This window comes from Paraburkholderia denitrificans (assembly GCF_042655705.1).
Classification (GTDB): domain Bacteria; phylum Pseudomonadota; class Gammaproteobacteria; order Burkholderiales; family Burkholderiaceae; genus Paraburkholderia; species Paraburkholderia denitrificans.
The window spans coordinates 1-102,021 of sequence record NZ_JBHSMP010000005.1; the positions used below are offsets into that span (position 1 = coordinate 1).

Genomic DNA, 102,021 nt, shown 5'->3' on the forward strand with positions numbered 1-102,021 from the left:
CCCGTTCCGTCGATACAAGCATGCTACGTGAACATAGATCAGTTAACAACAGAACGGAACACTAGGTTGTGTCGCGATAACAAGAACCGGTGTGGCCGTATCCAGTTGTATCGGTGCATCAGGTAATGGCTGATATCCCGGTGTGCTTCCTGCGCCGACATGTACCCCACTGACGGCAGCCATTCCGTCTTGAAGCTGCGGAACAGCCTCTCCATCGGGGAGTTATCCCAGCAATTTCCTCGACGGCTCATACTCTGCTGTATCCGATAGCGCCAGAGGCGCTGACGGAATTTCCGGCTTGCATTTTGGGCGGATTCAACCGGCCGTCGCAACACTGCATTGTTGAACAGATTTTAGGTACTGGTCCAGAGCTTCAGCAGGCGTCTTCCAGCCAAGCGTTTTCCGGGGCCTGGCGTTCAGTGTATTGGCAACGGCCTGGATCTCTCGGGCACTCCACCGGGATCTGTCTGTGCCCTTCGGAAAGTATTGTCGCAATAGGCCGTTCGTGTTCTCGTTCGTTCCACGCTGCCATGGACTGTGCGGATCGGCGAAGAATACCTTTACGCCGGACTCGATAGTGAAGCGGGCATGATCAGACAGCTCCTTGCCTCGATCCCAAGTCAATGATCGCCACAACTGGGCTGGCATGTCTTCCACCGTCTTCTTGAGCGCATTGGCCATCGTGACAGCTCCGTAGCCAGCCAGCGCGGGGCCGTTCTTCGTCCGAGGAATCAATCCGTAGCCTGCTTCCCAAGGCAAGCGTACGAGCATGGTGAAACGGCTTGACCTCTCCACCAGCGTGCCGATAGCAGATCGATTTAGGCCGATGAGCAGGTCGCCTTCCCAATGGCCCGGCACAGCACGATCTTGCGCCTCTGCGGGGCGGCTGGAGATCATCACATTCTCGCTGACATGTGCCCATGCCTTGGCTCGCGCCCTGGCCCTTGGCACGCGCAAAGCGCGCCCGGTGCGCAGGCAACCAACCAGCTCGCGCTTGAGCGCGCCGCGTCCTTGAATGTAAAGAGCCTGATAAATGGCTTCGTGAGAAATGCGCATGGATTCATCATCAGGGAAATCGATCTGCAGGCGGTTGGCGATCTGTTCTGGGGAACAACCATTGACCCACTTTCGGTCTCCGCGATGCGGTTTATTCCGCCTCTTGAACGGTGCCTGCTGGGGCCCGGCAATCTCACGGCCACCAGCGTCACACACCTTGCCCTCCAGGCGCTCCTGCACATACTGATGCAGTCGCCGGTTAGTCGTCAGTTTTGCTGGTTTGGGTCGCTTGGCAAAGTGCTCCGCCTACCATTGCGCGACCGAAGCACGATACTCGAGGCGGCCACCACGGGTCGCTGCGTTACGCGTAAGCTCGCGCGAAATGGTTGATGGGCTACGTCCGATGCGGCGAGCAATCTCGCGCACCCCTATGTTTTGGGCCGAGAGCAACCCGATCTCTTCACGTTCGGTGAACGACAAGTACCTACCAGATATAGGGTTCGACATGAAAAGTGGCATGCCGCCACGATAGCGGAACCAGCGCGAGCCCACCGCAGAGGACACACCAATCGCTTCTGCGGCTTTCTCACTCGTAATGCCGGTAGCGATCTGCTTCCAAAATCGACGCTCAATCTCATGCCGAAGCGACGGCGCGCCTGGCGAGTGCATCGCGACTCGTCCGGTTATCTGATACACCCATCCTGCAATCCGACCCATGCAACACCTCCTCGATTAAAGGTGTTGCGACGACCGGTTGAATTCGCCCTGGATGCCCCGGTCCGAATGATGCACCAGAGGCTGGCGGGTGCGCCGGGTGCGCAAGGCCATCTTGAGCGCCTCGCTCACCTGTTCGGTCTGCAGGCTGTCGTGGACGTGGTAACCGACGATCTTTCTGGAATACGCGTCGGTCACCAGGCTCAGGTAAGCGAATCGGCCAGCCGTTGGTAAATAGGTGATATCGGCCACCCAGACCTGCTCCGGCGCTGTCGGCACGATCTGGTCCGGGCCACTTTTCAGCAGATTCGGATGGCGCCGGAAGCGGTGGTGGCTATGCGTGGTCTTGTGATACGCCCGGTAAGGGACGACCAGCAGGCGCGCGGCACGCAGCACGTCGAACAGCCCGTCCCGTCCCAGCTTGATGCCCTGTTCGCGCAGCGCTGGCCCAAGCAGATGATGCAGCTTGCGCGTGCCCAGCCTCGGCTGTCGAAGCCGGATGTGCTGCACCAGCGAGGTCACCGTCCCGGCTTGAGCGCAACGACGCGTCTCGCTCTGGCAACGCTTGTAATACGCCTGGCGGCTGATACCCATGTATCGGCAGGCTCGCTCAACGCTCAGCTTTTCGATCCACTTTTGCGCGACGACCTGCCCGAACGCTTTTTTACGGTGATCCCGTAATCCTTGCGCATCACGTCAATCACCGCCTCGAACAGCTCGGCTTTCTCCCGCGCCTCTCGCAGCTGCGTCTCCAACGCCTTGATGCGCTGCTCCGGTGTGAGCGGCTTTAAGTCCTGTTTCGGCATGGTGGAACCCGATCGCGCACGGCCGGATGGATCGGCCCAATCCTGCAAGCCATGCTTGCGTAACCATACCAGTACCGTCGAGCGTCCCTGAATTCCGTACCGGCGCTGCGCCTCTTTGTACGTCAGCTCGCCTTTTTCTACCTGTTCGACCACCGATAGCTTAAAAGCCAGGCTGTAGTCTCGCTGCGTCCGCTTGATCCTTTGCCCCATCTGACACTTCCGCCTTGCGGCTAAAAAGTGTCAACCCCCCGCAGGACGGGTCAGACGGATTAAAAAAAGCTGCTCCATCCGTCTGAAGATTTTCCACCAGACGTTAAGGGTGATTTGCGGTTCAACGCAATTTACTGGCGTTTCGAGACGATTTTCACGATCGCAATCGTTTGCGACTGCAAAGCATGAATGGCGCGTCTGCGCTCAAGCTCTCGCGCTTGCCTTTCGGCATGCTTTCCGCTTACGCCGTTCATGCAATCTGGTTCAAGAAACACACGGAAACCGCCGTAAACGCAGCTGGTAGAACTCACTTCGCAAACGCATGAGCGAGAACGACTCATGTGCGCGATGGAATCGATTTCCAGGGATAAAACTTGAATCGCAGTCAAACATGGTCGCGCGCCGCGGCGCCGGGCGAGATCATCTATTCGGAAGGTTTTGCAGGCGAACGGCTGATCTTTGTGATCGCCGACGGCAAGGTCGAAATATCCACCCGTTGCGAAGACAAGAAGGTCGTGATGGCGACGCTTGGTCGAGGCGAGTTTTTTGGCGAGACCGCGTTGCTCGGCGCTGAACCGCGGCCGAACACTGCCAAGGCGCTCAGCTTTTGCCAACTGACCGTCGTGCCCGCGAGCTTCATCGAAGAAGAACTCGCACACGTCTCGCCACTGCTGCGTCATGTCGTGCGCACGCTGACCCGCCGCGTCAAGGCGAAGGATGATCTGCTCGCCACCTATACTCACGCCGACTTCATGCCAGGCGTGCTGTCCTACGCACATGTGCTCGCGCTGATCGCAGGCGGCAATGCCCGCGCCGATGTCGGCGATAGCTGGTCGCGGCACGGCGTTGCTGCTGCGGAAGTGAGCGTGCCGCTCGCCGATGTCGTGCAGAAATGCCGCGCCGTCGCCGGACATTCGCGCCCGCACGTGATGGCAATGCTCCGCCGCATGGAGAAGCTCAATCTCGTCACGGTGCAAAGCGCGCAGGCCACGCACCTCGCCAATGCCGTGCCGTCGGCAGAGGGCCCATTGGGCCGCCAGTTGGTGACGTTCGACCCGGTGCGCATCGTGGATCGCGCAGCACAGGTGGCGGACAGCGATCTCGACGTGTCAATTAACAGTGAGCTCGAACTGATTGAACTGGCCGATCTCGAAGCGCTGATCGGCGTGGAGCGCAATGTCATTCTGAACAAACTCTCGCACGCCGAAATCGCCGACGAGGTGTTTGCGTTCCGCAAGTCGAAGGTGCTCAACTTCGTCGAGCAAAAGGGCGTGGCGTATTTCTCGAGGCGCACGAACCGCGGGTCAGGCGAACTGAACTCGCTCGACGACCTGATGTTCGTCGATCAGCGCACACTGTTCGAAGCCGTGAGCATGCTCGACGCCTACGATCTCGCTAAACTGCTCGCCTCGATCGAGGACCAGGCCGTATCCGAGCATCTGCTCTCGGTGATGTCGGACACGCGCAAGAATGAGGTGTCGTGGGTCATGCGCCGCGACATCAAGATCGATCCCGCGGAAGTCGAAGAGATCGAGCAGCGGCTGCTTGACGCGGTGCGCAAACTCAAGTCGCCTCCCGCGCGCTGAGCGGACAGATTCATCCGGAAACCTGCATGGATCTGCTTACCTTGATCGGTATCGCCATTGGGGCGCTGGCCGTGGTGGTCGGCTTCTCGCTCGAAGGCGGTCACTTCGCCGCGTTGCTCCAGCCCGAGGCGCTCGCCATCGTGCTGGGCGGCACGCTCGGCGCCGTGATGATTCAGAACACGTGGGCGCGTTTCTTCGACGCGCTCAAGCATCTGCGGATGGCCTTGGTGAAAGCGCCGCGCGTAGATGAGGCAAGCCTTGCCGCCGTGCTGGAATGGGGCGATCAGGCCAAGCTCAACGGTCTGCTCGCGTTCGAGTCGATGGACCTGCAGGGCGTTCATCCTTTTGCGCGGCGCGGGCTGGAACTGCTTGCCAGCGGTGTCTCGCCCCCCGTACTCGAAGATGCTCTCAATCGCGAGCTCGAAGCCTGCGGACGTACCCACATGGCAGCGGCGCGCGTGTGGCAGCAGGCGGGCGGCTATGCACCCACGTTCGGCATTCTCGGCTCGGTGCTCGGCCTCATTCAGGTGACGGGGCATTTGATCGAGCCCGCGGAACTCGGACCCGGCATTGCGGTGGCGTTCGTCGCCACGCTTTACGGCCTTGCATTCGCGAACCTCGTATTTCTGCCGCTCTACGGCAAGATGCGCGCGCATATTGAAAGCGAACTGCGTCTGCGCAAGCTGTATCTGGACGGCTTGCTCGCCATTTCCCGCAAAGAATCGCCGCATACGATCGCCACGCGCCTCGCAGGCGAAGTGGGCGGCAACGCCGGCGGCTTACGGGACAAAGCGGACGTTCGGGCGCTGGACACGACGAGCGCGAGCTGACCCGCAACCGGGCCAATCTGCATGCACATGCCTTCCGATAAAGACGTGCCGCTCATGGCGCAATTCGATCACGGCGAGGACGAAGGCGGCGAATCGAGTTCCGGCCGCTGGCTCATTTCCTACGCGGACTTGATCACGACGTTGATGGTGCTGTTCCTTGCGCTTTACGCGATGCAGCTTGCCAGGCATAAGGACGCCGAAATTCGTGTGGCTGCACAACGCGCAAGTGCAGCGGCGTCTACGACCAAAATGCCCGTAGACGAGGCGCTGCTCGCATCGCTCGAAACGCTGCGCCAGCGTGGCGAGATCACGATCGTGCCGGCAACACGCGGCGTGGAGATCGGTATCAACGCGAAGATCCTGTTCAATGCGGGCGATGCCACCCTGTTGCCCGAATCGCTCGGCGTGCTGGGCCGTATCGCCGAGGTGCTGCGCGAGGCGCCGTCCGGCAATATTCTCGTGGAAGGGCATACGGACAGCACGCCCATCTCAAACGAAAAATATGCGTCGAACTGGGAACTCTCGTCGGCGCGCGCGGGCGCGGTGGTGCGCTATCTGGTTGAACGGGGTATCGAGCCACACCGGCTCGCCGCGATTGGGCGCGCCGACAACTATCCGCTCGTGGCGGGCAACGACACCGCGAGCCGCGCGTTGAATCGGCGCGTGACACTGATCGTGCAGCGCTGAACATCACGCCGGCATTAGCCCTTCGGGGAGCTTTTTCTTTGACGCGCAGGTGGGACGTCGTGTGAGTCAGAGGTCTCCGCACACTTCACCGATTCCCAGCGCGCTGCGCTGCCGGTTGACCTCCGCCCAGAGCTCATCGCTGTCGTCGTTGCGAAGCAGGATAACCCAGTCCAGTTGAGCGTCAGCCACACAAAAGCAGGTTCTGTCGCAGCAAGGCGGTCTGATATGCTGGCCGGGCGAGAATTGACGATGTAAACGATGATCCCCGATGCACATGATCGTCAAAGGGCAGATGAAGGATACCTGCATGGACCGGACATCCGCCGAGCAATTCTATTCATTGGCTACTTAAGGAATCCTGTGCGTCTTGGGCGGCAATTTTTATCGGCCACTATTGCGAAAAAGCCTTAAGAAATCCGGTAGCCTGCCGTCAGCGGATAGATGTCAGGCCGTCTCGCGCGTCGTTGACGTTGCCGGGTTCGGGAACGAGTGTGTCGATGGCGTTGTACGGCAAAACAGTCTTTTGACAATATGAAAAACCCTGGAACAGAAGCAGAAAGCGAGTACAGCATACCGGTCGCAGACCTGCGCATGCCCGTCATTCGCTACGACGCGCACGGCCAACGGCGTTACATGAATCACGCAGCCCACGCGATGATGATGGCCGCGTCCGGAGGCTCCAGCGCGCCGGACGTCGAAGCGAGAGTACTTGTAGCGGCGGCGCGGCGGCAATACCTGAATGCCATCCGCGAGGTGGCAACCACGGGTACGGCTTGCGAACTCGAGCTCACATTCGATGGCCTGCCCGAGGCCCAGCGTGAGCACTATCTCGTGCAGTTCGTAAGCGATCCGGTTCAGGATGGCGCAGCCGGCGTACTCGCGATCTATTTCAATATCACCGCGCGCAAACTCGCGGAGGCAAAGCTCCGTGAGCGCGAGTCGTTCCTTGAATCGCTGCTCGATACCATCCCCATTCCCGTCTTTTCAAAGGACAGGGCGGGACGGTATCTCCATCTCAACCGGGCCTTCCAGGAATTTCTGGGTGTGCCCAGGGAGCGGTTTGTTGGCAAGACCGTGTTTGAGACAGGTCCTCACGAACTGACGCAAACCTATTTTGAAATGGACGAGGAGCTCTTCGCCAGGGGCGGGATCCAGCGCTATGAATTCAAGGTCAAAAGCGCGCAAAACGGTGTACGTGACGTCGAATTCAGCAAGGCGGTTTTTCACGACGATCAGGGACGCCAGGCCGGCCTGATCGGTGCGATCCTGGACATCACGGAACGCAAGCGGGCCGAGCTTGAGCAGCGGGCGCAATTCGAGCAAATCCTTCGGCTCAACAGGACCCTCGAAGACAAGGCGAGTCAATTGTCCGAAGCGCGCACGCAGTTGATGACCGTGCTTCATACCATCCCTGACATCGTGTGGCTGAAGAGCACGGCAGGCACCTTCCTGCTGTGCAATCAGAGCTTTGAACGGTTTGTTGGAAGATCGAAAGCCGAAATTCTCGGAAAAACTGATCACGACATCTTCGATGCCGATCTGGCTGACTTCTTTCGGCAGCGCGACAGGGCGGCAATCGATGTCATGCAGGTATCGGTCAACGACGAATGGGTGATCGCGCCAACGACCCGTGAACGTACCCTGCTCGAAACCAGGCTGCTACCGGTGTTCGATTCCGGGGGGATGGTGGCGAGCGTACTCGGTGTGGCCAGGGACATAACAGAACGGCACCATTTCAACGAAAGGCTCGCCCGTCGGGAGCACGAGTTTAGAACACTCGTTGAAAACTCGCCTGATACGGTGGCTCGTTACGGAAGGGACTTCCGGCGCATCTACGTCAATCCGACTTTTGCATCGCTCTCTATCGGCGGTGCAGACGCATTGCTCAGCAGGGCGCCGAGTGAGTTTCCAGGTGGTCCGGGCACCGTACTCTACGAGAAGCAGATCCGGGAAGTGTTCGCGACCGCGAGTGACAGGGAATTCGAGCTGACCTGGCCGGCGACCGATGGCAGGCAACTATGCCACCTGATCAGGCTGACGCCGGAGCTGGGCGCGAACGGCACGGTGGAAACCGTCCTCGCCGTGGGACGGGATATCTCGGAGCTGCAGGCTTCAAGAGGGAAAATCCACCGAATGGCGTATTTCGACGCGCTTACAACACTGCCGAACCGCGTCCTGTTCAACGAGCATCTGCGCCAGGCAGTCTCCGTGAGCTCGCCCGATCACGTTACCGCCGTCATGATGATCGACATGGACCGCTTCAAGGGCGTCAACGATACGATGGGTCACGCGGTCGGAGACGAACTGTTATGCGAGGCAGCGCGTCGTCTGCTTGCCTGCGTGCGTCCGGGCGATACTGTTGCCCGTTTTGGTGGCGACGAATTCGCTGTCCTGATGCCCGAGGTTTCAGACCGTGACGTCCTTGAGCAGATATCCGCCACGATGATCAGTCGGCTCGACGAGCCTTTCCTGCTCGACGGAAGAGAAGTCTTCATTTCATGCAGCGTCGGAATTGCGCTCTTTCCTGACGACAGCAGGGAACCCAAGGATTTGCTGAGATATGCAGATTCGGCCATGTACCTCGCGAAGCGCTCGGGGCGTCGCGGTTTTCGTTTCTATACGAAAGACCTGACAATCGAAGCGACTGCGCGTCTTTCACTCGAGTCGGAACTGCGTCGTGCGATCGATCAGGGTGAGCTTGAAGTGCACTATCAGCCACAGGTTTTGCTGCGCGACGCAGAGGTAATCGGCTCGGAGGCATTGTTGAGATGGAATCGCCCCGGAGTGGGTTTCATTCATCCGGCGCAGTTCGTACCGCTTGCGGAGGAGACGGGCCTCATTGTCGATATCGGGCGATGGGTGCTTCGTGAGGCTTGCCGTTCAGCCGCCCAGTGGAATACCGTGAGTGGCAGACGTCACAGGGTGTCAATCAATTTGTCTGCCCGACAGTTCCAGTCTCGCGATCTCGCGATACTCGTAAAAGATATTCTCGCGGAAACCGGGTGTCGACCGGAGTGGTTGGCGTTTGAAATTACCGAAAGTCTGTTGCTGGCCGAGGATGAATCGGCCATGAGCGCGCTGCTGGCATTCGAGAGCATCGGGATCTCGATTGCAATAGATGACTTCGGCACCGGTTATTCTGCACTCAGCTATTTGACGCGATTCCCGATCGACACGCTCAAAATCGATCGCACGTTCGTGCAGCAGGTCACGACTGACCGTCGTCACGCCGAGCTTGTGAAAGCCATCCTTTCGATCGCACGGTGTCTTGGCCAGCGGGTCGTCGCTGAGGGCGTCGAGACGACAGAGCAGGCTGCGTTTCTCGAGGCCCATGGCTGTGAGGTCGCCCAGGGATTCCTCTACAGCAAGCCACTGCCGAAGTCTGCCATCGTGTTACTTCCCCGTCATCTCCACCCGGATGAGCTCTGTCGCGATAACGAAAGCGACCGAAGATCGCACGATCAACCCTGAATTCGAGCGGTTTATGGCGAAGCGTATGAACGCCCGTACTATCGAGATCGCATCGAGTCACGTCTCCTTGATTTCACATCCCGAGGAGGTTGCTGATTTGATACTCGAGGCAGCAGGTCAGCAGGCCCAGTGATGGCGAACAGGCTGTGGACTTACACAGGCGATGAGATTTGAGCTGGTCGCCGTAAGACAGTCGCACTAGCTCCGGTGCCGTGACGATGATCTGGCCTGTCCTCTGAGCGAAGGTGGATAGTTGATGAGGGCAGACATCATCGCCGCGCTTGCGGACTCGGCCGTTCGACCGCTCCCTGCGGGCAGCGGTCGTTCCCATGGCTGACTGCGCAATATATCAAACGTCCGAAAATGGCCGACTACTACCCGATGCGGTTAGCCACAACCAAGCCGCCCCAACGACCCCATAAGAAGCCGTAGACCATAAGCTGTCGCAACGGATCAAAATCAAGCATAACCTGTCCGGAGAAGCAGGCTATTTAGCGGCGGGATTGAAGAAGATAACTACACTGATTGGCCGAAAAGCCCGCCAAACGGGCAATCAACCATAAGATGGCGCATCGTGCAATCAAGCATAACCTGTCGTTTACGACAGGTTATGCTTAACGGCACAACTTCAGAGGATTTCCTCGGACAGAATTTTGGTGGGCCCCCCGGGAGTCGAACCCGGCACCAACGGATTATGCGTACCAGCTATGGCTTTCGCCACCCCTTTCGGGTTTGTGGTCTGGACTGTCTCTTGTCTTTACGACCTGCCCGTACAGTCTCTACACGTTCTCTCAAAGAGAGCTTCGCTCGGGATTGCCACGCTACCGAGGCAGCAGAGGTTTCCCCGAATTTGAGCAGTTCTACCAAGGGGCAGAGCGAACTTACCCCAAGGCAACCCAATCAGTGCCGTCCATCCTCTTGCGAGTTGCAGGATGACACTTGCCAAGTCCGCTGCTCTAACCAAGCATGAGCTAGAGGCCCAAAACCTGCAATTTTACTGCATTTGGCCATGCGCGACCAAGGTTCGCTTTTAGCCAGCTTGTTACCTCTGCATCGCCCTTGCCGTCCTGATCGACAAAAAAGCCCGGTCTATCAAAAGGCCGGGCCATATTTGACTGACGACTGCGACGACAGGCCGACATCATATACGAAACAACGCGAAACAATGGCGGCCCGGCCACGGCACACGCCTGGAGTGCGTGCGCCGGACGCACATCAATTGCCTTCGAGGAACGACTTCAGCTTGTCCGAGCGACTCGGGTGACGCAGCTTGCGCAGCGCCTTCGCCTCGATCTGGCGGATTCGCTCACGCGTGACGTCGAACTGCTTGCCCACTTCTTCGAGCGTGTGATCGGTGCTCATCTCGATGCCGAAGCGCATGCGCAATACCTTCGCCTCGCGCGGCGTGAGCGAATCGAGCACGTCCTTCACGACGTCGCGCATCGACGCATGCAGCGCGGCGTCCGCAGGCGCAACCGTGTTCGTATCTTCGATGAAGTCGCCCAGATGCGAATCGTCGTCGTCGCCGATCGGCGTTTCCATGGAGATCGGTTCCTTCGCGATCTTCATGATCTTGCGGATCTTGTCCTCGGGCATTTCCATCTTCTCGGCCAGCGTCGCCGGATCCGGCTCGAGACCGGTTTCCTGCAGAATCTGCCGCGAAATGCGGTTCATCTTGTTGATCGTCTCGATCATGTGAACCGGAATGCGGATCGTGCGCGCCTGGTCCGCGATCGAGCGCGTGATGGCCTGGCGGATCCACCATGTCGCGTACGTCGAGAACTTGTAGCCGCGGCGATATTCGAACTTGTCCACCGCCTTCATCAAGCCGATGTTGCCTTCCTGGATCAGGTCGAGGAACTGCAAGCCGCGATTCGTGTACTTCTTCGCAATCGAGATCACGAGACGCAGGTTGGCCTCGGTCATCTCGCGCTTCGCCTGACGCGCCTTCAGTTCGCCGGCCGCCATCTGGCGGTTGGTTTCCTTCAGGTCCTTCAGCGGCAGCACCACGCGCGCCTGCAGATCGAGCAGACGTTGCTGCTGCTCGCGAATCGCCGGAATGTTGCGCGACAGGATCCCGCTATACGCGTGGCTCTCGGAGACGATCTTGTCGCTCCAGTCGAGGTCCGTTTCGTTGCCGGGGAAGCGCGCGATGAATTCCGAACGCGGCATGCCGCATTTGTCCACGACGGTGTGCAGGATCTGGCGCTCGACCTGACGCACTTCATCTACTTGCGCACGCAACGTGTCGCAGAGACGCTCGACGGTGCGCGCCGTGAAGCGGATCGACATCAGTTCGTTCTGGATCGTTTCCTGCGCCTTGAGGTAGGACTTCGACTTGTAGCCTTCCTTCTCGAACGCCCGGCGCATCTTGTCGAACCATTCGCTGATGAGCGCGAATTTTTCGAGCGACGAGCGCTTGAGCGCTTCGAGCTGGGCCGCGTTGGCCGTCGCCTGCGCCGCGCCCTCGTCTTCTTCCTCTTCCTCTTCTTCTTCCTCTTCTTCCTCTTCGGCCTCGTTCTCGATTTCTTCCGCTTCCTGCGCCGAGAAGCCATCGGTGTCCTCGGCGTTCGGATCGATCAGGCCGTCGACGAGTTCGTCCACGCGAATCTCATCGTTCGCCACGCGCTCGGCCATCGCGAGGATGTCGGCGATCGTGGTCGGGCACGCGGAGATCGCCATGACCATGTGCTTGAGGCCGTCCTCGATGCGCTTGGCAATTTCGATTTCGCCTTCGCGCGTGAGCAGTTCGACCGTACCCATTTCGCGCATGTACATGCGCACAGGATCGGTCGTGCGGCCGAATTCCGAATCGACAGTCGACAGCGCGACTTCGGCTTCCTCTTCTACTTCGTCATCCGAAGAAGCATTCGGCGCGTTGTCGTTGAGCAGCAGCGTTTCGGCATCGGGCGCCTGCTCGTACACAGCCACGCCCATGTCGTTGAAGGTGCTGATGATGCCTTCGATCGCCTCGGTTTCGGTGAAGTTGTCCGGCAGGTGATCGTTGATTTCGGCGTACGTAAGGAAGCCGCGCTCCTTGCCCAGCTTGATGAGCGCGCGCAGCTTCGAGCGGCGCTCCTCGAGTTCTTCGACGGTACCGGGCTGCGACGACGCGAACGCGTCTTTCAGCAGCGCCTTTTCCTTCGCTCGCCGGTCGCGCGCACGGGCCTTTTCGACCTTGCCCGTGGCGGGCGCGCTTTCTTCGCTCGGGCTCGCGTCGTCATCGACGGATACTTCGTTCAGCTTTTTCGTCATGGAGGTGGCCGTACCGGCTTTAGTCTCGATTCGCGGCTGTGGGACAACAGCCTCTTGAACCGTGGATACTGGAGCCTCGCGCTCTACCGAATCGTCCGCGCCGGCAGGCGCTTGCCTTGCACTACTCGAACCGGACCGCTTCGTGGCCGGCGTTGCAGCTTTCGCCGCGCGTGTCGGCGCCGCTCGCACGGCCGAAGCAGACTTGGTTTTCTTTGGAGCAGCAGGGTCGGTGCTGGTAGCGGACGTCGTTCTGGCGGAGCGGGCGGCACTGGTCTCTGTGACCTTCGTGGACGGCTCCGTCGAGCCCGTGACCGTCGCCTTCTTTTCGCCTGTAGTCTTTGCCATTGCCATTCCGTCCTTGCAGGAAGCTGGGTAACCGCCCGGAAAAAAACAAAAACAAACCGCTGAGAACCTTTTATTATAGCACGTGGGGCACCAGCCCTTCCGCGCGGTCCTCCTTACAAACCGAGCTGACGTTTCATGTCAGCCCGTGTCTGATTCAGTCTCATCAGTTCCGCCAGTTCTTCAGGCGTATGCCGCGATTGACGCGACAGCACATCGAGCCGGTCGCAGCACGCGTCGTAACGCATCTTGAGGATCGCCGCCATCAGCTCCTCGCCAACCAGCCGCTCCTGCTCGCGCCGCTCCTCCACCACCGCGCCATCTTCTGGATTTTTCATCAGTAAATCTCGGACGTTTTCATCATAGTCCAGAATTTCACGAAAAATCTCTTCAAAGGTCGGGGCATTGACCCCGTTTCGCAAGAGGTCTGAAAGCAGTTGAAATTCCGCCGCATCACCCAGCGCGCGGGCATGCGTCGCGACTTCCTCGAACAGTTCGCCGTGCCGCGTGAGCGTGATCAGCGCCTGTTCGGCCTCCTCGCCGAGCTGCACCACGATCCGCGGGTGCATCACGAGGTTGCGCAGCGCCTTGCGCTCGATCCCGGTCACGAGATGCCGGTCCTTGCGGGCAGGCGCTCCACGCACCGCCCGGGCGATCCGCGCGTCGACCTCGCACAGCGCCGCCACTTCCTCGAACGGCACGTCGAGCCGGTCCGCGAACATGTGCATGATCTGTGCGCGCAACGCGTTCGCCGGCAGCGCCTGCATGAGCGGCTTGGCGTCGAAGAGCGCGCGGGCGCGCCCTTCCGGCTGATCCAGCTCCTTGCCCGTCAGCACCTCATTCAGCATGAACTGCGACAGCGGCATCGCCCGGTCGACCTGCTCCTTGAACGCCTCGGCGCCGAACTCGCGGACGTAGCTGTCCGGGTCGTGCTCCGTCGGCAGGAACAGGAACCGGATGGTCCGGTTGTCCGCGGCATGGGGCAGGCACGCGTCGAGCGCCCGCCGCGCCGCACGGCGGCCCGCCGCATCGCCGTCGAAGCTGAAGATCACCGTATCGGTCTGACGGAGGAGCTTCTGCACGTGGATCGGCGTGCACGCGGTGCCGAGCGTCGCCACGGCGTTCTGGAACCCGAGTTGCGCGAGCGCCACCACGTCCATATACCCTTCGACCACCAGCACATATTGCTGCTCGCGGATCGCAAGACGCGCCTCGAACAGCCCATACAATTCGCTGCCCTTGTTAAATAGTGGCGTTTCCGGCGAATTCAAATACTTGGGTTCGCCGCCGTCCAGCACCCGTCCGCCGAAGCCGATCACCTGACCCTTGACGTTACGGATCGGAAACATGACCCGGTCGCGGAAGCGGTCGTAGCGGCGCGCCTGTCCCTGGGCGTCCTGCTTTTCGCTGACGATCACGAGCCCCGCTTCGACAAGCGATTCGTCGCGATAGTCGGAAAATGCGGATTCGAGGTTCTGCCAGCCGTCGGGGGCGTAACCCAGGCCGAAGCGGGCCGCGATCTCGCCGGTTAGACCGCGTTTTTTCAGGTACTGGATCGCATTCGGGGCACTGCGCAACTGCTTGCGGTAGTAATCGCACGCCGTCTGCATGACGTCGGACAACGCTGTCGCCACGGCCTTCGACGGACCCGGCGTGTAGCCGCCCGCCCCAGCCGCACCGCCGCCGCGGATCGGCGACGGCTCCTGCGGCACCGTGAGCCCGACCGATTGCGCGAGTTCGTTGACGGCCTCGGGGAACGTGAGACCGGCATGCTCCATCAGGAAGCCGATGGCGGTGCCGTGCGCGCCGCAACCGAAGCAGTGATAGAACTGCTTCGTTGGACTAACGGTAAATGAAGGGCTCTTTTCGTTGTGGAACGGGCACAGCCCCATGAAGTTCGCGCCGCCCTTCTTGAGCTGCACGTAACGTCCCACCACGTCGACGATATCGACGCGGTTCAGCAGATCCTGCAAAAACGAATGCGGAATCATCGGGACGGAGGCGCTCCGGCTGCGCGAGGGGCACGATGGGCGTTGCCCGTTGCCGGGCCGCGCCCCGTTACTTCGCGAGCGCTGCCTTGACCAGCGCGGACACGGCCGTCATGTCGGCACGGCCGGCGAGCTTCGGCTTGAGTACGCCCATCACCTTGCCCATGTCCTGCGGGCCGGCGGCGCCGGACTGGGCCACGGCGGCCTGCACCTCGGCGGCGATCTCGGCCTCCGAGAGCTGCTCGGGCATGTAGCCGGCGAGCACCTTCAGCTCGGCCGTTTCGTTCTCGACGAGGTCCATGCGGCCCGCCGCCTCGAACTGGCTGATCGAATCCTTGCGTTGCTTGATCATCTTGTCGATGACCGCCGTGATGGCGGTGTCGTCGAGCGTCACGCGCTCATCGACTTCGCGTTGCTTGATCGCGGCGAGCAGCAGACGAATCGTGGCGAGGCGCCCGGTTTCGCGCGCGCGCATCGCGGCTTTCATGTCGTCGTTGATTCGGTCCTTGAGGCTCATTACTCACCTGAAATACGTTGAGGGTTTCGAATACCTGGGCAAACCCAGACGCTGGGGCGGCATGCCTCGCTCAGCGTGCGCGAGCAAACATCATATCAAATGCAAAAACCCGCCTGGAAACGCTTCCAGGCGGGTCGGCGCAGATGCTTGATGGTGGCGACCACACCAGAGAGGCGGCAACGGCCGCTTTACCCAGCGCTTTTTTCAAAATATGTGGCCGCAAGCGGCGCTGCCGACGGGTGGACAGGCCTGGCCGCCGTAGCGCCCGGGATGCGAGCCGTGGTGCCGCCAGAATCAGTACAGCTTTTTAGGCAGCATCTGGCTGCGCAGGCGCTTGAAGTGGCGCTTGACCGCCGCCGCCTTCTTCCGCTTGCGTTCGGCCGGCGGCTTCTCGTAAAACTCACGCGCACGAAGCTCGGTCAGAAGACCATTCTTTTCGATCGTGCGCTTGAAGCGCCGCATGGCCACTTCAAAGGGTTCGTTTTCTTTTAGGCGGATGGTCGTCATTTTCCAATAACGGATCTGGGCTAAAGAAAACTGAGTATAGCAGAGCGATTTCGCAAATAAAGGAGCGGGTCAAGCCCCGCCAGGGCCCGCCATCGCGAACGCCGAAGCGGCCTCGCCAGCCGCCACGCCCGAAGCCCAGGCCCACTGAAAATTGTAGCCGCCGAGCCAACCCGTCACGTCCACTGCCTCGCCGATGAAATACAGCCCCGGCACGCGCTGGCTCATCATGGTGGCCGACGAAAGCTCGCGGGTATCGACACCGCCGCGCGTCACCTCGGCCTTCTTGTAGCCTTCGGTGCCGGTGGGCGTGAGCGTCCATTGCGAGAGACCGTCGCCGATGCGGCGCAAAGTCTTGTCCGGCAGATCCGCGAGGCGTGCGTCGATCGGCACCTGGTGGGCCTCCAGCCAGGCGTGTGCGAGCCGCGCGGGCACCCATTCGGCGAGCAGGTTGCCGATCTGGCGTTTCGTGGTGCTCTTGGCCTCGACCAGCGCAGCCGCGGCGTCGTGCTCCGGCAGCAGGTTCACGCGGATCGGCTGCCCCGGCTGCCAGTAGCTCGAAATCTGCAGTACACCCGGGCCGGACAGCCCGCGATGGGTGAACAGCAGGTCTTCGTCGAATGCGCCACCCGTCTTGCGCTCGCCGGTCGCCACGTTGACCCCGAGCGACACGCCGGAAAGCGGCACATAGGGCGCCCAGTCCTGCTGCGCGAACGTGAGCGGCACGAGAGCAGGACGCGTATCGACGAGCTTGTGGCCGAACTGCTTCGCGATGCGGTACGCAAAATCGGTCGCGCCGATCGCCGGAATCGACAATCCGCCGGTCGCGATCACGAGCGCGCGTGTGCCAATCGTCCCATGCGGTGTGCCGAGGGTGAAGCCCGGGCCCTCCGCATGGCTCACCGTTTCGACCGGCAGCGGCCTGCGCCACGCAACGCGCCCGGCGTCGCACTCGGCGCGCAGGATCTCGATGATCGCCTCGCTCGACTGGTCGCAGAACAGCTGGCCCTTGTGCTTTTCGTGCCAGGTCACGCGATGCTGACGCAACAGCGCGAGAAAATCGCGGGGCGTGTAGCGCGCGAGCGCCGAGCGGCAAAAGTGCGGATTGTTCGAGAGATAGTTGGCCGGGCTCGCGTGCAGATTCGTGAAGTTGCAGCGCCCGCCGCCCGAAATGCGGATCTTTTCCGCGAGCCGTGGCGCGTGATCGATCAGCGCCACGCGGCGTCCCTGCTGTCCGGCGACCGCCGCGCACATCATGCCGGCCGCGCCTGCGCCGATCACGGCGATGTCGAATGATTCCATGGCGCGCATTCTACCTGTGCGCGGCGGCACGCCGCTGCGCCTGACTCCGGCCCCGGAGCCCATCAGCCGCCCATCGCCCGCACTGATATACTCCCAAGCTACTTTTACATTTCGAATTCACAACGGTTTTCGGTCGTGGTTTTCCACCCAACCGGCGCCGTTGCACGCCCCACCATGCTCGTTCTTGGCATCGAAAGCTCCTGCGACGAAACCGGCCTCGCGCTCTACGACACCGAGCGCGGCCTGCTCGCACACGCACTGCATTCCCAGATCGCCATGCACCGCGAGTACGGCGGCGTCGTGCCCGAACTCGCGTCACGCGACCATATCCGCCGCGCGCTACCGCTGCTCGAAGAAGTGCTCGACAAGAGCGGCGTCGCGCGCAGCGACATCGACGCCATCGCCTACACGCAGGGCCCGGGTCTCGCGGGCGCGCTGCTGGTCGGCGCGAGCATCGCCAATGCGCTCGCGATGGCGTGGGACCGGCCGGCCATCGGCATCCATCACCTCGAAGGGCATCTGCTCTCGCCGCTGCTCGTCGATGCGCCGCCGCCGTTTCCGTTCGTCGCGCTGCTCGTTTCGGGCGGCCACACGCAACTGATGCGCGTGACCGACGTCGGCGTCTACGAAACACTCGGCGAAACGCTTGACGACGCCGCCGGCGAAGCCTTCGACAAAACCGCCAAGCTGCTCGGACTCGGCTATCCGGGCGGGCCGGAAGTATCGCGGCTCGCCGAATTTGGCGTGCCCGGCGCCATCGAATTGCCACGGCCGATGCTGCACTCGGGCGACCTCGACTTCAGCTTCAGCGGACTCAAGACCGCGGTGCTTACGCATGTTAAGCGAATCGGCACGAACATCTGCGAACAGGGCAAGGCCGATATTGCGCTCGGGTTCGTCGATGCGGCCGTCGAGGTGCTGGCCGCGAAATCCATCACCGCGCTCAAGCGCACGAAACTCAATCGGCTCGTCGTGGCGGGCGGCGTAGGCGCGAACCGGCAGTTGCGCGACACGCTGTCGGCAGCGGCGCAAAAGCGCGGCTTCGAAGTGCATTACCCGGACCTGCAGCTGTGCACCGACAACGGCGCAATGATCGCGCTCGCGGGCGCGATGCGGCTCCAACGCTGGCCCGAACAGGCCACGCGCGACTACGCGTTCACGGTCAAGCCTCGCTGGGATCTGTCGTCGCTCGCGCGCTGACTGTTGTTACATCGGCCGCATCGGCGGCTTGATGACGTAAAAAAAAACCGCCCACTCGGGGCGATTTTTCATTACACCGATTCCGGCAGCAATCAGCCTTGCACGCGCTTGTCGTGTTCGATAACGGCATACGCGCTGTGATTGTGGATCGACTCGAAGTTCTCGGCTTCGAGCACATACGCGACGATGCGGCGATCATTGTTCAGGCGAACGGCCACGTCGCGCACGAGATCCTCGACGAACTTCGGATTTTCATACGCACGCTCGGTCACGAACTTCTCGTCCGGACGCTTGAGCAGTCCCCACAGCTCGCACGAAGCCTCTTCCTCGGCGATCCGGATCAGGTCTTCCACCGGCAGATCGTCCGCGAGTTCGGCATCGATCGTCACATGCGAGCGCTGGTTGTGCGCACCGTACTGCGAGATTTTCTTCGAGCACGGGCACAGGCTCGTCACCGGCACAACGACCTTCAGGAACAGGCGCGCAGCGCCCTCGCGCATGTCGCCGACGAGCGTCACTTCGTAGTCCATCAGACTTTCGACGCCCGATACCGGCGCGACCTTCTTCACGAAGTACGGAAACGACACCTCGATACGGCCTGCCTGCGACTCGAGCTTGTCGAGCATCGCGGCCAGCATCGTGCGGAACGTCGCGGGTTCGAGCGGCGCCTTGTTGCCTTCGAGCAGCGCAACGAAGCGCGACATGTGCGTGCCCTTCTGGTTGGCGGGCAGATGAACGTCGAGGTTCCACGTGCCGACCGTCGGCTGCACGTCGCCATTGCCGGTCTTCACGAGCAGCGGATGACGAACGGACTTCACGCCCACGCGCTGGATCGGGATCTGGCGGAGATCGACGGAGCTTTGCACGTCCGGCATCAAGAAATCCGTGCTCATCTGGTTCATGTTCTTATCCTTTGGGCTGCACACAACGTAGCGCGCAATGACAAGCGCCGGCAAAAGCCGGCGCTGGCTGGCGGTTCCAGGTCCGAAAACCCGGCCGCCGGTTCATACGGAAAGTGGGCAATCGTGGCAGCCGGTGCCGCCAACGACACCGGGCCGTGCGCCGCGAGGCGCTTACGCGACGCGCATCACCGACTTACCGGACGCGTTCGTCACGTGATCGAGGAAGCGCTCGCGAATCGACTTCGCAATCCCTGCCGCGTCGAGCCCGGCAAGCGCCAGCAGTTTTGCCGGGTCGCCGTGGTCGATGAAGCGGTCGGGGAGGCCCAATTGTAGTACGGGCTTGATAACCCCGCTGGCAAGCAGGGCTTCCACGCAGGCCGAGCCCGCGCCGCCCATGATGCAGCCTTCCTCGACGGTCACGAGGTAGTCGTGGGTTGCCGCCAGCTCGCGCACGAGTTCGGCGTCGAGCGGCTTCACGAAGCGCATGTTCGCGACGGTGGCGTCGAGTTCCTCAGCGGCGGCGAGCGACGGCGGCACCATCGTGCCGAACGCGAGGATCGCAATGCGCTTGCCTGCTGCTGCATTGCTCTCGCGGCGGATTTCGCCCTTGCCGACCGGCAGCGCGGCCATCTGCTTGACGGTTGCGACGCCCGTGCCTGCGCCGCGCGGATAACGCACGGCCGTGGGGCAATCCTGCTGCAGCCCCGTGTAGAGCATCTGGCGGCACTCGTTTTCGTCCGACGCGCACATGATCATCATGTTCGGGATGCAGCGCATGAACGCGAGATCGTAGGCGCCCGCATGCGTCGCGCCGTCCGCGCCGACGAGGCCCGCGCGGTCGATCGCGAACACGACCGGCAGGTTCTGCAGCGCCACGTCGTGGATCAGCTGGTCGTAGGCGCGCTGCAGGAAGGTCGAGTAGATCGCGACGACGGGCTTGAGGCCCTCGGCCGCGAGACCGCCCGCGAACGTCACCGCATGTTGCTCGGCGATGCCGACGTCGTAGTAGCGATCCGGGTAGCGCTTTTCGAACTCGACGAGACCCGAGCCTTCGCGCATCGCCGGCGTGATGCCGACCACGCGCGCATCCAGCTCGGCCGCGTCGCACAGCCATTCGCCGAAGACCTGCGTGTAGGTCTTCTTGGAGGGCGTCGCCGACGGCTTGATGCCCTCGGCCGGGTTGAACTTGCCGGGGCCGTGGTAGAGAACCGGGTCGGCTTCTGCGAGCTTGTAGCCCTGGCCTTTCTTCGTCACGACGTGCAGGAACTGCGGGCCGCGCAGTTCCTTGATGTTTTGCAGCGTCGGAATCAGCGAATCGAGATCGTGACCGTCGATCGGTCCGATGTAGTTGAAGCCGAATTCCTCGAACAGCGTGGCCGGCACGATCATGCCCTTCGCGTGCTCTTCGAGCCTGCGCGCGAGGTCGAGCACCGGCGGCGCATGGCGCAGCACGCGCTCCACGCCCGCGCGCGCGGCTGCGTAGAAACGGCCCGACATCAGTCGCGCGAGGTGGCGGTTCAGCGCGCCGACCGGCGGCGAGATCGACATGTCGTTGTCGTTGAGAATGACGAGCAGCGGCACATCGTCTTCGACGCCCGCGTTGTTCATCGCCTCGAAGGCCATGCCGGCCGTCATCGCGCCGTCGCCGATCACAGCGATGCCCAGGTGGTTTTCGCCCTTGAGCTTGCTCCCGATAGCCATGCCGAGCGCCGCCGAAATCGACGTGCTCGAGTGCGCGGTGCCGAACGTGTCGTATTCCGACTCGTCGCGGCGCGGGAAACCCGAGATGCCGCCGAACTGACGCAGCGAGTGCATCTGGTCGCGGCGGCCGGTCAGGATCTTGTGCGGGTAGGTCTGATGACCGACGTCCCAGACGATGCGATCGCGCGGCGTGTCGAACACGTAGTGCAGCGCGATCGTCAGTTCGACCGTACCGAGGTTGGACGACAGGTGGCCGCCCGTTTGCGAGACGCTGTCGAGAACGAAGGCACGCAGTTCATCGGCAAGCGGTTGCAACTGCCGGCGATCGAGGCGGCGCAAATCCGCCGGGTCGTCAATGGTTTTCAGCAAGTCGTACATCGTCGTTCCATGGTAGGAAATCGGTCGCTCCCGCACTTCTGCAGCGCATTACTCCCCTTTCATGCGCGCGGGCGGATTAGCGTAATCAGCTCACCCGGTTGACAACCAGATCAGCCAGTTCGGCGAGGCGCTGCGCGCGTGCGCCGAACGGTTCGAGCGCGGCATGTGCGTCGCTGCGCAATTGCTGCGCGAGCACACGCGACGCGTCCAGACCGATGATCGACACGTAGGTCGGCTTGCCGTCCTTCGCGTCCTTGCCAGCGGTCTTGCCGAGCGTTGCCGAGTCGGCGGTGACGTCGAGAATGTCGTCCACCACCTGAAAAGCGAGGCCCACGGCTGCCGCGTACGCGTCGAGCGCGCGCAGCGTCTCGGCGGAAGGCGTTTCGCCCGCCACCGCACCCATGCGGACCGCGGCGCGCAGCAGCGCGCCGGTCTTCAGCCGATGCATGGTTTCCAGTTCTTCGCGCGAAAGCGCACGGCCGACGCTCGCGAGGTCGATGGCCTGACCGCCCGCCATGCCGATCGAGCCGCTCGCCAGCGCGAGTTCGCGCACGAGCGCAGCCTGGCGCGACGCCGCGTCGCGCAGCCCCGGTACGTCCGACGTCAGCGTAATGAAAGCTTGCGATTGCAACGCGTCGCCGACCAGCAGCGCGGTCGGTTCGTCGTATTTCACGTGGACCGTCGGCTTGCCGCGACGCAGATCATCGTCGTCCATGCACGGCATGTCGTCGTGCACGAGCGAGTAGACGTGGATCATCTCCAGCGCGCAGGAAGCCGCGTCGAGCGCTTCGGGCGTCGCGCCGGTCAGCTCGCCCGCGGCATGGCACAGAAGCGGGCGCACGCGCTTGCCGCCGCCGAGCACCGCGTAGCGCATGGCGTCGTGCAAGGTCGCGGGCAGCTCGCTGGCTGCAGGCAAATAGTGTTCGAGCGCGGTTTCGACCCGGTCCAGTACGAGCCGGGTCCATTGTTCAAATGTCATAGATCGTTGTCTCCGCCCTCGGCGGAACTGCCTGTTGTATTAAGGGGCACGGGCCGAAGCGTTTCGCCGTCGAGCACGCGCACCTGTTGTTCAACCTTCTCCAGTTGCTGCTGGCAGAACTTCACCAGCACGGCGCCGCGCCGGTAAGCAGCCAGCGATTCCTCGAGACTCAGGCTGCCGCCTTCCATGCGCGCCACGAGCGTATCGAGTTCCGCCAGCGCGGCCTCGTAGCTCTCGGGCCGCATCGAACCGTCGCTGCCGGCTTGATGCCCGCCTTCGGCCCCGCTGTTGGCCCCTTCAGCGGCCGCAGCACGGTCCGCCGCACTGTCCGCTGTACTATCTTTGGATGCGGGTTTAGCCATGAGTGGTCGCAGAATTGAAACAAGGCGGAGATTCTACGCCAAAAGCGTGCCGATAGCCCCGCTCGCAGACGCATAAGCCGTGGGCACGTTATATCGGATGCTGACCGAAATTAATCCCGATGGCGAAATTACACCGTTGCTGGAGCGCAATTTTGGCAAAAATCAGTGACTTAGCTATCGCGCAGGGGGGTAAACGGGTATAATCCCCGGCTCCCTAAATCGAATCTTCGATGGTTGGGTTGTTCACTGCTTTCACGTCTTCATCGGGAGTGGGAATGTCCAATCTGAGCAATGCATTGCAGCTGCATTCCACCCACTGCCAGCTGCCAGTCACCGCTTATTTTGACGATGCGCTACTGAAGCGCGAAATCGAAACGCTTTTCCAGAAAGGTCCCCGTTATGTCGGGCACGAGCTGATGGTGCCCGAGGCGGGGAATTATTTTGCCCTGCCGAGCGAGAACGAGGGGCGCGTGCTGGTGCGCAACCAGCACGATCAGGTCGAGCTGCTCTCGAACGTGTGTCGCCACCGCCAGGCCATCATGCTGAACGGCCGCGGCACGGCCGACAATATCGTCTGCCCGCTGCACCGCTGGACCTACGACCTCAAGGGCGACCTGCTCGGCGCGCCGCACTTCGCGGACAACCCCTGCCTGAACCTGAGCAGCACGCCGCTGCAGAAATGGAACGGCCTGCTGTTCGAAGCCGCTGGCCGCGACGTGGCGCGCGACCTCGCCCAGCTCGGCCCGGCGCAGCATCTCGACTTCACGGACTTCATGTTCGATCACGTCGAGATTCACGAGTGCAACTACAACTGGAAGACCTTCATCGAGGTCTATCTGGAAGATTACCACGTCGTCCCGTTTCACCCGGGCCTCGGCAATTTCGTGTCGTGCGACGACCTGAAATGGGAATTCGGCGAGTGGTACAGCGTGCAGACCGTGGGCGTGCACAACCATCTCGACAAGGCCGGCAGCCCGACCTACCGCAAGTGGCACGACGAGGTCCTGCGCTATCGCAAAGGCGTGCCGCCGGAGTTCGGCGCGATCTGGATGGTCTACTACCCGAATCTGATGATCGAGTGGTATCCGCACGTGCTTGTCCTGTCGTGGCTGATTCCGCAGGGCACGCAGAAGACGATGAACATCGTCGAGTTCTATTACCCCGAGGAAATCAAGCTCTTCGAGCGCGAGTTCGTCGAAGCCGAACGCGCGGCCTATATGGAAACGGCCATCGAAGACGACGAGATCGCCGAGCGCATGGACGCCGGCCGCCGTGCGCTCCTCGAGCGCGGCGAATCGGAGGTCGGCCCGTACCAGAGCCCGATGGAAGACGGCATGCAGCACTTCCACGCGTTCTTGCGCCGCGAACTGGGCACCATCCAGGCATCTTCGAGGCACCATCCAGGCACATTCGGAATGCCTCGGCCCGGGTAATGACCGGCCAGAACGAAAGACGGGCTTCAGTCCGTCTTTTTGTTTAGACTGAAGACATCGGGCCGGCCTTGCCGGCCGCGCATCCATCAGGAGCCGTCGTCATGCCGCACACCCATCACACCACGCTGATCTCCGCCGCCAATCTCCATGAGCGTCTGGCCGCCGCGCCCGGCAGCACACTCGTGTTCGATTGCCGCTTCGACCTCGTCAACCCCGACGTGGGCGAAACCGCCTGGGCAGCCGGTCACATTCCGGGCGCGCAGTATCTGCATCTCGACCGCGATCTGTCCGGCGCGAAGACCGGCAAGAACGGCCGTCATCCGCTGCCCGATCGCGCAGCGCTCGTGAACACGCTCGCGGCCCGGGGCCTCAACGAAGGCCAGCAGGTTGTCGCGTACGACGCGCAAGGCGGCTCTTACGCAGCGCGTCTGTGGTGGCTGCTGCGCTGGCTCGGTCACGACTCGGTCGCAGTGCTCGACGGCGGCCTGCAGGCATGGGAAGCAGCCGGCTATCCCCTGTCGACGGACGTGCCGCACGCCGTCAAAGGCAACTTCAAGGCGGGTGCGCCGCTACAGGTGACGATCGACGTGCAGGGCGTCGTGCGCAATCTTTCGACGCACGAACTCGTCGTGCTCGACGCACGCGCAGCCGACCGCTATCGCGGCGAGAACGAAACGATCGATCCGGTCGGCGGCCATATTCCCGGCGCGCGCAACCGTTTCTTCAAGGACAACCTCACCGCCGATGGCCGTTTCAAGCCGGCGCACACGCTGCGCGAGGACTTCACAGCCGTGCTCGCGGGCAAGACGCCCGAGCATGCCGTGCTGCAATGCGGCTCGGGCGTGACGGCATGCCATAACGCACTCGCGATGGAAATCGCCGGACTGCACGGCGCGGCGCTCTACGCCGGTTCGTGGAGCGAGTGGTGCGCCGACCCGTCGCGTCCAGTCGCGACAGGGCCGAATCCCTGAGCACGCCCAGGCCCGATCCAACCTCCAACCTTCCAACCTTCAAGTCACGCAGCGTCACGCGACGCCGTGTGACTTGAACCACGCGAGCGTGCGCGTCCAGCCATTCTGGGCGTCGGCCCTGCGATAGCTCGCGCGATAGTCGGCGAAGAACGCATGGCCCGCGTCGTCGTATACGACGAATTCCGAGCCACGCCCGCCCTGCGGCCCTTGCGCGATTGCCTGCTTCATCTGCGCGAGCGTGTCCTGCGGAATGCTCGTGTCCTGGCGTCCATATAGACCGAGCACCGGCACCTGCAACTCGCCCGCGAGATCGAGCGGATTCTCCGGCGCACTCTGCGTGTGCGGCCCCGCCACGCGCCCGTACCACGACACCGCCGCCTTCAGATGCGGATTGTGCTCGGCGTAAAGCCATGTCACGCGTCCGCCCCAGCAAAACCCGGTGATGCCCAGACGTTTCAGGTCGCCGCCATGCTGCCCGGCCCAGTCGACCGTCGCGTCGAGGTCGGACATCAATTGCGCATCCGGCACCTTGCTCAAGATGTTCTGGTCGATCTGCTGGATCGTCGGATACACCGACGCATCGCCTTCGCGCACGAAGAGATCGGGTGCGACGGCAAGGTAGCCGAGTTTCGCAAAGCGGCGGCAGATATCGGCGATATGTTCGTGCACGCCGAAAATCTCATGCACGACGACGATCACCGGCAGATTCGTCTTGCTGCGCGGCTGCGCGCGATACGCGGGAATCAGCGTGCCGTTCGACTCGAAGCCGACTTCACCGGCATCGAGACCTTCGGCATCGGTATGAATGGTTTGCGCGGAGACCGGCAGCACGGCGGCGGCAAAGCCGCCGCCGAATGTGGCTCCAAGCGCGGTTTTCAGGAAGGTGCGCCGGTCGAACGGCACGTGCGGTACAAGGGAATCGACATCGGGCTTGAGCATGCAACGCTCCTCGTTCGACGACGGCGCCTGCGGCCGTCAATGCAGCTTCACGCGCGGCAGCGTGGTGCGGCGCAGCCAGTGCGCGAACGTGTCGAGCACCATGCGCGCGTAGCCGTGCAACGCGGCAATGTGCAGACGGTACAGCGACATGTACATGAAACGCGCAAACAGCCCTTCGATCAACATGTTCCCGCCGATCACACCGCCCATCAGATTGCCGACCGCGCTGAAGTGACCGAGCGACACCAGCGAGCCGAAGTCGCGATAGGTGAATTCCGGCAGCGGCCGTCCGTCGAGCAGGTTGCCCATCGCCCCGAGCAGGAATACGGCCTGCTGATGCGCGGCCTGGGCGCGCGGCGGCACGTTGCGTTCGTTGCCGGGCCACGCGCAGGCGGCGCAGTCTCCGAACGCGAAGATGTTGTCGTCGATTTCGGTCTGCAGCGTACGGCGCACGCTGAGCTGCCCGAGCTTGTTGACGGGCAGTCCGTCGAGTTGCGCCAGCACCGGCGGCGCAGTGATGCCCGCGGCCCAGACCGTGAGGTCCGCGCGCACGGCCTTGCCGCTTGCCGTATGAACGACACCCGGCGCGACCTCGGTGACCCGCTCGGCAAGCAGCAGACGTACGCCGAGTTTCTGCAGCAGATCGGCGGTCGCCGACGACACGCGCTCGGACAGCGCGGGCAAGATGCGCGGCCCCGCTTCGATCAGCACGATGCCGACATCGTGGCGCGGATCGAGCTTGTGGAGCCCATAGGCGGAGAGCACCTGCGCCGTATTGCGCAGTTCGGCCGACAACTCCACACCGGTTGCACCCGCACCGATGATCGCCACCTGCACGCGCGGCTCGCCGCTCACCGCGGCACCTGCGGGCGCAGGCTCCGGAGCCTGATGCTCGGCGCGCATGCACGCCGCGATGAGCCGCTTGCGAAAGCGCTCGGCCTGCGCCACGGTGTCGAGTGCGATGGAGTTTTCGGCCGCGCCCGGCACGCCGAAAAAGTGCGTGGTGCTGCCGATCGCCAGCACGAGCGTGTCGTAGTCGAGTTCGCGCGGCGGCAACAGTTCGCCGCCGTCATCGTCCTTCACGGCGCCGAGCATGATGCGCCGCGCCGCACGGTCGAGTCCGATCAATTCGCCCTGCTGGAATTCGAAACCATGCCAGCGTGCCTGCGCCGCGTATTCGAGTTCCTGTGTGAACGGGTCCATGCTGCCCGCTGCGACTTCGTGCAGCAGCGGCTTCCAGATATGCGTCGGAAAGCGGTCGACCAGCGTGACGCTCGCCCGCGGCTCGCGGCCGTTGCGCGCCTTGCAGTAACGGTCGCCCAACCGCGTCGCCAGTTCCAGACCGCCTGCGCCTCCTCCCACAACGATAAACCGATGCATAAACTCTCCGTGCGTGTCGATAAGTGCGTACGCGGCACGGCGGCAAGGTGCGCCGGCCGGCCGCTCAATGTCGGCTTACGGAGCGCACGGCAGCAAGCCGTGCGCCTGCGCACGCTTGCGTGCGCGGGTATTGCAGGTTCGTTACGGCAAAGCTTTCGCGTGCATCGCGGCTTAAAAGCGCGGCACGGCGAGCGTGATCAGTGTGCTTCTTCCCAGTTCGCGCCGACGCCCACTTCGGCGACGAGCGGCACCTTGAGCGTCGCCACCGAACACATCAGTTCGGGCAGACGTTTGCGCACTTCGGCCAGCTCGTCGTCGGGGACTTCGAGCACCAGTTCGTCGTGCACCTGCATGATCATTTTCGTGCGCATGCCGCTTTCGTCGAGCCACTTCTCCACTGCGATCATCGACAGCTTGATGAGGTCTGCCGCCGTGCCCTGCATCGGCGCATTGATCGCAGCGCGCTCCGCAGCCTGGCGGCGCGGGCCATTGCCGCCGTTGATCTCGGGCAGCCACAGGCGCCGGCCGAACACGGTTTCGACATAACCGCGCGATTTCGCGTCCATGCGCGTCTCGTCCATGTAGCGCGCAACGCCCGGATAGCGCGCGAAATAGCGGTCGATATAAAGCTTCGCCGCATCGCGCGTGATGCCGAGATTCGACGCGAGCCCGAATGCGCTCATGCCGTAAATGAGGCCGAAATTGATGACCTTGGCGATGCGGCGCTGGTCGGCGCTCACTTCGATCGGCGTGACGCCGAACACCTCGGAAGCCGTCGCGCGGTGAATGTCGTCGCCGCGCGCGAATGCGGCGAGCAGCGACGCATCGCCCGAGATGTGCGCCATGATGCGCAGCTCGATCTGCGAATAGTCGGCGGATACGATCTTGCGTCCCGGCGGCGCGATGAACGCCTCGCGGATGCGCCGCCCTTCGCCCGTGCGCACCGGAATGTTCTGCAGATTCGGATCATTCGACGCGAGCCGCCCCGTCACCGCCACGGCCTGCGCGTAATTCGTGTGAACCCGGCCCGTTTGCGCGTTGACCATGCGCGGCAGTTTGTCGGTGTATGTGGATTTCAGCTTGGACAGCCCGCGATGCTCGAGCAGCAGCTTCGGCAGCGGATAGTCTTCGGCGAGCTTTTGCAGCACTTCTTCGTCGGTGGACGGTGCGCCGCTCGGCGTCTTCTTCACGACCGGCAATTGCAGCTTTTCGAAAAAGATCTGGCCGATCTGCTTGGGCGAGCCGAGGTTGAATTCGCCGCCGGCGAGCGCGTAGGCTTCCTGTTCGAGTTCGACGAGCCGAACCGCAATTTCGGCACTCTGCTTGTCGAGCCGTTCCGTATCGATCAGCACGCCGTTGCGCTCCATCTGGCGCAGCACGCGTGAAGTCGGCATCTCGATCTCGCGATACACGTAGTCGAGTCCCCTGCCGGTTCCCTTGTCCTGCGCAACCTGCGGATAAAGCGCGAGATGCAATTGCAGCGTGATATCAGCGTCTTCGGCCGAATACTCCGCCGCTTTATCGAGCGGCACTTCATCGAAGCCAATCTGCTGCGCGCCCTTGCCCGCAACCTCTTCGTATTTGATCGTCTTGATGCCGAGATGGCGCAACGCAAGGCTGTCCATATCGTGACTGCGGTGCGATTCGAGCACGTACGATTCGAGCATCGTGTCGTGCTCGACGCCGTTCAACACGATGCCGTAGTTCGCGAGCACCTGCTCGTCGTACTTCATGTGCTGGCCGACTTTCTTGTACTGTCCGCCTTCGAACCACGGCTTGAGTCGCGCGAGCACATCGGCGAGCGGCAGTTGTTCGGGCATGTCCGGCCCGCGATGCGCGAGCGGCAGATATGCGGCATGCCCCGGCTCCGTTGCGAACGACATCCCCACCAGCTTCGCGACCATTGGATCGAGCGCCGTGGTTTCCGTGTCGAACGCGGTAAGCCCGGCCGCCTCGATTTTCTTCAGCCACGCATCGAACCGATCCCACGTCTGGATGGTTTCGTAATGCCGCGGCACGTCGAGCATCAGCGCGGGCTGCGCTTCGGCTTCGCGCGCTTCACGCGCTTCACGCTGGTTCGCATTAGCGTCAGCACTCGCCGCCACGGGTGCAGCGCCATTCGCAAGCGCTTCGCTCAATTCGCGCGTCCAGGTCTTGAAACCGTGGCGCGTAAAGATGTCGAGCAATTCGTCGCGCGCTTCGGCGCGCGTGGCGAGCGAACCGCCGATCGACTCGATGTGCTGCGAAAGATCGCATTCGGTTGCCACGGTAACGAGTTGCCTCGCCATCGGCAGGAATGCAAGCGCATCGCGCAGATAACCGCCCACGGCGCCCTTGATTTCGGCTGCATGTTCGACGACGCCGTCGAGCGTGCCGTATTCCGTGAGCCACTTGACCGCCGTCTTCGGGCCGCACTTGTTTACGCCAGGCACGTTGTCGACGGTGTCGCCGATCAGCGAGAGATAATCGACGATGCGCTCGGGCGGCACGCCGAACTTCGCAATCACGCCTTCGCGATCGAGCGTTTCATTCGTCATCGTGTTGATGAGCGTGACGTGATCGGTCACGAGCTGCGCGAGATCCTTGTCGCCGGTCGACACGATCACTTTCATGCCGCGCTTTTCCGCTTCGCGTGCGAGCGTGCCGATCACGTCGTCGGCTTCGACGCCTTCCACCATCAGCAACGGCCAGCCGAGCGCGCGCACGGCCACGTGAATGGGCTCGATTTGCGCGGCTAGAGGCTCGGGCATGGAAGGCCGGTTCGCCTTGTAGTCGGCATACCAGTCATCACGAAACGTCTTGCCCTTGGCATCGAACACGCACGCGCTATACTCTGCCGTAACCTCCTTGCGCATACGGCGCAGCATGTTGACGATTCCGTATAGCGCACCCGTCGGTTCGCCGTCAGGACCGCGCAGATCCGGCATCGCATGGTAGGCCCGATAAAGATAGCTAGAACCATCGACCAGCAGCAGGGTCTTTCCTTCCAGCTCAGTTTGTAGCTTGGTTTCCACGCGAAGTTCTTCAGGCATTATGGACAAGAGAAAAGTGATTCCGAGTCTGCGTTCACTCGCAGATCAAGAGCGCGCAACGGCCAAGAAGGCGCGCGCATCGTGGCAGATGTTCACGATTATGGCAGAGTTTATCGAGGCAACCGAGTATCTGTCCGAGATCCGTCCGGCGGTCAGCATCTACGGTTCCGCACGCCTGAAACCGGACTCGGAGTACTACCAGCTCGCGACACAAATCGCCCGAAAAGTGTCCGACGCGGGCTTCGCGGTGATCTCCGGCGGCGGCCCTGGCATCATGGAAGCAGCCAACCAGGGCGCGCACGCGGGCAAGTCGCCTTCCGTTGGCCTGAACATCGAATTGCCGCACGAGCAATCGGGCAATCAATGGCAGGACATCTCGTTGCGATTCCGCCATTTCTTCACGCGCAAAGTCACGTTCGTCAAAAACTCCGATGCGGTGATCGTGATGCCGGGCGGCTTCGGCACGCTTGACGAACTCGCCGAAGTGCTCACGCTGATCCAGACGAAAAAATCGCGGCACGTCCCCATCATTCTGGTGGGCGCGGAATTCTGGAAAGGCCTGCTTGCCTGGTTCCGCTCGGCGCTCGTGCCGATGGGCCTCATCAATCCTGAAGACATGGATTTGATGAAGGTGACCGACGATCCCGACGAAGTGCTCGAAGCGGTGCTCAAGTTTTACGAGGACACCGGAGAAGAAGGCGAAGAGAGCGAAAAAGAACAGCGTACGCGCACCGATCCCGACGAAGACCGGATGTTCTATCTCTGAGCTTGCGGTTCGCACGCGGCATGGCGCAGAGCCATGCCGCGCGCGCATCTGCAAAGCGATCGCATGATGCTTGTAGCGGCTTGTAATTTCAGGTCACATGCGATGCCATGAAGTTGCTTTGTGACGACGCCGTTTTGCGCTATTTGGCGCTACGCTCGCTACTTGCGTCAACGATCGTCCCAGCATGAAACAGATTTCCTCCACGACTCACACCCCCACTGTGCGTGAGTTATTCCTCGGCTTTCTCGGCCTCGGCTTCACATCTTTCGGCGGCGCGCTGCCGCTCGCACGCCGCACCATCGTCGAACACCGCCGCTGGCTTTCCGCCGCCGAATTCACCGATCTGCTCGGCCTGTGCCAGTTCCTGCCGGGCGGCAACGTCATTAACCTATCCGTGGCAATTGGCGTGCGATTTCACGGCTGGCGCGGCGCACTCGCCGGGCTGCTCGGGCTGATCGCCGGACCGTCGCTTGTTGTAATCGGGCTCGGCGTGATCTACGAACAAACGCAGAATGATCCGCGCGTGCAGCACCTTTTCGTCGGGCTTGCCGCTGCGGCCGCCGGGCTGCTCGTCGCCATGGCCGTGAAGATCCTGCTACCGCTGCGCCACGATCCGGCTGGCGCGTGCATTGCGCTCACTGGATTCATTGCGATAGCGATACTGCGCACGCCGCTTTTGCTCACCATGCTGGTACTCACACCGATCGGGATCGCGTTCGCAGCCCGCGCCGCGCGAGCAACGCGTCATGAACGCCACGCTCGTCTCGCTCGCCGCGATTTTCAGCCAGCTTTCGCTGCTGGCGTTCGGTGGGGGCAACACGATCCTGCCCGAAATGCAGCGACAGGTCGTGGACGTGCATCACTGGATGCCGGCCCGCGAATTCAGCGCGCTCTTCGCACTCGCCCAGGCTGCGCCAGGCCCGAACATGATGATCGTCACGCTGGTGGGCTGGCATGTGGCGGGCTGGGCAGGCATGCTCGTGACGTCGGTGGCGAAGTTCGGCCCGTCGTCGCTTGTGACGATAGCGGTGCTGCACGCGTGGGACCGCTTCAAGGACCGGCCATGGCGGCGCATTGCGCAGCGCGGACTCGTGCCGGTGACCGCTGGCCTTGTCGCTGCGAGCGCGGTGCTCATCGCGAAAGCGTCCGATCCGGCGTGGATCGCATGGGCGATTACCGGGGTCTGCGCGGTGCTCGCGTTTCGCACGAAGATCCATCCGCTCTGGCTGCTTGCGGCGGGCAGCCTGATTGGGTTGACTGGTTTTGGGCAGTGATGATCGCGTGGCAATGTGAAGCGCGGGCGCGCTCCACATTGTGTTTCGCACGGCTTTCCTACTGAAACGCCACCTCCGCAAAGCTGCGCAATTTACGACTATGCAGCTTGTGCAATCCATTAGTCCGCAAGATCTCCATCGCCTTCACGCCGATCTGCAGATGCTGGTCCACCTGAGCGCGATAAAACGAATCGGCCATGCCGGGCAGCTTCAATTCGCCGTGCAGCGGTTTATCGGAGACGCACAACAGCGTGCCGTACGGCACGCGAAAGCGAAAACCATTCGCCGCGATCGTCGCACTTTCCATATCGAGCGCAATCGCCCGGCTCTGCGAAAGACGCAGTACGGGCTCGCGGTGATCGCGCAATTCCCAGTTGCGGTTGTCGACGCTCGCCACGGTGCCCGTGCGCATCACGCGCTTGAGTTCAGGGCCGTCGAGCTGCGTGACCTGGGCCACCGCGCGCTCCAGCGCCACCTGCACTTCCGCGAGCGCGGGAATCGGCACCCACAGCGGCAGATCCGCATCAAGCACATGATCCTCGCGCACGTAGCCGTGCGCGAGCACGTAGTCGCCAAGCCGCTGTGTGTTGCGCAGCCCCGCGCAGTGGCCGAGCATGATCCAGGCGTGCGGGCGCAGCACCGCGATGTGATCGGTAATCGTCTTCGCGTTCGACGGCCCCACGCCGATGTTGATCATCGTGATGCCGCTGCCATCCGCGCGCTTGAGGTGATACGCCGGCATCTGCGGCAGGCGCACGGGCGGCATGCCCTCGTGTTCCTGTTCGCCGAGATTGGCGTTGTACGTCACCACGTCGCCGGGCTCCACGAACGACGTGTATTCACTGCGATAGCTGCACAGATCGGCGTCGTCGGTGCGCGCCATCATCGCGCGCCCGAGCTTCACGAATTCGTCGATATAAAACTGGTAATTCGTGTAGAGCACGTAATTCTGGCAATGCGTGGGCGACGTCGCCGTGTAGTGCTTCAGCCGATGCAGCGAAAAATCCACGCGCGGCGCCGTGAAGAGCGCTAGCGGATGCGGCTCGCCCGGTCCCGGTTCGAATGTGCCGTTGACGATGCGGTCGTCGAGCTGCGCGAGGTCGGGTGTATCGAACACGTCGCGCATGGCCACGAGGTGCTCGCGGTCGAGTTCGCCTTCGAGGTGGATGCCCTCGGCAAACGCAAAGTGAATGGGAATCGGCTGATCCGACACGCCCACGTCGATCGACACACGATGGTTCTTCGTGAGCAACCGCAGTTGTTCGCGATAGTAGTCGCCGAACAGGTCCGGCCGCGTGATCGTCGTTTCGAAGATGCCCGGGCCCGCCACAAAGCCGTACGAACGGCGCGAGTCGACATGGGTGTTCACTTCGGTGCGAACGCGCACGAACGGATAGCACGCGCGCACGCGGCGCTCCAGCACTTCGCCGCGGCGGTAGCGCGCGAACGCGTCGCGCAGGAACGACGTGTTCGCCTCGTAGATCGTCGAGAGCCGCGCCACCGCATCGGCAGCGTCCTCGTAAGACCCCGTCGGGAAATCGTATGCGGGCAACATGAGCGGCCGCAGATTGGTATCGTTGTTCATCGTCATTCGCCTCCAATCGGTCGAACCACCTTACCACGGAACCCGGGCATTCTTGCTGTGCCCCTCGCTGCAACGTCAAGCTGGCCGGCGCGGTACGGCGTTGGTCACCCCCGGGGTCGACCCGCGGCCGACGCCGGAGTCGCCGTGGGTCGCGGCGGCGGGATTTGCTAGAATCGAGCTATCAAACCGGAGAAACACCGATCATCATGAAGTCGCTCCTTCTCATCGTTGCTGCGACGACACTCGCGTTCAGCGGGTTCGCCACGGCCGCGCCCGCCGACGACGCGAAAACCGCCGTCGAGGCCCAGTCCGCCAATGAGCGGGCGGGTCTGCCGGATCTCGCCAAGATCAACCGGCCGGCTGCCGAGGTCACCTCGAAGGTCGACGTCAACGTTCCGCGCCGGCCGAGCTTCCACGAAGTGAGCCCCACCGGCACCGAAATCACCGAATATCGCGACAAGGGCAAGCCCGTCGAAATCAACGTGCACTCGAACTTCGGCACGCGCTACACGATGAGCGCGCCCGCCGACACGTCGCCGCAGGTGCGCCCGAACGGCACGCCCAGCACGCGGCTGCCGTCGATCAACCTGCGCTACTGATCCGCAACGCCGTCCGCGCGCGCCCAGCGCAGGCAGACGGCGCGCGTTTCACCGCGCTGCGGATTCGCTGCGCACTTGAGCTGTGAGTCTGGCCGCGAGTTCGAGCCATGAATTCGAACCACAAGCGCGCGGTGCGGGCTGGATGCCATGTAGCGTCGGCAGACCGGCCCAGATTCCGCCGAAAGCCCGATAAAACGCCGGCCGCCCCCGCGTACGCCGGCCGCCCGACCACGCAACCAACACATTTCTCGCATGGCCGTCTTCACCGCTGTCACCGAAACCCAGCTTGCCCAATGGCTGCGCGACTACGATCTCGGCGACGTGGTCGAATTCCGCGGCATCCAGTCCGGCATCGAAAACAGTAATTTCTTCCTGACGACGACGCGCGGCGAGTACGTCCTGACGATCTTCGAAAAGCTGTCCGCGGACCAGTTGCCGTTCTACCTCGACCTGATGCGCCACCTGGCGTCGCGCCGCGTCCCGGTGCCCGACCCCATGCCGCGCGCCGACGGCGCCCTCTTCGGCCCGCTGCATGGCAAGCCCGCGGCAATCGTGACGAAGCTGGAAGGCGCGCCCGAACTCGCGCCGGGTGTGGAACATTGCGTCGAAGTGGGCCAGATGCTCGCGCGCATGCACCTCGCCGGGCGCGATTTCAAAGCCGATCAGCCGAATCTGCGCAGCCTGGAATGGTGGGAAGAGACCGTGCCGACGGTGCTGCCGTTCCTCGACGAAGCGCAGCGCGACCTGCTCACGAGCGAGCTTGCGCACAGCCAGGCGTTCTTCGCCTCGGCGGACTATGCGCAGATGCCGGGCGGCCCGTGCCACTGCGATCTTTTCCGCGACAACGTGCTGTTCGCGCACGCGCATCTGGCGCCGGGCCACGAAGTGCGACTCGGCGGCTTCTTCGATTTCTATTTTGCGGGCTGCGACAAGTGGCTCTTCGACGTGGCCGTCACGGTGAACGACTGGTGCGTGGATCTCGCGACAGGCCAGCTGGATCGCGCGCGCGCCGAAGCGCTGCTTCGCGCCTACCAGACGGTGCGCCCGTTCACGTCGGCCGAAATCCGCCACTGGAGCGACATGCTGCGCGCAGGCGCGTACCGCTTCTGGGTGTCGCGCCTGTATGATTTCTACCTGCCGCGCTCGGCGGAGCTGCTCAAGCCGCACGATCCCGGCCACTTCGAACGCATCCTGCGCGAGCGCCGCGCGAACGATGCCTCCGACGCCCTTCACGCAGAACAAGGCTCATGCAACTGATCGAAGTTCCCGCGAAAACGGGCTATGTCTGGTTCCGCCAGGGTATCTGGCTGTTCCGCCGCAACCCGCTCGCGTTCCTCACGCTGTTTTTCACGTATCTGCTGGGGATGACGCTCATCTCCGCGATCCCGGTGGTGGGCGGCGTGCTGCCGCTCGTCCTCGTGCCGGGCGTGGCGGTCGGCTTCATGGCGGCCTGCCGCGACACGATCGCGGGCAAGCCGTTCTTTCCGACGATTCTCGTCGACGGCTTCCGCGCCTATGGCACGACGGTGACGAAGCGCCTCTTCGCGCTCGGCGGCGTCTATGTGGTGGCGATGCTGCTCGTGCTCGCGGCGTCGGCGCTCGTGGACGGCGGCACGCTGCTGCAGTTGATGACCGTCGGCGGTTCGACGGGCAGCGATTCGTTCGAGAACAGCGGTGCGCCGCTCGCACTGCTCGTGTCACTGGTGATCTACGTGCCGGTGGCAATGATGTTCTGGTTCGCGCCCGTGCTGACGGCATGGCACGACGTGCCACCCGTCAAGGCAATGTTCTTCAGCGTGGTGAGCTGCTGGCGCAACAAGGGCGCTTTCGTCGTGTACGGGGCGTTGTGGATGGCGGTGTCGATCGGCATTTCAGCGGGGCTTTCGCTGCTGCTGAGCGCACTCGGTGCGAGCGAATACGGCGTCGCCCTGCTGATGCCCGCGCTTATCGTCCTGTTGACGATGATGTATTGCTCTTTTTACGCGACCTATCGCGGCTGCTTCGGCGTACAAGAAACGGATACAACAACTTTATCCTGACTTTTCAATAACTCAGGAAGACCATCGGGTTAAGGTCATCAACCGTTTAGCGTTGCTTTCACTCACAGTACCGGGATCGTTTGCACCAAAATTGCACCGTTTTCACGACCTGTTTAGCGTGCAAAAATCAATAAAAACAAATGGTTATGGAAACTTAATGCAATCAGCAGCACGTCAACGACGATACATGAAGCCGGGGAGGGATCAATATCTTCCTTCGGTGCAATTTTGGGCATTACCGACGGTGCGAACTTTATCTGCTCAACACCCAACAACGACTCCAGTTCACTCTTCGTGAGTACCAGACGACCCATGATTTCGCCACTTGACAGACTCCCGGAATTATGAAATGGTCTCGCTCGTCCCGATTTGAATTATCAGCTTGCGGGGACGTTAAACATGCAGCTAAAGCGAGGGGAACCCGTTTTAGCGTTAGCTGAACGAGTTTTTTTCGTTTACGTCGCGGATTTAAAGCACAACTTGCAGCGCGACTCACAAATTCTGCTAAAGCGTCGCCATGCCTCTCCCCCCGAAGGCCGGTGATCGCCGGAACCATCGGGGTGGGAGATACACATGACAAAGCCACTATTGGGCGTTCTGCCCTCCCTGGACAGCCTGTTTGACGGCTTCCGCTTTCAACTGAATCCTCCTGAGAACCACGTATTGCTGACCGGGCTACCCGGCACTGTCCGCAATGGGGTATTTCTCTTCGTGCAACCTCGTGCTGACGTGCGTGAAGCCATTGCTGCGCGCTGCACGAACGGCGTCATCGGCGGCTTCCGCGTCATTCGTTCCGCACAGTGGATGAAGCAAGGTCTACTGCTGGCAGGTGTGAAAATTACTTCATTTTTTGATTAAATAGCATTGTTTTTCATTATTTTGAATTTTGATAGAACTTAGAGTTTGCTTGACTGAATATTTCATATAGATAATAAAAATTAGCCCAAGAATCCAAATTTCTTCGCCTGACCGCGTGAACAAGCTGATGCCGTGCGCGTACCCACCGCGAACATTCGTAGCCCACAGGCGAACGAATCCACGCAATGCTTTATGAATCAGTGAAAATCTAGGGGAACCTGGCGAACACCGGTAAAGTGTTCAGGTAGATGACGGCAGGCAAAATGCCTACACAGGAGATAGTCTCGATAGACTCACCTGAGAGTGAGCTTTTTATATCAACAGCCACACTACTTACAACAATCGGCTCAGACCACATCCAAACCGCTTTCCGAGCGCATTGCAGCTTGCGCCGTTAATACCGCCTGCTTCAGGCAGTTTCAGCATAAAATCAAAATAGCAACATTATGCCAATCCTACCTCCAAGATCGCCACAAAAGTCAAGATAAATCGTTTCTAAAAAACAACAGCCGAAATCGGAGAAAGGCCACTTGAAATCCGGTGATTCGGACGGCGGCCACTTTTCAATGTCGCCTAAATCTTTGAATATCCCTCGAAAATCACGACTCTTCCGGACGCTATTCCGCAAAATTCCGAATTTGCATCCGGTCTATCCGGTTCAACCTTCGCTCGATTCTCGGCCACTGCACCGTGCCGTCAACATTGTCTTCAATTCGTCAATATCGATAGCCGGTCGTTGCGTATGCAGCATTGCATGGCAATTCGGGCATACTGGCCGAAGGTCGGCGTAAGGGTCAACGTCATACTCAGCGCCGATGCTGGCGATTTCGGTCAGGTGATGCACGTGGATGAATCCGCGCCCCATGTCGCCGCAGGCTTTTTGAAAGTCGAATCCGCACACGTAGCAGGAGGTACCCCAATTCCGGATGCACGCTGATCACGCTCGTACTGGTTAACAAGCACTTGCCGCGTTGCGCCTTCGATGAACTTTCCGTTATCGGATTGATGTGAAAGTACCTCATCTGTGTAGATGAGCGGCAACAGTGCGGAGAACTCTTCGTGAAGCTCTTGTCGCTCTTGGCGACACGATCCGCCATCGTCAGTGGTAGCAGTGGCGCCGCCTGGGGTAACAATGCGTCAACCCCGAACGAACATCGAAAGATGGAGGGAGTTTCACCAAGCAATGTGCTGACACTGCTCTGTTAGCCAGTAGCCAGCTTGCCCCAGCCCCAAATTGCCAAAATTGCTAAAAGAGACATCGCCGCCAAAACAGACCATAGCGACATAGATGAGACTGCCGACTCTTTTTTTCGACTATGTCGCTTTGCATCTTTATATGACGAAAAGCCAACCACCCCACCGTCAGTCCTGTGTTCGAATTCATACTTTTCAAGACGATCAAGTTTCCGTTGATTGTGAAACCCCATAACCAAAGAAATAACAAAAATTATAATTGCATATTTCATTGACTCCTCCTTGAAGAGGCTCTTAGAAATTCATTCTTCGAATTGAATGACACTTCCTCAATTAGCTCAACTGACATTAAGTGGGGGCACTGCGCTGAACAGTGACAGGCAACATGATCTCTGCTGTGGTACGGGTTTCGGATCAGAGAGGTACGAAGTAAGAACATACGCTTCGGCCACCATACTCATTACCGGTTTCCTTTTTATCTTCTATATAGGCGACACGATCCAGTTGCGCAAACATAAACTGACGTGTTTCGTGCGGAGCAACACATAAGTACCACGGAAAATTGACCTTCAATTTCGTACCACATCACTTTGCGAGTCCGGCATGCTTACGAAATCCAGTCAGCAGTGGCAAGCGCACCAATCGACCTACGCATTATTAAATGGAGTCAGCGGTCACAAATCACCCTTTCAAAGCGATTTCCTGAAATTTTCGTCTCAGCGACAATAAGCATAATAATCAGAATTTTGATGCACCACCTTGAATCTGCTTTTCCTTCTGCCGCGCATTTTCAGCATTCTGCATAGAATTTAGTTTCTTATCAATGATCTGCGCCACAGGAATAATTCCCAACCCACCGTCATCCTCCAAGGATATGTCGATTTGCACACCTCCAATATCCCATTTTGGCGACATATAAACTCTCTCCTCACCGTTCACATCCAAGACGTTCTTTTTTATTGATGTTGGCTTTCCATATTTTACCGCAAACATTGAAACAACATCTGAATAGTCGCTCCCCGTGAATTTAATAGAAATCACATAAATTGGATTTTTGACGTCATCATTAAGAGGTAAAATACCAATACTGTAAGTAAAACCAATATCAGGCGGGTTAAACAAGCCTATTATGCCCAGTGCTTGTACCCAGCACATCTGATTATCTGGGGTGGTAGGTGTGCATTTTGGCGCTGATGCTTCTATAGGAACACCCAGCTTGATTCCCATGAAAGTGAAGCCTACCTTTGAAGCATTGGTCGGCGCACCTTGCGAGGATTGCTGAGAATTAGTCGGCGTGTTCTTCGATGCAGTTGACGCAATCCTTTGCCCCGAGATGGGGTGCCCGTTTTCAAACGGGCCAGTATACTGCTGGGATATGGTTCCATCTGCCCGATATAATATTTTACTCCCCGCCCCATTGGCGAGATTATTAATGAGATATACCGTATCCCTTTCAACTATTCTGCCGCTTGAGTCGTAAGTTTCCAACGTTGCATAGCCATTTTGAATGCCATGGACAAATTGCGCAACGTCGTGACGCCTCATGCCGTTTTCCATCTTGTCTTGCGTTACCCGACCTTCGAGATATCCATCGACCATCGTGCCCGTGTCTGTGCCGCTAAGAGTGCCATTCGGGTGGTACCAAGTTTCAGTCCCTGCGCCAGACGTAAGTCCGTGTGAACAACCACCAGTCCACGTAACATGCTCGCCGGGAACCGGATTGGGGTCAAAGGTCCGACAATCCTGCCCCCCAACCGTGAGCTTGATCCAATGCGGGTCACTCCCAGGCAGGTCGGGTTGTGGTACCCCCTGCGCAAACGCCCCGATTGAGGAAGCTAAAACACTCGTGATAGCCGCCCGACCCAATTTCCGCGTCTGCATGATCGCCCTCGGTTGACTTTAGGCCAGTAAGCAGTATCGAACGTGATGCACAGTGGGACAGTGCTGTAGTGCACGCATAACTTCTTCGTTTCTCAGCGTACAGGATGCAGTCATCGGTTACATGCGGCGTGCTTGTGTGCGCTCAGCACCATGACTAATGCTATACAGCAGAAGTGCCATTATGTGTTCTTCACCACTATAGCCATTTCGGGACTGCATCTCGCATTAGTCGCGGGGCTCGCAGGCTGGTCGGCGGGTACACACTGGCGGCGAGCGAGCTGGCAACCAGAAGCATCCTGTCATCTTGCGTACATTCCATTGTCGCTTTGTCTTTCATACGCACCTATTCATCGCATGAAATTGTGGCCATCTCAATGGAGTAAAGCACTCACCCCTTTATAGGGTAATTACCTACAAAAATGTTTGGACACCAATTTAACAAAGTTAGAATATTCGCTCTAACTAGGCAATATATCTACTTCGATAGGTTGTGATCGACACTCGATTTTTCTCTCCTAAAGGCTAGCTGCCAAACGGATTGTCGAATCGCTCAGTGACGGTGCTCGTGTAGCAATAGATTATTAGCTTTGAAGTCGTCGTGATCGCACGCATTCGTTTCATGGCAATGTCGCAACTGCGAAATGAGGCACTTCACCATGACAAAAGCATGTCTAAGCCCACATGAATTCGCCGCATTGATAATAATCAAGAACGCACCCAGCCAAGTCGAACAGGACCGAGACGAGCTTCATACACTATTGGAGCGTCAACTCATATCTTTCGATTCGGCTTCAGGAAACCGACTTCAGATTACGCCGCAAGGTCATGCCGTTCTGAAAGCGGTCGCGCGAATTCGTTGAGTAATGTTGACATTTCCATTACACGAGAATCAATTCTACAAAAGTAAGCAATCGGAATATAGCGTAACGGCGAGCTCTATCGTCTGTACGGCGGATGGAATTCGACAACCCCAGTTTGAATGCAACGCCGGAGGCTTTTATGGACGCGTCATTGGTTGTGACTGTGTTCGCTGTATTGGTGCTGGTGATCGCGGCAGTCTCGGTGATTGTGCACCATCGGCGCGAAAATCATCGTGCTGAATTGCTCAGAAATCTGGATCACCACGACTGGTGTCGCTGGACCCGTTCCCGACATTAACACGGTGCCTATCGATGGTAAGGTATGCGTTGGTGCCCCGCATGCGCGATTTACTAAAGTTTGATCGCACGGTGTCAAACGCATCCGGCCAGCGACCGAAACAACGCAGAGTCTGAGTAGCGGGGGCTTTTATGGCGTTGCATGACCATGCGCAGCGGGAACTGGATCACATCCAGGCCGTGATTTCGCACTTGGAGCGTCTACATGTCAGCGGCAGGATCGCACAGACAAGTGCCGTGACGGAAGCGAACTACTGGCGAGCGCGCATCCGCAAGGTATTGGCACTTCCCGATGTTCCCTGCCATATTACGGAACAGGATTCGACATTACTGCAAAAACTGGATCGACTTCACCGCGCACATCCCGCTACTACTGGCCGCAGTTGAACGTCTACGACAGGGTAGCCAACTCGCCACCGTTCATGAAATCAGCGTGTCGTCTACGATCCGCTGTCCTGCGCTGAACCCTGCCATGAGGGCGTCGGCTTCTTTCGCGAATGGCTGCTGATTATCTGCCATCAGGCGTATCGGTGCGACCATCGGGCGAGCATCACCCAGCCTTCTAATCTGCACTACAGCGATAAAACCGCGCGGTGGCAGTAGTGTCACGTTGCCTGACGTTTCCCAAACTTGCTCAAGGTCAACCGCAACCGAGAAACCATTGTATGTATAGATTCTGTTCATTGGTGCCACTCGGTTCGCGATCTTACCAGGCGTTCACATCTTCCCAGAATGTCACTCTTTTGCGTACCCAGACAGTGGTGCCGCAGTAGAGATCGAGCAGTTTTTCGAGCGTGGTGATGTGTACTTGTTACCTGCGCTTTTGGCGCTTCAGCCATGAAGCCGACATTATGCCTTTCGGCCAATCTGACGACACCTGCGACGTTCACTGAGTGTGCGCGAGCAACGTGCCTTGCGCTGCCGCCAACTCACCGACGGCATCATGAGCGTCGAAACCGGCACAGTGCCGATACATGCCCGAGAAGTGAATACGTCAGTACACCAATCTGCATCCACCACGGGTGAAATTCAATAAAAAACGGCAAGGCGTTTTCGCACCCTGCCGTTTCAATATTTTAATAATCAACCCAATTTCAATGCAAGCTCTTCTGGTCGAGTATGATAGTATCGCTGAAGCAGCTTCAGGTTACTATGCCCTGAAATTGCGGCCAACTCAATCACATTGGGGATTTTCTTCGCCATATGTGTAATAGCACAGTGCCTGAGATCATGAAATCTAAAATCCTTAATCCCTGCTCTCTTGACTGCACGCATCCAAGCCTGATCCACAACACGGTATGAAATTGGCAATACACGGTTAGATGCACGCTCCAGTTCTTCTAACGGGAATTTCTTACGCGCCTCTGCAATTTCTTCAAAAATTCTTACTGCGCCGGAACTAAGTGGAACAGTACGAGGTTTGCCATTCTTTGTAATCTCAAGATAAACAACCCTACGCTCCAAGTCAACGCGATCCCAAGTAAGCTCCAGCATCTCACTCCTGCGCATTGTCGTCTCAAGCGCCAGCTTGGCAAGCGGCAATAAGTGCGGATTTATGTTGTTTTTCGCTTTTCTCGGCTCCCACAACTCATCGGTGCTTCTAAGAGCATTCCAGAGACATTCTTTTTCAGCTTCCGTAAGTATGCGATCACGCTGCCCGTGATATTCCGGACGTATTAATTCTTTAAATGGATTGGGAAGCCTCATGCCCCAATCGCGTTTTGCTATCTTGTAGACACTTTCAATAATTGAGATTTCACGCAACACTGTTCCTGCACATACGACTTTAAGACGCTCATCACGGTACTTTGCAAGAACTGTCGTCGTTAGATTCTCCACGCTATATGCTCTCAATCGTTTTTTCATATTTTTTAAACGATATTTCAGGTACAGCACGTTCTTCGTTATCAGCAAAACATTTGGAGATAATTGAAACCTGGGATCAGTATCCAGACATCGTTGGATTAACTCCCCAAGTGTTACAGCAAGATCAGCCTTCACTTACTCGAAGACACCTGTGAACATCGAATTTTCGATTTCGTTAGCCCATAACTGCGCTTCTTTTTTGGTATCGAAGGACTTGCTTTGTACAGGGAATTCTTTGCGGATCACTCGTGCCTGCCACTTGCTACCTTTCTTTATGATGCTTGCCATGTTTCACCTCATTTTTGCAGCAGAATTGCACTTTCCGATAACTTTCGAGGAAAACTTGACGTCAAACCATTGATTTAAAATGTATTTTACCCGTCAACCCCAGCCTCGTTTTACGCGACCTATCGCGGCTGCTTCGGCGTACAAGAAACGGAAAACACCGAAAACGTGTGAAAAAAACCACATAGCCTTTTACGTCTATGTGGTTTCAGCAAATCTTTTGTGATGCTTCACTCGGCGCGGCCCGCACGCTCGAAACCGCGCGGCCACGCTCACCAGCCACGCATTGAGCGCCACACGTCACGCACGGGACGCGGCCTCCAGCTTACGGCGCTTGAAATACAGCCTTCCGTGCACGAACAGGAATGCGCCGAAGTTGGTCAACATCGCCAGAACCCAGACTACAGAAACCACCAGTATTTGATTAAAAGACAAATTAAACGCTTTTGTCAGCTGCCCGAACGTCAATGGAACAAGCATCAAAATAAAGGCGATAATTGTATATCGGTTAATCATCTTGCAATTTCCATTAAAGTTCAACGCAAGCACTTTCAATGACGCGCATTAAAATGCGCGCCCATATTTCGGCAGCATCACGCGACCCGCAAAATGGATCTGCCGACGGCGCCGGGCATGGCGTGAAGCGATATCAGGAAACCATTCGACAGCACGGCCCCTTCTGATCGGCCCCTACTGCCACGACGGCCACGACGTTTTCCGCGTGTGAGCGATGTCAGGCGTGTCATTCTAGTCACAAGAATACCGTTAGCGGATTGACCGCCATCCATAACGTATTGCGACGTATTGCGGCAGGTTTCAGCAGACAGGCGTAAGCAGGCGGCCCCGATCAAGCCGTACAGCGGGCGTCGCCGCGCGCCGTCCGCATTTCCACAGGCTATCCGCGAAACCATGCCGCAACCGGAATTAGCCGGTTGCGGCGCCTGTCGCTGCTATTGTGCGAGGTACACGCTGGAATCAGCGCTGCCCCATCCAGGCCGGATGACGCACCGTCTTCTCGCGATCGATTTCGCTCAAGCGAAACTCGAGATCGTAGATATCGATCGCTTCAGCAAGGTAGGCCTCTTCGCGCGCCTTTTGCATAGCGTCGGCGGAGTTCGTGAGGAAGAGGAAAAGACGGCTCAGCAGATACATGATTCAGCCCCGTTTCGAAAAGACATTCGCTGACATTGGACGAAGTAATTATAGGGTAAACCCCAATCGTCTTTCGCGGCTGTAGCCGAATGTCGCATCGAGTCGGGTAGCACCTAACCTGCCCCCCTGGCCAGCTGAACGCCAAAGGCGTCGTTGGCCGCATCGCGGCGATGGTCTTTGAAGAAGCTCCAGATCATCGCGCTGGCATCCGGGCCCGTTGCCGAATGGAAGGGCACCGTGTCGTCGCCGCCGCTCCACGCATGATCGAGATTCGCCACACGGCACAGGCGCACGACGCTCTCGCCACGGTGCGCGTAGTCCTGCACGATGTGCCCGTCGCTCGCCGCTTCGCGCGAGGCAACGCCGGGCCTGACGCCACGCGCGTCGGCGAGGCCGTTGAGCCAGAGGAACTGCGCGGTGAGCTGCTCGGCGTTGATCGGCGCGACCACGCCATCGTCCTCACCCTGCACGACAATCGCCGGCATGCCCGGGTGCGCCTCGTCGCCGAGCTGCCGCTCCAGCAGTTCCACCGGATCCTGATAGAGCCCGCGCCGCATGACATCGAGCGCGCCGACGCCCGAACGCGCCTCACCGAATGCAGGTCCCGAATGCAGCGCGACCGCCGCGAACCGCTCGGGTGCGCGCACCGCCAGCAGCGCGGCGAGCCCCGCGCCCGCCGAGAGGCCCGCGAGATACACACGCGAGCCGTCGAAGCCATGTTCGTCGACGAGTGCATCGACAAGCGAAACGACCGCCGCCGCCTCCCCGCCGCCCGCCTCGTCGCGCGCGTCATACCAGTGCCAGCACTGGTGCGGGTGGACGAGTGCGGACTGCTCCGGGTAGACCACCGCGAAACCATGCAGGTCGGCAAGAAGATTCATGCGCGTACCCTCGGCGAACGCGTCCATCGACTGTCTGCAGCCGTGCAGCATGACAACGAGCGGCAGCCCCGCCACGGCATGGCCTGCCGGCAGATAGAGGCCGTACGGCAGCGCGCGCGACGCGCGTTGCGGCGTCGCCGCAACCATGTGTTCGGCGCGGCGCCATTCGCCCGCAGCCCAGGCGGCTGCACGCGGGCCCACGCGCGACTGGCGCACCGGCCGCACCACGTACTCAGATGCCGGGGAAGTTGAAGCTGCAGCCTCACTGGCAGCCTCGCTGGCTGCCTGGCTGGCGGCCTCCACCGGGGTTTGCGCCGCCCGCCACGGCGCCCTGGCATGCAGCGCGTGCCGGCGCGCCCCGCGCGCAGCCTCAACGGCAATCCGGCTCTGGATGGCGAGCAAACGTCGCAGGCCACCGGCTAACAGTTTCGACAGATCTTTCGTCATCATCGGCCTCCCTTGAAGGGGTCTGATGCTGGGTTTAATGCTGGATCTAATACTGTGTGGCAGTTCGCCACACTGCGTTATTGTGCAACGCACAATAGCACTAAACCGCCGACACTGCAGATCGGCTGGAGAAAACCAGGCGCCGGGATCGTGCAGCGCACCGACAGACCGTACGGATAACGGTTCGGCCGTGTCCGTCACGCGCCGCTATACTGAAGATCTATGCAATGCGCGTGTCTGCCGGCCGGGCCGCCCGCGCGTTAACCGGGTATCACGCCTTTTCAATGCACCGTCGCTGCGCCAAGTCATGCCGGATCTACCCCTTCACCTGTGGTATGCGATCACGAACCTCGGCGGCGCGGGCCTCACGCTGCCGCTCGCGGTCGCGATCGCGCTCTGGCTCGCCGCAGGCTATTCCTGGCGCATGGCCGCAAGCTGGCTGCTGCTGATCGGCACGTCCGTCGGTCTCGTCATGGTCACCAAGATCGCGTTTCTCGGCTGGGGCGTGGGCGTACGCGATCTCGATTTCACGGGCGTCAGCGGGCACGCCATGCTGTCCACGGCCGTCTATCCGGTGGCGTTTTTCCTGATGCTGCAAGGCGCGCGCGCACCGCTGCGGGTCGCGGGCGTGCTGATTGGCCTTGCAGTAGGCGTTGCGGTGGGATTCTCGCGCGTCGTGCTGGACGCGCATTCGCCGTCCGAGGCCGTCACCGGTTGTCTCGTCGGCGCAGCGACGGCGCTCACGTTCGTTCGCTACTGGTGGGCTGCGCAGTCGGGACGTCTGTCAGCGGCGGCCATCGCGCTGAGTCTTGCCGCACTGACGTTCGCGCTGCACGACGTGCGTGTACCGACGCACCGCTGGGTCACGCATCTCGCGCTGACCGTTTCGGGTCATGAGCGGCCCTATGTGCGTGCCCGCTGGAAAGCCAACCGCGCGCCGCGCGCGCCCGCTTCGCCGGTCTCACAGACCCGCGCCACGCTCTCGCTGCCCACGCATCACGATGCCGCCTGAGGGCGGCACTCGGGGCGGCACTCAGCCGCTCACTCCCAGAATCACGCTCGACGCCTTGAAGACGGCACACGCCTGTGCGCCGGGGGCCAGGCCAAGCGCATCCACACTCGCATCCGTAACGATGGCGGCGATCACCGTGCCGCCCGGCAGATCGAGCGTCACCTCGGCATTCACCGCACCGCGCCGCACCTGACCGATCGCACCGGCCAGCTGGTTGCGTGCCGAAAGCCGCATCGCCGAAACTTCCTCGCCCGCCAGCAGCACGACCGACGACGCCTTCACCAGCGCGACGGCCGCCACGCCTTCAGCAAGCCCAAGCGTCTGCGTGCTTTCGCATGTCACGACCGCCACCACCTTCTGGCCGCCCGGCAGCGCGATCGACACCTCGTCGTTCACCGCGCCGCGCACGATCGTCGTCACGGTGCCGTAAAGCTGATTGCGCGCGCTCGTGCGCAGGCCAAGACGCCCGAGCAGCGCCAGGTCGCTGTCGAACGTCTGCGCGCAATCCGCACCGCCGAGCACGCTGGCCGCAGCCGCGGCCCGTTCGATGAAACGGCGATGCTCGCGCTCGATTGCGCTCCAGGTGTCGATCAGGCGCAGCGCGCGCGCCGTGAGCGTCGTCCCGCCGCCGCCCTTGCCGCCCGTCGCGCGCTCCACGAGCGGTTCGCCGGCGAGATTGTTCATGGCGTCGATGGCATCCCAGGCGCCCTTATAGCTCATGCCGACCGCCTTCGCGGCCCCCGTGATCGAGCCGGTTGCGCCGATTGCAGCGAGGAGCGCGATGCGCGTCGCACCGCCGAGCATCTGCTGTCCGGACTGTAGCCAGAGCGAGCCGCCAACACCCAGTTCGGGCGCGGCATGGGAACTGAATTCAGAAGAAGCATTCATGGCGGCGTGGCCGGGCGAAGGTGAAATCGGGGGACCGGGCGTCCGATGATCGGGACAGCGGGCGCGGCCAGGTCAGCCGCCCTGGACTTTCGGTTTGCGCAGTTCGCGCAGCAGCCGCTCGCCTTCTTTCGCGGAGCAGCGCTTGACCGCTTCGCACCAGCCATGTGCAAAGCCAAGCTGATACGGCTCGACATCCATCGCTTCAAGAAAGCGCAGGGCGACCGCCGCGTCGTTGCCGTCGCCGAGCACGGCCTGCAGCCGCGCCAGCGTGCGCGTCGTCTCCGTGCGCGTGCGGCGTGACGTGATCGGCGCGAAAAACTCGAGCGCATAGCGCAGATACTTCGCATTGATGCGCGCGCGATGTCGGCTCGCTTCGTCAATCGCCGTGAGCTTCTGCATTCCGGCGAGACGAGCGTAATAGCGGCGCACCTGTTTTGCCGCATGTTTATGCAGCGAGCGGGCGTGTGCTTCGCGCTCACTGTCGCGCTGCGCGAGCACCGAGAGCCATTGCAGCCACGCGAGCGTGAGGTGCGCGTAACGCGGCGAAGCCAGCGCCGCGCGCGCACGCGCGCGTGCGGCGAGGCGCATCGCGTCGGCTTGGGCACGCAAGGCGTCCCAGCGCGCGGCCTCAGTATCGGCATCCACCAGCGCGGGCAACGTCGAATCGACGAATACGTCGCGATCGCGCGCGTCGCCCAGCATGCTCCCGAGCCACTTCAGATCGGGCATGATGCGCGTGGCCCATGCATCGTCCTGCCAGCCCGAAAAGAGCCGCAGCGCCGTACGCAGCCGCCGTTGCGAAACGCGCATCTGATGGATGAACTCGGTCTTCGCCGAATCGCGCACGCCCGCGTCGTTGCCGAGCCACTGGTTCGTGATGTTGCGTGCAATCGCCACAAGCGCGCCCTGCGCCGTGTCCACACCGCCCAGATCGACCGGCTCGGCATGAACCGCATCGCCGTCGCCGGCGAGACAGCCCGCGGCCATACGGTCGAGCACATCGTTTATCCGGACGAAGGCCGGCAAACTTGCGGGCGCCGCATCGACGAGGTCGTGCGCACAGGCGAACAATGCGTCGGCGACCGGCGCGGCATCGGCCTCTTCGGGCCACGGCGCACGCACGCGAAGCTCGTGCAGACACCGGGTTTCGTCGGGCGGCTGGTTCGGATCGTGAAGGCCCGCATCGAGCACGAGTTCGACCTCGATGCCGTCGCGCATCCACTGCCAGCGGCAACGCTCGCCGCACAGCGCCGCAGCGGGCACGGGCTCGCCCGCTGCGGCGAGCGCGTGCCGAAACAGCACCGGTGCGGCGTCGAGCGATGCAAGGGCGAAACCGTTCGCATCGAGCGGCGCGTCGAAAACGGCTGTGCGTGCGGTAATGCCCGGCGTTGTGATCCGGCAGTTCGATACGACGACCCGATTGCCGTCGCCGCGCGTCTCGACGGCAACGCGCCAGCCTGCGCGAGCCAATGCTGCGTCGCGATCGAACGTGACTGCCGTCACGCATTCGCTTTCGGCCGATAGCGCGACAAGTTGCGGCAGCGCAGCAGCCAATTCCCTCGCGAGCACCGCTGCGGTTCGGTCACCGGGATGCCGTGTGTCGACTGACTCGTTGCAAGCTGCTGGATAAACGATATCCAGCACAATCTCGAGAACGCGAACCATGGACGCTCCGGGGACGGAAAAGCGGGTAAATCAAGGTGCCAGAAAATAAGGTACAAAAAAAACAGTGAAACGGCGACAAGCCGAGCTACTGTCCCCAAAATTATACGGCGCACCGGCAAAACCACGTCCGCCAGCTCGTGTCGTGCACGTACTCATTCACCCGCCCCCGCTCATCTTGACTATTATCAATTGAGCCAGACGGCGACGGTGAAAGAATGTTTAGACCATATTCCCGATCATTCGGACATTTCTAAGGAGTGGCGAGTGTTTCCTGAATACAGAGATTTGATATCGCGCCTCAAAAACGAGGATGAGCATTTCGCACGGGCTTTCGAGCGCCACAACGAGCTGGATCAGCAGATCAAGAACATGGAAGCGGGTCTCGTGCCTGCCGACGGCTTGACGATCGAGCACCTGAAAAAAGAAAAGCTCCAGCTCAAGGATTCGATCTACCAGATCCTGCGCAAAACCTCGAACGACTGAGCCACGGCGTGTCGCGCGCGCATCGACGCCTGCGGGTCGCGCCGCCGTCGCGTCAGCGAAGCATCGGCGGCAGCGACTGAGGCTGCGTCTGCTGCATCGGCTGTATCGACTGCGGCATGGCCGCGTGCTGCGCCGTAGCCGCTGCGGCGGGCTGCGCCTGCACCATCAGCTTGGGACGCGGCGCCGGATGCGCCACAGCGGGCTTCGTGCGCGCATGCTTCGCCATGCTGGCGGTGGAAGCGTGTGCATGTGCGGAATGAGCCGGACTCGCAAGCGCGGCCTGCCGGGTCGAGTGCGCCGCGACGGCGTGGGCTCGATGAGCGTGTTGTGCGGACGCATGCGCCGCGCTGGCGTGAGACGCGGCGTGCCGTGCCGTCGTCGCTGGCTGGGCATGGCGCGCCAAAGCATGCGTTTTAACCGTCGCGCGATGGCCCGCCTTGGCGCCATGGCCGCGCTCCCCGTGCGCGACAGCCTGCGCACCGCTGTGCCGCGCGTACACCGCAGACACCGCGTGCGCGGTGTGCGCCTGCGCGCCGTGCGTCCCCGCGCGCAACGAAACGTGGCGCGCCTCCGGCGGATTCCACACCTCTTTGACCTGACCGGCCGCAACCGCCGCCGTCGATACCCACATTGCCGCAACCCACACTGCTACTGCCCGCATGTCGCACCTCCCGAACACTCGTCTCGTTTTCTGCTGAATTACTGCTCGATACCGGGCGGCGATTATACCCAACCATAACTTGCAATAATCCATATATGGACTAACATTTACAAATGGTTCATATTAGGACTCAATCATGACGCACGCGTATGCCGCCTCGTCGGCCGCGCCCGCCCGACGACCACGCGCCGAACCCACGTTCACCGAAATGTCCGCCGCCGGTCTGCGCGCTTTCTTCAAGATCGCGCACGACTGGGATCTGAGCGCCGACGAGCAGATCGTGCTGCTCGGCTCGCCAGGCCGCTCGACGTTCTTCAAGTGGAAGCAGGCACCGGAAAGCGCACGCCTCGGCCGCGACACGCTCGAGCGTCTGTCGCTGCTGCTCGGCATCTACAAGGCGCTGCAGATCCTGCTGCCGCAACCTTCCGCCGCCGACGCGTGGGTCAAGCGGCCCAACAGCGCGCCGCCGTTCGGCGGCCGGCGCGCGCTCGACCGCATGCTGGCCGGCAATATCAGCGATCTCGTGGCCGTGCGTCAGTACCTCGATGCGATGCGAGGCGGCTGGGCGTGACGCAATCGACCTGGCAGGACCGCTGGCGCAGCGCACCGCTCGCGTGGACGCCCGCGTACCGTGTGATTCCCACACGCTTTCCCGCTGTGAACCTGTTCGACCGCGTGGCCTCGTCCGAGGATTTCGACGCGCTCTACGCGCTCGAAGCGCTCACCAACGACCGTCTGCGCACCGAAACCGGCGAACTCGATCTCGTGCCGCGCGAAGAGCGCCGCTTCGGGCCCGGCTTTGGCCCGATCATGGCGGCGTTCACGCATCTGAATCCGCAGGGCAGCCGCTTTTCGGACGGTACATATGGCGTGTTCTATTGCGCGCGCTCGCGCGCCACGGCCATCGCGGAGACGCGCTATCACTCGGCGCGCTTTCTCGCCGCGACCAGCGAGCCGCCGCTGCGCCAGCAGATGCGCCTCTACACCGTCGCGGCCGAGGGCGATGTCGTCGATCTGCGCGGCGAGCCCGCGCTCGATCCCGCCGTCCTCTCGCCGACCGACTATGCGGCAGGCCAGGCGCTCGGCCGCGCCGTGCGCGAGGCGGGTGCGCCCGGCATTGCGTATCCGTCGGTGCGCGACGCGGGCGGCGAATGTCTCGCCGCGCTGCGCACGTCGCTCGTGCACGCGTGCCATCACGCGGCGTATCTGGAATACAACTGGAACGGGCACACCATCGACATGGTGTTCGAGCTGAACCGCATCGTCTGAAGCCTGAAGCGCGCGCTCAGGGCAGCGAGTAGCCCGCCGCGCCGCGCTCGCGCGCATCAAGCGTCGAAATCGACCAGCGCCGCGGCGTCAATGCCTCGACCATCGTGAGCCGGCCTTGCGCGATGAACGCGCCGGTGTCGATGAACATCTGCGAGCCGATCTGCTGCACATCGCGCACGGGCGTATGCCCGCAGTACGTGAGCGAGAGTGCGCGCTTCGGCGGCTTGACCATGCCGAGCACGAGTTCGCGGCCCCACAGCATCCGCTCGCGCACGGTATCGTCGATGCGGCCTGCGTCGAGGTCGTCGTCGTTGCCGAAGAATTCCGCGTGCAGCACATTGAACCGCGCGTCGCCCGCGCCGACCACGCGCACGAGCGGCAACTGGCGCAGCCGCTGCGCATGGCGCACGAGTTCGCCTTCGGGCAGCCCTTCGGCCCAGGTGCCGCCAATGCCGTACCAGCGGTAGCGCGGCAGGCGGCCTTCTGCGACGGCGCACATCGCATCCTCGTGATTGCCGAGCACCGGAAAGAACCACGGCTTGCCGACGAGGCCGAGCGCCTCCTCGCACTGGTCGCCGCGATCGACGAGATCGCCCACCGAAAAGAGGCGGTCGCGCGCGGCGTCGAACTGCGCCTCCCGTAACAGATAGCGCAGCGCATCGACGCAGCCGTGCAAGTCGCCGATCACAAAATCGCGGCCTTCACAATTGCTCGCGTGGTGCTGCACAACGGGAACGGAAACGTGTGTCATGTGTTCATCATAGTCCGGCCCATGGCGCCCGTATGCGCGACGTCCCGCGCTTGCCGTCCACGCATGCGCCGTACATCGCTGCGCGCCTTTATTGCGCGCCTTTATTGCGGTATCGCGCGCAGCACGCCGACCTGGGCCGCCGTGATCGCCGCGCGCGGATTGCCGAACTGTTGCGTCACGTAATTCGAAATCGCGGCGATCTGCTCGTTGGTGAGTTCGCTGCCGAAGGCGGGCATCCGCACATCCACTGTCTTCGTCGTGCGCGTGACGCCGTGCAGGATGACCATCGCCAGGTTGTCCGCAGTGGCCGCGCCCGCCACGCTGTTATGGATCAGCGACGGATACGCGCCCGGCGCGCTCGCACCGACGCCCGCGCCCGTCCAGTGGTGACAGCTCGCGCAGTTCGCGATGAAAAGCTGCGCGCCGTTCACGGTCGTGACCGGCGTGCCGCGCAGCGCCGTCACGTCGTTGATGGCGGGCTGGCCCCACGTGTCGCGCGACCGCGTCACACCGCCGGAGATGGGCGGCTGCGCGCGCAGGTACGTCACGATCGAATGCGCGTCTTCTTCGGTGAGATATTGCGTCGAGTTCTGCACGACTGCGGCCATCGGGCCTGCGGCGTTCGCGTGGCCGTTGGCGACCCCGGTCAGGAGATACGCGGCAAGCGCGCCATCGGGCCAGGCGCCGATGCCGCCCGTGCGGTCAGGCGTGATGTTGTACGCCTGCCAGCCCGCCTGCACCGCCCCCGAAAAGCGGTTGCGCTGCTTCAAACCCTGCATGAAGTTGCGCGGCGTGTGGCACTCCTCGCAGTGCGCGAGCCCCCGGACGAGATACGCACCGCGGTTGTATTCGGCGCTCTTCTTCGAGTCGGGCACGAAGTGCCCTTCGTCGAAGTTGAAGAGGTTCCAGAAGATCATCAGCCAGCGCTGATTGAACGGGAAGCGCAGTTCGTTGGGCGGCGGCCTGTAGTGGACCGGCGCGACGGTGTTCAGGTACGCGCGGATCGCAAGCACGTCCCGCTCGTTCACGCGCGTGAACTCGACATACGGGAACGCCGGATAAAGCCGCTCGCCGCCTTTACCGATGCCTTCGTGCATCGCGCGCAGGAAGTCGGTGTTGGACCACCGGCCGATGCCCGTATCCCGATCGGGCGTGATGTTCGGCGAGTAGATCTTGCCGAAGGGCGTCTGGATCGCAAGGCCGCCAGCGAGCGGACGGCTCTTGTCCGACGTGTGGCACGCGATGCAATCGCCGAGGCGCGTGAGGTATTCGCCGCGCTTCACGAGGTCGAGGGTGCCCGCAGCGCCCACTGCACCGGCCACCGCCGCTGTGCCTGGCTGGCCGCCCGGCGCCTCGCCGAGCGCGGCAGTCAGCGGCGCTTCGTCGATAAGCCGCGACGGCCCGTCATGCGACGCGTGCCACGCAATGTAAAGCGCGAACGCGCAGAAAACCGTTGCCACGAGCGCGGCATGCGTGCTGCGCCTGCGGATCGTGGGCGCGGGCCCAGGTCTGGGCGTCACGGTATGCGCGGACTGGAACGCTCGTTCGATCATCGTCATTCTCCGGCCGGTGAGCATCACAGTTCGCGCCGCAGCTTGTCGGCGAGTTTCAGCGACAGTGCGGCAAGCGTCAGCGTGCAGTTCACCGATGCCGCGCCCGGCATCACCGCGCTACTCGCAATAAACAGGTTCGCGTGATCGTGGGTGCGGCAGTCGGCGTCGACAACCGAATCGGCGGCGCTCGTCCCCATGATCGTCGTGCCCATGATGTGGTTGTTCGGCGCGAAGGTATCGTCGAATGCGATTTCGGTGCCGCCAAACAGCTCGGCGATCTGCGCATACAGCTCGTGTGTGTGCGCCGCGCTCTTTTTCACGTAGTCGTTGATCGAGTAGTGGATCTCGGGCTGCGGGATGCCGAGCGCGTCCTTGTGATCGCCCGAAGGCAGCACGCGATTCCGCGGTTCGGGCAGATGCTCGTGGAAGCTGTTGATCGCGAGTCTGCGCGACGCGCGCTCGTGAATCTGGCGGTCGAGTTCGGCGCCGGTCAGGCCGCTCTTGATGAGCGCCGCGGTCACCGCCATCGTGTTCGCGCCGTTCGACAGATGCAGCTTTTTCGATGCGTAGTCGGAGCGAAACGCACCGTCGCGGAAGTTCACGACCGAGGTCATTTCCATCGGGCCGCGTCCGGGCCATAACGCTTCGTTGGCGAGAAACGTGACGCCCGTGCCCGGATGATCCATCAGATTGCGCCCCACCTGATCGGAACTGTTGCCGATGCCGTGCGCGAACCGCTCGCTCGTCGACATCAGCATGAGTTTGGGCGTTTCGATGCCGTTCGCGGCAAGCACGAAGAGCTTGCCCGATACGCGCGTGCTGTTGCCGTGTGGATCCTTGTAGTGAACCGCGGTGATGAGCCCTTTGTTGTCCGCCTCGATGCGATAGACAACCGCTTGCGTGACGAGCCTCGCGCCCGCGCGCTCGGCCTTGTCGGCATGGATCACGCCGCTGTACATCGCCGCGATCGGGCAGATCGGCATGCAGTTGTTGTTGCCGCAGCAAGTGGGGCGCTCATCGTAGGGTCGGCTGTTGCGCGCAACGGGTTCGGGCACGACGTGAAAACCGTTGGCGTTGAGCACGTCGGAAAAGCGCTGGTCCATGTACGAGAGCGGCAGCATGCTCATCGGGTAGGGATGCGAGCGCGGCGAACCGAGATCGTACGGCGCGCCGGGGCCCGAGACACCCAGTTCGACCTCGGCAAGCTGATACCACGGCTCCAGCTGCTCATAGGGATACGGCCAGTCGCGTCCCACGCCGTACAGCGTCTTCAAACGAAAGTCGGAGGGCAGCAGACGCCACGCGGCGGCAGCCCAATGCCACGTCGTGCCGCCCACGAGCCGCAGATATTGCGAGTTGTATGGGTACTCGCCCTTCTGGATCAGGTAGTCGTTCGGTGGCGAATACTCGGGATGCGGCGCGTAGGGCACCGAGGGATACGGCGTCGCGAAGTCCGCTTTTGCGGGCGAATTACGGAAGTTCTCGACGATCTGCCAGCGCGCGAGCCGCGGGCCCGCTTCGAGCAGCAGCACCGAAGCACCGGCCTCGGCCAGCTGATGCGCGACCAGACTGCCCGCCACGCCCGAACCGACCACGACCACGTCGGCGGAATGCTGTATTGGCATCGTCGTCCTCTTTTTTCAGGCTCTCGTTGTGCGGACTACGTTTGACGCGAGAACGCGGCGCGCGCCGCCGTGCGACAAGCTGCGAGCGCCGCAGCACCACGACGCCCGCGTCTAGCCGCCGTCGGGCTTGCGAGTCCAATAGAACGGCACGTCGCGGCAATACGATGGAATCGTCAGCACATCGCTGACCGGATCGAACATCAGCGCCTTTTCGTAAGCCACCACCTGAACATGCGGCAGTTCGCCGACGAGGCCGAGATACCACGCGCGCATGATGTCGCCGACCGTCGCCGCGAGTTCGGGCCGTTCACCCTGGAGCGCTGCGGTCACGGTATCGGACGGCACGCCGCCGTGGCTCCCGATCCACGTATTGAGCGCAGTCACGTTCTGCCCGAACTGGCTGCTCGCGCTCGCAAGCGCCGCGTAGACGCGCTGCGCGAGCGGCTTGTTGAAGCTCGTACGTCCGGTGAGGTGCTGCGAGAGGGCGATAAAGGCGTCGTAGCCGCCGTCGCGGGGCTGCGCCGCGAACACGCGGTCGATGCCGGATGGCAGGCCGCCGCGGCCTGCCATCGTGAAAGCAAGCGCCGCGGCAGCGGCGCAGGCGCCGATCACGAACTGCCGGCGGCCAGACCGTACGCCCGAAGGTTGAGGTGTCCCGTCCTGCGTCACATCTGTCATGGGTACTCCCGATGAGCTTCGTGGCGATACGGATGCAGCGGACGAAGCAAATATTGCGGCTGAATGCAGTGCAATGTAGACGAGATTTGCAATCGTGTCGCGCGACGTGCGCGACCTTTGCGTCTCACAAGCGAGACTGGCGACAATGATTCGCCGCGCAAGCTATATAGCCCGTGCCGGCTTCATTAGACAAATCGCCCGGCACGCACCCCGCATCGCATCGATTCGCGGGAGGCAACGGGTAAAATTGCGCCCAATTACACACCCCCGACCCACACACCCAGGCCCGCACAGGACATCGATACCGCATGAACCTCTATCCGCAGGTGCTTCGCAACCGCCCGCACTTGATGCTGGGTCTCGCCGCAGGCGTCGCGGTCGGCCTCGTGTCTCCCGTTGCGCTGTCGCTTTCGGCACGCGCGCTGCTCGGCTGGGATGCCGCGGTGTGGGTCTATCTCGTGCTCATCTGGTTTCACATGGCTTTCGCAACCGAAGACGACGTGCTCCATCACGCGCAGCGCGAAGACGAGAACGCGGTTGCGGTGCTGTTCGTGATCTGCGTGGCAACCGTCGCGAGCATTTTCGCCATCGTGCTGGAACTGGGCACGACCAAGGATCTCGGCATGGCATCGAAGCTGCTGCATTCGGCCATCACCGGCCTCACGCTGATCGGCGCGTGGTTCCTGATCCCGACCATCTTCACGTTGCATTACGCGCGCATCTACTACGGCTCCGACCAGAATGCGCCTGTCCTCGTGTTCCCCGACGAGAACTTTCAGCCCAACTACTGGGACTTTCTGTATTTCGCCTTTACGATTGCCGCCGCATCGCAGACCGCCGACATCAGCGTGCGCGGGCGCAGCGCACGGCGCGGCGTCCTCGCGCAATCCCTCCTCTCGTTCTATTTCAACGTCGCCGTACTCGGCCTGTGCGTGAACATCGTCGCAAGCATGGTCGGGGGCTGAGCGTTCGCGCATACCCATCGTCGCGGCTTTCGCTGCGCCTTCAGGCATGGCCCTTGCGCGCCTCGCGAGCAAGGCGTCCGGCGTACTTCGTGGTTTGGCTCCGGCCGTCTTCTGCACTACATTGAACTAGACGCGCCGCGGCGAGCGCAGCGCGGCACGCTCCGGCACCCTCCGGGCAACGTGATCGCAGCAGGCGGCATCCACGTTGTCCGACGTATCTGGAAGACGACCGATGGAACCTCCCCACGCCTATGCGCCGCGGATCTATTTCGTCCATTCCGTCCATGTCGGGCCACTCGACGCATGGCCTGCGCTCTTCGCGCACGCCGCCTCGCTCGGCTTCGATCATGTGCTGATCGGCGCGCTGTTCGCGCCCGGCGTCTCCGGCGACGGCCGCATCGTCGCGGATCATGCGCGCCTGCATTCCGCCTTCGGAACGTCGCAATCGGCCGACGTTGCGCTGCGCACGCTCGCGCAAGCCGCACGCGAGCGCGACATCACGCTGCTCGCCGATCTCACGCTCGACCGCACCGCCGCCGATGGCGCGCTCTACGCCGCGCATCACGAGTGGTTTCATCCGTTCGAGCCCGAAGACGCGCGGCTCGACCCGCGCCACGGCCATAGCGACGCCAATGTCGCCTACGCCGACTTCGCCCGCGCGGGCGCGCCGCTCGCTGCGTGGTGGGCGCAGCGCCTGATCGAACTCGTGCAGGCCGGCATCGGCGGATTTCGCATCGACTCGCCGCATTGCACGCCGCGAGACGTGTTGCGCAGCATCTTCGACACCGTGCGCCAACGCCATCCCGACGCACGCTGGCTTGCCGCCACGCCTGGACTCGCGCGCCCCGCCATCGCCCAGCTGGAAGGCGTGGGGTTCGACGCCGCATTCACATCGCTTCGCTGGTGGGACTATGCGGCGAGCTGGATGGTCGAGGAACACGACGTGCTGCGGCACGTCGGCTCGCCTGTGGCGTTTCCCGAAGCCCCGTATGGCACGCGTTACGTGCACGACCAGGAAGGCGCTGCCGATGCGCGCGCCATCGAGCGGGCATACCGGCGTATGTTGCGCGCGGCGGCGGCGCTCGGCACGGGCTGGCTCGTGCCGATGGGCTTCGAATACGGCGTGAGCGAAATCGTCGAGCATGCAGGCGGCAGCGTAGCGGACTGGGAGACAGCCAAAGCGCGCGCGCCGTTCGATCTGTCCGCCGACATCGCGCACGCGAACGCCTTGCAGCGCGAAACGTGGACCTTGCAGACCAACGGCGAGTTGCGCGCGCTAAACGGCCCTGGCGCGCCGGTCGCAGCGCTGCTGCGCGGCGACCGCGCGGACCTGCGCGACGCCGAAGATGCCGTGCTCACGCTCATCAACCCCGCGCTCGCCGCGCCCGTGCGCGTGGACATGGCGCGTCTGCTCGACGGCGTGCCCGGCGGCTTCACGCGCTTTGCGCCGCTCGATGCCGAAACGTTGCGTGGCGCACGCGCCGCCGCGCCGCGCGATGCAAGCGCGGTGCCCGACACCTTCACGCTGCCCGCGGGCGCGTGCTGGATGTTGCGCGCGCTCGCGGCCCCCATCGTCGAGCTTGCGCCGCCTGAAGACGTCGCGAAGACGCGCACGAGCGGTCACAAGAGCGTGATCGAAGCGCTCAGTGCGCCGCGTATCGCCATCGAAAGCGTGACGCCTTCCGTCGATGAAGGCCGCTTCGTGGCGAAGCGCACCGTGGGCGAGCGCGTCGACGTGCGCGCGACGATCTTCGCCGATGGTCACGACCATATCGACGCCGCGGTGCTGTGGCGCGCCGCCGACGAAACCGCATGGCACGAGTCGCCGATGACACCCGTGCCGCCTGCGGGCACCGACCTGTGGAGCGGGCACTTTCCGCTCGATCGCATCGGACGCCACGAATTCGTCGTGATCGCGTGGCGCGACGACTTTGCTTCGCTCGTCGAACATGTGCAGAAGAAACGCGCGGCGAACCAGAGCGTCGATCTGGAGATGGAGGAAGCGAGCCGTCTTCTCGCGCTGTTGCTCGCGACCGCCGAAACGTCCGACGCACCCGATGCTCACGACTCACCAACTGCACACAACGACGCAGGTGACAAACCAGGCGGCGAACACGCCGCCGTGGTGGCCGCGCTCGACGCGATTGCGCGGCGCTTTGTCGGCGCGGATACGGACACGCGCTGCGCCCTGCTCGCGGCCCCGGCGACGGCAGCAGCCGTGCGCGCCGCGCATCATCGCCCGTTCCTCTCGCGCGACGCGCGCGTGCGCCGCGTGGACGCCGAACGCCGCGCCGCGCGCTTTGCGAGCTGGTACGAGATCTTCCCGCGCTCGATGAGCGACGACGAATCGCGCCACGGCGCTTTCGACGACGTGATCGCGAAGCTGCCGCGCATTCGCGACATGGGTTTCGATGTGCTGTATTTCCCGCCGATCCATCCGATCGGCGTCACCAACCGCAAGGGGCGCAACAACGCACTCACGGCGCAGCCGGGCGACGTCGGCAGCCCGTATGCAATCGGCGCGGCGGAAGGCGGGCATACGGCAATTCACCCGCAGCTCGGCACGCTCGAAGATTTCCTGCGCATGGTGGCCGCCGCGCACGAGCACGGACTCGAAATCGCGCTCGATTTCGCCATTCAGTGCTCGCCCGATCACCCGTGGCTGAAGGCCCATCCAGGCTGGTTCGCATGGCGTCCCGACGGCACGCTGCGCTTTGCCGAGAATCCGCCGAAGAAGTACCAGGATATCGTCAACCCCGACTTCTACGCGCACGATTCGAAGCCCGGCCTGTGGCTCGCGCTGCGCGACGCGATTCTGTTCTGGGTGGACGCGGGCGTGCGCATTTTCCGCGTCGACAACCCGCATACGAAGCCGCTGCCGTTCTGGGAATGGATGATCGCCGACGTGCGCGCGCGCCATCCCGACGTGATCTTTCTTTCCGAAGCCTTCACACGGCCGCACCTCATGTACCGGCTCGCCAAGCTCGGTTTCTCGCAGTCGTACACGTATTTCACCTGGCGCGAGTCGAAGCGCGATTTCACCGATTACCTGACCGAACTCACGCAAACCGCCGTGCGCGACTTCTATCGGCCGAACTTCTTCGTCAATACGCCGGATATCAATCCGCGCCATCTGCAAACCAGCACGCGCGCGAGTTTCATGATTCGCGCGGCGCTCGCCTCGACGCTTTCCGGTTTGTGGGGCGTCTATTGCGGCTTCGAACTCTGCGAGGGGCACGCACTGCCCAACAGCGAAGAATATCTGGACTCCGAAAAATACCAGCTTCGTGCATGGGACTGGAACCGCCACGGCAGCATCGTCGCCGAAATCACCGCGCTGAACCGCATCCGGCGCGCGAATCCGGCGCTACAAACCCATCTCGGCGTCACGTTCCTCCACGCGCGCAACGATCAGGTTCTCTGCTTCGAAAAGGCCACGCCGGTGCGCGACAACGTCATCGTCGTCGCGATCAGCCTCGACCCGTATGGCGAACAGCGCGCCGATTTCGAACTCTCGTGGCACACGTTCCAGCACTGGCGGATCGACGACGGCGCAGCACTCGCCGTCACCGACGAACTCACGGGCCAGCGCTTCGAATGGCATGGCCGCTGGCAGCACGCACACCTCGAAGCGCACGTGCGGCCCTTCGCGATCTGGCGCATCGAGCCCTTGCGCGGCCTGCCGCGCGACGAGCCGCCCGCCGAAGCCGAAGGCGCGCACCTGGAGCACGTGAAGGGCCACCCCGAACTCGATGCGGATTTCCCGCCCGGAGGCGGAACGTGAAACGCGAACGCCCCGCTCACGAGCAGTCAGCACGCGAAGCCGCGCACGAAGCGGCACACGACGGCACACACGACAGCACGGCGCTGGAAGCGCGCGAGGCGAGTACCGCGGCGCAGCGGCGCGGCAAGCCTTCGCCGCTCCCCGACGATCCGCACTGGTACAAGGACGCGGTCATCTACCAGGTGCACGTGAAGTCGTTCTACGACGGCAACAACGACGGCGTGGGCGACTTTCCGGGCCTGCTCGCCAAGCTCGACTACATCGCGGGACTCGGCGTCACGGCGGTCTGGCTGCTGCCGTTCTATCCGTCGCCGCGTCGCGACGATGGCTACGACATCGCCGACTACCGCAACGTGCACCCCGATTACGGCCAGCTCGCCGACGTGCGCCGCTTCATTCAGGAGGCGCACGCGCGCGGCCTGCGCGTGATCACCGAACTCGTCATCAACCACACTTCCGATCAACATCCGTGGTTCCAGCGCGCGCGCCGCGCCCGGCCCGGCTCGAATCACCGCAACTACTATGTGTGGTCCGATACGGACACAAAATACGCCAACACGCGCATCATCTTCATCGATTCGGAACCCTCGAACTGGACCCACGATCCCGTCGCGGGCGCGTATTACTGGCATCGCTTCTACGCGCACCAGCCGGATCTGAACTTCGACAATCCCGCCGTGCTGCGCGAAGTGCTGCAGGTCATGCGCTTCTGGCTCGACATGGGCATCGACGGGCTGCGCCTCGACGCCGTGCCGTATCTGGTCGAACGCGAAGGCACCAACAACGAAAACCTGCCCGAGACGCATGCGATCCTCAAGCAGATTCGCGCCACCATCGACGCGCACTACCCGAACCGCATGCTGCTCGCCGAAGCGAACCAGTGGCCCGAGGACGTACAGGAATATTTCGGCCGCGAAGACGAATGCCACATGGCGTTCCACTTCCCGCTGATGCCGCGCCTGTATATGGCGATCGCGAGCGAAGACCGCTTTCCGATCATCGACATCATGAAACAGACGCCGGATCTGCCGCCCAGTTGCCAGTGGGCGATCTTCCTGCGCAATCACGACGAACTCACGCTGGAGATGGTCACCGATTCCGAGCGCGACTATCTCTGGAACACCTATGCGAGCGACCGGCGTGCGCGCCTGAACCTCGGCATTCGCCGCCGCCTCGCGCCGCTCATGGAGCGCGACCGCCGCCGCATCGAACTCATCAATTCGCTGCTGCTTTCGATGCCTGGCACACCGGTCATCTATTACGGCGACGAACTCGGCATGGGCGACAACATTCACCTCGGCGACCGCGACGGCGTACGCACGCCGATGCAATGGTCGTCGGACCGCAACGGCGGCTTCTCGCGCGCCGATCCCGAGCAACTGGTGCTGCCGCCGCTCATGGGCTCGCTCTACGGCTACGACGCGATCAACGTCGAAGCGCAAACCCGCGATCCGCATTCGCTGCTCAACTGGACGCGCCGCATGCTAGCCACGCGCCGCGCGAAGCAGACGTTCGGACGCGGCACGATCCGCTTTCTGCGGCCGGCGAACCGCAAGATCCTCGCGTACCTGCGCGAGATGGCCAGCGAAGCGCCGATCCTGTGCGTCGCGAATCTTTCGCGCGCGCCGCAGGCCGTCGAACTCGATCTGTCCGAATTCGCCGGAACGTCGCCGATCGAGATGACGGCCGACTCGGTGTTTCCGCCCATCGGCCAGTTGCCCTATCTGCTCACGTTGCCGCCCTACGGCTTCCTGTGGTTCCTGCTGTGCCCGGGCAATCAGCGGCCTGCCTGGAGCCAGCCCGCCTCCGAGCAATTGCCCGAGTTCGTGACCGTCGTGATCCGCGAAGGACAGGTGGGCGCCACGCCCGAAAACGTGCGGCTGCTCGAATCGGAAGTGCTGCCCTCGTGGCTGTCACGACGGCGCTGGTTCGCGTCGAAGGACCGTGCGCTCAAGCGCGTGCGGCTCGCTGCGCTCACAACGATCCAGGGCGGCGGCTTCGCGTTTACGGAGATCGAAGCCGAACTCTCCGATGGTTCGAGCGAGCGTTATGTCCTCCCCATCGCCATCGCCTGGGGCGCGGACATCACAACGCCGCTGCATATCCAGCTTGCGCTTTCGCGCGTGCGGCGCGGGCGCAATATCGGCTACCTCACCGATGCCTTCGCGTTACCGTGGTTCACCTACGGCGTGCTGCGCAAGCTGCGCGAACACGCGGCCGTGCCGACCGTCCAGCAGAGCGTGATCCACTTCCGGCCCACGGAGCGGTTCGACGCCATCGACCTCGGCGAAGCACCCGAGATCCGCTGGCTCGCCGCCGAGCAGAGCAACAGCTCGCTCGTGATCGCCGAAACGCTCGTACTCAAGCTCGTGCGCAGGCTCATGCCGGGCGTCCATCCCGAAGTGGAAATGAGCCGCTATCTGACGAAGCTCGGCTACGCGAATACGGCGCCGCTCTTCGGCGAGGTCGCACGCGTCGATCCCGAGGGCGTTCCGCACACGCTCGCGATCCTGCAGGGCTTTATCGACAACCAGGGTAATGCGTGGGACTGGGCGCTCGACTATCTGCGGCGCACCGTCGACGAACTCGCGCTCGCCGCCGATGACGGCGCCGCCGACCAGGCCCACGAAGAAGAAGCGATACAGGGCTATTGCACGGTCATCAGCGTGATCGGCAAGCGGCTCGGCGAGCTGCATGCGGCGCTCGCCACGCCGACCGAAGATCCCGCATTCGCGCCGGTTCAGGCCACGCACGACGACGTGCGCAAGTGGGTCGCCGAAACGAAAACCATGCTGACCGCCGCGCTCGACATCCTCGCGCGGCAGACATCGAGCGAGCAGCACACGCTCGACGACGACGCGCGCGAACTCGCGCTCGGCCTGGTCGCGCACCGCGACGCGCTGATCGCGGCCATCGGCCACCGCGTGCCGCTCGACGCGACCGCATGGCGCATCCGCATTCATGGCGATTTCCATCTGGGCCAGGTGCTGCTCGCGCAGGGCGACGCGTATCTGATCGACTTCGAAGGCGAGCCCGCGCGTCCGCTCGCGCAGCGCCGCGCGAAGACCTGCCCGCTGCGCGACGTGGCGGGGCTGTTGCGTTCGCTCTCGTATGCGGGGGCCGCCGCGCAATCGTCGACCGAAAGCGCCCCGCAGCAAACCGCCGACCGCAAGCGCGCGCTGTTCGAGCGTTTCCGCGCCTACGCCGCCGATGCGTTCCTCAGCCACTATCGCGCCGCCGTGGCCGACATGCCGCACGCGCTCGTGAGCGCCGCGCACGAACAGGAACTGCTGGACCTGTTCCTGATCGAGAAAGCCGCCTACGAGATCCGCTACGAAGCGGCCAACCGGCCGACGTGGCTCGCGCTGCCGGTGCGCGGACTCGCGGCCATCGCCGCCCGCGTGCTCGGCGCAACCGGTACGGCGAGTACGACGGAACCCACGGGCGCGCCCCCGGCGGGAGGCGCTCATGGCTGAACGCGCACCGAACGCGGGCCTCGCGCAACAGGACATCGACGCACTCGTCGCCGCACGGCATGCCGATCCGTTCGCGCTGCTCGGCCCGCACGTGGTCGACGGCGCACCGTATGTGCGCGCGTGGCTGCCCAACGCGGCGAGCGTGCAGGTCGTGGCGCGCGACCGCGCGCACGTGATCGGCGAACTCACCCGCATTCATCCCGCGGGACTCTTTGCGGGGCCACTCGCGGAGGTGGTGCCCTACCGGCTCGACATCGACTGGCAAGGTGTCACGCAGGAAGTCGAGGATCCCTATTCGTTCGGCCCGCAGCTCTCCGAAGACGCATTGCGCCGGCTCGCCAACGGCGATCCGTATGCCGTGCTCGAATGCCTCGGCGCGCAGCCGCTCGTCTGCGACGGCGTGCCCGGCGCGCGCTTCGCCGTGTGGGCGCCGAACGCGCGGCGCGTCTCCGTCGTGGGCGACTTCAACGCGTGGGATGGCCGCCGCCATCCAATGCGGCTGCGTCACGAAGCCGGTGTGTGGGAGCTGTTCATTCCACGCGTGGCCGCCGGTGCGCGCTACAAGTACGAGATCCTCGGCGCGCGCGGCGAGGTGCTGCCGCTGAAGTCCGACCCCTGCGCCCTGCAGACCGAAAGTCCGCCGTCCACGGCATCCATCGTCGCGCCCGTCGAAGCGCTCGATCACTATGCGTGGCACGACCGCGAGTGGTTGCGCACGCGCGGCGAAAAGCAGAACGCGCGCAGCGCCATCGCCGTGTACGAGGTTCACGCGCCCTCGTGGCTGCCGACCCAGGGCGAAGACGCGCCCGCGCCCAACTGGTCCGCGCTCGCCGATCGCCTGATCCCCTACGCACAGGGCATGGGCTTCACGCACATCGAGCTGATGCCGGTGGCCGGGCATCCGTTCGGCGGTTCATGGGGCTATCAGCCGCTCGCGCAGTTCGCGCCGACCGCGCGCCTCGGCTCGCCGCTCGACTTCGCGGCCTTCGTCGACCGCGCGCACGAAGCGGGGCTGGGCGTGATCCTCGACTGGGTGCCCGCGCATTTTCCGAACGACGCGCATGGCCTGATCGATTTCGACGGCACCGCGCTCTACGAACACTCGGACCCGCGCGAGGGCTATCACCCCGACTGGAACACGATGATCTACAACCTCGGCCGCCGCGAGGTCAGCGCGTTCCTGATCGCGTCGGCGCTCGCGTGGCTGCTGCGCTATCACATCGACGCCCTGCGCGTGGACGCCGTCGCGTCCATGCTCTACCGCGACTACTCGCGCGGGGCGGGCGAATGGGTGCCGAACGTCTACGGCGGCCGCGAGAACCTCGAAGCGATTGCGTTCCTCAAGCGCCTGAACCACGAAACGCAGTACGTGCCGCAACGCCCCGGCGTGATCACGATCGCGGAAGAATCGACCGCCTGGCCCGGCGTGACCGCGCGCCCCGAGGACGGCGGCCTCGGCTTCCAGTTCAAATGGAACATGGGCTGGATGCACGACACGCTGCACTACATGCACGAAGACCCGATTCACCGGCGCTACCACCATCACGAGATGACCTTCGCGCTCGTCTATGCGTGGTCCGAGCATTTCGTGCTGCCGCTCTCGCACGACGAGGTGGTGCACGGCAAGGACTCGCTGATCGGCAAGATGCCCGGCGACCGCTGGCAGCGCTTCGCGAACCTGCGCGCGTACTTCGGCTTCATGTGGGCGCATCCGGGCAAGAAGCTGCTCTTCATGGGCGGCGAATTCGCGCAGTGGGCCGAGTTCGATCACGACGGCACGCCGCAGTGGGAACTGCTCGACGACCCGCTGCATCGCGGCGTGCAAAAGCTCGTGCGCGACCTCAACCGGCTCTATGGCGCCGAACCCGCGCTCCATGCGCTCGACGCCGAGCCGGGCGGGTTCGAATGGCTCGTCGGGGACGACCACGACAACAGCGTGCTGGCATGGCGCCGCGTGGACGGCTCGGGCCGGGAGATCGTCACCGTCTGCAACTTCACCCCTGTGCCGCGCCACGGCTACCGCATCGGCATGCCGCAGCCCGGCCAGTGGGAGGAAGTGCTGAACACCGACGCCGCCTGGTACGGCGGCTCGAACATGGGCAACGGCGGCCTCGTCTGGACGCAGCCCGTGGCGAGTCACGGCAAGCCGCAGTCGGCGGCGCTCGTGCTGCCGCCGCTCGGCACGCTGTACTTCCGCCTGATCCGGTAGCGACGGCGAACGCGAGTTACAGGCAAACGACGGGCAAACGACGCGCAACCAACACGCTTGCAACATCGGGACGACGATGCAACACGAAGAACAAGACGAGGAGCATCGACATGGCTAACGGCGCGCCCGAGCGCCTGCTGCCGGGCATGCCCTGGCCGCTCGGCGCATCGTGGGATGGGCTCGGCACCAATTTCGCCGTGTTTTCCGCGAACGCCTGGCGCATCGAGCTGTGTCTCTTCGATCGCACCGGACGCAAGGAACGCATGCGCTACACGCTGCCCGAATGCACCGATGAAATCTGGCACGGCTATCTGCCGGGCGCGCATCCGGGCACCGTGTACGGCTTTCGCGCGCATGGGCCGTATCAGCCGCATCAGGGCCATCGCTTCAATCCGCACAAGCTGCTGCTCGACCCGTACGCGCGGCGGCTCGTCGGCCAGTTCCGCTGGTCCGACACGCTGTTCGGCTATCGCGTCCACTCCAACCGCGCGGACCTCTCGATCGAACGACGCGATTCGGCTCCGGCCATGCCGAAGGCGATGGTGGTCGCGGACAGTTTCGACTGGACCCGCGACGTGCGCCCCAACGTGCCGTGGGACAAGACCGTGATCTACGAAATGCATCTGCGCGGCATCTCGATCGAGCGCCGCGACCTGCGCGCGCACACGCGCGGCACCTTCGCCGGACTCGCCACGCCGCACTTCATCGAGCATCTGCACAAGCTCGGCGTCACCACCGTCGAACTGCTGCCCGTGCATGCCTTCATGCACGAGCGCTTTCTGGTCGAGCGCGGCCTGCGCAACTACTGGGGCTACAACACGGCGGCGTTCTTCGCACCGGAGCCCGCGTACCTCGGCGGCTACGATCCCGACATGATGCGCATCGCCGTGCGCCAGCTTCACGCGGCGGGTATCGAAGTGATTCTCGACGTCGTCTACAACCACACCTGCGAAGGCGCCGAAACGGGCCCCACGATCTCGTGGCGCGGGCTCGACAACGCCAGCTACTACCGCGTCGTGCCAGGCGACGAGCGCCACTTCATCAACGACACCGGCGTCGGCAACACGCTGAATCTCTCGCATCCGCGCGTGCTGCAGATGGTGACCGATTCGCTGCGCTATTGGGCCACGTCGTATCGCATCGACGGCTTTCGCTTCGACCTGGGCGTCTCGCTCGGACGCGAGGCCACAGGCTTCGATCCGAACAGCGGCTTTTTCGACGTGCTGCGTCAGGATCCCGCGCTCGCACCGTGCAAGATGATTTCCGAGCCGTGGGACGTGGGGCCGGGCGGGTATCAACTGGGCCAGCATCCGCCCGGATTCTCCGAATGGAACGACCGGTTTCGCGACAGCGTGCGCCGCTTCTGGCGCGGCGACCGCGGGCAGCGCCCGGAACTGGCCGCACGGCTCACCGGGTCGGCGGATCTGTTCGACAAACGCAGGCGGCGGCCATGGGCGTCGATCAATTTCATCACCTCGCACGACGGCTACACGCTCGCCGATGTGGTGTCGTACAACCGCAAACATAACGAAGCCAACGGCGAAGACAATCGCGACGGCCACAACGAGAACTGGAGCGAGAACTGGGGCATCGAAGGCCCGGCGATCGATCCGGCGATCATCGACACGCGCACGCGCGTGGCACGCTCGATGCTTGCGACGCTCTTCGTCGCACTCGGCACGCCGATGATGGTGGCGGGCGACGAAGCCTGCCGCACGCAGCGCGGCAACAACAACGCGTACTGCCAGGACAACGAAATTTCGTGGGTGGACTGGACGCTCGCCGAATCGCCGCAGGGCGAAGCGATGGCGGCATTCGCCGCGCGCGCCATCGCGCTGCGCCGGGATCACCCGTTGCTGCGTGAAACGCACTTTCTGTTCGGCGAGCGCGAAGTGCTGCCCGACGCGCTGCCCGACGTTCACGATATCGACTGGTTCGACGCGCACGGCGAGCGGCTTTCGACCGAAGCGTGGCAGGACCCGGAAGCGCGCGCGTTCGCGCTGCGCCGCGCGGGCCCAGGCCTCGACGGCGAAATGGAAGTATTGTTGATCATGCTGAACGCCTCGCCCGGCGCGCTCACGTTTTCGGCGCCGATGCCGCGCATGCAGTGGGAGGTGCTGCTCGACAGCGCCCAGCCCGCCGCCGCGCCGTTCGTGCTGCCGGGCGGCACGTTCGAGGTGGCCGCGCGCGCGATCGCGGTACTGTGTGCACAGCCCCTGCGCAAACCCGCACCGGCGGCCGAACCTGCGCACGACGACGCCCCGCTGCCGCCCGATCCGAGGACCCCGCCGGATCCGCGGACCCCGCCCGGCCCGAGCGCCGCCGTCCCGGGACAGTAGCTACAGGAATTCGCCATGTCTTCGCCCACGCCTGATCCGCATGCACGCCGCTACATGCATTGCCTGCCGTTCGGCGCGCAGTTGATCGGCGCAACGCGCGCCCAGCCGCACACGCGCTTTCGCGTGTGGGCGCCGTCGTGCAGCGCCGTGCAAGTCGTGTTCGAGGCTGCACCCGACGGCAGCACGCCCCTGTCAACCCAATCGTCCCTATCGACCCAATCGCCCCTCGCGCCGCTCGACATGACGTCTGCCGGCAACGGCTGGTTCGAGGCACAGGCGCCATGCGGACCCGGCACGCGCTATCGCTACCGTATCGACGGCCAGCAGGCAGTGCCCGATCCGGCCTCGCGCTTCCAGCCGGAAGGCGTGCATGGCCCGAGCGTCGTGTTCGATCCGCGCGCCTACGCATGGCAGCACGCGCACTGGATGGGGCGGCCGTGGGAAGAAACGGTGATCTACGAGCTGCACGTGGGCGCGCTGGGCGGCTATCGCGGCGTGACGGCGCGCCTGCCCGCGCTCGCCGAACTCGGCGTCACGGCCATCGAACTGATGCCGCTGAACGACTATCCGGGCGAGCGCGGCTGGGGTTACGACGGCGTGCTGCCCTACGCGCCGCACGCGGCCTACGGCACGCCCGACGAACTGAAAGCGCTCGTCGATTCGGCGCACGGCCTCGGCCTGCAGGCTTTCATCGACGTCGTCTACAACCACTTCGGCCCGGACGGGAACTGGCTCGGCGCATACGCGAAGCCGTTCTTCCGGGCAGGCGTGAAGACGCCGTGGGGCGAGGCGCTCGATTTCGACCGTTTCGAAGTGCGCGACTTCTTCTGCGACAACGCGCTGTACTGGCTCACCGAATATCGCTTCGACGGCCTGCGCATCGACGCCGCGCACGCCATCGGCAACGCGCCCTGGCTGCGCGAGCTGTCCGATCATGTGCATGCGCGTGTCGAGACTGGCCGTCATGTCCATCTCGTGCTGGAGAACGAGCACAACGCGTCGAATCTGCTGGAAGCGCACTTCGACGCGCAATGGAACGACGACGCCCATCACGCGCTGCACGTCCTCCTGACCGGAGAAAACGAGGGCTACTATCGCGCGTTCGCAGCGCATCCGGTCCGCCAGCTTGCGCGCGTGCTCGCCGAAGGCTTCGCGTATCAGGGCGAAGCGTCGCCGCTGCACGGCGGCCAGCCGCGCGGCGAACCGAGCGCGCATTTGCCGCCCACCGCATTTGTGATGTTCCTGCAGAACCACGACCAGATCGGCAACCGGGCATTCGGCGAGCGGCTGCGCACGCTGTGCGACGACGACGCATTGCGCGCCGCCACGGCGCTCTATCTGCTCACGCCGCAAATTCCGCTGCTTTTCATGGACGAGGAGTACGGCTCGACGCAACCGTTCCAGTATTTCACGGCCTACACGGGCGATCTCGCCGATGCGGTGCGCGAAGGACGCCGTCGCGAATTCGCGGCATTCAGCGCCTTCACCGATCCCGCGCAGCGCGAGCGCATCCCCGATCCCAACGATGCCAGGACGTTCGCGAACTCGTCGCCGCCGCTCGACACGCGCCTCGACGGCGAACGGTGCGAATGGATGCACTTCTACAAGTCGGCGCTGGCCGTGCGCGCGCATCTGCTGATGCCGCGCCTGGGCCACGCGAGCGCGCTCGGCGCAACCGTGCTCGCCGACGAGGCGGGCGACGATCTCGCCGCGCTCGTCGCGCACTGGCGTCTCGACGACGGCGCGATCCTCTCGCTCGCGCTCAATCTCAGCCACGATGACGTGCCGCTCAATCACGCGCCCGACGGCATGGTCGTGTTCGAAACACCGCCACGCGCGCGCGATCGCATCGACAACGGCGTGCTGCCCGCGCAATCGTGCCTCGCCTGGCTGACCGGCGACGTGCCCGACTACGCGATCCATCATGACGCGCGCGTCATTCATCAAGAGGAGCCGCGTGCATGAGCACCGCACGCCGCACGGAAACGCTCGAAAGCCTCGCGACGCAAGCGGGCTTCGAGGTGGAATGGGCCGACGCGCACGACGAGATGCGGCGCGTGCCCAACAGTACGCTCGCGGCGCTGCTCGAATGCGCGGGCCTGCCGTGCGGCAGCGCCGCGCAACTGCGCCAGAGCGCGGCGGCGCTCAACGCCGAGCAGTCGGCACGCCGCCTGCCGCCGCTCATCACCGCCGAGTTCGACCGCGTCATTGCACTGCCCGTTTCGGCGGTGCGCGCGGGCAGCCACTACCGCATCGATCTCGAAAGCGGCGAGCACATCGAGGGGCGCTTCACGGCGCCGAAAGGCGCGAGTGCGCTGCTCACGCCGCTGAGCGAACCGGGCTATCACACGCTCACGATCAACGATCGCCAACTGACGCTCGCCGTCGCGCCGCCGCATTGCCACACCGTCGCCGACGCGTGGCTCGCCATGCATGCCGGGCGCGCGAGCGCGCCCGCGCTCTGGGGCGTCGCGGCGCAACTGTACGGACTGCGCCGCAAGGGCGACGGCGGCATCGGCGATTACACCGCGCTCGCGACTCTGGCCGTCCATAGCGCGAAGCACGGCGCGCAGGCACTCGCCATCAGCCCCACGCATGCGATGTTCAGTGCGCTGCCGGATCATTTCAGCCCGTATGCGCCTTCGTCGCGGCTCTGGCTCAATGTCGCGCATATCGATCCGGCCGCGATGTTCGGCGCGCAGGCCGCCCGCGAAGCGAGCGCCGCCGTCGACGCCGACGCCGCCTGGAACGAACTCGAAGCGCTGCCGCTCATCGACTGGAAGCACGCCGTGCCGCTCAAGCTGCAAGTGCTGCGTGCGCTGTTCGAGCGTTTCGACAAGGAGGAACGCGCAAGCGGCTCGCCACGCGCAGCTGCGTTCGACGCGTTCTGTGCGCAAGGCGGCGAGTCGCTCGAAGATCACGCGCGCTTCGAAGCGCTGCACGCCGTCATGCTGAACAGCCCGGACGGCGCGCGTCACGGGCACGACTGGCGCACCTGGCCTGTGGGCCTGCGCGATCCGCGCAGCGCCGACGTCGCGGCCTTTGCCGCCGAACACCGCCACGAAGTGGATTTCCACCGCTTCCTGCAATGGCTCGCCGCCGATGGCCTCACACGCGCGCAGCAGGACGCGCGCGAAGCGGGCATGTCGGTTGGCCTGATCGCCGATCTCGCCGTGGGTTGCGACGGCGCGGGCAGCCATGCATGGTCGCAGCCGCAGGACATGCTGCCGCGCGTTTCGGTCGGCGCGCCGCCCGATCTCTTCAATCAGGCCGGTCAAAGCTGGGGCCTCACCACGTTCTCGCCGCGCGCGCTGCGCAATAACGGCTTTCGCGCGTTTATCGCCATGCTGCGCGCCGCATTCGCGCACGCGGGCGGCGTGCGCATCGACCATATCCTCGGCCTGCGCCGCCTGTGGCTCGTGCCCGAAGGCGAAAGCGCGAAGCACGGCGCGTATCTGCGCTATCCGTTCGAGGACCTCCTGCGGCTCATCGCGCTCGAATCGTGGCGGCATCGGGCAATCGTGATCGGCGAAGATCTCGGCACCGTGCCGCCCGGCCTGCGTGAACGGCTCGCGTCGCACGCGCTCTACGGCATCCGCGTGCTCTGGTTCGAGCGCGAAGGCCGAGCCTTTCTCGCACCGCGAAGCTGGGACACGCGCGGCATGGCGACGACATCCACCCACGATCTGCCGACCGTCGCGGGCTGGTGGCGCGGCCTCGACATCGACTGGCGCAACCGCATCGGCCAGACCTTGCCGCGCAAGGACGGGCGCGATCCGGTCGAAGTCGAACACGCCGGGCGCGCCGCCGACCGCGCCGCGCTGTGGCAGGCGCTGCAGCAAAGCGGCTACGCGCCGCGCGACGCCGCAAAAGCAGTGCCGGACTCCGCGCTGCCGGACTCCACGTTACCGGACTCCGCGCCCGTGGAAGGCGCGCTCGGCTACGTCGCGTCGAGCGCGAGCCCGCTCATGATGTGTCCGCTCGAAGATCTGCTCGCGCTCGCGAATCAGCCGAATCTGCCGGGCTCGATCGACGAACACCCGAACTGGCGTCAGCGCCTGCCGCTTGCCGTCGATGTGCTCTACGCCGATCCGGCGTTCGCGGCGCGCGTCGAAACCGTCGTGCGTGCGCGCGAAGCGGCGACAGCCACAGCGGCCGCAGCAGCCACAGCAAACGCGGCGGACGATTCATCCGAACCCGGCGTGCAAGCGGCGCCGCCCACTGGGCCGACGCCATGACCATTCCCCGCGCGACGATCCGCCTGCAATTGAATCGCGACTTCACGTTCGCCGACGCGCTCGCGCAGATCGACTATTTCACGGCGCTCGGCGTGAGCCATCTCTATACGTCGCCGGTCACGACGGCGCAGCCCGGATCGACGCACGGCTACGACGTCGCCGATTACGGCACGGTCAGCGCGGAACTCGGCGGCGAAGCGGGTCTGCGCAGGCTCGCCGCGAAGCTGCGCGATCGTGGGATGGGCATCATCATCGATATCGTGCCGAACCACATGGGCGTGGGCGGCGCGCACAACGCCTGGTGGCGTGACATCCTCGAATGGGGCCGCCACAGCGCGTACGCGCGGCACTTCGACGTGGACTGGCACTCGCCCGACCCCGCGCTGCGCGGCAAGGTGCTGATGCCGTTTCTCGGCGGGCAATACGGCGAAGAACTCGCGGCGGGCCGCATCGAACTGAAGTTCGACGCGAGTGACGCGCGCTTCGTCGTCACCTATGGGCCGCATGTGTGTCCGGTCTGCCCGGCCGACTATGCGGCGCTGCTGCAATCGGCGAACCACGCCGAACTCGATGCGCTCGCGGCACCGTTCCAGGGACTGACGACACAGCCCGACGACCATCCGCGTGCAGCAGCCGCCCGCGATGCGCTGCGCACCTTTGTCGAGCGCAACGGCACGGCGGCAATCGACGCCGTGTGTACCGCGCATGCGGGCACGGACCCGGCCGGGCGCGACCGGCTGCACCGGCTGCTGGAGCGCCAGCACTACCGGCTCGCGTGGTGGCGCACCGCCACCGACGAAGTGAACTGGCGGCGCTTCGTCGACGTGAGCGCGCTCGCGGGCGTGCGCGTCGAGCGGCACGACGTGTTCGAAGCGGTGCACAGGCTCGTGTTCCGGCTCTACGCGGACGGCGTGATTGACGGAGTGCGCGTCGATCACATCGACGGCCTCGCCGATCCGCGCGAATACTGCGAGCGCCTGCGTCAACGGCTCGTGCCGTTGCGCGCGGCGGTGCCGTATATCGTCGTCGAGAAAGTGCTCGCGCACGGCGAAACCCTGCGCGACGACTGGCGCGTGCACGGCACAACGGGCTATGACTTCATGGATGATGTGGGCGCGCTGCTGCACGATCCGGCGGGCGCAGCGCCGCTCGCGCAAACGTGGTCCGCTCTAACAGGAACGTCCGCGCCGTTCGCGCTGGTCCAGTTCGATGCGCGGCGCGAAGTGCTGGCCGCGTATCTCGCCGCCGAACTCGATCACGCGACGCGCGCGCTGCATCGCATCGCGCGCGAGCAGACGGTCACGCGCGACTTCACCTACGCGAGCCTGCATCGCGCCGTTGCGCAGCTCGCCATGCACTTCCCGGTGTATCGCATCTATCCGGTCAACGGGATGCGCGGGCCGCTCGACAACGGCTATTTCGACACGGCGCTCGCCGCCGCGCGGCAAGCGTTGCCGCTTGCGAACCGCGCCGCGCTGGAACAGATCGCTGCCTGGCTCGGCGGCCGTGCACCCGATGTCGCCACACTCGTAGCGAACGGCAAGCCGCCACGCACGGCCAAAACCGCACCGAACGCTGCGCAAAACGTGACCAACATGTCTAACGTGCCGAATGTGCCACTGAGCCACGCGCTGATCGTGCAGCGCACGGCGCTTGCGCTCTTCTCGCAGCTCACCGCGCCGCTCGCGGCCAAGGCCACCGAAGACACCGCGTTCTACCGCTATGGGCGGCTGCTGTCGCGCAACGAAGTGGGCTCGGATCCCGATGATTTCGCACGCAGCGTCGAGGACTTTCACGCCGCGAATAAACGGCGCGCGCAGCATGCGCCGTACAGCATGCTCGCCACGGCGACGCACGATCACAAACGCGGCGAAGACCTGCGCGCGCGCCTCGCCGTCCTGAGCGAATGCCCCGACGAGTGGAGCGCAACGCTGCGCGCATGGTCGACGTTGAACCAGCCTCACCGCCGCAACGACACGACGGACAACGCGGACTGGGCGCCGGGCGCGGCGGCGGAGGCGATGCTCTATCAGACGCTCGTGGGCTGCTGGCCGCCCGATCTCGATTCCGGCGACGAAGCGGGCGTGCGCGCGCTCGCCGAACGCGTGGCGCAGTGGCAGCGCAAAGCGCTGCGCGAAGCCAAGCTGCGCACGAACTGGCTCTCACCCAATGAGACGTACGAATCGGATTGCCAGGCGTTTCTATTCGATATCCTGGCGCCGCAGCAGCGCGACGGCTTCCTGAACGCGCTCGCCGAATTCGTGGCGCGCATCGCGCCCGCAGGCGCGCTCAACACACTGCTGCAGACCACGCTGCGGCTTACGTCGCCTGGCGTGCCCGATCTGTACCAGGGCACCGAACTGTGGGATTTCAGTCTCGTCGATCCGGACAACCGGCGGCCTGTCGATTTTGCGGCGCGCGCGGCGGCGCTCGATAGCGCGCCGCCAGCGGCGAAACTTCCGCACTGGCGCGACGCGCGCGTGAAACTCGCGATCGTCCAGCGGCTGCTGGCGCTGCGCGCGCTCGCGCCGGAACTGTTGCGCGAGGGCAGCTATGTGCCGCTTGAAGTGCACGGCGCGCTGGCGCAGCACGTCGTCGCGTTCGCGCGCAAGCGCGACGACGCTTGCGCGGTCATCGTCGGTACGCGACTGGCGGCAAAGCTGCTCGATGGGGATATGCCGCTCGTCGCGGCGCAGGATTGGCGCGACACCGCTATCGCTATACCCAAGGACTGTGCCGCGCCGCTTTGGCACGACTGGTTAAGCGACACGCAAATAAGCGACGCGGAAAAAGCCGCACAAGGAGAAAACACGCTGTATCTGCGCGACGTGCTTCAGGCCATGCCGGTGGCAGTTCTGTCCAACCTCACGCCTGCGCGTGCATGAGGCGTTAAACGGCTGTGGCAGGCACGCTCAATGCGAGCGCCGTAGCGGTGCCTTCAACGAGCGGCTGCTGCTCGAAGCGCCCGCCGTGCGCCTCGGCTACGCGTTGGCACAGCGACAGCACCCACGCCGCGCGCCCCGCCTCCAGCGGCTCGCGTGCCTGCGCGCGCGCGAACGGCTCAAGCAGATGCGGCACGCCTTCGTCGGTCAACGCCTGCGGCGCGGCGGTCCACGCCACCGCGAACCCGGCCGCAGCGGCGGTCGCATTCACGTCGAGCGTCACGGCGGCGCCCTGCGCGCTCGCCTCCACCGCGAACGTGAGCATCAACCAGAGCGCTTGTGCGATCCGTTCGCGGTCGCCATCGAGCGTCGCGCCCGTCGGTGTGCCGTGCACGGTCAGCGTGACGGCACGCGCATCGGCGAGCGCCACGCGTACGTCGTCCACCGCTTCGCCGATCAATGCGTCGAGCGCGAACGGTGCACGCTCGACGTGTAATTTGCGCGTTTCGGCGCGCGTCTTGTCGACCAGCGTTTCGAGCAGTTGCACCTGCTGCTCGACGCCGGTGCGAATGCCACCGAGCGCGCGCTGCGCAGCGGCATCGACGGTCTCGATCTTGCGCTCGAGCACGTAAGCCCAGCTATGGATTGCATTGAGGGGACTGCGCAGGTCGTGCGACACACGCGACAGCACGTGATCGCGCATGAACAGCGCGGTTTCCGCGCACAGCCGTGCGATGCGTTCGGAGCGGGAATGGGGAGTCGGCGCCATCAGTGTCCTCGTTTGCGCCCGTGGCGGGCATTAGTGGCTCGCATGCGGCGTGCCGCGCCGGTCCCGGATCGGCTTTTTTTTCTCGGCCTTTCATTATAAGCAGCCGCACATGAGCAGCCTCACGACAAGGCCCGCCACGCGTGCCTGTCAGCCGGGCAAACCGCCTACAATACCGGATTTACCTTCCGAATCAGGAGTCTTACATGTCTATCGTGACCACCGCATCCGGCCTCAAGTACGAGGACGTGACCGAAGGCACCGGCGCCGAAGCGCGCGCGGGCCAGACCGTCAGCGTGCACTACACCGGCTGGCTGACGGACGGCCAGAAGTTCGATTCGAGCAAGGACCGCAATGATCCGTTCGCCTTCGTGCTGGGCGGCGGCATGGTCATCAAGGGCTGGGACGAAGGCGTGCAGGGTATGAAGGTCGGCGGCGTGCGCCGTCTGACGATTCCGCCGCAACTCGGCTACGGCGTGCGCGGCGCGGGCGGCGTGATTCCCCCGAACGCCACGCTCGTGTTCGAAGTGGAACTGCTCAACGTTTAATACGTCGCGCAGTCGCCCTTCTCACCCTCGTCGCCGCCGTGAATCCCCATCACCACACGCCGGTCACCGCGCCCGGCGTCGCATTGCGCCGCTATAGCGCGGCCGAAGCGACCGATCTGCACGATTTTCACCAGATCGTGCTCGGGCTCGACGGTGCGATGGAGATGGTCGTCGACGGCGTGGGCGAGCGTATCGACTGCTGTTCCGCCTGGCTGATCCCAGCCGGCGCGCAGCACGACTACGCGGGAATCGGCGAAAACTGCCAACTGGTGCTCGATCTGCCCGCCGCGTCGCTCGCCGTGCCCGAACGGCTCTTCAGAGCGGCACGCGCGGTGCGCATCGATCCGGCGCTCACGCAACTCGTGCAGCAGATCGCGCAGCAGGCCGTCCTCGCCATGCCGCCGCGCGTGAGCGTCGATTCCACCGATTCCGCCAATTCCACCGATTCATACGCAAGACGATTTCACTGGGACGCGTCGGCGCGGCTGTGTGCCGCCGTCATCGCGCAAACCGGCATCGAGGGCGGCGCGGCATTCGAAGCGGCAGCCGGTCTCGACTATGCGCGCATCGACCGCTGGCTGCGCGCACATCTCGCGGAGCCCCTGCGAATCGCCGACCTGGCCGCGCATTGCGGCTTCGGCATGCGACGCTTCCACCAGCTTTTTATCGAGGCATTCGGCGAAACGCCGCATCGCTATCTGCAGCGGCTGCGGCTCGACACCGCCCTGACGCTGCTCGCCGATCCGCGCCGCTCGCTCATCGACGTCGCGCTCGAAGTGGGCTTCGGCGACCAGAGCGCGTTCACCCATGCATTCACGCGCCGCTTCGGCCTCGCGCCGGGGCAATGGCGGGCTTTGCCGCCACAGGCGGGCGGCGGCGGGCGCCCGTAAGCGCGGTCGCCCTTCCTCGCCCTTATTCGCGCTTACTCCTCGAATCGCCACTCCCACTGCGCCTGCGCACCCACGGCCACGCGTTTGCCCGCTCCTGCAAGGACCATCGCGTTCTGGCCGAACGCCAGGCCGCCGTCCACGCGCGGGTTCGCGCGATACACCGCCAGCGTGTCGAGCGGCTCGGCGGGCCATTGCGGGTCGCGCTCGCCCGTACGCTGGTCGATCGTCGTGATCGGGCAGCGCGCGCAAGGCTTCGCGAAACGCAGCACGACATCGCCGTCGATTTCCATCGTCTCGATGAAGTCCTCGTCGAACGCACCCTCGCCATCCACCACGATGTTCGGACGAAAGCGGCTCATCGGCACGGGCTGCGCGCCCTTCGCGACGAGCCGCGCGTTGAGGTCCGCCAGCGACGCCTCGCTCGTCACGAGCAGCGGGAAGGCGTCCGAGAACCGCACCGGCACATCCTCGTCGTTCGTCCACTTGCGGCTCGCAAGGCGCGTGACGTCGTGCGCGAATCGCATGAGACGCAGCGGCACGCCCACGGCCTTCGTGAACCACTGCGCCGCCTCGTCGCCTTCGTCGAGCGCCTCGACCGTATCGTTCCAGACCGTCGCGCTCACGCGGCGCGCGTCGGCCGGCGCCTCGAAAGGCAGCAGCAACGAAGACGCCATCCCGTCCCTCGAAAGCCGCACGCCGCCCTCGACGAACGCGGGCACGATGCGCGCCAACGCTGCGTATTCGCGCTGCGAGACGAAGCGTCCCGTCTCGTCCACGGCCATCCAGTGACGGTCCCACTTCAGCCCCCTGGCTTCGAGCTGCGCGTGATCGAGCGCGATAGCGCCACATGACTTGACGGGGTAGACGAACAACGCGCGAATAACAGGCATGGCAATCGACCTCTGCGATGATGAAATGAAACTAAACCCGACGAAGCGATAACGAAGCCGCTCAGGCCGCCGCGTCGAGCCCGCGTGCGAGATCGTTGCGGATGTCCTGCGCGTTTTCGAGCCCGACGGCAAGCCGGATCAGGCCTTCGGTGATGCCCGCTGCCTCGCGTGCTTCCGGCGCGATCCGGCCGTGCGTGGTCGTCGCAGGGTGCGTGATCGTCGTGCGCGTATCGCCGAGATTGCCCGTGATCGAGCACACCTTCGTGTTGTCGATCACACGCCAGGCGTTCGCGCGCTGCTGCTCGGGCGTGTCGCCCTTCAGCTCGAACGAGACGATCGCGCCGCCCAATTTCTGCTGCCGCATGGCAAGCGCATGCTGCGGATGCGACGGGAGGCCCGGATAGAACACGCGCTTGACAGCCGGATGCGCTTCGAGCCAGCTCGCGATTTCGAGCGCGTTGGCCGACTGCTTCTCGACGCGCAGCGACAGCGTCTCCATGCCTTTAAGCAGCACCCACGCGTTGAACGCGGAAAGCGTCGGGCCCGCGCTGCGCACGAACGGGAACACTTTCTCCATGATGAATTGCCGCGAGCCCACGAGCGCGCCGCCGAGCACGCGGCCCTGGCCGTCGAGGAACTTGGTGGCCGAGTGCATCACGACATCGGCGCCGAGCTTGAGCGGCTGCTGCAATGCCGGGCTGCAAAAACAGTTGTCGACGACGAACAGCGCATTCGCGGCCTTCGCAATCTTGCTGATCGCTTCGATGTCGGCCACTTCGGTCAGCGGATTCGAGGGCGTTTCGAGGAAGAACATCTTCGTCTCGGGACGCACGGCGTTCTGCCACGCGTCGAGGTCGGCGGGATCGACAAACGTGGTCGTGATGCCGAACTTGCCGAAGATCTGCGAGAACATGCCGATGGTCGAGCCGAAGATGCTCTGCGAGCTGACGATGTGATCGCCCGCCTGCAGCGCCGCCATCACGACCGAGAGAATCGCCGACATGCCCGACGCCGTCGCCATGCACGCCTCGCCGCCTTCGAGCGCGGCGAGCCGGTCCTGGAACATCGTCACGGTCGGGTTCGTGAAGCGCGAGTACGTGTAGCTGGTTTCGGCGGTCTTGAAGCGCTCGGCGGCTTCGCCGGCACTCGAAAAGCAGAAGCTCGACGTGAGGTAGAGCGCTTCCGAATGTTCGTTGAACTCGCTGCGCAGCGTACCCGAGCGCACGGCGAGGGTGTCGAAGTTAAAGGTATCGTCCATGTTCGTGTTGTTTCCCATTCGAAGATCCTCGGGCTATGAGCGGCTGTTCATGCGGGCTGTTCACCCGCGCTTTTCGCCCACGCTGTTTGCCCGCGCTGTTTGCCTGAATAACTGTCGCTAAACCATCGGGCGCAAAAAAGCCCGCTTTGCGTCGGCAGAAGCGGGCTTTCGGGTAGTCGGGGCAGCAGCGAGGCGTTTCGAATTCAGACTTCCGGTTCGACGCCTTTCGCTTTAGCTGTTTCGGGTTGCCCCGCGTCCGCAAGCTGAGATCAAATCGACGCAGGCGCCTATGCTAACACGCGAATGCGCGCAGCACACGCGCCTGCTCTCATGCATCGACTCGCGCGTCAATCCACCGAGAGTTGCAGATGCAGTTGCGAGCGCGTCGTGCCGCCGTCCATCGCATCGCTCGCCGCATCGCGGTCCGATTGCGCCTGCGGCGCAAGACGTGCCGCTTCGATGTTGTCGAGGTACGCACTCGTGACGTCGCCGGTGATGTAGTCGCCGTCGAAGCACGATGCCTCGAAGCCCTTGATCTCCGGATTGATGTCGCGCACCGCCTGCTTGAGCGCGTCGACGTCCTGATACACGAGGTGATCCGCGCCGATGATGCGCGCCACTTCTTCATCCGTGCGGCCGTGCGCGACGAGTTCGCCGCGCGTGGGCATGTCGATGCCGTACACATTCGGATACTTCACGGGCGGCGCCGCCGACGCGAAGATCACGCTGGTCGCGCCCGCGTCGCGCGCCATCTGCACGATTTCGTGCGAGGTGGTGCCGCGCACGATCGAGTCGTCGACGATCAGCACGTTCTTGCCCTTGAACTCGATACCCATGGCATTGAGCTTCTGGCGCACCGACTTCTTGCGCACCGCCTGGCCCGGCATGATGAAGGTGCGGCCCACATAGCGGTTCTTGAAGAAGCCTTCGCGATATTCCACGCCGAGTTTCGCCGCCACCTGCATCGCCGCGGGGCGCGACGAATCGGGAATCGGCATCACGACGTCGATCTTCACATCGGGCAGTACGCGCTGGATCTTCTCGGCGAGATAGTCGCCCATGCGCAGACGCGCGTTGTAGACCGGCACGCCGTCGAGCACCGAATCCGGACGCGCGAGGTAGACGAGTTCGAAGATGCAGGGATTGAGGCTCGGCGCCGTCGCGCACTGCTGCGCGTGGAAGTCGCCGTTGAAGTCGATGAACACCGCTTCGCCCGGCGCCACGTCGCGCACGAATTCGAAGCCGATGCCTTCGAGCGCGACCGATTCCGAAGCCACCATCCATTCCGTGCCCTCGGACGTTTCGCGCTTGCCGACGCACAGCGGGCGGATGCCGAACGGGTCGCGGAACGCGAGCAGGCCGTAACCGGCAATCAGCGAAACGATCGCGTACGAGCCGCGCACGCGCCGGTGCACGCCCGAGACGGCCTTGAAGAGTGCCGTGGGATCGAGTTCGAGGCCGGAACTGGCCGTCTGCATTTCGTGCGCGAGCACGTTGAGCAGCACTTCGGTATCGGAATTGGTGTTGATGTGCCGGCGATCGACGCGGAACATCTCTTCCTTGAGCTGTTGCCAGTTCGTGAGGTTGCCGTTGTGCGCGAGGATGATGCCGAACGGCGCGTTCACGTAGAACGGCTGGGCCTCCTCTTCACTCGTCGCCGAACCGGCGGTCGGGTAGCGCACCTGGCCGATGCCGGTGGTGCCAGGAAGGCTACGCATGTTGCGCGTGCGGAACACGTCGCGCACCATGCCGTTGGCCTTGTGCATGTGGAACCGGGTGCCGTTCGCGGTGGCAATGCCGGCCGCGTCCTGACCGCGGTGCTGCAGGAGCAGCAGCGCGTCATAGAGGAGCTGGTTGACGGGAGAGCGGGAAACTACGCCTACGATGCCGCACATGGCAGGTCCTTCAAAAAAGCGAAATCGGTAGCGGGGGACGGTCGGAGCCGGTCCTGCGCCGCGTGGGTGCAGTGCTGCCGCACCGCGCCGCCAGCGTCATGTCACGTCAGACGCGAACATAGTGAGCGAGCGTTGGGGGCAACAGCGGCTTCAGTTCGCGCACGCCCTGCTCGGCATAGCGCCGCAGCAGCGCATCGCGCCAGAAGTCCTGCTGGGGCAGCTCGGTCAGTCCGCCAAGGACGACGAGAATCAGCACCAGCACGACGCCTCGCACGAGGCCGAACATCAATCCGAGCGACCGGTCCACGCCGGACAGTCCGGTCACCTGCACCAACCGTCCCAGCAACGCATTCACCACACCGGCCGCGAATACGACCGCGATCACGATCAGCGCGAAAGCAATCAGCCACTGCGTGACGGCGCCGCCCGGCCAGTGCGCCGGCATCCACGGCACCACGTGCGCCACGTAGCGGCACGCCACGAGAAACGCCACGATCCAGCCGATCAAGCCAAAAATCTCGCCGATGAAGCCGCGCCATGCGCCGCGCAGCGCAGACACGCCAATCACCGCCATTACAGCGTAGTCGAATGCGGTGAACATCGGCCTGTTATTCCGCCGCCCCGCTCGCGCCTGCCATCAGCCCCGCGCCGCGCACTTTCGCGATCGCATCGAGGGCCGCCGCGCGGTCCGCGAACGGCCCCGCGCGCAGCAGCGTGCGCATCGAGCCGTCGGCTTGCTTGCGCTGTTCCATATATGCGGGCACACCCGCGGCTTTCAACTTCGTTACCCAGGTGCGCGCCGTCGCCTCGCTCGGGAATGCGCCGAGCTGCACCGCGAAGCGCGCTCCGGGCGGCGCGGCCGGCGTGGCCGAACCGTTCCCGCTGTTGTCGGCGCTCGCCTTGGCGGACTGGCTCGACGCATCGAGCTGCTTGCCGCGCGAGGCCGCTGCTGTTGCCGCAGTGTTTTCGGGGGCGTTCGCCGATGGATTCGCCGTCGCTGTTGCAGCCGTGGTCGCGGTATTCGCGGCGGGCTTGCTCGCGCGCTGCGCTTGCCTGGGCTGATTCTGCGCCGTTTGTGCCGCCTTGCTGGAAGGCGCCGCAGGGCCAGATGCGGTAGCCGCAGCCTTCGCCGTAGCGGGCGCGCTGGCCGGTGCAGCGTGCGCATTCTGCGCGGTTTGTGCCGCAGCCGGAGCGGCCGGGACAGCCGCCGATGCGCCGGACGTCGCCGCGCTCAGGCCCGAGGCGGCAGGATTATCGGGTGCAACGCCCGCCTGGGTGTCCGCGGCTTCGTCGCGTTGCGCGATCCGGGAAACCGGACGGCTGGGAATATCGATCGCGATGTCGTCGGTGACGGGTTTCGGATGGGAATCGAGCACCATCGGCAGGATCACGATGGCCGCCACGACGAGCGCGATTGCGCCGACGAGCCGCCGCCGCGCGCGCTGCTTTTCGGGCAAGGTGGGATCGAGGAGCATGGCTTCGGCGTTGCCGGAGACGTCCGGCCGGCGACTGCGCCGCTCAACGCGCGCGCTCTGGCTGCCCTGGCTGACATTACGCCGGCGTGAGCCGCTGCTTGAGCCATTGCTTGAGCCATTGCTTGAGCCATTGCTTGAGCCCGTTTCGGCGCCGCGCCGTCGCGGCGCCGAGTCGTCTTTCTTGCCGAACGAGAAAATTCCCATGTATGGCTGCTTTTGGCCTGGTATCTGCGTGGCGGCGTGCGAGATGCCGTGCGTTCAGTGCTGCTGGGACTTTCGCAAAGCGATCACGCCCGCGACTGTCAAGAAACTGCCGAAGACGAGAATTCTATCATTTTCGCCTGCGCGTTTTAGCGCATCTTGAAACGCGGCGGCCGGTGTTTCGTAACGCGTCACGCTGCTGTCGGGACCATCGACGACGCCAGCCGCCCGCAGCGTCCCTTCAAGCTCCTCCGCCGAGGCCGCGCGCGCGCCCGGCAGGTCGGTCACGCACCAGTGGTCGATCTCGCCCTTGAGGTGGCGCAGCACGCCGGCAATGTCCTTGTCGCGCATGGCGCCGAACACGGCGTAAGTGTAGGGAAAGTAGCCCATGCCACCGAGATTTTGCGCGAGCACAGCCGCCGCGTGCGGATTGTGGCCGACGTCGAGCACCACGGCAGGCTTGCCCGGCAGCACCTGGAAACGGCCCGGCAATTCGACGTTCGCGAGGCCGAGACGGATGTCCTGCGCCGAAACGGGCACGCGATCGCGCATCGCTTCGAGCGCCGCCAGCGCCGCCGACGTGTTGATCAGCTGATTCGCGCCGCGCAGCGCGGGATACGCGAGCGCGGAACGGCGTTGCGCGCGGCCTACGTAGCTCCACTGCTGGCGCTCGCTGCCCGCCTGCCCTTCGTAGCGGAAATCGCGGCCGAAGAGCCACAGATCGGCGCCGATGGCCTTTGCGTGGTCGACGAGCGTTTGCGGCGGCATCGGATCGGCGCAAATGGCGGGCCTGCCCGCACGGAAGATGCCGGCCTTTTCGAAGCCGATTTTCTCGCGCGTGTCGCCCAGGTACTGGGTGTGGTCGATGTCGATGCTGGTGACAATCGCGCAGTCGGCGTCGAGCACGTTCACGGCGTCCAGACGGCCGCCGAGGCCCACTTCCAGGATCACGGCGTCGAGCCCGCGCGAGGCGAACAGGTGCATGATCGCGAGCGTCGTGAATTCGAAGTAGGTCAGCGAAACCGGCTGCGCCAGCGACAGACGGGCCTTTTCCACCGCCTCGAAATGCTCCAGGAGATCCGCATCGCTCGCCTCGTTGCCGTCAATGCGCGCGCGCTCGTTGAACGCGAGCAGATGCGGCGACGTGTGGCAGCCGACGTGATAGCCGGCCTTCAGCAGGACGGTTTCGAGAATCGCGCAGGTCGAGCCCTTTCCGTTCGTGCCGCCGACCGTGAAGATCGGGCAGGCGAACTGCAGTTGCAGCGCATCCTTGACCTGGCGGATGCGGTCGAGGCCCATGTCGATGCCGACCGGATGTGCGGTTTCAAGGTGCGTGAGCCACGCGTCGAGGGAGGAAAAGGTGCTCATCGGAGAAGTCGTAGCGTGCGGGGTTCGCGCCCGGCGCTCGTGCCGGTCACGCTAAAAATCCGCTTAAAACAGGCATTATCGCGGAAACGACAGCGCGCCGCTTGCTTACGCATGCGGCGCGCGGGGATATGCAGGCTGTACTGCGGCGGATGTGCTGCGAGGGGCGTGCTGCGGAGGTCTGTGCCGCACGCGTGGCCTTCTCGCGCGCGCCGCATGAGAACGGCACGCGCAGGAAGGCACGGAGAATCAGGCTACGGCGTCGGCGGGTTGACGCGACAGAACCGCCATCAGGCGCGCGAGTTCTTCGCGCAGCTTGCGGCGGTCGACGATCATGTCGATCGCACCCTTTTGCAGCAGGAACTCCGAACGCTGGAAGCCTTCCGGCAACTTCTCACGCACGGTCTGCTCGATCACGCGCGGGCCGGCGAAGCCGATCAGCGCCTTCGGCTCGGCGATCACGACATCGCCGAGGAACGCGAAGCTCGCCGACACGCCGCCCATGGTCGGATCGGTCAGCACCGAAATGAACGGCAGCTTTGCGTCGGAGAGTTTGGTCAGCATTGCCGTGGTCTTGGCCATCTGCATGAGCGACAGCAGGCTTTCCTGCATACGCGCGCCGCCCGAAGCCGTGAAGCAGATGAACGGCACTTGCTGCTCCAGCGCGTTTTGCGCGCCGCGCACGAAGCGCTCGCCGACCACCGAACCCATCGAGCCGCCCATGAACGAGAACTCGAAGCACGCCACCACGACCGGCAGCGTGTGAATCGCGCCGCCCATCACGACCATGGCGTCGGTTTCGCCGGTGTCGTCCATCGCCTCTTTGATGCGGTCGGGGTACTTGCGGCTGTCCTTGAACTTGAGCGAGTCGACCGGAACGATCTCCTGGCCGATTTCGTAGCGGCCTTCCGGATCCAGCAGCCCGTCAAGGCGCTCGCGCGCGCCGATGCGCATATGGTGATCGCACTTCGGGCAGACGTGGAGATTCGCCTCGACGTCGTTGCGGTACAGCACCGCTTCGCACGACGGGCACTTGATCCACAGACCTTCCGGAATGCTCTTGCGGCTTTTCGGATCGGTTTGCTTGATCTTCGGCGGCAGCAGTTTGTCGAGCCAGCTCATTTATTTTCCTTCCATGACCTTCGTGATGCGCGGCGCGGGCGGACAGCGAATCCGGCAATATTTACCGGGATCTGACCCCGACCGCGCATGGCGAAAAGTGGATTTTACCGCAGGTCGTGTGCCCCGCCCCCTGCTTGCGCGTCAAGCGCCGTGCGGATGCCCGCGACAAACTGCTCGAGCGCCTGTGCGGCGTCTTGCGGCGGCGTTTGTTCGAGCAGCTGCACGATACGGCTGCCGATCACGACGGCATCGCTCACGGCGGCGACCGCAGCGGCAGTCTGCGCGTCGCGAATGCCGAAGCCGACGCCAACCGGCACCGTCACGTGCGACTTGATCGCCGGGATTTTACTCGCGATGCTCGCCACGTCCAGATTCGCCGCGCCCGTCACGCCCTTGAGCGACACGTAATAGATATAGCCGCTCGCAACGCGGCCAACGTCGGCGATGCGCTCGTCGGTCGATGTGGGCGCGATCAGGAAGATCGGATCGATGCCCGCCGTTTTCATCTTCAGGGCGAAATCCACGCACTCTTCCGGCGGATAGTCGACGATCAGCACGCCATCGACGCCCGCGTCCTTCGCCGCGGCAGCGAACGCGTCGGTACCCATGCGCTCGATGGGATTCGCATAGCCCATCAGCACGACCGGCGTCTTGTCGTCGGTTTCGCGAAAGCGCTTCACGTCGGCCAGCACGCTGCGCAACGTCACGCCCTTCGCGAGCGCTCGCTCCGACGACTGCTGGATCACGGGGCCGTCGGCCATCGGATCCGAAAACGGCACGCCCAGTTCGATCACGTCCGCGCCGCCCGCGGCGAGCGCGTGCATGAATTCGACGGTGCGTGCCGGATCGGGATCGCCGGCGGTCATGAACGGAATCAGGCCTTTCTTGCGCTGGGCAGCCAGCGCGTCGAACGTGTTCTTGATACGGGACATTTCAGGGTCCTCTGAATAAAAACTTACTGCGCGCCGCTGAAAACTGCGGCAGCGGCGGCGGCGCCTCAGGCGTGCACCGCGACGGGCTGCGCCGCCAACGCGGTCGCGGCAGCCGCCGCGCTTACGCGTTCGCGCGCGATCGCGCAGTAACTTTCGTTGATCTCATAGCCGACGAATTCGCGCTTCTGGCGTGCGCAGGCGACTGCCGTGGTGCCGCTGCCCATGAAGGGATCCAGCACGCGGCCGCCCGGCGGGCAGCTCGCAAGCACCATGCGCTCGACGATCTCCAGTGGCTTCTGGGTCGGATGATCCACGCGCTCCGCGTGCTGCCGGTGCAGACGTGAAACCGACCAGACATCCTTGGGGTTGTAGCCGAGCTCCAGCCACCTGCTACCTTCGAATATTTTCCGCGAACGCGCCTTCTTCGTGACGGCATCGTACGGGATGCGGACGGGATCGAGATCGAAGTAATAATTCTTCGACACCGCGAAGAAACCGATGTTGTCGTGTACCGACGTGAAACGGCGCGTCGTGCCGCCCATGCTCGGCACGCGCCGGTCCCAGACGATCTCGTTGATCATCGTGAGCTTCGACTTCAGGAAGACGAAGATTTCCGGCGCGTACTGCCAGGTGCAGAACACGTAGAGCGAGCCGCTCGGCTTGAGCTTCGGGATCGCCAGCTCGAGCCATTCGCACGTCCAGGCGAGAAAGTCCTCGCCCGAGCGCTTGTCGGAGTCGTTGCCGTAGTCCTTGCCGAGTCCGTAGGGCGGGTCGGCGACGATCAGATCGATCGAGGCGTCGGGCAGATTCGCTGCATCGGTCAGAAAATCGCGGTTCAAGAGCCGGATGCCGTCCGGCACCGTGGCGAGTGCACCCACAGTGGAACCCGCAGGGGCACGCACCACGTCAACCGCGCGCGGCGGCGTGCAGGGCAGGTCTGCAACGGCCTGTCCGGCCGCTTGCGGGGTCGCGTCGCTCACGGATGCCGGGGCTTGCGGTTCGTCGAACTCGTCGCGCATCGCGTGGGCGCTCAGAACGTGATGCCCGATCGCTCGGCGACCGTGTGCATGTCCTTGTCGCCCCGGCCCGACAGGTTCACCAGCAGGATCTTGTCCTTCGGCAAAGTGGGCGCGAGCTTGGCCGCATAGGCCAGCGCGTGGCTCGATTCGAGCGCCGGAATGATGCCTTCGATGCGGCAGCAGTCGTGGAACGCCTTGAGGGCTTCCTCGTCGTCGATCGTCACGTACTGCGCGCGGCCGCTGTCCTTGAGCCACGCGTGTTCGGGGCCGACGCCCGGATAGTCGAGGCCCGCCGACACCGAATGCGTCTCGATGATCTGGCCGTTCTCGTCCTGCAGCAGATAGGTGCGGTTGCCGTGCAGCACGCCCACGGTGCCGGCCGTGAGCGCGGCGGCGTGACGGCCCGTCTCCATGCCGTCGCCAGCGGGTTCGACGCCGATCAGCTGCACCGAACTATCGTCGATATACGGGTAAAAGATCCCCATCGCGTTCGAACCGCCGCCCACGCACGCGATCACGGCATCGGGCTGACGGCCCGTCATCTCGGGCATCTGGACGCGGCATTCGTCGCCGATCACGCGCTGGAAGTCGCGCACCATCATCGGGTACGGATGCGGGCCGGCCACGGTGCCGATGATGTAGAAGGTGTTTTCAACGTTGGTAACCCAGTCGCGCATGGCTTCATTGAGCGCGTCCTTGAGCGTGCGCGAGCCCGATTCCACGGGTACGACCGTCGCGCCGAGCAGCTTCATGCGGTACATGTTCGCGGCCTGGCGGCGCACGTCCTCGGCGCCCATGTAGACCACGCACTCCATGCCGAAGCGCGCCGCGATCGTGGCGGTGGCGACGCCGTGCTGGCCCGCGCCCGTTTCGGCGATCACGCGCGGCTTGCCCATGCGCTTCGCGAGCAGCGCCTGGCCGATCACGTTGTTCACCTTGTGCGCGCCGGTGTGGTTCAGGTCTTCGCGCTTCAGGTAGATCTGCGCGCCGCCCACCATTTCGCTCCAGCGCTGCGCGTGATAGATCGGCGACGGACGGCCGACAAAATGCTTCAACTCGCGCCGATATTCGGCGACGAAGTCGGGATCGTTCTTGTATTTCTCGTAGGCGTCGCGCAGTTCGTCGATCGCCTGCATGAGGGTTTCGGCAGCGAACACGCCGCCATAGGGGCCGAAATGGCCACGTTCGTCCGGTAAGTTGTACATAAGTCACTCGCTCGACCAGGCACGGGCGCCCTGCGTTGTGCAGAGCCGGCCGGTCATCGGGTCAAAGGGTTTATCCCGCGTCCGCTTCGCGCACTGCGCGCACGAACGCCGCCATACGGGCGTGATCCTTCACGCCTTTTGCACCCGGAACCTCGATGCCACTGGAGACATCGACAGCAAACGGACGCACCTGGCGAATCGCATCACCGACGTTTTGCGCGTTCAAGCCACCACTCAAAACGGCCCGACGCGCGAGCCCTGCGGGGATAAGTGACCAATCGAAGACCTTCCCGCCACCGCCGTATCCTTCGACATGCGTGTCGAACAGAAGGCCGCTGGCTGATGAATAATTGTTCGCCGATTCTATCAAATCGGCCTCGCGAGTATCCGTCCCCACCCGCAATGCACGCAACCAGGGCAAACCGGCAACGGCGGAGAGCGTGTCGCACTGCGCGGGCGTTTCGTCGCCGTGGAACTGCAGGAGCGTGAGCGAGACGCTGCTCGCCACCTCACCGATCCACTCCGGGGTGGCGTTCACGAACAGCCCCACCACCGAGACGAACGGCGGAATGTCACGGGTGAGTTCCACCGCCTCGGCAACGCTCACCGAGCGCGGGCTGGACGGATAGAACACGAGACCGATTGCGTCGGCGCCAAGCGCGATGGCATGCGCAACCGACTCGGGCGTCGAAAGGCCGCACAGCTTGATGCGCGTGCGGTGCGCGCTCGCACCGGCAGCTTGAGCGCTGGCGGACGTCGAGCTTGCTGCGGAAAGATCGGCTGCTGTCATGGCGGATAAAGCGGATTGCCCTCGCGATGGTTCGGATATGGCGGTTCGATGCGCCCGGCCAACGGCGCTGTGCGGATTGCCGTGCGCGTCGCTGTGCGCTTATCAGGTCGCGCCGTCGGACCAGATCGCGCTCCACGGCACACTGGCCGTATGCGGCCCCGGCACCTGGAACGCGTCAGGATAGCCTACCTGAGCAAGGTAAAGGCCGTCAGGCATGAAGGTCGGTGCGGCCTTCGTGCGGTCGAGCCCCGCCAGCACCTCGGCCATCCACGCCGCCGGATAGCGGCCACGGCCCACCGCCACGAGGCAGCCCATCAGGTTGCGGACCATGTGATGCAGGAACGCATTGGCGCGAAACCGGAAGTGGATGAAGTCGCCCTGCTGCCGGATGTCGATCTGGTAGAGGTGCTTGACCGGCGTCTTCGACTGGCACTCCGACGAGCGGAACGCCGAAAAATCGTGCTCGCCGATCAGGTGCGCGGCGGCCTCGCGCATCGCATCGACGTCGAGCGGCGTGTGGATCCAGCCCGCGCGGCCCGCCAGCATCGGCGAGCGCACCGCATTGACGTAGAGCGCGTAGTAATACGTGCGCTCGAACGCGGAAAAACGCGCGTGAAACGCCTCCGGCATCGGTTGCGCCCACTGCACGGCGACCGTCTGCGGCAGGAACGCGTTGGTCCCGCGAACCCACGAAAACGGCGTGCGGTCGAGGTCGGTATCGAAATGGACGACCTGACCGAGACCGTGGACGCCCGTATCGGTGCGCCCCGCCACGACCGTCTGCAGCGGCACGCACGCGAACTCGCGCAGGGCGCGCTCGAGCACGTCCTGCACGGTCTTGCCGTGCGGCTGCGACTGCCAGCCGCAAAACGCGGCGCCGTCGTACTGGATGCCTAGCGCTATTCGCATACCGTCTGCTGCGTCCCGATCACGACAGCGGCGCAAGCGTCGACAGCAGCGTCTGCGCGTCGGCACGGGTGTCGCGATCGTTCGACTCGATCACTTCGTTGATCAGCGCGCGCGCGCCCGCCAGATCGCCCAGCGCGATGTACTCGCGTGCGAGTTCGAGCTTGTTGCGCGCGATCCGCGCCAGTTGATCGGGCGTGAAAACAGGCAGCGGCTCGGCGGAATCGGGCGGCAGGTTGAGATCGAAGTCGAGCGTCAGTGCGCCAAAGCGCGGCGCGCCGAGGCCTGCGGTCGCGCCCGGCCCGGTCACGCCCGCCACAATCTCCTCGATCGGGGGAAGTGTCAGCGGTTCGTCCAGCGGCACGGCCTGCGCCGCGGTCGCCTCGGGCGACGCCACAGGCTGCGCCACGCGCGGCGGCAAGAGCATATCGATACCGTCGAGTGCGCTGACGGCAGAGGGCGGGAATTCACCCGGCACTTCGGCGTGGCTCAGATCCTGCGGCGGCACGAGGGGGAACGTGGGTTCCGCGACAAACGCGGTGGGCGCCGGTTGTGGTTCCGCGGGCTGCGAAGCCGCTGCCGTCGGTTCGACAGCAACGGACGCCGGTTCCGCGTGAACCGGCGTATCCGTGTGCTCAGCCGCTTCGGCTTCGTGTGCGTCCGGTGTGTTCTCCTGCTCTGCCGCGCGTTCGAGTTCCTCGGTTTCGCCCGGCACATGCGGCGCTGCGACGTGTTCGGGAGAAAGCGCAGAAGACAGCGCCGACGCGCCCAGTTCCGCCGCCGCCGCGAAGCCAGCGGCCTCGCTTGCGTCGGCTAGCGTTTGGTGCACGCCACGCTCGACGCCGCGCGCGCTTACGGTGCGTTCCACGCGGTCTTCGCGCAGTGCCGAGGAGCCATCCTCCTGCTGCGCGGCTTCATCGCCCGACGACACCGCAGCCGTCAGGGCCGCAATATTCGTCGCTCGATCGAGCGTTTGCTTGCGCTGCGCCGGTGCGAGCGCGGCATCCTTGTCCGGTTCGACGACAGGCGTCTCGTTTGCGACCAGCGGCGTATCGAGGACGGGCGGTTCCTCGCGCGTCGGTGCGGCTTCAGCCGTGTCGTCGACCCGTGCTTTGCGCCTGCGCCCGAACAAAACGAAAATCAGCGCGAACACCGCCACGCCAACCGCTCCGGCAACGCCCAGCAGCACGGGCGACAACTCGAACTGGCTTTCGTTTGCGCCAGGCGCCGCGACGCCCGCCGCGCCGTTCCCGCCAGGCGCTGCCGCCGCATACCCCGCTACGCCGCTCGCAGCGCCCGCCGATTGGACGTGCTTGCCGATCCCGTGCTGCTGCAATGCCATCAGCACGCGGTTCTTCAGTGCGAGCAATTGCTGGAGACTCGACAGCGTCATGTTCGCCGGTGCATGCGCCGCGCCCGAAGCTGCGCTGGCCGCGGGTGCCGCCTGGACGGCGCCCGTCCACACATGCGCGTCGCTCGGCGACGTGGCAGCGGCGGGCTGACTCGCCGCCGAGGTGCCGGATGCACCCGAGGTTGCCGATGCGCCCGAGGCCGCGAGTGCGGCTGCTTGTGCTGCTGCGTCAACGGCTGGCGCGCTCGCGCCGCTGGCGGTAGCTGCCGCGCTGGCGGATGCCGACGGCCCGGAGGCCGCCGTATTCGCGTTGGCTGGCTGGTTCGCCGCAGCGGAAGCGCCCTGCGCAGTGGCCGGAGCGACGTTCGCCGCCGGAGCCGCCCCATGCGCCGCCACGACAGGCGCCACTGGAGCTACGGGCTCGACAGGCGCAGCGGGTGCAGCAGGCGCCGAAACCACGGCAGCGGGCGTAGCAGGCGCGGCCGACGCCGCTTGCGGTGCAGCCGCCACGATTTCCGGCACGGCGGGCACGTTGAGCACGGCGCCGGTCTTCAGGCGGCTCGGATCGTGCTTCGCGAACGCACCCGGGTTCGCCTCGAAAAGAGCGCCGCTCACGCGCGCGATCACGTCTTTATCGCGGGACTGCGTGAGATCGGCGGCGATGCTGTGCAATGACTGCCCAGGCTTGACGGGATACTTGCCGATCACACGCACAGCCGGCGCCGCAGCGGAAGCGGCCTGCGCCGTCGTGCCGCCTTGCGCACTGGCGACGCCGCTCAGCGCGAGGAATGCCGCCGCGATGGCGACGTGTGCGGCCCGCCGCGCGATGGCAACGGGAACAGAATCAAATCGAACGATCATCAGATGCCCTGGCACGCCGCTCGCGCGGCTGTCGACGAATCAGATACGAACTGCACGATAGAAAGAAAACCCGGGCGCGCGCTCAAAACGAAAGCGCCGCGACTGGCGCGGCGCTTTTCCATCATGTCTACGCGTCATTAGCCGCGTAGTTTAATTCATTCACTTCTCGAGCAGAATGCGCAGCATGCGGCGCAGCGGCTCTGCGGCGCCCCACAGCAACTGATCGCCGACCGTGAAGGCCGACAGGTACTCGCCGCCCATCGCCAGCTTGCGCAGGCGGCCGACCGGCACCGCGAGCGTACCCGTCACCACGGCGGGCGACAGGTCGCGCATCGAAGCTTCGCGCTGGTTCGGCACGACCTTGACCCAGTCGTTGGCCGAAGCGAGGATGCCGTCGATCTCGTCGAGCGGCACGTCCTTCTTCAGCTTGATCGTGAGCGCCTGCGAGTGGCAGCGCATCGCGCCGATCCGCACGCACAGGCCGTCCACGGGGATCGAGCCCGGCTCGCCCATGGCAGGCTTGCCGAGGATCTTGTTGGTTTCGGCGCCGCCCTTCCACTCTTCCCTCGACATGCCGTTGCCGAGATCCTTGTCGATCCACGGAATCAGCGAGCCCGCGAGCGGCACGCCGAAGTGGGCGGTCGGCATGGCGTCGCTGTTCATGGTCGCCAGCACCTTGCGGTCGATATCGAGAATCGCCGACGACGGGTTCGCCAGATCGTCCTTCACCGCGCCGTTGAGCGCGCCCATCTGCGTGAGCAGTTCGCGCATGTTCTGCGCGCCCGCGCCCGAAGCGGCCTGGTAGGTCATGGCCGTCATCCAGTCGACGAGGTTCTCGCGGAACAGGCCGCCGAGCGCCATCAGCATCAGGCTGACCGTGCAGTTGCCGCCGATGAAATCCTTCTGACCCTTGACGAGGGCGTCCTTGATGACGTCGAGGTTGACCGGATCGAGGATGATGACCGCATCGTCCTTCATGCGCAGCGCCGAAGCCGCGTCGATCCAGTAGCCCTTCCAGCCCGCCGCGCGCAGCTTCGGATACACGTCGTTCGTGTAGTCGCCGCCCTGGCAGGTGATGATGATGTCGCACTTCTTCAGCTCGTCGACGCTGTTCGCGTCCTTGAGCTTCGTCTCGTTCCTGGCGAACGACGGAGCCGCGCCGCCTGCGTTACTGGTGCTGAAGAACACCGGTTCGATCAGGTCGAAATCACGTTCTTCCTGCATGCGCTGCATCAGCACGCTGCCGACCATGCCGCGCCAACCTACGAGACCTACATTCATGACTTACCCTTGAAATGAACACTTCCCCGCTTCACTCGCCCGGCGTGGCCGCGCGGGGAAGATGAGCGGGCACGACGAGCGATCAACGAGTGATGATCGTTTTGGTAATCGTTTTCGTGGTAATGGCGAGCGAAATCGCACGGGCTGCCTGCGTGCCGCGGATTTTCGAAACAATCGTGATCTGGGGGATCGTCGCCATCGGGAGAGTCTACACGAAAACCGCAAATTCGCGCGGTAAAACCCGCTTGTCTGGCCATTTGCGGCGAGGCGTCACATCAAGACCCGTGCGGATGCGATGCCGCATCTGATCGCACCTGGCCTCATCTGGCCGCTCAAGCAAAACGGGCATGTCCGCGGACATGCCCGTGTTTCCTTTGCCGTTACAGCGCCGCGACCACGGCGTCGCCCATCGCCGCGGTGCCGACCTGCTGGCAGCCCGGCGTGAGGATGTCGCCCGTGCGGTAGCCTTGTTCGAGCACTTTCTTGACGGCGTTCTCGATGCGATCGGCCTGTTCGGCGCGCGCCAGCGAGTAGCGCAGCATCATGGCCGCCGAGAGAATCGTCGCGAGCGGATTCGCAATGCCCTTGCCCGCGATATCCGGCGCGGAACCGTGCGACGGCTCGTAAAGACCCTTGTTGTTCTTGTCGAGCGAGGCCGACGGCAGCATGCCGATCGAGCCCGTGAGCATCGCGGCTTCGTCCGAGAGGATGTCGCCGAACATGTTGCCCGTCACGACCACGTCGAAGGCCTTCGGCGCCTTCACGAGCTGCATCGCCGCGTTATCGACGTACATGTGCGACAGTTCGACGTCCGGATATTCCTTCGCGACATCGATCATGATGTCCTTCCAGAACTGCGACGTCTCCAGCACGTTGGCCTTGTCGACCGACGTGAGCTTCTTCTGGCGCTTCTGCGCGGCCTGGAACGCAACGTGCGCGATGCGGCGCACTTCGGGTTCCGCGTAGCGCATCGTGTCGAAGCCTTCGCGCGCGCCCTTGAAAAGACCATCCGGCGCTTCGCGCGTGCCGCGCGGCTGGCCGAAGTAGATGTCGCCGTTCAGCTCGCGCACGATCAGGATGTCGAGGCCCGACACGATTTCCGGCTTCAGCGACGACGCACCCGTCAATTGCGGATAGCAGATGGCGGGACGGAAGTTGGCGAACAGTTCCAGATGCTTGCGCAGGCCCAGAATAGCCTGCTCCGGGCGCAGCGCGCGTTCGAGCGAGTCGTACTTCCAGTCGCCCACGGAGCCGAACAGGATCGCATCGGCGGCCTTCGCGAGCGCGAGCGTCGCTTCCGGCAGCGGATGGCCGCTCGCCTCGTAGCCCGCGCCGCCGACCGGCGCCGTCTCCATCTCGAACTTCTCGCCGAGCGCGTTCAGCACCTTGACGGCTTCCTTGACGATCTCGGGACCGATGCCGTCGCCCGGCAGCACTGCAATCTTCATTCTGCGATTCCTCGTTGTTTTGCGTTATGCGTCTGTTTAGCGCGAGCGTCTGCCCGAATGCGCGCTCAAAGCACGCGGTTGTTCAACCACGGCTGGCGCACGAGGCGCTCGGCTTCGAACTCGCGGATCTTGTCGGCATGGCGCAGCGTGAGGCCGATGTCGTCGAAGCCGTTCAACAGGCAGTAGCGGCGGAACGCGGTCACTTCGAACGGGAACTCCTTCGCGCCGTCGACCGTGCGCACGACCTGCTTGTCGAGGTCGATCGTCAGCTGGAAACCCGTGAATGCGGCGGTCTCGTTGAACAGCGTGTCCACTTGCTGCTCGGTCAGCACGATCGGCAGCAGGCCGTTCTTGAAGCAGTTGTTGTAGAAGATGTCCGCGAAGCTCGGCGCGATGATCGCGCGAAAACCGTACTGCTGGAGCGCCCACGGCGCGTGTTCGCGCGAGCTGCCGCAGCCGAAGTTCTTCCGCGCGAGCAGCACCGATGCGCCCTGGTAGCGCGGCTGGTTCAGCACGAAGTCCGGATTGAGCGGACGCTTCGAGTTGTCCTGACCCGGCTCGCCGTGGTCGAGGTAACGCCATTCGTCGAAGGCGTTCGGGCCGAAGCCGGTGCGCTGGATCGACTTGAGGAACTGCTTCGGAATGATCGCGTCCGTGTCCACGTTCTCGCGATCGAGCGGCGCCACGACGCCGGTGTGTACGATGAATTTATCCATGATCCGTGATCCAGAAGGATGCTGGGCGAGCCAGGGCGCGGACGCCGTCCGCGCTGCCAGGCCGTCGCTCACGCGGAAATTAGAGCGCGTGCTGCACCGTGCGCGCCGAATTGGTGATGTCCTCGCCGAAGCCGGCCACCGTGTTGCAGCCCGTTAATGCCAGAAGCGCACCCGCCAGCGAAATGAGCGAGGCTCGACGCCAGAAAATGCGTGCCTTCATGGCTTTATCCCAGCTTGCGAATATCGACGAAATGGCCTTCGATGGCCGCGGCCGCAGCCATGGCCGGGCTCACGAGGTGCGTGCGTCCGCCCGCGCCCTGACGGCCTTCGAAATTGCGGTTCGACGTCGACGCACAGCGCTCGCCCGGCTCCAGCCGGTCGGCGTTCATGGCGAGGCACATCGAGCAGCCCGGCTCGCGCCATTCGAAGCCCGCATCGACGAACACCTTGTCGAGTCCTTCACGCTCGGCCTGTGCCTTCACGAGACCCGAGCCCGGCACCACCAGCGCGAGACGGATGTTCGGCGCCACACGGCGGCCGAGCTTCTTGACGACGTAGGCGGCGGAGCGCAGGTCTTCGATGCGCGCGTTCGTGCACGAACCGATGAAAATCTTGTCCGGCTTGATCGACTCGATCGGCGTGTTCGGTTCGAGCGCCATGTAGTGCAGCGCGCGCTCCATCGCGTCGCGCTTGACCGGATCCTTCTCGCGCTCGGGATCGGGCACGCGGCCGTCCACCGACGTGACCATCTCCGGCGACGTGCCCCACGTGACTTGCGGCACGATTTCGGCGGCGTTCAGCTCGACCACGCGGTCGAACTGCGCGCCTTCGTCGGAGCGGAACGTCTTCCAGTATTCGACGGCCTGATTCCACTCCGCGCCCTGCGGCGAGAACGGACGGTTTTTCAGGTAATCGACCGTGGTGTCGTCCACGGCGACCATGCCGGCGCGCGCGCCCGCTTCGATCGCCATGTTGCACACGGTCATGCGGCCTTCCATGGTGAGCGCGCGGATCGTCGAGCCGCCGAATTCCATGGCGTAGCCCGTGCCGCCCGCGGTGCCGATTTTGCCGATGATGGCGAGCACGATGTCCTTCGCGGTGCAACCGCGCGGCAACGTGCCCTCCACTTTCAGGAGCATGTTCTTGCTCTTTTTCTGCAGCAGCGTTTGCGTGGCGAGCACGTGCTCGACTTCCGACGTGCCGATGCCGTGCGCGAGTGCGCCGAACGCGCCGTGGGTGGACGTGTGGGAGTCGCCGCAGACGATCGTCATACCCGGCAGCGTCGCACCCTGTTCCGGGCCGACGATGTGGACAATGCCCTGGCGCCGGTCGGTCATCTTGAACTGCGTGATGCCGTAGGCGTCGCAGTTCGTATCGAGCGTGTCGACCTGGAGCTTCGAGACGGGATCGGCGATGCCGTGACTGCGGTCGGTGGTGGGCACGTTATGGTCGGAAACGGCCAGATTCGCGCTGATGCGCCAGACCGGGCGCTCGTGCATCTTCAGGCCCTCGAAGGCCTGCGGACTGGTGACTTCGTGCAGCAGATGACGGTCGATATAGAGGAGCGTCGTGCCGTCGTCTTCGGTGTGGACCACGTGGGAGTCCCACAACTTGTCGTAGAGCGTCTTTGCCATGATATGCGGAGAATAAATGACTGCGGGGCAATACGGTGTTGGACGATTATGCCACGCGAAACTCGTGGACTGCTGGGCCGCTTTTGAAAAAGTCGATAAAAAACAGTGGGTTGGGTGGTAGTGGCAATACCTGTATCGGTATTACCCGGTATCTTGAAGATGAGTGGACCCAAGCTGTCGACCAGCAGTGCCACATAGCCCCAGTTGTCTGGCCGGCGCTATCAGCACGGAAGCAGACATTGCCGCGTACGCATCGCGTGATGCGAGTTTCACGACAGCGATTGCTATGGATTACGAAGCAATCAGAAGAGAACGGTTAAAAAGGACAGCTACCCCGATCAAGCACGACTTCAAACACAACAGCCAACAACGCGTTCAGCGACAAATAAAAAAGGCCCGAGCTTTCGAAAAAGCACGGGCCAACATCATGCGGGATTATCGTGCCTTGTTACCAGGATCCAACCCGGATCAAACGCGGATCGATGCAGGATCAACCCTGGCGTAATTGCATTAGCGTGCCGCCGACGTCACGAGCGGAGCGCTGATCGTCCCAATGGGAAGGACTTCGCGGCCATAGCATTCGATCATCATTTCTGCAGCCGACAGGTAGAAGGCCAGAACGGCGGTCAGCAGGCCCATGTAGCCGCCTGCTGCGTGCAGCGCAGCCGAACCGGTCCAGTCGCCGGCGGCGAGCAGGAAGAACGTGATCCAGAGAACGAAGAAAATAGCTTGCAACACGCGCGGCGAGCGGAACGTGGAGAGCCACATGTAGAAGGTGAACACGCCCCACAGGCAGAGGTACCACGCCACCATGCCTGCCGGCACCTTGTCGTGCAGGAACAGCACGAAGAGCGCGAACGACCACCAGAACGCGCCGTACGCCGTGAATGCCGTCGCACCGAACGTGTTGCCGCGCGGCAGCTCCATCACACCGGCGATCATCTGAGCGGTACCGCCGAAAGCGAGGGCGACAGCCAGCACCATGCCCATTGCTTCCCCGGAGAACCATCCGGCGTTGATCATGCTGAGCAGCCAGGTCGTCAATGCGAATCCTGCCAGACCTAGCGGCGCCGGATTGGGAAACTTCTTCACTTCGGTTGCGTTGCTCATTGTCGTCTCCTTGATAATGGGATCGTTGTCCCGTTGATTAATGCTTTGCTGCTACAGCCTGATCCGTTACACGGTTTGCACGAGCTGTTCGAGGATCGCGGGATTCTCGAGCGTCGAAACGTCCTGCGTGATCGCCTCGCCCTTCGCAAGCGAGCGCAGCAGGCGCCGCATGATCTTGCCCGAGCGCGTCTTCGGCAGGTTATCGCCGAAGCGGATGTCACGCGGTTTGGCGATCGGTCCGATCTCTTTGGCCACCCACGCACGCAGTTCGCTGGCAAGCTTCACCGCGTCTTCGCCGTGCGGACGCGAGCCCTTGAGCACCACGAACGCTACCACCGCTTCGCCCGTCGTGTCGTCCGGGCGGCCCACCACCGCAGCCTCGGCCACCAGCGGATTCGCGACCAGCGCCGACTCGATCTCCATCGTACCCAGACGGTGCCCCGAGACGTTCAGCACGTCGTCGATACGGCCCATGATCGTGAAGTAGCCCGTGTCCTTGTCGCGCACGCTGCCGTCGCCCGCCAGGTAGAGCCGCCCGCCGAGTTCCTCGGGGAAATAGCCCGTGCGGTAACGTTCCGGATTGCCCCACACGTTGCGGATCATCGCCGGCCACGGACGCTTCACCACCAGGATGCCGCCGTTGCCGTTCGGCACGTCCTGGCCCGTTTCGTCGACGATTGCCGCCATGATGCCCGGCAGCGGCAGCGTGCACGAACCCGGCACCAGCGGCGTCGCGCCCGGCAGCGGCGTGATCATGTGGCTACCCGTTTCGGTCTGCCACCACGTATCGACGACCGGGCAGCGCCCGCCGCCCACGTTCTCGTAGTACCACACCCACGCTTCCGGATTGATCGGCTCGCCGACCGTGCCGAGAATGCGCAGCGACGACAGGTCATAGCTCTTCGGATGCACCTTCGCATCGGCTTCCGACGCCTTGATCAGCGAACGGATCGCCGTGGGCGCCGTGTAGAACACGCTCACCTTGTGCTTCGCGATCATGTCCCAGAAGCGGCCTGCGTTCGGATACGTCGGCACGCCCTCGAACACCACCTGCGTCCCGCCGACCGCCAGCGGCCCGTACGCGACATAGCTGTGGCCCGTGACCCAGCCGATGTCGGCCGTGCACCAGAACACGTCGGTGGACTTCAGGTCGAAGGTCCACTTCATGGTCTGCGCGGCCCACAGCAGGTAGCCGCCCGTGCTGTGCTGCACGCCCTTCGGCTTGCCCGTCGAACCCGACGTGTAGAGGATGAACAGCGGATGCTCCGCACCCACCGGCACCGGCGCGCAGGTGTCGCTTTCGGCCTGCGAGAGTTCGTGCATCCAGTAGTCGCGGCCTTCGTGCCACGTCACCTTGCCGCCCGTGCGCTGGTACACGATCACGCTGTGCACCGCTTCGCAGCCGCCCATC

At 63.6% G+C, this 102,021-nt stretch carries 81 protein-coding genes, 6 pseudogenes and 1 riboswitch; of the genes and pseudogenes, 32 read left to right on the forward strand and 55 right to left on the reverse strand.

The window, feature by feature from the left end:
• Positions 1-38 precede the first annotated feature (38 nt).
• From ACFPTO_RS01355 to ACFPTO_RS01365, 3 pseudogenes are all read right to left on the reverse strand, one after another.
• A pseudogene (locus tag ACFPTO_RS01355) lies at positions 39-308 on the reverse strand (integrase core domain-containing protein); the annotation flags it as partial.
• Between the two features lie 7 nt (positions 309-315).
• Positions 316-1,713: pseudogene (locus ACFPTO_RS01360) on the reverse strand (IS30 family transposase).
• A gap of 48 nt (positions 1,714-1,761) precedes the next feature.
• Positions 1,762-2,726 (reverse strand): annotated as a pseudogene (locus ACFPTO_RS01365) (IS3 family transposase); the annotation flags it as partial.
• 374 nt (positions 2,727-3,100) lie between these two features.
• Here ACFPTO_RS01365 and ACFPTO_RS01370 point away from each other — a divergent pair.
• From ACFPTO_RS01370 to ACFPTO_RS01380, 3 genes are read left to right on the forward strand one after another with little or no spacing between them, the layout of a single operon-like run.
• The gene (locus ACFPTO_RS01370) at positions 3,101-4,312 is read left to right on the forward strand and encodes a cyclic nucleotide-binding domain-containing protein (RefSeq protein ID WP_377708891.1); all 1,212 of its coding nucleotides are present in this window, start codon (positions 3,101-3,103) and stop codon (positions 4,310-4,312) included.
• Between the two features lie 26 nt (positions 4,313-4,338).
• Positions 4,339-5,142, forward strand: a complete 804-nt coding sequence (locus ACFPTO_RS01375) for a flagellar motor protein (RefSeq protein WP_377708893.1) — start codon at positions 4,339-4,341, stop codon at positions 5,140-5,142.
• A gap of 21 nt (positions 5,143-5,163) precedes the next feature.
• A complete protein-coding gene (locus ACFPTO_RS01380) occupies positions 5,164-5,829 on the forward strand; it encodes an OmpA/MotB family protein (protein WP_377708894.1) in 666 nt (221 codons plus the stop codon).
• 66 nt (positions 5,830-5,895) lie between these two features.
• Here the strand turns inward: ACFPTO_RS01380 and ACFPTO_RS01385 are convergent.
• A pseudogene (locus tag ACFPTO_RS01385) lies at positions 5,896-6,024 on the reverse strand (ATP-dependent protease); the annotation flags it as partial.
• A gap of 465 nt (positions 6,025-6,489) precedes the next feature.
• Between ACFPTO_RS01385 and ACFPTO_RS01390 the strand changes: the two are divergent.
• Together ACFPTO_RS01390 and ACFPTO_RS01395 are read left to right on the forward strand one after the other, a co-directional pair.
• On the forward strand, positions 6,490-9,300 hold the full coding sequence (locus ACFPTO_RS01390) for a sensor domain-containing protein (RefSeq protein ID WP_377709025.1): 2,811 nt from the start codon (positions 6,490-6,492) through the stop codon (positions 9,298-9,300).
• A pseudogene (locus ACFPTO_RS01395) lies at positions 9,272-9,433 on the forward strand (alpha/beta fold hydrolase); the annotation flags it as partial. The gene ACFPTO_RS01390 and the pseudogene ACFPTO_RS01395, both read left to right, overlap by 29 nt.
• A 1,082-nt stretch (positions 9,434-10,515) precedes the next feature.
• Here ACFPTO_RS01395 and rpoD read toward each other — a convergent pair.
• The 5 genes from rpoD to ACFPTO_RS01420 form a co-directional block, all read right to left on the reverse strand.
• Positions 10,516-12,900, reverse strand: a complete 2,385-nt coding sequence (gene rpoD, locus ACFPTO_RS01400; protein WP_377708896.1) for an RNA polymerase sigma factor RpoD — start codon at positions 12,898-12,900, stop codon at positions 10,516-10,518.
• A gap of 113 nt (positions 12,901-13,013) precedes the next feature.
• Positions 13,014-14,888 (reverse strand): DNA primase, encoded by a 1,875-nt coding sequence (gene dnaG, locus ACFPTO_RS01405; RefSeq protein ID WP_377708897.1) that lies wholly within the window; start codon positions 14,886-14,888, stop codon positions 13,014-13,016.
• Positions 14,889-14,955: 67 nt separating this feature from the next.
• A complete protein-coding gene (locus tag ACFPTO_RS01410; RefSeq protein ID WP_377708899.1) occupies positions 14,956-15,402 on the reverse strand; it encodes a GatB/YqeY domain-containing protein in 447 nt (148 codons plus the stop codon).
• Positions 15,403-15,696: 294 nt separating this feature from the next.
• Positions 15,697-15,909 (reverse strand): 30S ribosomal protein S21, encoded by a 213-nt coding sequence (gene rpsU / locus ACFPTO_RS01415; protein ID WP_377708901.1) that lies wholly within the window; start codon positions 15,907-15,909, stop codon positions 15,697-15,699.
• A gap of 69 nt (positions 15,910-15,978) precedes the next feature.
• On the reverse strand, positions 15,979-17,208 hold the full coding sequence (locus ACFPTO_RS01420; RefSeq protein WP_377708903.1) for a BaiN/RdsA family NAD(P)/FAD-dependent oxidoreductase: 1,230 nt from the start codon (positions 17,206-17,208) through the stop codon (positions 15,979-15,981).
• A gap of 174 nt (positions 17,209-17,382) precedes the next feature.
• Between ACFPTO_RS01420 and tsaD the strand changes: the two genes are divergently transcribed.
• The gene (gene tsaD, locus ACFPTO_RS01425; RefSeq protein WP_377708905.1) at positions 17,383-18,408 is read left to right on the forward strand and encodes a tRNA (adenosine(37)-N6)-threonylcarbamoyltransferase complex transferase subunit TsaD; all 1,026 of its coding nucleotides are present in this window, start codon (positions 17,383-17,385) and stop codon (positions 18,406-18,408) included.
• Between the two features lie 92 nt (positions 18,409-18,500).
• Here the strand turns inward: tsaD and folE2 are convergent, their stop codons facing one another.
• The 4 genes from folE2 to ACFPTO_RS01445 all read right to left on the reverse strand — a co-directional run bounded on the left by folE2 (position 18,501) and on the right by ACFPTO_RS01445 (position 22,730).
• Positions 18,501-19,310, reverse strand: a complete 810-nt coding sequence (gene folE2, locus ACFPTO_RS01430) for a GTP cyclohydrolase FolE2 (protein WP_377708907.1) — start codon at positions 19,308-19,310, stop codon at positions 18,501-18,503.
• A 171-nt stretch (positions 19,311-19,481) separates the two neighbouring features.
• Positions 19,482-21,389 (reverse strand): 1-deoxy-D-xylulose-5-phosphate synthase, encoded by a 1,908-nt coding sequence (gene dxs, locus ACFPTO_RS01435; protein WP_377708909.1) that lies wholly within the window; start codon positions 21,387-21,389, stop codon positions 19,482-19,484.
• Between the two features lie 85 nt (positions 21,390-21,474).
• The gene (locus ACFPTO_RS01440; protein ID WP_377708911.1) at positions 21,475-22,368 is read right to left on the reverse strand and encodes a polyprenyl synthetase family protein; all 894 of its coding nucleotides are present in this window, start codon (positions 22,366-22,368) and stop codon (positions 21,475-21,477) included.
• Positions 22,365-22,730 carry an exodeoxyribonuclease VII small subunit gene (locus ACFPTO_RS01445; protein ID WP_377708913.1) on the reverse strand — a complete coding sequence of 122 codons (366 nt, stop codon included), beginning with the start codon at positions 22,728-22,730 and terminating at the stop codon, positions 22,365-22,367. The genes ACFPTO_RS01440 and ACFPTO_RS01445 overlap by 4 nt, the downstream gene beginning before the upstream one ends.
• A 275-nt stretch (positions 22,731-23,005) precedes the next feature.
• Here ACFPTO_RS01445 and ACFPTO_RS01450 point away from each other — a divergent pair, with 275 nt between their 5' ends.
• Positions 23,006-24,163 carry an aromatic ring-hydroxylating oxygenase subunit alpha gene (locus ACFPTO_RS01450; protein ID WP_377708915.1) on the forward strand — a complete coding sequence of 386 codons (1,158 nt, stop codon included), beginning with the start codon at positions 23,006-23,008 and terminating at the stop codon, positions 24,161-24,163.
• A gap of 101 nt (positions 24,164-24,264) precedes the next feature.
• The gene (locus ACFPTO_RS01455; RefSeq protein ID WP_377708917.1) at positions 24,265-25,134 is read left to right on the forward strand and encodes a sulfurtransferase; all 870 of its coding nucleotides are present in this window, start codon (positions 24,265-24,267) and stop codon (positions 25,132-25,134) included.
• 54 nt (positions 25,135-25,188) lie between these two features.
• Here the strand turns inward: ACFPTO_RS01455 and ACFPTO_RS01460 are convergent, their stop codons facing one another.
• From ACFPTO_RS01460 to polA, 3 genes are all read right to left on the reverse strand, one after another.
• The gene (locus ACFPTO_RS01460) at positions 25,189-26,073 is read right to left on the reverse strand and encodes a dienelactone hydrolase family protein (protein ID WP_377708919.1); all 885 of its coding nucleotides are present in this window, start codon (positions 26,071-26,073) and stop codon (positions 25,189-25,191) included.
• Between the two features lie 36 nt (positions 26,074-26,109).
• The gene (locus tag ACFPTO_RS01465; RefSeq protein WP_377708921.1) at positions 26,110-27,453 is read right to left on the reverse strand and encodes an NAD(P)/FAD-dependent oxidoreductase; all 1,344 of its coding nucleotides are present in this window, start codon (positions 27,451-27,453) and stop codon (positions 26,110-26,112) included.
• A gap of 197 nt (positions 27,454-27,650) precedes the next feature.
• The gene (gene polA / locus ACFPTO_RS01470; RefSeq protein WP_377709027.1) at positions 27,651-30,485 is read right to left on the reverse strand and encodes a DNA polymerase I; all 2,835 of its coding nucleotides are present in this window, start codon (positions 30,483-30,485) and stop codon (positions 27,651-27,653) included.
• 1 nt (position 30,486) lies between these two features.
• On the opposite strand from polA, the gene ACFPTO_RS01475 reads away from it, so the two are divergent.
• The 3 genes and pseudogenes from ACFPTO_RS01475 (at position 30,487) to ACFPTO_RS01485 (ending at position 32,525) form a co-directional block, all read left to right on the forward strand.
• Positions 30,487-31,251 (forward strand): LOG family protein, encoded by a 765-nt coding sequence (locus ACFPTO_RS01475; protein WP_377708923.1) that lies wholly within the window; start codon positions 30,487-30,489, stop codon positions 31,249-31,251.
• Between the two features lie 184 nt (positions 31,252-31,435).
• A pseudogene (locus ACFPTO_RS01480) lies at positions 31,436-31,987 on the forward strand (chromate transporter); the annotation flags it as partial.
• A gap of 10 nt (positions 31,988-31,997) precedes the next feature.
• The gene (locus tag ACFPTO_RS01485; protein WP_296661907.1) at positions 31,998-32,525 is read left to right on the forward strand and encodes a chromate transporter; all 528 of its coding nucleotides are present in this window, start codon (positions 31,998-32,000) and stop codon (positions 32,523-32,525) included.
• Positions 32,526-32,583: 58 nt separating this feature from the next.
• Here the strand turns inward: ACFPTO_RS01485 and ACFPTO_RS01490 are convergent, their stop codons facing one another.
• Entirely contained in the window at positions 32,584-34,110 is a 1,527-nt protein-coding gene (locus ACFPTO_RS01490; RefSeq protein ID WP_296661919.1) for an AMP nucleosidase, read from the reverse strand.
• 206 nt (positions 34,111-34,316) lie between these two features.
• On the opposite strand from ACFPTO_RS01490, the gene ACFPTO_RS01495 reads away from it, so the two are divergent.
• The 3 genes from ACFPTO_RS01495 to ACFPTO_RS01505 all read left to right on the forward strand — a co-directional run bounded on the left by ACFPTO_RS01495 (position 34,317) and on the right by ACFPTO_RS01505 (position 36,748).
• Positions 34,317-34,709, forward strand: a complete 393-nt coding sequence (locus ACFPTO_RS01495; RefSeq protein ID WP_377708926.1) for a hypothetical protein — start codon at positions 34,317-34,319, stop codon at positions 34,707-34,709.
• Positions 34,710-34,961: 252 nt separating this feature from the next.
• Entirely contained in the window at positions 34,962-35,966 is a 1,005-nt protein-coding gene (locus tag ACFPTO_RS01500; RefSeq protein WP_377708928.1) for a homoserine kinase, read from the forward strand.
• A complete protein-coding gene (locus tag ACFPTO_RS01505) occupies positions 35,957-36,748 on the forward strand; it encodes a BPSS1780 family membrane protein (protein ID WP_377708930.1) in 792 nt (263 codons plus the stop codon). The genes ACFPTO_RS01500 and ACFPTO_RS01505 overlap by 10 nt, the downstream gene beginning before the upstream one ends.
• 113 nt (positions 36,749-36,861) lie before the next feature.
• On the opposite strand, the gene ACFPTO_RS01510 is transcribed toward ACFPTO_RS01505, so the two are convergent.
• Entirely contained in the window at positions 36,862-37,062 is a 201-nt protein-coding gene (locus tag ACFPTO_RS01510) for a hypothetical protein (protein WP_377708932.1), read from the reverse strand.
• Positions 37,063-37,099: 37 nt separating this feature from the next.
• Positions 37,100-37,177, forward strand: a riboswitch (SAM riboswitch).
• Positions 37,178-37,321: 144 nt separating this feature from the next.
• Between ACFPTO_RS01510 and ACFPTO_RS01515 the strand changes: the two genes are divergently transcribed.
• The gene (locus tag ACFPTO_RS01515; protein ID WP_377708933.1) at positions 37,322-37,606 is read left to right on the forward strand and encodes a hypothetical protein; all 285 of its coding nucleotides are present in this window, start codon (positions 37,322-37,324) and stop codon (positions 37,604-37,606) included.
• A gap of 658 nt (positions 37,607-38,264) precedes the next feature.
• On the opposite strand, the gene ACFPTO_RS01520 is transcribed toward ACFPTO_RS01515, so the two are convergent.
• From ACFPTO_RS01520 to ACFPTO_RS01530, 3 genes are all read right to left on the reverse strand, one after another.
• Positions 38,265-38,507, reverse strand: a complete 243-nt coding sequence (locus ACFPTO_RS01520; RefSeq protein ID WP_377708935.1) for an HNH endonuclease — start codon at positions 38,505-38,507, stop codon at positions 38,265-38,267.
• Between the two features lie 301 nt (positions 38,508-38,808).
• On the reverse strand, positions 38,809-39,072 hold the full coding sequence (locus tag ACFPTO_RS01525; protein ID WP_377708937.1) for a hypothetical protein: 264 nt from the start codon (positions 39,070-39,072) through the stop codon (positions 38,809-38,811).
• Between the two features lie 466 nt (positions 39,073-39,538).
• On the reverse strand, positions 39,539-40,681 hold the full coding sequence (locus ACFPTO_RS01530; protein ID WP_377708939.1) for a toxin-antitoxin system YwqK family antitoxin: 1,143 nt from the start codon (positions 40,679-40,681) through the stop codon (positions 39,539-39,541).
• Positions 40,682-41,635: 954 nt separating this feature from the next.
• On the opposite strand from ACFPTO_RS01530, the gene ACFPTO_RS01535 reads away from it, so the two are divergent.
• Both ACFPTO_RS01535 and ACFPTO_RS01540 read left to right on the forward strand, forming a co-directional pair.
• Positions 41,636-41,839: a hypothetical protein gene (locus ACFPTO_RS01535; RefSeq protein ID WP_377708940.1), complete on the forward strand. Its 204-nt coding sequence runs from the start codon at positions 41,636-41,638 to the stop codon at positions 41,837-41,839.
• A gap of 131 nt (positions 41,840-41,970) precedes the next feature.
• On the forward strand, positions 41,971-42,225 hold the full coding sequence (locus ACFPTO_RS01540) for a hypothetical protein (RefSeq protein WP_377708942.1): 255 nt from the start codon (positions 41,971-41,973) through the stop codon (positions 42,223-42,225).
• Positions 42,226-42,258: 33 nt separating this feature from the next.
• Here the strand turns inward: ACFPTO_RS01540 and ACFPTO_RS01545 are convergent, their stop codons facing one another.
• The 6 genes from ACFPTO_RS01545 to ACFPTO_RS01570 all read right to left on the reverse strand — a co-directional run bounded on the left by ACFPTO_RS01545 (position 42,259) and on the right by ACFPTO_RS01570 (position 46,469).
• Entirely contained in the window at positions 42,259-42,522 is a 264-nt protein-coding gene (locus tag ACFPTO_RS01545; RefSeq protein ID WP_377708944.1) for a hypothetical protein, read from the reverse strand.
• Between the two features lie 399 nt (positions 42,523-42,921).
• Complete coding sequence (locus ACFPTO_RS01550) at positions 42,922-43,839, reverse strand: site-specific integrase (protein ID WP_377708946.1); 918 nt, start codon at positions 43,837-43,839, stop codon at positions 42,922-42,924.
• Positions 43,840-43,992 (reverse strand): Arm DNA-binding domain-containing protein, encoded by a 153-nt coding sequence (locus ACFPTO_RS01555; protein ID WP_377708948.1) that lies wholly within the window; start codon positions 43,990-43,992, stop codon positions 43,840-43,842. It lies immediately after the preceding gene.
• A 297-nt stretch (positions 43,993-44,289) separates the two neighbouring features.
• Positions 44,290-44,505, reverse strand: a complete 216-nt coding sequence (locus tag ACFPTO_RS01560) for a hypothetical protein (protein WP_377708950.1) — start codon at positions 44,503-44,505, stop codon at positions 44,290-44,292.
• A gap of 459 nt (positions 44,506-44,964) precedes the next feature.
• Positions 44,965-45,141 carry a DUF3563 family protein gene (locus ACFPTO_RS01565; protein WP_377708952.1) on the reverse strand — a complete coding sequence of 59 codons (177 nt, stop codon included), beginning with the start codon at positions 45,139-45,141 and terminating at the stop codon, positions 44,965-44,967.
• Between the two features lie 113 nt (positions 45,142-45,254).
• Entirely contained in the window at positions 45,255-46,469 is a 1,215-nt protein-coding gene (locus ACFPTO_RS01570; protein WP_377709029.1) for an extracellular catalytic domain type 1 short-chain-length polyhydroxyalkanoate depolymerase, read from the reverse strand.
• Between the two features lie 307 nt (positions 46,470-46,776).
• Between ACFPTO_RS01570 and ACFPTO_RS01575 the strand changes: the two genes are divergently transcribed.
• A complete protein-coding gene (locus ACFPTO_RS01575; protein ID WP_377708954.1) occupies positions 46,777-47,481 on the forward strand; it encodes a phosphatase PAP2 family protein in 705 nt (234 codons plus the stop codon).
• Positions 47,482-47,502: 21 nt separating this feature from the next.
• On the opposite strand, the gene ACFPTO_RS01580 is transcribed toward ACFPTO_RS01575, so the two are convergent.
• Positions 47,503-48,369, reverse strand: coding sequence for a TOBE domain-containing protein (locus ACFPTO_RS01580; RefSeq protein WP_377708956.1), 867 nt, complete (start codon positions 48,367-48,369; stop codon positions 47,503-47,505).
• Between the two features lie 72 nt (positions 48,370-48,441).
• On the reverse strand, positions 48,442-50,034 hold the full coding sequence (locus ACFPTO_RS01585; protein WP_377708958.1) for a CHAD domain-containing protein: 1,593 nt from the start codon (positions 50,032-50,034) through the stop codon (positions 48,442-48,444).
• Between the two features lie 264 nt (positions 50,035-50,298).
• Between ACFPTO_RS01585 and ACFPTO_RS01590 the strand changes: the two genes are divergently transcribed.
• Positions 50,299-50,517, forward strand: a complete 219-nt coding sequence (locus ACFPTO_RS01590) for a YdcH family protein (protein WP_377709031.1) — start codon at positions 50,299-50,301, stop codon at positions 50,515-50,517.
• 52 nt (positions 50,518-50,569) lie between these two features.
• Here the strand turns inward: ACFPTO_RS01590 and ACFPTO_RS01595 are convergent, their stop codons facing one another.
• Positions 50,570-51,178, reverse strand: coding sequence for a hypothetical protein (locus ACFPTO_RS01595; RefSeq protein WP_377708960.1), 609 nt, complete (start codon positions 51,176-51,178; stop codon positions 50,570-50,572).
• Between the two features lie 136 nt (positions 51,179-51,314).
• On the opposite strand from ACFPTO_RS01595, the gene ACFPTO_RS01600 reads away from it, so the two are divergent.
• Together ACFPTO_RS01600 and ACFPTO_RS01605 are read left to right on the forward strand one after the other, a co-directional pair.
• Positions 51,315-51,749 carry an MbcA/ParS/Xre antitoxin family protein gene (locus ACFPTO_RS01600; protein WP_377708962.1) on the forward strand — a complete coding sequence of 145 codons (435 nt, stop codon included), beginning with the start codon at positions 51,315-51,317 and terminating at the stop codon, positions 51,747-51,749.
• Positions 51,746-52,447 (forward strand): RES family NAD+ phosphorylase, encoded by a 702-nt coding sequence (locus ACFPTO_RS01605; protein WP_377708963.1) that lies wholly within the window; start codon positions 51,746-51,748, stop codon positions 52,445-52,447. Before ACFPTO_RS01600 ends, ACFPTO_RS01605 begins: the two co-directional genes overlap by 4 nt.
• Before the next feature lie 16 nt (positions 52,448-52,463).
• Here the strand turns inward: ACFPTO_RS01605 and ACFPTO_RS01610 are convergent, their stop codons facing one another.
• The 4 genes from ACFPTO_RS01610 to ACFPTO_RS01625 all read right to left on the reverse strand — a co-directional run bounded on the left by ACFPTO_RS01610 (position 52,464) and on the right by ACFPTO_RS01625 (position 57,054).
• A complete protein-coding gene (locus ACFPTO_RS01610; RefSeq protein ID WP_377708964.1) occupies positions 52,464-53,198 on the reverse strand; it encodes a metallophosphoesterase in 735 nt (244 codons plus the stop codon).
• A 101-nt stretch (positions 53,199-53,299) separates the two neighbouring features.
• The gene (locus tag ACFPTO_RS01615) at positions 53,300-54,751 is read right to left on the reverse strand and encodes a c-type cytochrome (protein WP_377708965.1); all 1,452 of its coding nucleotides are present in this window, start codon (positions 54,749-54,751) and stop codon (positions 53,300-53,302) included.
• Between the two features lie 23 nt (positions 54,752-54,774).
• The gene (locus tag ACFPTO_RS01620; RefSeq protein WP_377708966.1) at positions 54,775-56,376 is read right to left on the reverse strand and encodes a GMC family oxidoreductase; all 1,602 of its coding nucleotides are present in this window, start codon (positions 56,374-56,376) and stop codon (positions 54,775-54,777) included.
• 111 nt (positions 56,377-56,487) lie between these two features.
• Positions 56,488-57,054, reverse strand: a complete 567-nt coding sequence (locus ACFPTO_RS01625) for a sugar dehydrogenase complex small subunit (RefSeq protein ID WP_377708968.1) — start codon at positions 57,052-57,054, stop codon at positions 56,488-56,490.
• Positions 57,055-57,362: 308 nt separating this feature from the next.
• Between ACFPTO_RS01625 and ACFPTO_RS01630 the strand changes: the two genes are divergently transcribed.
• The 8 genes from ACFPTO_RS01630 (at position 57,363) to treY (ending at position 76,950) form a co-directional block, all read left to right on the forward strand.
• Complete coding sequence (locus ACFPTO_RS01630; RefSeq protein WP_377708970.1) at positions 57,363-58,019, forward strand: DUF1345 domain-containing protein; 657 nt, start codon at positions 57,363-57,365, stop codon at positions 58,017-58,019.
• Positions 58,020-58,251: 232 nt separating this feature from the next.
• Entirely contained in the window at positions 58,252-61,803 is a 3,552-nt protein-coding gene (locus ACFPTO_RS01635; protein WP_377708972.1) for a maltotransferase domain-containing protein, read from the forward strand.
• Positions 61,800-65,279, forward strand: a complete 3,480-nt coding sequence (gene treS, locus ACFPTO_RS01640; RefSeq protein WP_377708974.1) for a maltose alpha-D-glucosyltransferase — start codon at positions 61,800-61,802, stop codon at positions 65,277-65,279. Before ACFPTO_RS01635 ends, treS begins: the two co-directional genes overlap by 4 nt.
• Positions 65,272-67,488, forward strand: coding sequence for a 1,4-alpha-glucan branching protein GlgB (gene glgB, locus ACFPTO_RS01645; protein ID WP_377708976.1), 2,217 nt, complete (start codon positions 65,272-65,274; stop codon positions 67,486-67,488). The genes treS and glgB overlap by 8 nt, the downstream gene beginning before the upstream one ends.
• 110 nt (positions 67,489-67,598) lie before the next feature.
• Entirely contained in the window at positions 67,599-69,827 is a 2,229-nt protein-coding gene (gene glgX, locus ACFPTO_RS01650; protein WP_377708978.1) for a glycogen debranching protein GlgX, read from the forward strand.
• A 15-nt stretch (positions 69,828-69,842) separates the two neighbouring features.
• Positions 69,843-71,792, forward strand: coding sequence for a malto-oligosyltrehalose trehalohydrolase (treZ, locus tag ACFPTO_RS01655; RefSeq protein WP_377708980.1), 1,950 nt, complete (start codon positions 69,843-69,845; stop codon positions 71,790-71,792).
• Entirely contained in the window at positions 71,789-74,065 is a 2,277-nt protein-coding gene (malQ, locus tag ACFPTO_RS01660; protein WP_377708982.1) for a 4-alpha-glucanotransferase, read from the forward strand. Before treZ ends, malQ begins: the two co-directional genes overlap by 4 nt.
• On the forward strand, positions 74,062-76,950 hold the full coding sequence (gene treY, locus ACFPTO_RS01665) for a malto-oligosyltrehalose synthase (protein ID WP_377708984.1): 2,889 nt from the start codon (positions 74,062-74,064) through the stop codon (positions 76,948-76,950). The genes malQ and treY overlap by 4 nt, the downstream gene beginning before the upstream one ends.
• A gap of 4 nt (positions 76,951-76,954) precedes the next feature.
• Here treY and ACFPTO_RS01670 read toward each other — a convergent pair whose 3' ends face one another.
• On the reverse strand, positions 76,955-77,716 hold the full coding sequence (locus tag ACFPTO_RS01670) for a sensor histidine kinase (protein WP_377708986.1): 762 nt from the start codon (positions 77,714-77,716) through the stop codon (positions 76,955-76,957).
• A 203-nt stretch (positions 77,717-77,919) separates the two neighbouring features.
• Here ACFPTO_RS01670 and ACFPTO_RS01675 point away from each other — a divergent pair, with 203 nt between their 5' ends.
• On the forward strand, positions 77,920-78,261 hold the full coding sequence (locus ACFPTO_RS01675; RefSeq protein WP_377708987.1) for an FKBP-type peptidyl-prolyl cis-trans isomerase: 342 nt from the start codon (positions 77,920-77,922) through the stop codon (positions 78,259-78,261).
• A 38-nt stretch (positions 78,262-78,299) separates the two neighbouring features.
• Positions 78,300-79,151, forward strand: a complete 852-nt coding sequence (locus tag ACFPTO_RS01680) for an AraC family transcriptional regulator (protein ID WP_377708989.1) — start codon at positions 78,300-78,302, stop codon at positions 79,149-79,151.
• A gap of 32 nt (positions 79,152-79,183) precedes the next feature.
• Here the strand turns inward: ACFPTO_RS01680 and ACFPTO_RS01685 are convergent, their stop codons facing one another.
• The 18 genes from ACFPTO_RS01685 to leuC form a co-directional block, all read right to left on the reverse strand.
• Positions 79,184-80,041 (reverse strand): MOSC domain-containing protein, encoded by an 858-nt coding sequence (locus ACFPTO_RS01685; RefSeq protein WP_377708991.1) that lies wholly within the window; start codon positions 80,039-80,041, stop codon positions 79,184-79,186.
• Positions 80,042-80,102: 61 nt separating this feature from the next.
• A complete protein-coding gene (locus ACFPTO_RS01690; RefSeq protein WP_296661966.1) occupies positions 80,103-81,299 on the reverse strand; it encodes an O-succinylhomoserine sulfhydrylase in 1,197 nt (398 codons plus the stop codon).
• Positions 81,300-81,646: 347 nt separating this feature from the next.
• A complete protein-coding gene (gene purF, locus ACFPTO_RS01695; RefSeq protein ID WP_377708993.1) occupies positions 81,647-83,194 on the reverse strand; it encodes an amidophosphoribosyltransferase in 1,548 nt (515 codons plus the stop codon).
• Between the two features lie 106 nt (positions 83,195-83,300).
• On the reverse strand, positions 83,301-83,795 hold the full coding sequence (locus ACFPTO_RS01700) for a CvpA family protein (protein ID WP_377708995.1): 495 nt from the start codon (positions 83,793-83,795) through the stop codon (positions 83,301-83,303).
• A gap of 7 nt (positions 83,796-83,802) precedes the next feature.
• Positions 83,803-84,873 carry an SPOR domain-containing protein gene (locus ACFPTO_RS01705; protein ID WP_377708996.1) on the reverse strand — a complete coding sequence of 357 codons (1,071 nt, stop codon included), beginning with the start codon at positions 84,871-84,873 and terminating at the stop codon, positions 83,803-83,805.
• A 54-nt stretch (positions 84,874-84,927) separates the two neighbouring features.
• Positions 84,928-86,238, reverse strand: coding sequence for a bifunctional tetrahydrofolate synthase/dihydrofolate synthase (gene folC / locus ACFPTO_RS01710; RefSeq protein WP_377708997.1), 1,311 nt, complete (start codon positions 86,236-86,238; stop codon positions 84,928-84,930).
• Between the two features lie 246 nt (positions 86,239-86,484).
• Positions 86,485-87,357 (reverse strand): acetyl-CoA carboxylase, carboxyltransferase subunit beta, encoded by an 873-nt coding sequence (accD, locus tag ACFPTO_RS01715; protein ID WP_293046192.1) that lies wholly within the window; start codon positions 87,355-87,357, stop codon positions 86,485-86,487.
• A gap of 104 nt (positions 87,358-87,461) precedes the next feature.
• Positions 87,462-88,289: a tryptophan synthase subunit alpha gene (gene trpA, locus ACFPTO_RS01720; RefSeq protein WP_377708999.1), complete on the reverse strand. Its 828-nt coding sequence runs from the start codon at positions 88,287-88,289 to the stop codon at positions 87,462-87,464.
• Between the two features lie 65 nt (positions 88,290-88,354).
• On the reverse strand, positions 88,355-89,308 hold the full coding sequence (locus tag ACFPTO_RS01725; RefSeq protein ID WP_377709001.1) for a DNA-methyltransferase: 954 nt from the start codon (positions 89,306-89,308) through the stop codon (positions 88,355-88,357).
• An 11-nt stretch (positions 89,309-89,319) separates the two neighbouring features.
• Positions 89,320-90,513, reverse strand: a complete 1,194-nt coding sequence (gene trpB, locus ACFPTO_RS01730) for a tryptophan synthase subunit beta (protein ID WP_377709002.1) — start codon at positions 90,511-90,513, stop codon at positions 89,320-89,322.
• 70 nt (positions 90,514-90,583) lie between these two features.
• Complete coding sequence (locus ACFPTO_RS01735) at positions 90,584-91,303, reverse strand: phosphoribosylanthranilate isomerase (protein WP_377709004.1); 720 nt, start codon at positions 91,301-91,303, stop codon at positions 90,584-90,586.
• 102 nt (positions 91,304-91,405) lie between these two features.
• Positions 91,406-92,212, reverse strand: coding sequence for a tRNA pseudouridine(38-40) synthase TruA (gene truA, locus ACFPTO_RS01740; protein WP_377709005.1), 807 nt, complete (start codon positions 92,210-92,212; stop codon positions 91,406-91,408).
• A 19-nt stretch (positions 92,213-92,231) separates the two neighbouring features.
• Complete coding sequence (locus tag ACFPTO_RS01745) at positions 92,232-94,421, reverse strand: FimV/HubP family polar landmark protein (RefSeq protein WP_377709007.1); 2,190 nt, start codon at positions 94,419-94,421, stop codon at positions 92,232-92,234.
• Between the two features lie 159 nt (positions 94,422-94,580).
• Complete coding sequence (gene asd, locus ACFPTO_RS01750) at positions 94,581-95,702, reverse strand: aspartate-semialdehyde dehydrogenase (protein WP_377709009.1); 1,122 nt, start codon at positions 95,700-95,702, stop codon at positions 94,581-94,583.
• A 380-nt stretch (positions 95,703-96,082) separates the two neighbouring features.
• Complete coding sequence (gene leuB, locus ACFPTO_RS01755; RefSeq protein ID WP_377709011.1) at positions 96,083-97,150, reverse strand: 3-isopropylmalate dehydrogenase; 1,068 nt, start codon at positions 97,148-97,150, stop codon at positions 96,083-96,085.
• 65 nt (positions 97,151-97,215) lie between these two features.
• Positions 97,216-97,866, reverse strand: a complete 651-nt coding sequence (leuD, locus tag ACFPTO_RS01760) for a 3-isopropylmalate dehydratase small subunit (protein ID WP_377709013.1) — start codon at positions 97,864-97,866, stop codon at positions 97,216-97,218.
• A 79-nt stretch (positions 97,867-97,945) separates the two neighbouring features.
• Positions 97,946-98,086: a hypothetical protein gene (locus tag ACFPTO_RS01765; protein WP_377709015.1), complete on the reverse strand. Its 141-nt coding sequence runs from the start codon at positions 98,084-98,086 to the stop codon at positions 97,946-97,948.
• Positions 98,087-98,090: 4 nt separating this feature from the next.
• Positions 98,091-99,500 (reverse strand): 3-isopropylmalate dehydratase large subunit, encoded by a 1,410-nt coding sequence (gene leuC, locus ACFPTO_RS01770; protein ID WP_377709017.1) that lies wholly within the window; start codon positions 99,498-99,500, stop codon positions 98,091-98,093.
• A 286-nt stretch (positions 99,501-99,786) separates the two neighbouring features.
• On the opposite strand from leuC, the gene ACFPTO_RS01775 reads away from it, so the two are divergent.
• Positions 99,787-100,005, forward strand: coding sequence for a hypothetical protein (locus tag ACFPTO_RS01775; RefSeq protein WP_377709019.1), 219 nt, complete (start codon positions 99,787-99,789; stop codon positions 100,003-100,005).
• 5 nt (positions 100,006-100,010) lie between these two features.
• On the opposite strand, the gene ACFPTO_RS01780 is transcribed toward ACFPTO_RS01775, so the two are convergent.
• Both ACFPTO_RS01780 and ACFPTO_RS01785 read right to left on the reverse strand, forming a co-directional pair.
• A complete protein-coding gene (locus tag ACFPTO_RS01780; protein ID WP_377709021.1) occupies positions 100,011-100,610 on the reverse strand; it encodes an acetate uptake transporter in 600 nt (199 codons plus the stop codon).
• Between the two features lie 66 nt (positions 100,611-100,676).
• Positions 100,677-102,021: acetate--CoA ligase (locus tag ACFPTO_RS01785; protein ID WP_377709023.1), on the reverse strand; the 1,345-nt coding region annotated here is incomplete at its 5' end.

What these genes read in the sequence shown, in the direction of transcription:
- ACFPTO_RS01375 (WP_377708893.1), top strand. Translation starts at nt 4,339, where the DNA reads ATGGATCTGCTTACCTTGATCGGTATCGCCATTGGGGCGCTGGCCGTG.
- ACFPTO_RS01380 (WP_377708894.1), top strand. Translation starts at nt 5,164, where the DNA reads ATGCACATGCCTTCCGATAAAGACGTGCCGCTCATGGCGCAATTCGAT.
- ACFPTO_RS01390 (WP_377709025.1), top strand. Translation starts at nt 6,490, where the DNA reads ATGGCCGCGTCCGGAGGCTCCAGCGCGCCGGACGTCGAAGCGAGAGTA.
- rpoD (WP_377708896.1), bottom strand. Translation starts at nt 12,900, where the DNA reads ATGGCAAAGACTACAGGCGAAAAGAAGGCGACGGTCACGGGCTCGACG.
- dnaG (WP_377708897.1), bottom strand. Translation starts at nt 14,888, where the DNA reads ATGATTCCGCATTCGTTTTTGCAGGATCTGCTGAACCGCGTCGATATC.
- ACFPTO_RS01410 (WP_377708899.1), bottom strand. Translation starts at nt 15,402, where the DNA reads ATGAGCCTCAAGGACCGAATCAACGACGACATGAAAGCCGCGATGCGC.
- rpsU (WP_377708901.1), bottom strand. Translation starts at nt 15,909, where the DNA reads ATGACGACCATCCGCCTAAAAGAAAACGAACCCTTTGAAGTGGCCATG.
- ACFPTO_RS01420 (WP_377708903.1), bottom strand. Translation starts at nt 17,208, where the DNA reads ATGGAATCATTCGACATCGCCGTGATCGGCGCAGGCGCGGCCGGCATG.
- tsaD (WP_377708905.1), top strand. Translation starts at nt 17,383, where the DNA reads ATGCTCGTTCTTGGCATCGAAAGCTCCTGCGACGAAACCGGCCTCGCG.
- folE2 (WP_377708907.1), bottom strand. Translation starts at nt 19,310, where the DNA reads ATGAACCAGATGAGCACGGATTTCTTGATGCCGGACGTGCAAAGCTCC.
- dxs (WP_377708909.1), bottom strand. Translation starts at nt 21,389, where the DNA reads ATGTACGACTTGCTGAAAACCATTGACGACCCGGCGGATTTGCGCCGC.
- ACFPTO_RS01440 (WP_377708911.1), bottom strand. Translation starts at nt 22,368, where the DNA reads ATGACATTTGAACAATGGACCCGGCTCGTACTGGACCGGGTCGAAACC.
- ACFPTO_RS01445 (WP_377708913.1), bottom strand. Translation starts at nt 22,730, where the DNA reads ATGGCTAAACCCGCATCCAAAGATAGTACAGCGGACAGTGCGGCGGAC.
- ACFPTO_RS01450 (WP_377708915.1), top strand. Translation starts at nt 23,006, where the DNA reads ATGTCCAATCTGAGCAATGCATTGCAGCTGCATTCCACCCACTGCCAG.
- ACFPTO_RS01455 (WP_377708917.1), top strand. Translation starts at nt 24,265, where the DNA reads ATGCCGCACACCCATCACACCACGCTGATCTCCGCCGCCAATCTCCAT.
- ACFPTO_RS01460 (WP_377708919.1), bottom strand. Translation starts at nt 26,073, where the DNA reads ATGCTCAAGCCCGATGTCGATTCCCTTGTACCGCACGTGCCGTTCGAC.
- ACFPTO_RS01465 (WP_377708921.1), bottom strand. Translation starts at nt 27,453, where the DNA reads ATGCATCGGTTTATCGTTGTGGGAGGAGGCGCAGGCGGTCTGGAACTG.
- polA (WP_377709027.1), bottom strand. Translation starts at nt 30,485, where the DNA reads ATGCCTGAAGAACTTCGCGTGGAAACCAAGCTACAAACTGAGCTGGAA.
- ACFPTO_RS01475 (WP_377708923.1), top strand. Translation starts at nt 30,487, where the DNA reads ATGGACAAGAGAAAAGTGATTCCGAGTCTGCGTTCACTCGCAGATCAA.
- ACFPTO_RS01485 (WP_296661907.1), top strand. Translation starts at nt 31,998, where the DNA reads ATGAACGCCACGCTCGTCTCGCTCGCCGCGATTTTCAGCCAGCTTTCG.
- ACFPTO_RS01490 (WP_296661919.1), bottom strand. Translation starts at nt 34,110, where the DNA reads ATGAACAACGATACCAATCTGCGGCCGCTCATGTTGCCCGCATACGAT.
- ACFPTO_RS01495 (WP_377708926.1), top strand. Translation starts at nt 34,317, where the DNA reads ATGAAGTCGCTCCTTCTCATCGTTGCTGCGACGACACTCGCGTTCAGC.
- ACFPTO_RS01500 (WP_377708928.1), top strand. Translation starts at nt 34,962, where the DNA reads ATGGCCGTCTTCACCGCTGTCACCGAAACCCAGCTTGCCCAATGGCTG.
- ACFPTO_RS01505 (WP_377708930.1), top strand. Translation starts at nt 35,957, where the DNA reads ATGCAACTGATCGAAGTTCCCGCGAAAACGGGCTATGTCTGGTTCCGC.
- ACFPTO_RS01510 (WP_377708932.1), bottom strand. Translation starts at nt 37,062, where the DNA reads ATGGGTCGTCTGGTACTCACGAAGAGTGAACTGGAGTCGTTGTTGGGT.
- ACFPTO_RS01515 (WP_377708933.1), top strand. Translation starts at nt 37,322, where the DNA reads ATGACAAAGCCACTATTGGGCGTTCTGCCCTCCCTGGACAGCCTGTTT.
- ACFPTO_RS01525 (WP_377708937.1), bottom strand. Translation starts at nt 39,072, where the DNA reads ATGAAATATGCAATTATAATTTTTGTTATTTCTTTGGTTATGGGGTTT.
- ACFPTO_RS01530 (WP_377708939.1), bottom strand. Translation starts at nt 40,681, where the DNA reads ATGCAGACGCGGAAATTGGGTCGGGCGGCTATCACGAGTGTTTTAGCT.
- ACFPTO_RS01535 (WP_377708940.1), top strand. Translation starts at nt 41,636, where the DNA reads ATGGAATTCGACAACCCCAGTTTGAATGCAACGCCGGAGGCTTTTATG.
- ACFPTO_RS01540 (WP_377708942.1), top strand. Translation starts at nt 41,971, where the DNA reads ATGGCGTTGCATGACCATGCGCAGCGGGAACTGGATCACATCCAGGCC.
- ACFPTO_RS01545 (WP_377708944.1), bottom strand. Translation starts at nt 42,522, where the DNA reads ATGAACAGAATCTATACATACAATGGTTTCTCGGTTGCGGTTGACCTT.
- ACFPTO_RS01555 (WP_377708948.1), bottom strand. Translation starts at nt 43,992, where the DNA reads ATGGCAAGCATCATAAAGAAAGGTAGCAAGTGGCAGGCACGAGTGATC.
- ACFPTO_RS01560 (WP_377708950.1), bottom strand. Translation starts at nt 44,505, where the DNA reads ATGATTAACCGATATACAATTATCGCCTTTATTTTGATGCTTGTTCCA.
- ACFPTO_RS01565 (WP_377708952.1), bottom strand. Translation starts at nt 45,141, where the DNA reads ATGTATCTGCTGAGCCGTCTTTTCCTCTTCCTCACGAACTCCGCCGAC.
- ACFPTO_RS01570 (WP_377709029.1), bottom strand. Translation starts at nt 46,469, where the DNA reads ATGACGAAAGATCTGTCGAAACTGTTAGCCGGTGGCCTGCGACGTTTG.
- ACFPTO_RS01575 (WP_377708954.1), top strand. Translation starts at nt 46,777, where the DNA reads ATGCCGGATCTACCCCTTCACCTGTGGTATGCGATCACGAACCTCGGC.
- ACFPTO_RS01580 (WP_377708956.1), bottom strand. Translation starts at nt 48,369, where the DNA reads ATGAATGCTTCTTCTGAATTCAGTTCCCATGCCGCGCCCGAACTGGGT.
- ACFPTO_RS01585 (WP_377708958.1), bottom strand. Translation starts at nt 50,034, where the DNA reads ATGGTTCGCGTTCTCGAGATTGTGCTGGATATCGTTTATCCAGCAGCT.
- ACFPTO_RS01595 (WP_377708960.1), bottom strand. Translation starts at nt 51,178, where the DNA reads ATGCGGGCAGTAGCAGTGTGGGTTGCGGCAATGTGGGTATCGACGGCG.
- ACFPTO_RS01600 (WP_377708962.1), top strand. Translation starts at nt 51,315, where the DNA reads ATGACGCACGCGTATGCCGCCTCGTCGGCCGCGCCCGCCCGACGACCA.
- ACFPTO_RS01610 (WP_377708964.1), bottom strand. Translation starts at nt 53,198, where the DNA reads ATGACACACGTTTCCGTTCCCGTTGTGCAGCACCACGCGAGCAATTGT.
- ACFPTO_RS01615 (WP_377708965.1), bottom strand. Translation starts at nt 54,751, where the DNA reads ATGATCGAACGAGCGTTCCAGTCCGCGCATACCGTGACGCCCAGACCT.
- ACFPTO_RS01620 (WP_377708966.1), bottom strand. Translation starts at nt 56,376, where the DNA reads ATGCCAATACAGCATTCCGCCGACGTGGTCGTGGTCGGTTCGGGCGTG.
- ACFPTO_RS01625 (WP_377708968.1), bottom strand. Translation starts at nt 57,054, where the DNA reads ATGACAGATGTGACGCAGGACGGGACACCTCAACCTTCGGGCGTACGG.
- ACFPTO_RS01630 (WP_377708970.1), top strand. Translation starts at nt 57,363, where the DNA reads ATGAACCTCTATCCGCAGGTGCTTCGCAACCGCCCGCACTTGATGCTG.
- ACFPTO_RS01635 (WP_377708972.1), top strand. Translation starts at nt 58,252, where the DNA reads ATGGAACCTCCCCACGCCTATGCGCCGCGGATCTATTTCGTCCATTCC.
- glgB (WP_377708976.1), top strand. Translation starts at nt 65,272, where the DNA reads ATGGCTGAACGCGCACCGAACGCGGGCCTCGCGCAACAGGACATCGAC.
- glgX (WP_377708978.1), top strand. Translation starts at nt 67,599, where the DNA reads ATGGCTAACGGCGCGCCCGAGCGCCTGCTGCCGGGCATGCCCTGGCCG.
- treZ (WP_377708980.1), top strand. Translation starts at nt 69,843, where the DNA reads ATGTCTTCGCCCACGCCTGATCCGCATGCACGCCGCTACATGCATTGC.
- malQ (WP_377708982.1), top strand. Translation starts at nt 71,789, where the DNA reads ATGAGCACCGCACGCCGCACGGAAACGCTCGAAAGCCTCGCGACGCAA.
- treY (WP_377708984.1), top strand. Translation starts at nt 74,062, where the DNA reads ATGACCATTCCCCGCGCGACGATCCGCCTGCAATTGAATCGCGACTTC.
- ACFPTO_RS01670 (WP_377708986.1), bottom strand. Translation starts at nt 77,716, where the DNA reads ATGGCGCCGACTCCCCATTCCCGCTCCGAACGCATCGCACGGCTGTGC.
- ACFPTO_RS01675 (WP_377708987.1), top strand. Translation starts at nt 77,920, where the DNA reads ATGTCTATCGTGACCACCGCATCCGGCCTCAAGTACGAGGACGTGACC.
- ACFPTO_RS01685 (WP_377708991.1), bottom strand. Translation starts at nt 80,041, where the DNA reads ATGCCTGTTATTCGCGCGTTGTTCGTCTACCCCGTCAAGTCATGTGGC.
- ACFPTO_RS01690 (WP_296661966.1), bottom strand. Translation starts at nt 81,299, where the DNA reads ATGGACGATACCTTTAACTTCGACACCCTCGCCGTGCGCTCGGGTACG.
- purF (WP_377708993.1), bottom strand. Translation starts at nt 83,194, where the DNA reads ATGTGCGGCATCGTAGGCGTAGTTTCCCGCTCTCCCGTCAACCAGCTC.
- ACFPTO_RS01700 (WP_377708995.1), bottom strand. Translation starts at nt 83,795, where the DNA reads ATGTTCACCGCATTCGACTACGCTGTAATGGCGGTGATTGGCGTGTCT.
- ACFPTO_RS01705 (WP_377708996.1), bottom strand. Translation starts at nt 84,873, where the DNA reads ATGGGAATTTTCTCGTTCGGCAAGAAAGACGACTCGGCGCCGCGACGG.
- folC (WP_377708997.1), bottom strand. Translation starts at nt 86,238, where the DNA reads ATGAGCACCTTTTCCTCCCTCGACGCGTGGCTCACGCACCTTGAAACC.
- accD (WP_293046192.1), bottom strand. Translation starts at nt 87,357, where the DNA reads ATGAGCTGGCTCGACAAACTGCTGCCGCCGAAGATCAAGCAAACCGAT.
- trpA (WP_377708999.1), bottom strand. Translation starts at nt 88,289, where the DNA reads ATGTCCCGTATCAAGAACACGTTCGACGCGCTGGCTGCCCAGCGCAAG.
- ACFPTO_RS01725 (WP_377709001.1), bottom strand. Translation starts at nt 89,308, where the DNA reads ATGCGCGACGAGTTCGACGAACCGCAAGCCCCGGCATCCGTGAGCGAC.
- trpB (WP_377709002.1), bottom strand. Translation starts at nt 90,513, where the DNA reads ATGTACAACTTACCGGACGAACGTGGCCATTTCGGCCCCTATGGCGGC.
- ACFPTO_RS01735 (WP_377709004.1), bottom strand. Translation starts at nt 91,303, where the DNA reads ATGACAGCAGCCGATCTTTCCGCAGCAAGCTCGACGTCCGCCAGCGCT.
- truA (WP_377709005.1), bottom strand. Translation starts at nt 92,212, where the DNA reads ATGCGAATAGCGCTAGGCATCCAGTACGACGGCGCCGCGTTTTGCGGC.
- ACFPTO_RS01745 (WP_377709007.1), bottom strand. Translation starts at nt 94,421, where the DNA reads ATGATCGTTCGATTTGATTCTGTTCCCGTTGCCATCGCGCGGCGGGCC.
- asd (WP_377709009.1), bottom strand. Translation starts at nt 95,702, where the DNA reads ATGAATGTAGGTCTCGTAGGTTGGCGCGGCATGGTCGGCAGCGTGCTG.
- leuB (WP_377709011.1), bottom strand. Translation starts at nt 97,150, where the DNA reads ATGAAGATTGCAGTGCTGCCGGGCGACGGCATCGGTCCCGAGATCGTC.
- leuD (WP_377709013.1), bottom strand. Translation starts at nt 97,866, where the DNA reads ATGGATAAATTCATCGTACACACCGGCGTCGTGGCGCCGCTCGATCGC.
- ACFPTO_RS01765 (WP_377709015.1), bottom strand. Translation starts at nt 98,086, where the DNA reads ATGAAGGCACGCATTTTCTGGCGTCGAGCCTCGCTCATTTCGCTGGCG.
- leuC (WP_377709017.1), bottom strand. Translation starts at nt 99,500, where the DNA reads ATGGCAAAGACGCTCTACGACAAGTTGTGGGACTCCCACGTGGTCCAC.
- ACFPTO_RS01775 (WP_377709019.1), top strand. Translation starts at nt 99,787, where the DNA reads ATGGATTACGAAGCAATCAGAAGAGAACGGTTAAAAAGGACAGCTACC.
- ACFPTO_RS01780 (WP_377709021.1), bottom strand. Translation starts at nt 100,610, where the DNA reads ATGAGCAACGCAACCGAAGTGAAGAAGTTTCCCAATCCGGCGCCGCTA.